The 115343-nt window shown below is 47.5% G+C and carries 96 protein-coding genes and 7 tRNA genes (2 of these 103 running past the window's edge); 29 read left to right on the plus strand and 74 right to left on the minus strand.

Translation table 11 applies throughout. The annotated features are described in order from the left end of the window. On the minus strand, positions 1–941 hold the 5' portion of the coding sequence (gene fadI, locus CWC33_RS01215) for an acetyl-CoA C-acyltransferase FadI (RefSeq protein ID WP_100690465.1). 370 nt of this gene lie to the left of the window's left edge; 941 of the gene's 1311 nt are visible here — the first part of the coding sequence; it begins with the start codon at positions 939–941; its stop codon lies beyond the left edge, outside the window. 212 nt (positions 942–1153) lie between these two features. On the opposite strand from fadI, the gene CWC33_RS01220 reads away from it, so the two are divergent. From CWC33_RS01220 to CWC33_RS01245, 6 genes are read left to right on the plus strand one after another with little or no spacing between them, the layout of a single operon-like run. After that, positions 1154–2110 carry an AAA family ATPase gene (locus CWC33_RS01220; RefSeq protein WP_058579430.1) on the plus strand — a complete coding sequence of 319 codons (957 nt, stop codon included), beginning with the start codon at positions 1154–1156 and terminating at the stop codon, positions 2108–2110. Then, positions 2110–3069 carry a DUF58 domain-containing protein gene (locus tag CWC33_RS01225; protein ID WP_100690466.1) on the plus strand — a complete coding sequence of 320 codons (960 nt, stop codon included), beginning with the start codon at positions 2110–2112 and terminating at the stop codon, positions 3067–3069. Before CWC33_RS01220 ends, CWC33_RS01225 begins: the two co-directional genes overlap by 1 nt. Next, positions 3066–3551: a DUF4381 domain-containing protein gene (locus tag CWC33_RS01230; RefSeq protein WP_100690467.1), complete on the plus strand. Its 486-nt coding sequence runs from the start codon at positions 3066–3068 to the stop codon at positions 3549–3551. The genes CWC33_RS01225 and CWC33_RS01230 overlap by 4 nt, the downstream gene beginning before the upstream one ends. Continuing rightward, a complete protein-coding gene (locus tag CWC33_RS01235) occupies positions 3544–4527 on the plus strand; it encodes a vWA domain-containing protein (protein WP_100690468.1) in 984 nt (327 codons plus the stop codon). Before CWC33_RS01230 ends, CWC33_RS01235 begins: the two co-directional genes overlap by 8 nt. Beyond that, positions 4524–6368 carry a vWA domain-containing protein gene (locus CWC33_RS01240; protein ID WP_100690469.1) on the plus strand — a complete coding sequence of 615 codons (1845 nt, stop codon included), beginning with the start codon at positions 4524–4526 and terminating at the stop codon, positions 6366–6368. The genes CWC33_RS01235 and CWC33_RS01240 overlap by 4 nt, the downstream gene beginning before the upstream one ends. Next, the gene (locus CWC33_RS01245; RefSeq protein WP_100690470.1) at positions 6362–8089 is read left to right on the plus strand and encodes a BatD family protein; all 1728 of its coding nucleotides are present in this window, start codon (positions 6362–6364) and stop codon (positions 8087–8089) included. The genes CWC33_RS01240 and CWC33_RS01245 overlap by 7 nt, the downstream gene beginning before the upstream one ends. A 50-nt stretch (positions 8090–8139) precedes the next feature. Here CWC33_RS01245 and CWC33_RS01250 read toward each other — a convergent pair whose 3' ends face one another. From CWC33_RS01250 to CWC33_RS01300, 11 genes are all read right to left on the minus strand, one after another. After that, entirely contained in the window at positions 8140–10008 is a 1869-nt protein-coding gene (locus tag CWC33_RS01250) for a SurA N-terminal domain-containing protein (protein ID WP_100690471.1), read from the minus strand. Between the two features lie 146 nt (positions 10009–10154). Beyond that, on the minus strand, positions 10155–10427 hold the full coding sequence (gene hupB, locus CWC33_RS01255; RefSeq protein ID WP_011234253.1) for a nucleoid-associated protein HU-beta: 273 nt from the start codon (positions 10425–10427) through the stop codon (positions 10155–10157). Positions 10428–10730: 303 nt separating this feature from the next. Continuing rightward, positions 10731–13055, minus strand: coding sequence for an endopeptidase La (gene lon, locus CWC33_RS01260; protein WP_100690472.1), 2325 nt, complete (start codon positions 13053–13055; stop codon positions 10731–10733). 121 nt (positions 13056–13176) lie between these two features. Next, a complete protein-coding gene (clpX, locus tag CWC33_RS01265; RefSeq protein ID WP_100690473.1) occupies positions 13177–14454 on the minus strand; it encodes an ATP-dependent protease ATP-binding subunit ClpX in 1278 nt (425 codons plus the stop codon). A 25-nt stretch (positions 14455–14479) separates the two neighbouring features. Next, positions 14480–15100 (minus strand): ATP-dependent Clp endopeptidase proteolytic subunit ClpP, encoded by a 621-nt coding sequence (gene clpP, locus CWC33_RS01270; protein WP_088768547.1) that lies wholly within the window; start codon positions 15098–15100, stop codon positions 14480–14482. 96 nt (positions 15101–15196) lie between these two features. Continuing rightward, on the minus strand, positions 15197–16498 hold the full coding sequence (gene tig, locus CWC33_RS01275) for a trigger factor (protein WP_100690474.1): 1302 nt from the start codon (positions 16496–16498) through the stop codon (positions 15197–15199). Positions 16499–16685: 187 nt separating this feature from the next. Then, on the minus strand, positions 16686–16910 hold the full coding sequence (locus tag CWC33_RS01280; RefSeq protein ID WP_100690475.1) for a hypothetical protein: 225 nt from the start codon (positions 16908–16910) through the stop codon (positions 16686–16688). 94 nt (positions 16911–17004) lie between these two features. Beyond that, positions 17005–17081: transfer RNA gene (locus tag CWC33_RS01285), tRNA-Pro, on the minus strand. A gap of 24 nt (positions 17082–17105) precedes the next feature. Beyond that, positions 17106–17181 (minus strand) — tRNA-His (locus tag CWC33_RS01290). Positions 17182–17208: 27 nt separating this feature from the next. Continuing rightward, a tRNA-Arg gene (locus CWC33_RS01295) sits at positions 17209–17285 on the minus strand. A gap of 30 nt (positions 17286–17315) precedes the next feature. Next, positions 17316–17392, minus strand: a tRNA-Pro gene (locus CWC33_RS01300). Between the two features lie 237 nt (positions 17393–17629). On the opposite strand from CWC33_RS01300, the gene folD reads away from it, so the two are divergent. Then, the gene (folD, locus tag CWC33_RS01305; RefSeq protein ID WP_100690476.1) at positions 17630–18493 is read left to right on the plus strand and encodes a bifunctional methylenetetrahydrofolate dehydrogenase/methenyltetrahydrofolate cyclohydrolase FolD; all 864 of its coding nucleotides are present in this window, start codon (positions 17630–17632) and stop codon (positions 18491–18493) included. Positions 18494–18501: 8 nt separating this feature from the next. Here folD and CWC33_RS01310 read toward each other — a convergent pair whose 3' ends face one another. Next, positions 18502–19224, minus strand: coding sequence for a TadE family protein (locus CWC33_RS01310; protein ID WP_100690477.1), 723 nt, complete (start codon positions 19222–19224; stop codon positions 18502–18504). Positions 19225–19334: 110 nt separating this feature from the next. Beyond that, positions 19335–21950, minus strand: a complete 2616-nt coding sequence (gene topA / locus CWC33_RS01315; RefSeq protein ID WP_100690478.1) for a type I DNA topoisomerase — start codon at positions 21948–21950, stop codon at positions 19335–19337. Positions 21951–22244: 294 nt separating this feature from the next. On the opposite strand from topA, the gene astB reads away from it, so the two are divergent. Next, positions 22245–23588: an N-succinylarginine dihydrolase gene (gene astB, locus CWC33_RS01320; RefSeq protein WP_100690479.1), complete on the plus strand. Its 1344-nt coding sequence runs from the start codon at positions 22245–22247 to the stop codon at positions 23586–23588. Positions 23589–23664: 76 nt separating this feature from the next. Here astB and purF read toward each other — a convergent pair whose 3' ends face one another. The 10 genes from purF to fabB all read right to left on the minus strand — a co-directional run bounded on the left by purF (position 23665) and on the right by fabB (position 35212). Beyond that, positions 23665–25182 carry an amidophosphoribosyltransferase gene (gene purF / locus CWC33_RS01325; RefSeq protein WP_088768554.1) on the minus strand — a complete coding sequence of 506 codons (1518 nt, stop codon included), beginning with the start codon at positions 25180–25182 and terminating at the stop codon, positions 23665–23667. Between the two features lie 14 nt (positions 25183–25196). Then, a complete protein-coding gene (locus tag CWC33_RS01330) occupies positions 25197–25691 on the minus strand; it encodes a CvpA family protein (protein ID WP_053952856.1) in 495 nt (164 codons plus the stop codon). 90 nt (positions 25692–25781) lie between these two features. Beyond that, the gene (locus CWC33_RS01335; protein WP_100692241.1) at positions 25782–26327 is read right to left on the minus strand and encodes an SPOR domain-containing protein; all 546 of its coding nucleotides are present in this window, start codon (positions 26325–26327) and stop codon (positions 25782–25784) included. 2 nt (positions 26328–26329) lie between these two features. Then, positions 26330–27610: a bifunctional tetrahydrofolate synthase/dihydrofolate synthase gene (gene folC, locus CWC33_RS01340; protein ID WP_100690480.1), complete on the minus strand. Its 1281-nt coding sequence runs from the start codon at positions 27608–27610 to the stop codon at positions 26330–26332. After that, entirely contained in the window at positions 27607–28491 is an 885-nt protein-coding gene (accD, locus tag CWC33_RS01345) for an acetyl-CoA carboxylase, carboxyltransferase subunit beta (RefSeq protein WP_100690481.1), read from the minus strand. The genes folC and accD overlap by 4 nt, the downstream gene beginning before the upstream one ends. Before the next feature lie 83 nt (positions 28492–28574). After that, complete coding sequence (gene truA, locus CWC33_RS01350) at positions 28575–29357, minus strand: tRNA pseudouridine(38-40) synthase TruA (protein WP_100690482.1); 783 nt, start codon at positions 29355–29357, stop codon at positions 28575–28577. Between the two features lie 11 nt (positions 29358–29368). Continuing rightward, complete coding sequence (locus tag CWC33_RS01355) at positions 29369–31726, minus strand: FimV/HubP family polar landmark protein (RefSeq protein ID WP_100690483.1); 2358 nt, start codon at positions 31724–31726, stop codon at positions 29369–29371. Between the two features lie 79 nt (positions 31727–31805). After that, positions 31806–32822: an aspartate-semialdehyde dehydrogenase gene (locus CWC33_RS01360; protein ID WP_088768559.1), complete on the minus strand. Its 1017-nt coding sequence runs from the start codon at positions 32820–32822 to the stop codon at positions 31806–31808. A 9-nt stretch (positions 32823–32831) separates the two neighbouring features. Beyond that, positions 32832–33977, minus strand: a complete 1146-nt coding sequence (locus CWC33_RS01365) for a 4-phosphoerythronate dehydrogenase (RefSeq protein ID WP_100690484.1) — start codon at positions 33975–33977, stop codon at positions 32832–32834. Positions 33978–33997: 20 nt separating this feature from the next. After that, positions 33998–35212 carry a beta-ketoacyl-ACP synthase I gene (fabB, locus tag CWC33_RS01370; protein WP_088768561.1) on the minus strand — a complete coding sequence of 405 codons (1215 nt, stop codon included), beginning with the start codon at positions 35210–35212 and terminating at the stop codon, positions 33998–34000. Positions 35213–35346: 134 nt separating this feature from the next. On the opposite strand from fabB, the gene mnmC reads away from it, so the two are divergent. Continuing rightward, positions 35347–37164 carry a bifunctional tRNA (5-methylaminomethyl-2-thiouridine)(34)-methyltransferase MnmD/FAD-dependent 5-carboxymethylaminomethyl-2-thiouridine(34) oxidoreductase MnmC gene (mnmC, locus tag CWC33_RS01375; RefSeq protein ID WP_100690485.1) on the plus strand — a complete coding sequence of 606 codons (1818 nt, stop codon included), beginning with the start codon at positions 35347–35349 and terminating at the stop codon, positions 37162–37164. Here mnmC and CWC33_RS01380 read toward each other — a convergent pair. Then, positions 37138–37413, minus strand: coding sequence for a YfcL family protein (locus CWC33_RS01380; RefSeq protein WP_100690486.1), 276 nt, complete (start codon positions 37411–37413; stop codon positions 37138–37140). The two genes, mnmC and CWC33_RS01380, sit on opposite strands and share 27 nt — an antisense overlap. A gap of 115 nt (positions 37414–37528) precedes the next feature. Between CWC33_RS01380 and fldB the strand changes: the two genes are divergently transcribed. Together fldB and CWC33_RS01390 are read left to right on the plus strand one after the other, a co-directional pair. Then, on the plus strand, positions 37529–38050 hold the full coding sequence (gene fldB / locus CWC33_RS01385) for a flavodoxin FldB (protein ID WP_100692242.1): 522 nt from the start codon (positions 37529–37531) through the stop codon (positions 38048–38050). 3 nt (positions 38051–38053) lie between these two features. Next, a complete protein-coding gene (locus CWC33_RS01390) occupies positions 38054–40459 on the plus strand; it encodes a zinc-dependent metalloprotease (protein ID WP_100690487.1) in 2406 nt (801 codons plus the stop codon). A 20-nt stretch (positions 40460–40479) separates the two neighbouring features. Here the strand turns inward: CWC33_RS01390 and CWC33_RS01395 are convergent, their stop codons facing one another. From CWC33_RS01395 to CWC33_RS01405, 3 genes are all read right to left on the minus strand, one after another. After that, entirely contained in the window at positions 40480–40872 is a 393-nt protein-coding gene (locus tag CWC33_RS01395; protein WP_053952867.1) for an acyl-CoA thioesterase, read from the minus strand. Between the two features lie 52 nt (positions 40873–40924). Then, positions 40925–43147, minus strand: coding sequence for a S9 family peptidase (locus tag CWC33_RS01400; RefSeq protein WP_198511837.1), 2223 nt, complete (start codon positions 43145–43147; stop codon positions 40925–40927). Between the two features lie 153 nt (positions 43148–43300). Beyond that, entirely contained in the window at positions 43301–45433 is a 2133-nt protein-coding gene (locus tag CWC33_RS01405; RefSeq protein WP_100690488.1) for a TonB-dependent receptor, read from the minus strand. Positions 45434–45587: 154 nt separating this feature from the next. Here CWC33_RS01405 and CWC33_RS01410 point away from each other — a divergent pair, with 154 nt between their 5' ends. Together CWC33_RS01410 and CWC33_RS01415 are read left to right on the plus strand one after the other, a co-directional pair. After that, a complete protein-coding gene (locus tag CWC33_RS01410; protein ID WP_100690489.1) occupies positions 45588–47234 on the plus strand; it encodes a M28 family metallopeptidase in 1647 nt (548 codons plus the stop codon). Positions 47235–47353: 119 nt separating this feature from the next. Continuing rightward, a complete protein-coding gene (locus CWC33_RS01415; RefSeq protein ID WP_100690490.1) occupies positions 47354–49057 on the plus strand; it encodes a GNAT family N-acyltransferase in 1704 nt (567 codons plus the stop codon). On the opposite strand, the gene CWC33_RS01420 is transcribed toward CWC33_RS01415, so the two are convergent. Both CWC33_RS01420 and CWC33_RS01425 read right to left on the minus strand, forming a co-directional pair. Continuing rightward, positions 49039–49740, minus strand: coding sequence for a UDP-2,3-diacylglucosamine diphosphatase (locus CWC33_RS01420; RefSeq protein ID WP_100690491.1), 702 nt, complete (start codon positions 49738–49740; stop codon positions 49039–49041). The genes CWC33_RS01415 and CWC33_RS01420 overlap by 19 nt on opposite strands. 2 nt (positions 49741–49742) lie before the next feature. Then, a complete protein-coding gene (locus CWC33_RS01425) occupies positions 49743–50240 on the minus strand; it encodes a peptidylprolyl isomerase (RefSeq protein WP_100690492.1) in 498 nt (165 codons plus the stop codon). 116 nt (positions 50241–50356) lie between these two features. On the opposite strand from CWC33_RS01425, the gene cysS reads away from it, so the two are divergent. Both cysS and CWC33_RS01435 read left to right on the plus strand, forming a co-directional pair. Then, entirely contained in the window at positions 50357–51736 is a 1380-nt protein-coding gene (gene cysS / locus CWC33_RS01430; protein WP_100690493.1) for a cysteine--tRNA ligase, read from the plus strand. Positions 51737–51757: 21 nt separating this feature from the next. After that, the gene (locus tag CWC33_RS01435) at positions 51758–53302 is read left to right on the plus strand and encodes a M17 family metallopeptidase (protein ID WP_100690494.1); all 1545 of its coding nucleotides are present in this window, start codon (positions 51758–51760) and stop codon (positions 53300–53302) included. A gap of 77 nt (positions 53303–53379) precedes the next feature. On the opposite strand, the gene CWC33_RS01440 is transcribed toward CWC33_RS01435, so the two are convergent. Then, the gene (locus tag CWC33_RS01440; RefSeq protein WP_100692244.1) at positions 53380–53982 is read right to left on the minus strand and encodes a Yip1 family protein; all 603 of its coding nucleotides are present in this window, start codon (positions 53980–53982) and stop codon (positions 53380–53382) included. Between the two features lie 197 nt (positions 53983–54179). Here CWC33_RS01440 and miaE point away from each other — a divergent pair, with 197 nt between their 5' ends. Further along, positions 54180–54962 carry a tRNA isopentenyl-2-thiomethyl-A-37 hydroxylase MiaE gene (miaE, locus tag CWC33_RS01445; protein ID WP_100692245.1) on the plus strand — a complete coding sequence of 261 codons (783 nt, stop codon included), beginning with the start codon at positions 54180–54182 and terminating at the stop codon, positions 54960–54962. Positions 54963–54980: 18 nt separating this feature from the next. On the opposite strand, the gene CWC33_RS01450 is transcribed toward miaE, so the two are convergent. The 3 genes from CWC33_RS01450 to CWC33_RS01460 all read right to left on the minus strand — a co-directional run bounded on the left by CWC33_RS01450 (position 54981) and on the right by CWC33_RS01460 (position 59830). Then, positions 54981–56264: a dicarboxylate/amino acid:cation symporter gene (locus CWC33_RS01450; protein WP_100690495.1), complete on the minus strand. Its 1284-nt coding sequence runs from the start codon at positions 56262–56264 to the stop codon at positions 54981–54983. A 96-nt stretch (positions 56265–56360) separates the two neighbouring features. Next, complete coding sequence (gene sohB, locus CWC33_RS01455; protein WP_100692246.1) at positions 56361–57359, minus strand: protease SohB; 999 nt, start codon at positions 57357–57359, stop codon at positions 56361–56363. A 71-nt stretch (positions 57360–57430) separates the two neighbouring features. After that, positions 57431–59830 (minus strand): VolA/Pla-1 family phospholipase, encoded by a 2400-nt coding sequence (locus CWC33_RS01460; protein ID WP_100690496.1) that lies wholly within the window; start codon positions 59828–59830, stop codon positions 57431–57433. A 186-nt stretch (positions 59831–60016) separates the two neighbouring features. Between CWC33_RS01460 and CWC33_RS01465 the strand changes: the two genes are divergently transcribed. Further along, complete coding sequence (locus CWC33_RS01465; protein ID WP_100690497.1) at positions 60017–60769, plus strand: YciK family oxidoreductase; 753 nt, start codon at positions 60017–60019, stop codon at positions 60767–60769. Positions 60770–60842: 73 nt separating this feature from the next. Beyond that, positions 60843–61919: a WD40/YVTN/BNR-like repeat-containing protein gene (locus CWC33_RS01470; protein ID WP_232709813.1), complete on the plus strand. Its 1077-nt coding sequence runs from the start codon at positions 60843–60845 to the stop codon at positions 61917–61919. Here CWC33_RS01470 and CWC33_RS01475 read toward each other — a convergent pair. The 12 genes from CWC33_RS01475 to CWC33_RS01530 all read right to left on the minus strand — a co-directional run bounded on the left by CWC33_RS01475 (position 61870) and on the right by CWC33_RS01530 (position 73517). Next, a complete protein-coding gene (locus CWC33_RS01475) occupies positions 61870–63981 on the minus strand; it encodes an aminotransferase class V-fold PLP-dependent enzyme (protein ID WP_100690498.1) in 2112 nt (703 codons plus the stop codon). The two genes, CWC33_RS01470 and CWC33_RS01475, sit on opposite strands and share 50 nt — an antisense overlap. Before the next feature lie 62 nt (positions 63982–64043). Next, positions 64044–64256 carry a (Na+)-NQR maturation NqrM gene (gene nqrM / locus CWC33_RS01480; RefSeq protein ID WP_088768576.1) on the minus strand — a complete coding sequence of 71 codons (213 nt, stop codon included), beginning with the start codon at positions 64254–64256 and terminating at the stop codon, positions 64044–64046. Positions 64257–64258: 2 nt separating this feature from the next. Next, positions 64259–65185: an FAD:protein FMN transferase gene (locus tag CWC33_RS01485; protein ID WP_232709814.1), complete on the minus strand. Its 927-nt coding sequence runs from the start codon at positions 65183–65185 to the stop codon at positions 64259–64261. A gap of 114 nt (positions 65186–65299) precedes the next feature. Further along, on the minus strand, positions 65300–66532 hold the full coding sequence (nqrF, locus tag CWC33_RS01490) for an NADH:ubiquinone reductase (Na(+)-transporting) subunit F (protein ID WP_420038562.1): 1233 nt from the start codon (positions 66530–66532) through the stop codon (positions 65300–65302). A gap of 40 nt (positions 66533–66572) precedes the next feature. Further along, positions 66573–67181 (minus strand): NADH:ubiquinone reductase (Na(+)-transporting) subunit E, encoded by a 609-nt coding sequence (nqrE, locus tag CWC33_RS01495; protein ID WP_100690499.1) that lies wholly within the window; start codon positions 67179–67181, stop codon positions 66573–66575. A gap of 5 nt (positions 67182–67186) precedes the next feature. After that, a complete protein-coding gene (locus tag CWC33_RS01500) occupies positions 67187–67819 on the minus strand; it encodes an NADH:ubiquinone reductase (Na(+)-transporting) subunit D (RefSeq protein WP_053952883.1) in 633 nt (210 codons plus the stop codon). Next, complete coding sequence (locus tag CWC33_RS01505) at positions 67812–68588, minus strand: Na(+)-translocating NADH-quinone reductase subunit C (RefSeq protein WP_100690500.1); 777 nt, start codon at positions 68586–68588, stop codon at positions 67812–67814. Before CWC33_RS01505 ends, CWC33_RS01500 begins: the two co-directional genes overlap by 8 nt. Further along, positions 68581–69783: an NADH:ubiquinone reductase (Na(+)-transporting) subunit B gene (locus tag CWC33_RS01510; protein ID WP_100690501.1), complete on the minus strand. Its 1203-nt coding sequence runs from the start codon at positions 69781–69783 to the stop codon at positions 68581–68583. Before CWC33_RS01510 ends, CWC33_RS01505 begins: the two co-directional genes overlap by 8 nt. Before the next feature lie 2 nt (positions 69784–69785). Beyond that, a complete protein-coding gene (locus CWC33_RS01515) occupies positions 69786–71126 on the minus strand; it encodes a Na(+)-translocating NADH-quinone reductase subunit A (RefSeq protein ID WP_100690502.1) in 1341 nt (446 codons plus the stop codon). A 174-nt stretch (positions 71127–71300) separates the two neighbouring features. Beyond that, the gene (gene fabV / locus CWC33_RS01520) at positions 71301–72479 is read right to left on the minus strand and encodes an enoyl-ACP reductase FabV (RefSeq protein ID WP_100690503.1); all 1179 of its coding nucleotides are present in this window, start codon (positions 72477–72479) and stop codon (positions 71301–71303) included. An 85-nt stretch (positions 72480–72564) separates the two neighbouring features. Further along, positions 72565–72888 (minus strand): BolA family protein, encoded by a 324-nt coding sequence (locus tag CWC33_RS01525; RefSeq protein WP_100690504.1) that lies wholly within the window; start codon positions 72886–72888, stop codon positions 72565–72567. Between the two features lie 131 nt (positions 72889–73019). After that, on the minus strand, positions 73020–73517 hold the full coding sequence (locus CWC33_RS01530) for a hypothetical protein (protein WP_100690505.1): 498 nt from the start codon (positions 73515–73517) through the stop codon (positions 73020–73022). Between the two features lie 119 nt (positions 73518–73636). Here CWC33_RS01530 and CWC33_RS01535 point away from each other — a divergent pair, with 119 nt between their 5' ends. Further along, entirely contained in the window at positions 73637–74935 is a 1299-nt protein-coding gene (locus tag CWC33_RS01535) for a capsule assembly Wzi family protein (RefSeq protein WP_100690506.1), read from the plus strand. Here the strand turns inward: CWC33_RS01535 and CWC33_RS01540 are convergent. The 4 genes from CWC33_RS01540 to CWC33_RS01555 are packed head-to-tail and all read right to left on the minus strand — an operon-like array spanning position 74932 to position 80140. Then, on the minus strand, positions 74932–75471 hold the full coding sequence (locus CWC33_RS01540; RefSeq protein WP_100690507.1) for a PqiC family protein: 540 nt from the start codon (positions 75469–75471) through the stop codon (positions 74932–74934). The genes CWC33_RS01535 and CWC33_RS01540 overlap by 4 nt on opposite strands. Continuing rightward, complete coding sequence (gene pqiB / locus CWC33_RS01545) at positions 75461–77104, minus strand: intermembrane transport protein PqiB (RefSeq protein WP_100690508.1); 1644 nt, start codon at positions 77102–77104, stop codon at positions 75461–75463. Before pqiB ends, CWC33_RS01540 begins: the two co-directional genes overlap by 11 nt. After that, a complete protein-coding gene (locus CWC33_RS01550) occupies positions 77101–78354 on the minus strand; it encodes a paraquat-inducible protein A (protein ID WP_100690509.1) in 1254 nt (417 codons plus the stop codon). The genes pqiB and CWC33_RS01550 overlap by 4 nt, the downstream gene beginning before the upstream one ends. Continuing rightward, a complete protein-coding gene (locus tag CWC33_RS01555) occupies positions 78320–80140 on the minus strand; it encodes a cation:proton antiporter (RefSeq protein ID WP_100690510.1) in 1821 nt (606 codons plus the stop codon). Before CWC33_RS01555 ends, CWC33_RS01550 begins: the two co-directional genes overlap by 35 nt. Before the next feature lie 172 nt (positions 80141–80312). Between CWC33_RS01555 and CWC33_RS01560 the strand changes: the two genes are divergently transcribed. The 9 genes from CWC33_RS01560 (at position 80313) to bfr (CWC33_RS01600) (ending at position 89283) form a co-directional block, all read left to right on the plus strand. Then, positions 80313–81338 carry a Fe(3+) ABC transporter substrate-binding protein gene (locus tag CWC33_RS01560; RefSeq protein ID WP_100690511.1) on the plus strand — a complete coding sequence of 342 codons (1026 nt, stop codon included), beginning with the start codon at positions 80313–80315 and terminating at the stop codon, positions 81336–81338. A gap of 21 nt (positions 81339–81359) precedes the next feature. Beyond that, entirely contained in the window at positions 81360–82988 is a 1629-nt protein-coding gene (locus CWC33_RS01565) for an ABC transporter permease (RefSeq protein ID WP_100690512.1), read from the plus strand. Beyond that, positions 82989–84047, plus strand: a complete 1059-nt coding sequence (locus CWC33_RS01570) for an ABC transporter ATP-binding protein (RefSeq protein ID WP_100690513.1) — start codon at positions 82989–82991, stop codon at positions 84045–84047. It begins immediately after the preceding gene. Positions 84048–84059: 12 nt separating this feature from the next. Then, on the plus strand, positions 84060–85001 hold the full coding sequence (locus CWC33_RS01575) for a CorA family divalent cation transporter (protein ID WP_100690514.1): 942 nt from the start codon (positions 84060–84062) through the stop codon (positions 84999–85001). A 102-nt stretch (positions 85002–85103) separates the two neighbouring features. Beyond that, positions 85104–86978 (plus strand): acetate--CoA ligase, encoded by a 1875-nt coding sequence (locus CWC33_RS01580; protein ID WP_100690515.1) that lies wholly within the window; start codon positions 85104–85106, stop codon positions 86976–86978. Positions 86979–87020: 42 nt separating this feature from the next. After that, positions 87021–87995 carry a calcium/sodium antiporter gene (locus CWC33_RS01585; protein ID WP_100690516.1) on the plus strand — a complete coding sequence of 325 codons (975 nt, stop codon included), beginning with the start codon at positions 87021–87023 and terminating at the stop codon, positions 87993–87995. 85 nt (positions 87996–88080) lie between these two features. Next, positions 88081–88305, plus strand: coding sequence for a bacterioferritin-associated ferredoxin (locus CWC33_RS01590; protein WP_100690517.1), 225 nt, complete (start codon positions 88081–88083; stop codon positions 88303–88305). Between the two features lie 34 nt (positions 88306–88339). After that, a complete protein-coding gene (gene bfr, locus CWC33_RS01595) occupies positions 88340–88816 on the plus strand; it encodes a bacterioferritin (protein WP_100690518.1) in 477 nt (158 codons plus the stop codon). Next, positions 88816–89283, plus strand: coding sequence for a bacterioferritin (gene bfr / locus CWC33_RS01600; protein WP_088768597.1), 468 nt, complete (start codon positions 88816–88818; stop codon positions 89281–89283). Before bfr (CWC33_RS01595) ends, bfr (CWC33_RS01600) begins: the two co-directional genes overlap by 1 nt. 59 nt (positions 89284–89342) lie before the next feature. Here bfr (CWC33_RS01600) and CWC33_RS01605 read toward each other — a convergent pair whose 3' ends face one another. The 7 genes from CWC33_RS01605 to CWC33_RS01635 all read right to left on the minus strand — a co-directional run bounded on the left by CWC33_RS01605 (position 89343) and on the right by CWC33_RS01635 (position 96729). Then, on the minus strand, positions 89343–89681 hold the full coding sequence (locus tag CWC33_RS01605; protein WP_100690519.1) for a hypothetical protein: 339 nt from the start codon (positions 89679–89681) through the stop codon (positions 89343–89345). A gap of 179 nt (positions 89682–89860) precedes the next feature. Further along, positions 89861–89948, minus strand: a tRNA-Ser gene (locus CWC33_RS01610). A gap of 46 nt (positions 89949–89994) precedes the next feature. Further along, positions 89995–91626 carry a methyl-accepting chemotaxis protein gene (locus CWC33_RS01615; protein ID WP_100690520.1) on the minus strand — a complete coding sequence of 544 codons (1632 nt, stop codon included), beginning with the start codon at positions 91624–91626 and terminating at the stop codon, positions 89995–89997. A 120-nt stretch (positions 91627–91746) separates the two neighbouring features. After that, positions 91747–92409: a gamma-glutamyl-gamma-aminobutyrate hydrolase family protein gene (locus CWC33_RS01620; protein WP_100690521.1), complete on the minus strand. Its 663-nt coding sequence runs from the start codon at positions 92407–92409 to the stop codon at positions 91747–91749. Beyond that, complete coding sequence (locus CWC33_RS01625) at positions 92382–93359, minus strand: amidoligase family protein (protein ID WP_100690522.1); 978 nt, start codon at positions 93357–93359, stop codon at positions 92382–92384. Before CWC33_RS01625 ends, CWC33_RS01620 begins: the two co-directional genes overlap by 28 nt. Continuing rightward, positions 93352–94737 carry a M28 family metallopeptidase gene (locus CWC33_RS01630; protein WP_100690523.1) on the minus strand — a complete coding sequence of 462 codons (1386 nt, stop codon included), beginning with the start codon at positions 94735–94737 and terminating at the stop codon, positions 93352–93354. Before CWC33_RS01630 ends, CWC33_RS01625 begins: the two co-directional genes overlap by 8 nt. Before the next feature lie 72 nt (positions 94738–94809). Further along, the gene (locus CWC33_RS01635; RefSeq protein ID WP_100690524.1) at positions 94810–96729 is read right to left on the minus strand and encodes a PilZ domain-containing protein; all 1920 of its coding nucleotides are present in this window, start codon (positions 96727–96729) and stop codon (positions 94810–94812) included. 71 nt (positions 96730–96800) lie between these two features. Here CWC33_RS01635 and CWC33_RS01640 point away from each other — a divergent pair, with 71 nt between their 5' ends. Beyond that, positions 96801–97643 carry an SDR family oxidoreductase gene (locus tag CWC33_RS01640; RefSeq protein WP_100690525.1) on the plus strand — a complete coding sequence of 281 codons (843 nt, stop codon included), beginning with the start codon at positions 96801–96803 and terminating at the stop codon, positions 97641–97643. Here the strand turns inward: CWC33_RS01640 and CWC33_RS01645 are convergent. From CWC33_RS01645 to aspS, 17 genes are all read right to left on the minus strand, one after another. Further along, a complete protein-coding gene (locus CWC33_RS01645; protein ID WP_100690526.1) occupies positions 97610–99046 on the minus strand; it encodes an FAD-dependent oxidoreductase in 1437 nt (478 codons plus the stop codon). The genes CWC33_RS01640 and CWC33_RS01645 overlap by 34 nt on opposite strands. Next, positions 99046–103512 (minus strand): glutamate synthase large subunit, encoded by a 4467-nt coding sequence (gltB, locus tag CWC33_RS01650; protein WP_100690527.1) that lies wholly within the window; start codon positions 103510–103512, stop codon positions 99046–99048. Before gltB ends, CWC33_RS01645 begins: the two co-directional genes overlap by 1 nt. A gap of 132 nt (positions 103513–103644) precedes the next feature. Next, a complete protein-coding gene (nadA, locus tag CWC33_RS01655; RefSeq protein WP_100690528.1) occupies positions 103645–104685 on the minus strand; it encodes a quinolinate synthase NadA in 1041 nt (346 codons plus the stop codon). A 96-nt stretch (positions 104686–104781) separates the two neighbouring features. Beyond that, a tRNA-Lys gene (locus CWC33_RS01660) sits at positions 104782–104857 on the minus strand. Between the two features lie 29 nt (positions 104858–104886). Then, a tRNA-Lys gene (locus CWC33_RS01665) sits at positions 104887–104962 on the minus strand. 134 nt (positions 104963–105096) lie between these two features. After that, on the minus strand, positions 105097–105855 hold the full coding sequence (gene ybgF, locus CWC33_RS01670) for a tol-pal system protein YbgF (protein WP_100690529.1): 759 nt from the start codon (positions 105853–105855) through the stop codon (positions 105097–105099). A gap of 22 nt (positions 105856–105877) precedes the next feature. Further along, positions 105878–106414 carry a peptidoglycan-associated lipoprotein Pal gene (gene pal / locus CWC33_RS01675; protein WP_088768609.1) on the minus strand — a complete coding sequence of 179 codons (537 nt, stop codon included), beginning with the start codon at positions 106412–106414 and terminating at the stop codon, positions 105878–105880. Positions 106415–106462: 48 nt separating this feature from the next. Further along, positions 106463–107812, minus strand: coding sequence for a Tol-Pal system beta propeller repeat protein TolB (tolB, locus tag CWC33_RS01680; protein WP_100690530.1), 1350 nt, complete (start codon positions 107810–107812; stop codon positions 106463–106465). Positions 107813–107824: 12 nt separating this feature from the next. Continuing rightward, a complete protein-coding gene (gene tolA, locus CWC33_RS01685) occupies positions 107825–108721 on the minus strand; it encodes a cell envelope integrity protein TolA (RefSeq protein ID WP_232506947.1) in 897 nt (298 codons plus the stop codon). A 2-nt stretch (positions 108722–108723) separates the two neighbouring features. Then, a complete protein-coding gene (gene tolR / locus CWC33_RS01690) occupies positions 108724–109152 on the minus strand; it encodes a protein TolR (protein WP_100690531.1) in 429 nt (142 codons plus the stop codon). Then, the gene (gene tolQ / locus CWC33_RS01695; protein WP_100690532.1) at positions 109149–109859 is read right to left on the minus strand and encodes a protein TolQ; all 711 of its coding nucleotides are present in this window, start codon (positions 109857–109859) and stop codon (positions 109149–109151) included. Before tolQ ends, tolR begins: the two co-directional genes overlap by 4 nt. Positions 109860–109862: 3 nt before the next feature. After that, positions 109863–110273: a tol-pal system-associated acyl-CoA thioesterase gene (gene ybgC / locus CWC33_RS01700; protein ID WP_100690533.1), complete on the minus strand. Its 411-nt coding sequence runs from the start codon at positions 110271–110273 to the stop codon at positions 109863–109865. A 387-nt stretch (positions 110274–110660) separates the two neighbouring features. Continuing rightward, positions 110661–111680, minus strand: coding sequence for a Holliday junction branch migration DNA helicase RuvB (gene ruvB / locus CWC33_RS01705; protein ID WP_100690534.1), 1020 nt, complete (start codon positions 111678–111680; stop codon positions 110661–110663). Between the two features lie 9 nt (positions 111681–111689). After that, the gene (gene ruvA / locus CWC33_RS01710; RefSeq protein WP_100690535.1) at positions 111690–112307 is read right to left on the minus strand and encodes a Holliday junction branch migration protein RuvA; all 618 of its coding nucleotides are present in this window, start codon (positions 112305–112307) and stop codon (positions 111690–111692) included. Between the two features lie 21 nt (positions 112308–112328). Continuing rightward, complete coding sequence (ruvC, locus tag CWC33_RS01715) at positions 112329–112865, minus strand: crossover junction endodeoxyribonuclease RuvC (RefSeq protein WP_100690536.1); 537 nt, start codon at positions 112863–112865, stop codon at positions 112329–112331. Between the two features lie 6 nt (positions 112866–112871). Further along, positions 112872–113621, minus strand: coding sequence for a YebC/PmpR family DNA-binding transcriptional regulator (locus CWC33_RS01720; RefSeq protein WP_100690537.1), 750 nt, complete (start codon positions 113619–113621; stop codon positions 112872–112874). A gap of 34 nt (positions 113622–113655) precedes the next feature. After that, positions 113656–115343 carry the 3' portion of an aspartate--tRNA ligase gene (gene aspS, locus CWC33_RS01725; protein ID WP_100690538.1) on the minus strand. Its footprint extends 82 nt past the window's final position, so only the last 1688 of its 1770 coding nucleotides appear in the window; its start codon lies off the right edge, out of view; it ends in the stop codon at positions 113656–113658.

The raw sequence follows: 115343 nt of genomic DNA on the forward strand, positions 1-115343 counted from the left end.
TCTTCTTCGACCTGCAGCGCCGCAAAGGCGTAGCTGCGTAAATATCCCAGCACAGGTAGCCCTAACTCTTTTGCCCGACTTTCCGTCATCATTAATACCGCCGAGGCACCATCGGTTAACGGTGTACTGTTAGCGGCTGTAACTGAGCCATGTTTGCGATCAAACACTGGCTTCAACTTGGACAGTTTATCGACCTGGCTGTCACCACGAATATTGTTGTCGCGGCTTAAGTACTTTTTATAAGGTTCTGGGTAGGCGGTCATAACTTCACTGTCCAACCAACCTGCTTCCCAGGCAGCATGTGCTTTTTGATGCGAGCGTACAGTCAGTTCGTCCTGGTCAGCACGACTGATACTGTGCGTTTTTGCCATTTGCTCTGCGGTTTGCCCCATACTCAGCCCGGTTGAATACTCAGCCACAGCAGGCGGCACTGGCATTAAGTCTTTAAACCTAAGACGTTTTAAAATCGATAAGCGCTGGCCCAGTGTCTTGGCTTTATTAAGATCAACCAACGCGCGAGCTAAGCGTTTACTCACACCTATAGGCAATACCGACGAAGAATCAGCACCGCCGGCAATACCACCGCGAATATGTCCGGCAATCATTGCTTCTGCAATATTAACCGCAGACTGAAAGCTCGTTGCACACGCACGTGACACACTGTAAGCGTCGGTGTTCACTGGCAAGCTGGTGCCTAACACAATTTCACGGGCAATATTCGGCGCTTCCGGCATTTGAACGACTTGCCCGAATACCAATTGTTCGACCCAGTCGCCTTCAATACCGGTTTTATTGACCAGCTCCTGAACAACCATTTTTCCCAGGTCAACCGCCGGCACGCCATGAAATTCTGTTGCCTGCTTAGCAAACGGCGTTCGTAACCCCGACACAAAGGCGATACGTTCACCGTTAACGGTACGCACTTGCTGTGCTTCTGACATAACTTTTCCTCGCTTCATCAACCATTACTGGTCTGACCACAAAATATGTTACAAATTCTAGCGCTTAATAGAGCAGATTAAAACCTTCGTTTTCGGTACAGTATGGCAATACAATTGAAAATTCGGAACAAAGACTACATTGTTACTGTCATTGCATAAACGGTACTGACAGCATAGTCACTTTTCACCGGATTCGACAGCCTGGAGTCAAGATGTCATCGACAGCATTTCAACAATTACAAGACTACCTGAATCAGCAGGTTCTGGGACAACCCGACTTTACCCGTAATTTATTAATCGCGGTATTAGCCGATGGACACTTATTGGTGGAAGGACCGCCAGGCCTTGCCAAAACTCGCGCAGTGCAGAGCTTAGCGAATGGCATTGAGGGCGATTTTCACCGTATTCAGTTTACTCCCGACTTACTACCCGCTGACTTGACCGGTACGGATATTTACCGTCCCGAGACCGGGACTTTTGAGTTCCAACAAGGTCCTTTGTTCCATAACTTGATTTTAGCGGATGAGATTAACCGGGCTCCGGCCAAGGTTCAGTCAGCGTTGCTGGAGGCTATGGCCGAACGCCAAATTACCGTGGGACAACGCAGTTATCCGCTGTCTGACTTATTTATGGTGCTGGCAACACAAAACCCGTTAGAGCAGGAAGGCACCTATCCGCTTCCTGAGGCACAATTAGACCGCTTCTTAATGCATTTAAAGCTGGACTATCCTGACGCAGAAACAGAGCAAAAAATTCTCAGACTGACCCGCGGGGAAGCGCTCAACGAGCAAATGCCAGCGCCCAAACCGCTGACGCAGGCAGACTTATTCAATGCTCGTAAAGAAGTGTTGGAAGTTTACCTGGACGACGCCGTAGAGAATTATTTAGTTCAGTTAATTATCGCCACTCGCCAACCTCAGCACTATGACGCCAACCTGGCTTCATGGATTGGTTATGGCGCCAGCCCGCGTGCCACTATTTCATTAGAGCGCTGCGCACGCGCTCAAGCTTGGTTGGCAGGTCGTGACTTTGTCACGCCAGACGATGTTATGTCCATTTGCCATAACGTATTACGCCATCGAATCATACTGAGCTACCAGGCTGAAGCTGACGGCGTCACACACGATCAAGTTATCGACACCATACTGAAACTGGTGCCAGCGCCGTAATGCCTCAACTGGACGTTTCACAATGGCTAAGACAACTGCATACCGATGGTATTTCGCTCGGTATGCAGGAGCTCATGTATTATCGCAGTAAAATTGCCGCTTTTGCTAAGCATAAAAAAACGCTGCCTAGAACAACGGTGTCCGGCCCTTTACTCAGTAAAGTTCGAGGACGCGGTATGGAATTTGACGAAGTGAGGCATTATCAGGCCGGCGACGACATTCGTGCTATTGACTGGCGCGTGACAGCAAGAACCGGTAAAGCCCATACCAAGCTGTACCGGGAAGAAAAAGAAAAGCCCGTGTTCATTTGGGTCGATTTGTCATTGTCTCAGTTATTTGGCAGTGAGTTTGTATTTAAGTCGGTCCAGGCTGCGCACCTTGCTGCGGCCATTGCCTGGCAGGCGCAGCACAAAGGTGACCGTGTCGGCGGACTCATTAGCAATGGCTGGCTTCATAATGAATTTAAACCGGCCGCACGCCAACAAGGCGTATTACGGCTATTGCACGGTCTTGTTGACGTGAGTAGAGATAGCTTAGCGCGCTGGCAGAAAAAGGGGCCGGCTCCCGCAGAGCCTATGTCCGAATCGTTAAAGCGATTACGTCAACTGGTTAAGCCCGGCAGTATTATTCATGTTATTAGTGATTTTCATAATGCCGACAAAAACATTGTTGATGGGCTGCAAGTGTTATCGAAACATAACATGGTGCGTTGCTACGGTGTTTATGATCCTATGGAAAAAGCGCTTCCTCAAGGACATTCCATTCAGCCTTTAGCTGTGTCTAATGGTCAACAACAAGTCGATATCGACTTAACCAATAAGCGTCAGACAGACACATACGAAAAAGCGGCCCAGAGCCACTGGCAGGCGCTTGAAAAGAGTTTTGCAAACCGGCAGCTGCTGTTTACACCGGTGAGCAGTGCGCAACCGATTGAAGTACAGTGGAGCGATATTTCATGATACAACAAGCATCGCTCAGTCAGCTCAATGACATTGTCCCGCCGGCTGATGCCAGTTGGTGGCCACCGACTTGGTGGAGCCTTGGTGCCGCCTTACTATTCATCGCAATTGTCGCGTCCATTAGCTATTGGTTGGTTCAACGGCGGTTAAGGGCGCGGGCTCGTCGTGAAGCCTACAAGCAATTACAAACATTAACGCCAGCCACCACTGAGCAAATCACCCGATTACTTAAGCGCGTGGCGCTTGTATATTATCCTCAGCAAAGGGTTTCTAACTTACACGGACAAGAGTGGATCGCGTTTTTACTCTCAGGTATGAGCGAAAAGTCGCAGCAAAACTTTAACGCGGAATTACAGCAGTACGACATTAATAGCGAGCTATACGGACAAGCAAGTAATGCATTTTGTGAGCTATACAAAGCAGTTGGCTGCCAATGGTTGCAGTTAGACCTGAGTAAAATGCCGGGAGAGCACAATGTTTGAGTTTGCCTGGCCCTGGATGTTTCTTTTATTACCACTACCGGCATTGGTCTGGTGGTTAATACCCACTCGCAAGAACACCCGCTCGGCTATTCGGCTGCCCAACTTATATGGGCTGTCCAGTGAGCAGCAAACTTTAAAGAGCCAGTGGCTTTTCTTAACGGTACTAGCCATTGCCTGGGTGTCGCTCGTTTCAGCGACTGCTCGTCCACAATGGTTAGGTGAGCCGGTTGCAACCCGCTCTGAAGGCAGGGAGATGATGTTAGCAGTAGACTTGTCGGGCAGCATGGAAATTGCCGATATGGAAATTAACGGCCAGTCGGTCGACCGGTTGTCGATGGTCAAACATGTGCTTAGCGACTTTATTACGCGTCGCGAAGGCGATCGTCTGGGGCTTATCTTATTTGGCGACACCGCCTATTTACAGGCGCCCATGACGTATGACCGACAGACTATTGCACAAATGTTGAATGAATCGGTACTTGGGCTGGTCGGTGAAAGAACCGCCATTGGCGATGCGATAGCCCTCGCGGTTAAACGCTTTCAGCAAGATGAGCAAACCAATCGAGTACTCATTTTGCTCACTGATGGTCAAAACACAGCCGGTAACCTAACGCCAGAACAAGCTTTAGAGCTCGCCAAAAGTTATAACGTCACTATTTACCCAATTGCCGTTGGCGCGGAAGAAGTGGTCGTTGACAGCTTTTTTGGGCAGCGCCGGGTTAACCCAAGCCGCGATTTAGACATACCCTTAATGCAAAAGTTAGCCAGCGAGACCGGCGGCGAATATTTTCGCGCCAGAAGTACCGAAGAGCTCGAAAATATTTATACATTGCTGGATGAACTGGAGCCCGTGGACGATGACCCTCAGCAGCTTCGCCCCAGAGCCAGCTTATTCCACTGGCCGCTTTCATTGTGCTTTATTGCCTTAATTGCACTTGCCCTAAGTCGGTACAAGCCATGGAGGGTGTCACAATGAGCGACTTTCATTTTATTCGCCCCTGGTGGCTTATTGCATTGCTCCCTGTTGCTCTTATGTACTGGCGACTGCTTAGACAAAATAAACATGAAGCCGGATGGAATCAGTTTCTCCCTGACCATTTAGCGAAGGTGCTGGTTAACTCGGGAGGCAAAGCATCCAGCTGGCCAATTCACCGACTTGCTTTAATGCTGAGTATTGCCAGTGCGGCTCTTGCCGGACCGACTTGGGAAAAGCTTCCGCAACCGGTTTATCAGTTAGAGTCCGGTCAGGTGGTTATTATGGACATGTCACCGTCACTGTTAGCGGAAGACGTTACGCCTAACCGACTGACCCAGTTGCGTTTTAAAGCCATTGATCTGGTGCGCTCCGGTCTTGACGGCGACACGGGCTTAATTGCCTATGCCGACGACGCATTTACCATTAGCCCGTTAACCGCTGACAACCGAAATTTAATCAACTTAATACCCTCATTGTCGCCGGAAATCATGCCGTTGGAGGGGAGTGAGCCCTTACGCGCTCTTAAATTGGCTAACGAGCTTCTCGTGAACGCCGGGTACCCGCAAGGCGACATTTACTGGTTAACAGATGGTATCAGCAGTCGCGACTTACAGCCATTAACGGACTACTTGCGCGATATTGAACACAGAGTTTCAATTTTAGGCGTGGGTACAGAAGACGGAGCTCCCGTTCGAAACGCAAATGGCAGTTTAGTCAAAGAAAATGGTCGAGTCGTCATAGCGAAACTGTTTCCGGATCGGTTAAGTGACTTAGCACAAATAACCAACGGTGTTTTTGTTCAGGCGACGTCAACTAACGACGACATCGAAGCGCTCACCGCATTGCCACCACTCAGCCGTGAAGGTAAAGACAACGAGCAGCAACAGCGGGGAGACGCTTGGAAAGATATGGGTCCTTATCTCGCCCTTTTCATTCTGCCTTTATTACTGGCGAGCTGGCGTCGAGGTGCCCTTTTGACGCCACTCATACTGACATTCATCATACCAATGTCGTTATCCACCCCGAAGGCCTATGCTCAGGAGGCTGAGCCGAACACTCCTGAGAGCGTGCTCAGTTCGCTGTTTTTAAACAACGAGCAGCGTGCCCAACAGCTTTACCAGAATAAGCAGTTCGAGCGAGCATCCGAGCTAAGTTCTGACCCACTTCGCAAAGGTGCGGCACTCTACAAACAAGGCAAGTATGCCGAAGCGGCTGATTCTTTTGCCCAAAGCAACTCGGCCGAAGCTCATTATAACCGGGGTAATGCGCTGGCTCAGCAGCAGCAATTCGAGCAGGCGTCAGAAGCTTACCAACAAGCATTAGAGCAACGCCCGGACTGGCAACAAGCCAAAGAAAATTTGGATGTAGTGAAAAAGCTACAAGAAAAGCAGCAACAAGAGCAGTCTGGTGAATCTGGCGATGAAAACTCAGAGTCAGATAAAAATTCTGAGCAGTCTAATGATAAACAGGGTAATAACCAAAACAACAACCAAGGCCAAAACAAGCAAGGCGACAACTCAGATTCTCAGTCGCAGCCCCAGAATAGAGACGCTCAACAGCAGCAGAAGCAAGATAAACAAGAGCCGGGTCAGCAAGAAGAAGCTGAGAAAGAGCAGGCAAGAAAGCAACAAGAAGACAGCGCTGAAGGTCAAGCAGAGCAACAAAATGCTCAGTTTAAAGAAGGCGAGATTGATCCTGAAAAAGCACGTCAATTAGAGCAATGGATGAACCGTGTACCGGATGATCCAAGCATATTGCTAAGAAATAAGATGTTATTGGAAAGCCAGCGCCGCAACCAGCGTAGAGCTTCTCAGCCACAAGGAGAGAAGAAAAAATGGTAAAAGCCGTAAACTTGCTCGTTGTTTTACTCATACTATTCAGTGGAGTCGCAAGCGCTGATGTAACTGAGGTAACAGCAACGGTCGACAGAAACCCAGTAACCGCAAACGAGTCTTTTGTGCTGACAGTCACGGTTAACGATGACGTATCAAATAATGCATTTGAGGCATCTAAGCTACTGCAGGACTTTGTTGTCGGCCGAACCTCTGTCAGCCGTCAAACCTCCATGATAAACGGTAGACTGAGCAAACAAACGCGCTTTACCACGGTACTTATTCCGCAGTCTCCCGGCGAGTACACCATTCCGGAAATTACTATTAAGGGAGTGTCGTCTAAACCAATTAATTTGCGAGTGCTTGAACAGGGAAGCGACAGCAACACTGAGCAGAGAATTGCCTTTATTGAAGCGCAAATTGATTCAACCAATGTCTATTTTCAACAGCCAGTTACCTATGTTGCCCGCCTGTTTCTGGCAGCCGACTTAAATAAAGGTAATCTGGTGCCACCTCAGGTCGACAATGCCGATGTGCAACAGATAGGCCGTGACGAAGAAAGCACACAAATGGTCAACGGTCGCCGTTATAAGGTTTACCAACGCGTTTACCAAATAACGCCTAACAAATCAGGCTCTATCACCATACCCGGCGCTCGTTTTGACGGTGAGGTTTTCACACAGGGGCAGCGCTCAATCTTTTCCTCTTTTTCAAACACCCAACCAGTGAGCGCAATAGCCGAAGGCATTGACGTTAATGTGCAACCGGTGCCGGACTCATGGACCGGACACTGGTTACCTAGCGAGTTGGTCAGCTTATCAGCATCAATAAGCCCAGAGCAGGAGGAGTACAAAGCTGGAGAGCCTATTACATTGTCTTATATGCTGACGGCGGTGGGAGTTAAACCTGAGCAACTACCAGAAATAGCACCAGACTTTCCGAGCAGCTTCAGAGTCTACCCAGACAACGATGAAACCGACAGTTTCACTCGAAATGGTGTGGTGATCTCTCAAAAAACTGTCAGTTTTGCGCTTGTACCAGAGCAAGCAGGTAATTTAACAATTCCTGAGTTTGAGCTGCCTTGGTTCAATACCAAAACCGAGCAACGAACCTTGGCTAAAACGGAGAGTATGACCTTGCCCGTGATCATGCCTGCAGGCATGACGCAAAGTGATATCACTGAGGCTGCGCCGACTGACAGCAAGCCAGACTCTGAACATACTGAAATTACGAACACCTCTGAGAGACCGGACAACAATACGGTTGCGTCTAAACCGTTGGTTCCGATCTGGGTCATCGGGGCCTTAGCGGTCGGATTAGCCATTTCGTTGATGCTTAACCTGTACCTGCTGATTAAGCGCAATAGTGTTAAACGCCAGGAGAAAACCGTTAAGCCTGAAAACGCAGATAATTTGAACCGCAGTAAATCATGGCAAGACTTTCAGAAAGCCTGCAAAAACAGCGATGCTAAAGCAGCACAAGAGAGCCTTATTAATTGGGCTCATACGCATTTGGACGTTTCTGTTAATAGCCTGTCGGAGGTTGCTAAGCATCTGAATATTGAGGACGAAATAACGCCGCTGCAGGCGTCCCTATACAATGCTGGTGGCTCTCAATGGACAGAAGGTAAAGTGCTTTATCAGAAAGTCAGAAAGCAAGTAGACAATTTGAACGTAAAAAAACAACACTCAAACTTGCCGCAACTGTACCCTACCCATCTTAAGAAATAAAAAAGCCCGGCTAAAGCCGGGCTCTTAACTTCCAACCACTCCGTAGTTACTTACTGAAGACGCATTCTGCGAATTTCGGCATCCGCTTTTAACGTATCAATAAATGACTGAAGCATTACCTGAGCCTTACGGTTTTGTAATTGCTCTTTTAAACCATCCATTTGAGCTTCGTCTGGGTTACCGGCTGTTACTGAGGTTAACGCAACGATTGCAGCATCCCCGTTAGGTAATGTAACAGCCTCATAAGTAGGCTCGCCATTTGCCTTAGGTGTCAGGCTAAACAGTTCCTGCACTAAAGTGCTTGCGTACTCACGGTTATTACGTTGAATGCTATCAACTAACGTAACCTCTTCACCCGGCTCTGTACCCGCTCGCCATTGTTCAGCTGTTTCCTGTGCCTGTTGCAGAGCAAGCTGCTGAGCCTTCTCTACGCGCAATTGCTCGACAATTTGGTCACGAACTTCAGCCATATCTTTCACACGCTCTGGCTGGTGCTCAGTCACGCGGACAACCAATGAACGATCATCCGTTGTTTCTATAATTTCACTGTTCAACTTCTCATCAATGAGCTGTTCAGAGAAAATGTTGTTCAGCACAACATCGTCACTCAACGTTGTCGGAGCACGGTTTCGTGTAAATAAGTCTGTGCGTTTCACTTCAACACCCAGCTCTTCAGCGGCAGGTTCTAGCGTGTCTGGCTGCTCGAACGAGATTTCCGCCAGCTTTTGCTGCAGCTCGAAATAACGATCTTCCGCTTGTTGAGCCAGTAACTGCTGTTTCACTTCGTCTTTGACTTCATCGAAAGGCGTCACAGAGCCAGGTCGTAAGTCTGTCAGCTTAATAATGTGATAACCGAAGCTGGTCTCAACAACACCAGAAGTATCTCCTACGTTCTCAAGCGCAAAGGCTGCATCGTCAAAGTCTTCATCCATTACGCCTTTCTCTATCCAGTCAAGGTCACCGCCTTGTTCCGCAGAGAAAGTATCATCTGAATAGGACTGAGCAACTTCAGCAAAATCGGCACCGCTTTGTAGTTCCTGAAGCGCCTCTTCCGCTTTCTGCTGCGCATTTTCAGTATCATGCTCAATCAAAATGTGAGAAACACGGCGTTCTTCTTCTGTCGTATACTGTTGCTGGCGTTCTTCATAGTATTGACGCACTTCATCTTCAGTAATGTCCACCGACTGCTCAATGTCGGCTAGCGACAGTTCAACATAAGCCACGCTAAGCTGTTCTTCTGTACGGAACATATCCTGATTTTGCTGATAGAAAGTGTCGACATCAGTGTCAGTAATTTCCACTGCATCAGCAAAGTCTTCGTTGTTAAGTACCAGAAAACCACCTGAACGTGTTTGACTTTGCAAGCGCATAAACGCCAAAGCTTCCGGCGTTAGGACGAATTCGCTGCCGGCAAGCCCGCGCAATAACTGATTGCGAGTCATGTCCTGTTGCATTAGGTTGGCAAAAGACTCCGGCGTATACCCCGCATTTCGTAATGACATTAAATAAATGTCATTATCGAACTGTCCGGCTGTACGGAACTGAGGAATATCACGAATAGCCGCTTTTACCTGGTCTGGACCAACACGCATTCCCTGAGACTCTGCATATTGTCTCAGTAGTTCCTGGTCAATGAGTTGTTCCAACACACCACTTCTTACGTTTTTCATGTAGTTGGGGTCTGAAGTGATGGCAGAAAACATATCGCCGAACTGCTCTTGTAAGCGGCTCCGCTCGTTTTCATAAGCTCTGTCATAAGCACTTTGAGGAATTTCTTCCCCGTTAACTTCTGCTACAGCGTCTTCTGTGCCACTGGTGATATAGCCACCAACACCTGCTAAAGCAAAAGTTAGAATGATTAATACCAGAATGGCTTTAGCAGTAAAGCTCTGCGAACCTTCCCGAATCCTCTCTAACATAATAAGGCTTTCCTAATTTACCGGTAAAACGACGAGACATTATAAGTAGATTCGTCGCAAAACTCACCCTTCAGATAAAAAATAACCCGAGGTTTTAAACCCCGGGTTACTATTTAATTCAATAAAAAAGCGCTAACGCGCCTTTCTTAGTTTACTGCGTCTTTCAGTGCTTTACCTGCTTTGAAAGAAGGTACTTTAGCTGCAGCGATCTGAATGGTCTCACCAGTTTGTGGGTTACGACCAGTGCGAGCAGAACGCTCACGTACACTAAATGTACCGAAGCCAACTAATGCGACTTGGTCATCTTTTTTCAGAGCATCAGTTACTGCATCGATCATTGAGTCCAGAGCACGACCAGCAGCAGCCTTAGAAATATCTGCACCTGCCGCGATTTTGTCAATAAGCTGAGACTTGTTCACAGTATCATCCCCTTAGATTGTTATTATCAAGTTTCCGTGGTTCCATTCGGTTTTAAATGGGCCGACAACGTTTATATCAAGGTTGATATTATTGTTCAAGCACGTTTATTACCGAACGTATTTCTTTCCCAGCTCCTCTGAGAGTCCCCTCAGAAGTAGCTATGAACCTTAGGCTACCACAGTCTTACAGATTGAAAACCCTTTTTACGCACTTTTTAACGAAAAAATGCGGGCTGAGGGCTAAATTCGCACCTGCAGACCGCATTCTACCGTCCAAATATGACTTTAGTATTACCGCTAAGGTTAATCCTTCACCAACGCCACATCGAGCACTTCGTCTATCCACTTCACCGGCTGGATAACCAAGTCTTCCTTGACGTTGTCGGCGATTTCTTTTAAATCACGCTCGTTATCTTTTGGTATCAACACGTGTTTAATACCGCCACGGTGCGCTGCCAGGAGTTTTTCTTTTAAGCCCCCAATAGCCAGCACTTCACCGCGCAAGGTAATTTCACCGGTCATAGCCACATCAGAACGCACTGGCTTACCTGTAAGCGACGACACCATAGCGGTGACCATCGCAATACCGGCGCTAGGTCCATCTTTCGGCGTTGCCCCTTCAGGTACGTGAACGTGAATATCGCGCTTCTCATGGAAGTCTTCGGCAATACCCAGCTTATCTGCACGGCTACGAACAACCGTCAAAGCCGTTTGAATGGACTCTTGCATGACATCGCCCAATGAGCCGGTGCTGGTAGTTTTTCCTTTACCGGCGACATTCGTTGCCTCTATAGTCAGCAGGTCGCCACCCACTTCCGTCCAGGCGAGTCCTGTGACTTGACCCACTTGGTTAGCTTCTTCTGCTTTACCATAGTCAAACCGTTGCACACCTAAGTAATCACTTAGATTGTCGCCATTAATTTCGACGTGCGTTATTGATTTATCGAGCAGAATTGTTTTTACCGCTTTACGGCAAAGACGTGACAATTCACGCTCAAGGTTACGAACACCCGCTTCACGCGTGTAATAACGGATGATGCCAATAATCGCGCTATCATCAACGGTAATTTCTTTTTTCTTAAGGCCGTTACGCTCAATTTGCTTCGGCAGTAAATGGCGCTTAGCAATGTTCAGCTTTTCGTCTTCGGTATAGCCTGATAAGCGAATGACTTCCATACGATCCAGTAACGGCGCAGGAATGTTCATACTGTTTGACGTGGCAACAAACATTACGTCAGACAGGTCATAATCCACTTCCAGATAATGGTCGTTAAAGTTCACGTTTTGCTCTGGATCCAGCACTTCCAATAACGCAGAAGCCGGGTCGCCACGCATATCCGCAGACATTTTATCAATTTCGTCCAGCAGGAATAACGGGTTGCGAACCCCTACTTTCGACATTTTCTGAATCAGCTTACCAGGCATTGAACCTATGTATGTACGACGGTGGCCACGAATTTCGGCTTCATCGCGAACGCCACCTAAGGCCATGCGAACGTACTGACGACCTGTCGCTTTCGCTATCGATTGACCCAGCGAGGTTTTACCCACGCCCGGCGGACCGACTAAGCACAATATCGCCCCCTTAACTTTGGTCGTGCGCTGTTGCACCGCGAGGTATTCAATGATGCGCTCTTTTACCTTCTCTAAACCGTAGTGATCGGCGTCGAGAATTTTTTCAGCATTAGCCAGGTCTTTCTTAATGCGTGAACGCTTTTTCCATGGTACTGCCACCATCCAGTCAATATAGCCCCGCACAACCGTGGCTTCAGCCGACATAGGTGACATCATTTTCAGCTTCTGCAGCTCGGCTTCGGTTTTCTTTTTCGCCTCAGCCGGCATTTGCGCGTCGTCTATTTTTTTCTGCAGCTGCTCAAATTCATCAACGCCGTCTTCGCTCTCACCTAGCTCTTTTTGAATGGCTTTCATTTGCTCATTCAAATAATACTCGCGCTGACTCTTCTCCATCTGTTTTTTCACACGACTGCGAATGCGCTTTTCAACCTGGAGAATATCAATTTCGCCTTCCATCAGCGCCATCAGGTGCTCAATGCGTTCACGCACATCGGTAATTTCAAGCACAGCTTGTTTTTCTGCCAGCTTCAGTGGCATATGCGCGGCCATGGTATCAGCGAGACGATCCAAGTCTTCAATGCCAGACAACGAGGTCAACACTTCCGGCGGAATTTTTTTGTTGAGCTTGACGTATCCTTCAAACTGATTCAGTGCTGAGCGAATCAGCACCTCTTCTTCTTTCTCGGACAAAGCTTCAGCGGCGAGGTAATGAATATTCGCTTCAAAATACTCTTCGCTGTCTTTTAATTCATCTAACTGAGCGCGTTGTTTACCTTCGACCAGTACCTTCACAGTCCCGTCAGGTAGCTTCAGCAGCTGCAAAATCGTTGCAACCGTGCCAACTTGGTAAATATCGTCTTTTTCCGGCTCGTCTATTGATGCGTCTTTTTGCGCTGCCAAAAAAACCTGCTTGTCTGCATCCATGGCAGCTTGTAAACAGCGAATTGACTTTTCCCTGCCTACAAACAGTGGAATTACCATATGCGGGTAAACCACTACATCTCGCAACGGCAGAACTGGCATCGTTAATTGTTCGGTGCGTTCTTCGCTCATTAATCTTTTCTCCCGACCTTGGTTTACTCTGTTATATGCGGTCTTTCGGCTAAAGTTCAATCCTTAACAGAAAAAAAGGGCCAAATGGCCCTTTTGTTGATTACTTTTAATGCAATTTAAGCTACTCGCCCGACGCTTGCTTGTCCTTCTTCTGATTCGCGTAAATCAGAATAGGGTCAGATTCACCGGCAATAACCGACTCATCGACGACCACCTTGACAACACCTTCAATCGACGGCAACTCATACATCGTGCTTAACAAGACGCTTTCAACAATTGAGCGCAAGCCACGCGCACCGGTTTTGCGTGCCATCGCCTTCTTGGCAATAGCTCTTAGTGCATCGTCACGGAATTCTAACTCAACGTCTTCCATGTCGAACAAGGCAGCGTATTGTTTCGTTAATGCATTTTTAGGCTCTTTAAGTATTTCAACCAACGCGGCTTCATCCAGCTCATCAAGCGTAGCAACGACAGGCAAACGACCAATAAATTCAGGAATTAAGCCATAGCGAACCAAGTCTTCCGGCTCAACCTGCGCAATAATCTCGCCTTCTTTGCTCTGTTCTTTGCTTTTTACTTCAGCACCAAAACCTATCCCAGTTCCGGTCGACAAGCGTTGCTCAATCACTTTATTTAAGCCCGCAAACGCACCACCACAAATGAACAGGATTTTAGAGGTATCGACCTGCAGAAACTCCTGCTGCGGATGTTTGCGCCCACCTTGAGGTGGCACTGATGCGACGGTCCCCTCAATTAGTTTAAGCAGCGCCTGCTGCACGCCCTCGCCACTGACATCACGAGTAATTGATGGGTTTTCAGACTTGCGTGAAATTTTGTCAATTTCATCGATGTAAACAATACCGCGCTCAGCTTTTTCAACGTCGTAATCACACTTTTGAAGCAGCTTCTGAATAATGTTTTCAACATCTTCACCGACATACCCCGCTTCTGTCAGCGTGGTTGCATCGGCCATGGTAAATGGCACGTCCAAATAACGCGCTAAGGTCTCCGCCAGGAAAGTTTTACCTGAGCCCGTTGGGCCTATCAGCAAAATATTACTCTTACCTAACTCAACCTGGTCTTTACCTTTACCCGAATTGCGTAAGCGCTTGTAATGATTGTACACAGCAACCGACAAGACTTTTTTGGCACGGTCCTGACCAATAACGTAATCGTCCAAATGCTTTCTTATCGCTTTCGGTACCGGCAGTTCATCCTGATCGGGTACCGGAGCAAGCTGATGAATTTCTTCTTTAAGAATATCGTTACAAAGTTCTACGCATTCATCACAAATAAACACAGACGGTCCGGCAATCAGCTTTTTCACTTCATGCTGACTTTTACCGCAGAATGTGCAGTATAGCGGTTTATCGTCTTCGCCTTTGGACTTATCCGTCATTCTACTCTCCTACCACAAATACAACTTAGGCTTCTTCGCCGCGTTGACTCAAAATACCGTCAACCAGGCCATAATCAACCGCTTCTTCGGCTGCCAGGAAGTGGTCACGATCCGTATCTCTCGCCACTTTATCGTAATCTTGCCCGGTGTTCTCAGATAACATACGGTTCAGGCGTTCTTTCAGATCCAAAATTTGCTTCGCATGAATTTCAAAGTCTGATGCTTGTCCCTGGAAACCACCTAACGGTTGATGAATCATAACGCGAGAATTTGGCAAACAATAACGCTTACCTTTTGCACCACCGGCAAGCAAAAACGCGCCCATGCTAGCCGCTTGTCCCATACAAACGGTACTCACATCAGGCTTAATAAAGCGCATGGTGTCGTAAATCGCCATACCTGCTGTCACAACACCACCGGGTGAATTGATATAGAGATAAATATCTTTGTCAGGGTTGTCAGATTCTAAAAATAAAAGCTGAGCCACAATGAGATTAGCCATGTGGTCTTCCACCTGACCACAACAAAAAATAACGCGCTCTTTTAATAAGCGCGAATAAATATCATAAGAGCGCTCCCCTTTTGATGTCTGTTCGACAACCATAGGGACTAGCTGTGCCATCGGATCCTGAATATCGCTCGACATGTTTTATAAAGCTCCTGAAATAAAAATGGCTCGTATGAGGTCATACGAGCCATTAAACCAAGCTGTGGCGTGCCCCGTCAAGGACTCACGCTGACATTATTGTTGTTTTGGATTCATAATGTCGTCAAAGCTTGCTTTTTTATCTTTGACTGACGCTTTTTCCAAAACCAAATCGATTGCTTGTTCTTCTAACGCCAAGTTACGAACTTGCTGCATCATGTCGTTATTAGACTTGTAGTACTCAACAACTTCTTGCGGATCTTCATACGCAGACGCCGCAGTCGCAATAATTTCGTCTACTTTTTCGTCATCAGCTTTAAGTTCGTTTGAACGAATAACTTCACCTAGCAGTAAGCCAACTTTGACACGTTCTTTCGCTTGTTCTTCAAACAGTTCTGCCGGAAGTTCAGGCATTTGGTCTGCGTTACCGCCAAAGCGCTGTGCAGCCTGCTTGCGCAGTTGATCAATTTCCTGATCAATCATTGCTTTTGGCATTTCAACGTCGTTAGTTTCAACAAGACCTTTCAACACTTGCTCTTTCACCTTCGACTTCACTGCATTTTTCAGTTCGCGTTCCATGTTTTTACGAACTTCATCTTTCAGTGCGTCTACACCGCCTTCTTTCACACCGAACATAGCAACGAATTCGTCGTTCAGTTCAGGCAGCTCACGCTCTTCAACTTTCTTAGCAGTAACAACGAACTGAGCGTCTTTACCTTTCAAGTTTTCGGCGTGATAGTCTTCAGGGAAAGTGACTTCAATGGTCTTCTCTTCACCTGCTTTTATGCCTTTAATTTGGTCTTCAAAGCCAGGGATCATACGGCCTTCGCCTAACTCTAAAGCGAAGTCGTCAGCTTTACCGCCTTCAAATTCTTCACCGTCGATAGAGCCGACAAAGTCCATAGTGACGCGATCACCTTTCTTAGACTTACGCTTAACTTCTTTCCAGCTTGCATGTTGTTTTTGCAAGGTTTCAAGCATGTTATCAACGTCTTTGTCAGTAACTTCAACCGCAGGCTTCTCAACTTTCACTTTGTCTAAATCTTTCACTTCAACTTCTGGATACACTTCAAAAGTCGCCGTGAATTCAAGATCTTTACCTGGCTCATTAACTTTAGGTTCAATTGCAGGTGCGCCAGCAGGGTTCAATTTTTCCTGCATTACCGCTTCAAAATACTTGCTCTGCATAACGCTTGAAGCTGCGCGTGAGCGCGCTTCGCGACCAAACATTTTTTGTAAAACATTTGGTGGGATTTTGCCCTTACGGAAACCGTTCACGCGGCGGTGACGGTATTCTTCTTTCAATAAGCGTTTTACTTCGCTATCAATTGCATCTGCCGGGACAGTGATTGTCACGCGGCGTTCTAAACCTTGAGTTGTCTCTACAGAAACCTGCATTGCTTCATTACCTCGGTTTCAATCAATGAATGTCGCTCGCATCTGTTTATCATTATAAAAATGAGATACGGCAACGGCGTTGACCTTTAAAAATGACGCAGCATTATAGCGAGGTGATAGCTAAGAGTCGAGAGGGTTTTAGTAAAAAACGGGGAGAACGCACGCAGCAGCGCGCGTTCTTATGTAATTACTCTTCTAGTTGCAGAATTAAGTTATTAATTTCGCCCAGTTTATCCGGCTTGTCAGCGCCCATATTTTCCTGGTCCGCCACTTCCGTTTCATATTCGTCGTAACGCCACTGCTTTAATATCTTAAGTTTCTGCTCTTTACTAAAATCAGTGCGGTTCATCACATCTTCTGGCTCGTGAAAAGAACCCGCTGGATTGCGCATACAGGTTTCAAAATCTGCCATGATCATGCCCTCCAATTGATAGCAACGATACTAATAAGCTTAGCCTTATTGGCGCATTACGCAACTATTGAAGTATTTGATCATGAAGAAATGATGGTCGGCGAGACTGGATTCGAACCAGCGACCCCTTGGACCCAAACCAAGTGCGCTACCAAACTGCGCTACTCGCCGAACTAATAATGGGAAATAAAGAAATGGGGTGGATGATGGGACTTGAACCCACGACAACCGGAATCACAATCCGGGGCTCTACCAACTGAGCTACACCCACCACTGAGTGATTTTCTTTGGCGCGTTCTGGCGCACCCGGCAGGATTCGAACCTGCGACCGACGGCTTAGAAGGCCGTTGCTCTATCCAGCTGAGCTACGGGCGCACTTCGAACCTTACGCTGCCGTCAAGAGAATGGTCGGCGAGACTGGATTCGAACCAGCGACCCCTTGGACCCAAACCAAGTGCGCTACCAAACTGCGCTACTCGCCGAACTCTCTGAAAGCCCTGTCACAACCAGCGTCTAAATCGTTATTGCTGGCTGACAACGGGGGCGAATATTACCTGCTGATTATGCCAGCGTCAAACTTTTTTTCCGGAATAGCGCTCGACTGGCTACTTTTAAAACAACCTGCTGAGTTATCCAACAATCGGTGACATTAACGGTGAAATAACGTTACAATAAACAGCCTATATCGTCTTGAATTCTCTCAGGTTTGGAATCTCGTTATGTCAGCTCAAATTATTGATGGTAAAGCTATCGCCAGTGCCGTACGTCAGTCGGTCAAGCAGCAAGTTCAGGAAAGGCTTGAATCCGGCCTAAGAGCACCCGGTCTGGCCGTTGTGCTTGTTGGTGCAGATCCCGCTTCGGAAGTTTACGTGGGCAACAAACGACGCGCATGTGAAGAAGTCGGCTTTCGCTCCTTTGCCTACGACTTGCCTGCGACAACGAGTCAAGAGAAACTTGAAGCATTAATTGACCAACTCAATAACGACGACGAAGTCGACGGCATTTTGGTTCAGTTGCCTCTACCCGCAGGTCTTGACGCCACCCCTATTTTAGAGAGAATTCGCCCTGATAAAGACGTCGACGGTTTCCACCCTTTCAATGTAGGACGTCTGTCGCAACGTATTCCGGCGCTACGTCCATGCACACCCAAAGGTATTATCACCTTGCTTGAGCATACCCAAGTTGATTTGCATGGGCTCAACGCTGTCGTTGTAGGCGCTTCCAACATCGTCGGGCGTCCTATGAGCCTGGAGCTGCTGCTGGCTGGTGCAACTACGACAGTTTGTCACCGCTTCACCAATGACTTATCGGAGCACGTTAAGCGCGCGGATATTTTGGTTGTTGCCGTAGGTAAGCCTGAGTTTATTCCGGGAGAATGGGTCAAGCCCGGCGCTATTGTGATTGATGTTGGCATGAACCGATTGCCTGATGGACGCCTAACCGGCGACGTCGAATTTGAGACCGCAGCGGAACGCGCCGGCTGGATTACGCCGGTACCTGGCGGTGTCGGCCCTATGACAGTTGCTTCGCTAATTGAAAATACTCTGCAAGCCTGTGTCGATTATCACGACAAGCGAAAGTAATTCAGTCATTATCTTCGGAAGCCGCTCTGCAAAGAGTGCTGAGCGGTATCCGTTAATGCCCATAATGGATACTCACTCATACCCTCCCTGAGTTTGCAGTAACGAACTGCACTGGAACCACTTAAGAATTGTTGCGCAGAACTCAACATTTCAGCGACAAGTGGAATTTTTAGCGGCAGACACCAGTCTGTTTTTATCCTTAACACTCTGGCCTCGTGCCATTCTATCGGCGTATTTTCGTCATACCGAGCATGATAATGATCCACCGCTATTTCGGTAATATCTCGTTCTAAATCATAATCCCAGCGTTCCTCGGCATACTCACGAAAGTCTTGTGGTGTCGGAGACAAAATGTCGAGTTGCGCAAAGCGCGTGAAGTGCAGACGTTGTTTCGCCATAGCTAACGTAGCGGCGTATGCCAGGTTGTCCTGATCAAGCTGAGGCTCTAAACCCGCCATCCCAGTTATAAGCGTCGTTACCATGGTCTGGTAATGACCGTGATTAATAGCTCCGGCCCGAACCGTGTATTGATTAGCGACCATCAGTGTTTGTTGAGACCACCAAATAATAAGCGCCTGAACAATCAAAAAAACAAAACTCACTAGTATCGGCCAAACAACAATGAGCTCAATACTTGCCTGACCGCGAGAGTATTTTTTTAGGGTAAAAAAAGAAAAACCCGCTGCTGAGGAAGCAGCGGGAAGTGCTATGTCTAACTTAGACGATAACATGGGACCTCCGTGTCCAACGTGCGGTGTCTTACCTTTGACACCCGCGCATTATACGGAGCACGTTTACGCCAGGCTATAAGCCAACTGAGTATTGGCTCGTGAGCCTTTTACTACTTAGCGTCAACAGTCCATTTACCGTCACGGTAAAAGGCTTTCCAACCCGTTTGTTTTTTATTCACTTCTGTTACCACGTACTGCTCTTTATTTTTCCGCGAGAATCGAACAATAGCGTCGTTACCGTCGTCGTCTTCCTGCGGAGCGTCAGCCAGGTACAGAAACTTTTTCGGTAGACGATCTTTAAAACGGGCCAACTCTTTTACCGTAACCGCTCGCGTTTCTCGAGATTTCGGAAAAGTATTTGCTGATAAAAAGATACCAGAAGCGCCGTCACGCAGCACAAAGTAGGCGTCCGAATCCTCACACGGTAATTCCGGTAACGGTACTGGATCCTCTTTTGGTGGCGCAGGCTCACCATTTCGAAGCAACTTACGAGTATTCTTACACTCACTATTGGTACAACCGAAGTACTTACCAAAACGCCCGTTTTTCAACTGCATTTCCGAACCGCACTTGTCACACTCAATTGTCGGGCCGTCATAGCCTTTAATTCTGAACTTACCCTGCTCAAGCAACTGGCCATCACACGTTGGGTTGTTACCGCATACATGCAACTTACGTTTTTCGTCAATTAAATAGCTGTCCATTGCTGTACCGCATTTTGGACAGCGTTTCTTGGCGCGTAAGGCTTCAGTTTCGCGCTCCTCTTCGTCGGTAACTTCTATCGCTTCTTCGCCGGGTGTCAGGTTTATTGTCTTAGTACAGCGTTCTTTCGGCGGCAGGTTATAACCGGAGCAGCCAAGGAAAACACCGGTTGATGCCGTACGAATGCCCATTTTGCGGCCGCACTCCGGACAGTCAATATCGGTCATGACAACGCTGTTCTCACGCATACCACCTTCAGCTGGATCCAGCTCCGCTTTTTCAAGGCGCTGTTTGAAGTCCTCATAGAAGCTGTCCAGCGTCTCTTTCCATTGGCGTTTTCCGGCAGCAATGTCATCAAGCGCCTGTTCCATTTCAGCCGTAAAGTTGTAATTCATTAACTCGGTGAAATTTTCAATCAGCCGATCATTGACGATTTCTCCCATCTTCTCGGCAAAGAAACGACGGCTTTCAACACGCACATAGCCACGATCCTGAATGGTTGAAATAATTGACGCATACGTCGATGGTCGGCCAATACCGCGTTTCTCTAGTTCTTTAACCAGGGAAGCTTCACTGTAGCGAGCCGGAGGCTTAGTAAAATGCTGCTCAGGCTCTAACTGTTCGAGTGACAATGAGTCGCCTTTCTTCAAGTCTGGTAAGTTAGTATCTCCGTCTTTTTTCGACGACGGAGGCATGACTTTCGTCCAACCCGGAAAACGCATTACTCGACCGCGCGCCTTCAATTCAAAGTCGCCGGCAGTCGCGATTAAAGTCGTGCTATCGTATTTCGCCGGTGTCATTTGACACGCAACGAATTGACGCCAAATGAGCTCGTACAGACGCTGTGCGTCCCTATCCATTGACGACAGTGAGGACGCCTTTATTTTTACATCGGATGGACGTATCGCCTCGTGCGCTTCCTGAGCATTACTTTTTGCGCCATAACGATTCGCTGACTCTGGTAAGTACTTTTTACCGAATTCATTTTCAATGAGATCACGACAGGCGCTAACCGCTTCTGAACTCAAATTCGTTGAGTCGGTACGCATATAAGTGATGTGTCCCGCCTCATAAAGACGCTGTGCAAGCATCATCGTTTTCTTAACACCAAAACCTAAGCGAGTACTCGCCGCCTGTTGCAGGGTCGACGTAATAAAAGGCGCACCAGGTTTGCTGGAAGTCGGCTTATCTTCACGAGAAGTTATCTCGTAGTCTGCGCCTTTCAATAAATTTAAGGCTTTATTGGTTTCTTTTTCGTTGACCGGGCGGAAGTTCTTACCTGACTCTTTCACCACCTGCATGCGAAGCTTGTCGTTCGCCGTGCTGGCCAAGTCGGCATAAACATCCCAGTATTCTTCCGGTACAAAAGCTTTAATTTCGCGCTCGCGCTCGACTACCAAGCGTACAGCGACTGACTGTACTCGTCCGGCAGACAAACCTCTTGCAACCTTTTTCCACAAGAGCGGCGACACCATGAAACCTACCACACGATCTAAAAAGCGTCGCGTTTGCTGAGCATTAACACGGTCCGTGTTTAATTGTGCCGGGTGTTTAAATGCTTCCTGAATGGCATTTTTGGTAATTTCGTTAAATACCACACGCTTAAAGCGGTCGTCCTCGCCACCAATTAATTCCCGCAAGTGCCAGGCTATTGCCTCCCCTTCGCGGTCCAAATCCGTTGCGAGAATAATTTCATCTGACTTTTTCGCCAGCTGTTTGAGTTCTTTAACGACTTTCTCTTTTCCCTGAAGTACTTCGTAATGGGCTTCCCAGTTGTTTTCAGGATCAATACCCATACGAGCGATTAAGCGTTTATAGTCACGCTCTTTTTGATACTTCGCTTTAGCTTCAGGCGACATTTTGCGAACTTCTGCTGCCGGCTTACTTTTTACCGTTTCAGTCGCACGTGTTGGCAGATCACGCACGTGACCAACACTGGACTTAACCACAAAGTCCTTACCTAAGTACTTATTAATGGTTTTGGCTTTTGCCGGAGACTCGACAATGACGAGCGATTTAGCCATAGAATAATCGTTCTCTTGTTATAGATGACCGTGTATATACGTGCTAAAGATATAAATTACAAGGGCAATTGTTCTTCAGCGGCCTTTTTTAGGTATATCGGTTATCGTTACGAGAAACAACCATGATTCGTTCTTTTTGATAAAAATTCGCACAAATTAAATAAACAGTCAAAACACGCAGGCTTTCAGCAAAGGCTTTAAAATAAAGGCTTTCAAGGGCATTTTAAAACAGTATAATGTGTACAAATTCAATGATCAGGTGCACATAACGTGCAGGAGTAATCCCTAGTGAGCATGGAACACTTTGAAGTCAACTACGACGGCTTAGTCGGCCCAACCCATAATTACGCCGGGCTGTCTTTTGGTAATGTCGCCTCGTTAGCAAATGCAAAAGCGTCATCCAGTCCTAAAGATGCGGCACTGCAAGGCTTAAGAAAAATGAAAGCGTTGCACGATATGGGAATGAAGCAAGGTGTGCTTGCACCACAGGAACGTCCTGATACACACGCATTGCGTCGTTTAGGCTTTACCGGTACAGACGCAGAAGTGCTTTATAAAGCCGCTTCCGAAGCACCGGCTATTTTCCAGGCCGTTTGTTCAGCCTCGAGTATGTGGACAGCAAACGCAGCAACGGTATCCCCCAGCGCAGATACCGCTAATGGTAAGGTTCACTTTACTCCGGCCAACCTAACTAATAAGTATCACCGTTCACTCGAGCCTGAAACGAGTGGTCGTATACTGCAGGCTATGTTCGAAAACGCCCGTTACTTCGAGCATCATAAGCATTTACCGGACAACGAACACTTTGGCGATGAAGGTGCCGCTAACCACACTCGTTTATGCAACGAATATGGCCATGCGGGTGTCGAGCTTTTTGTTTATGGCCGCCATGCGTTTGACAGCTCTAAACCAGCCCCCAAACGTTACCCAGCGCGCCAAACTCTGGAAGCGTCTCAAGCGATCGCTCGTTTACACGGTTTAAGTGAAGACAACACCGTATTTATGCAACAAAACCCCGACGTTATCGACCAGGGCGTATTTCATAACGACGTTATTGCTGTCGGTAACCAGAATGTATTGTTCTATCACGAGCAAGCATTCGCCGATACCGATGCAAAGTTAGCTGAAATTCAACAGAAGTTTGGTAACGATGGTGAACTTCACTTTATTAAGGTTGCGACCGACGATGTAAGTGTTGAAGATGCGGTAAGTACTTACTTATTTAATACTCAGCTGATTACGCCTCCTAATGGTGAAATGACAATCATTGCACCGACCGAATGTGAAGAAAACCCTCGGGTTAAACGTTATTTGGATGGTCTTGTTAGCCAGGGTGGTCCAATCAAGCACGTGAAATTTTTCGACGTAAAACAAAGTATGCGTAATGGCGGCGGCCCTGCTTGTTTGCGCCTTCGTGTTGCCATGAATGACGAAGAAATCTCAGCAGCTAACCAGAACTGCTTAATGTCAGACGCCTTGTTTGATCGGCTAAACCAGTGGGTTAACAAGCACTACCGCGATGAGTTAGCCGTTGATGATTTGAAAGATCCCGCTTTATTAGAAGAGTCTCGTGCCGCTTTGGATGAGTTAACTCAAATATTGAAATTAGGTTCAGTCTACGCATTCCAACGAGACTAATTCATTTAAAACACCTCAATAAAAAAGGGCGCCGGGGATATTCCTCAGCGCCCTTTCTTTTAACCGCAACGAAGCATTAATCGTTGTCGTTATGCAGCTCCAAGTTCGCGTCTTCAGAGCCTTCTCTTTCTGCTCTTGCGGTATCATTACGGGCCGCGTGCAGCTTATCCAGATACTCTTGGTTTACATCGCCAGTCACATATTCACCACTAAACACTGAGGTCTCAAAACGTTTAATTGACGTGTTCTCTTCACCTACGGCTGCGACTAAGTCATCAAGGTCCTGGTAAATCAAGCCGTCGGCCTTAATCATATCGCGAATTTCAATTGCTTCGCGACCATGGCCAATTAGTTCGTTTGCGCTCGGCATATCAATACCATAAACATTCGGGAAGCGAATTTCCGGCGCTGCTGAAGCAAAGTAAACCTTCTTAGCACCGGCTTCACGGGCCATCTCAATAATCTGCTCAGAGGTTGTGCCACGAACGATAGAGTCATCCACTAACAGAACATTTTTGCCTTTAAACTCGGCGCTAATGGCGTTGAGCTTACGACGTACAGACTTACGACGCTGTGTCTGCCCCGGCATAATGAACGTACGACCAATATAACGGTTTTTTACAAAGCCCTGACGATACGGTAAGTCGAGCACACTCGCTATTTCCAGAGCAATGTCACAGCTCGTCTCAGGAATAGGAATGACGACATCAATATCCAAGTCGGCGTAGTCTCTCTTAAGTTTCTCGCCCAGTTTACGTCCCATGTTCACACGGCTGGCGTAGACCGATATGCCGTCAATGAACGAATCTGGACGAGCAAAGTAAACGTACTCAAAAATACATGGACAGTGCATTGGCTTGTCTGCACATTGACGGGAATACAGCTTGCCGTCATTGGTAATAAAAATGGCTTCGCCCGGTTCAACATCACGTACGTACTTGAATCCGGTGCCGTCGATAGCAACACTTTCAGACGCAACAATGTATTCCTCACCGTCTTCGGTGTCACGCTTACCAAGCGCCAGAGGTCGAATGCCCCAAGGGTCACGAAACGCCACTAAACCATGTCCAATGATCATTGCAACCACTGCATAAGCGCCGCGAACTTTACGGTGGACAGCCGTTACCGTTCTGAAGATGTCATCATCGTTCAGCGTTAAACTGTCATTTTTATCCAATTCGTTAGCAAAGACGTTCAGTAAAATCTCTGAGTCTGAGGTGGTATTAATATGACGGCGGGCGGTTTTAAATAAATGCTCATGTACATCTGCCGCATTTGTCAGGTTGCCATTATGTGCCATTGCAATGCCAAATGGCGAGTTCACATAAAATGGCTGTGCCTCTGCAGAGCTTGAGCTACCAGCCGTTGGGTAGCGAACGTGGCCAATACCCACGGTACCGGATAAGCGGTGCATATGACGGGTATGGAAAACATCCCGAACCAAACCGTTTGCTTTGCGCAAACGCAATGTATTGTGCTCATCAACGGTCATAATGCCTGCGGCATCCTGCCCCCGATGCTGAAGCATGGTTAAGCCGTCATAAAGCGCTTGGTTAACCGGTTGCTTACCAACAATACCAACAATACCACACATGTCTTTTCACCATTCTATACAGGTTGAGGGACTAAAAAACTCGAGCTGTTCTCCAGATAACTGAAGAACCATTGAATAAAGAGTCCGAAATGAGGAATGAGTAACGAATTTTGCCACCACTCGCTGGAAGAGAGCGGCGTGAATGAGTCAATAAAGAACAGCAGCGCGCTGACAATAAGCAGGCCTCTGAGCGCACCAAAAACCAGTCCAAGCACCCTGTCTGTCCCAGATAGCCCGGTATGTTGAACCAGTTTTGAGATAATGTAGTTAAGAATTGCGCCAATAATAAGCGTCGCAACGAACAAAGCGGCTATGGCAGCGGCGTTTCTGAGCATGGGTTGCTCAATACCAGTGAAGTAAACAGCTAAGTCTTGGTAAAAGTAACTGGCAATGAAAAATGCAGATATCCAAATTGCCAGAGACACGGCTTCTTTGACAAAGCCTCGAACTAAGCTAATTACTGAGGACAGGCCAATAACAATGATAATGGCATAGTCAATCCAGACCATAAGCACTCACAGTTGCTGCGCAAAAGACGGCGTGGATTTTAACAGAACAGGTGCATAATTGTGAGTTTTTTACACACATATTGCATTTTTTTATGGCTTGTACGTCATGATTTTGCCATTGAGTCCTGTCAGTTCCTTGAGCGGCACCAGTTGCTTCTCAAGCTCAGCTTCGGAGGTATCCGGTCCAACGAGTAAGCGCGTTATTTTTCCGCTGGCTGACTTTTCTGAGTACGCCGCGTACCCTCTACTTCTGAGTTGCTCGACAAGCTTTTTGACGCTTTCTTCTTTACTAAACGCGCCCAGTTGAATAACCCAGGCTTTACCATCAATTTCTGCTTCGACCGGTTCTCTTGGTGGTGCTTTAAGCCCTTTATTCTCAGAAATAGGCTCTGCAGCCTCTGCTGTCACCTCAGTGTCTTCTTGTGACGGCTCTTCTTCTACTGGTTCAGCAACCAATTCGTCTGATAAAGCATTAGGTTGTTGTAGTGCCTCTTCAGATTCTGGTTTCAGGGGAATGGTTTCAATAGGATCAACTGGCTGCTCTTTTTTTCCATCCAATACTTCAGGAATAATAATGACCGCTAAAGCGACAAGTATTAAAGTACCCACAAGACGGTTTTGTAGAGGACTGGCCAAGGTCATGCTCCCACTGTTATTTGATTAACGCTGGACACAGTGTAAAACGAGCCGAACACGAAAACCAGAGGCTTCTCATCACATTCTTTTGCTTTTGCTATTGCGCCCTCAAAAGCCGCATTCACATCGTCAAACACTTGGTAATTATCCGTCAGCTTCATGTTTTTTACTAATTGCCCGGCTTGTTCACCACGATGTTCGTTGAGTGTACCAACAAACCACTCAGAAATGTTCTGCTCTAATGCCGCTTTAACTCCAGCATGATCCTTATCTGAGAGCATACCAATAACGGCGTAGACTCGCTGCCCCTGATAATTCGACGCTATATAGGTTGCAGCATAAGCAGCCGCCTGCGGGTTGTGTGCGACATCTAAAAGCACATCGACACCTTTATATTTCGCGACCTGCATTCGACCTGGTAAAGCGGCTGAAATCAGACCCATTTTAATCGCGTCCAGACTGACCGGCAGTGGCAACTGCTCAATAGCGGCGATAGCGGTCGATGCGTTAATTAAAGGAAGCTGGGGCTTAGGCAGGTGGCGAGCATACACTCGATGACTGCGATACTCCCATTCTTTTTCAAACTCCTTTCTAAAAAAATCTTTTCCTACCTGGAAGAGTTTGGCGCCTATGTTTTCAGCCGAGGTCTTTATTGATTGAGGGGGGGTAACATCGCCGCAAATCAACGGCTTACCTGCCCGTGCGATACCTGCTTTTTCCCGACCAATTTGTTCTCGGTTATCACCGAGAAAAGCAATGTGGTCAATGCCGACACTAGTAACGACCGATACATCCGGGTCAACGCAGTTCACGGCATCCAAGCGTCCCCCTAAACCAACTTCCAGTATCGCTACGTCAACTTCGGCCTGCTTTATAAGCTGTAATGCCGCCAATGTACCAAACTCAAAGTAAGTGAGCGATATCCCTTTTCGCGCCGCATTAATTGCGGCAAAAGCGCCGGCGTGATGTTGTTCAGGCAACATTCTTCGGTTTATACGCACACGCTCCTCATACTTCACAATATGTGGTGAGGTGTACACTGCGGTTTTGTAACCTGCCGCCGATAGCATTTCTTCTAAGTAACAAACTGTTGAGCCTTTACCATTGGTTCCACCAACAGTAATGACATACGGCGCAGGAGTCAGGATATTTGCATTCGCAGCTACTTGCGACACTCGTTCCAGACCCAAGTCTATTTCCGACGGGTGAAGTTTTTCGAGGTAATCGAGCCATACCTGCAGCTTATCAGAAGCTACAGGTACGTATTCAGAGGCTTCGTTCATTCTGATTCAGGTTGAGGTTCTACAGCCGTTTCCGGTGAAGGCAGATGCTGCATTTTGGCGAGCAAACGCGCGACTGTGTCACGCATATCTCGTCTATCAACAATCATGTCGATAGCGCCATGCTCCAACAAAAACTCTGCGCGCTGAAAACCTTCCGGTAATGTTTGACGAACTGTTTGTTCAATCACTCGAGGCCCCGCAAAACCAATCAGCGCTTTAGGCTCAGCGATATGGATGTCGCCTAACATGGCTAAACTCGCCGAGACACCACCCATCGTCGGATCCGTCAATACAGAAATAAACGGAATACCCTCTTCGCTCATCCGCGCTAGTGCGGCTGACGTTTTTGCCATCTGCATCAATGACATCAGGGCTTCCTGCATACGAGCGCCGCCCGATGCGGAAAAGCAAACCAACGGAATGCGTTTTTCCAGGCAAACTTCAGCTGCTTTAACAAACTTAGCGCCAACGACAGAGGCCATTGAGCCGCCCATGAAGTTGAAGTCAAAAGCAACGGCAACCAACGGCACACCTTTTACCTCACCCTTCTGAGCGATAAGTGCGTCATTTTCTCCGGTACTTTTCTGCGCAGCGGCAATACGGTCTTTATACTTTTTCGAGTCTTTAAATTTTAAGACATCTTTAGGTTCAAGATCCGTACCTATTTCTTCTCTGTTGCCTTCATCCAGGAAGATATCCAGGCGACGACGACCGGTTACACGCATGTGATGGTCGCATTTAGGGCACACATCCAGACTGCGCTCTAAGTCGGCACGATAAATAATGTTGTCACAAGATGTACACTTGCTCCAAACCCCTTCTGGAACACCACGTCTCTTGTTTACTTTTGGCTTTGCGAGAATTCTTTCAATCCAGCTCATAGTATTCGGCTTACAGCTCTAATAAGTTTATTGGAATAGCTTACATGGTAGCACAATTCAATCAAGAAAAGAGGTCATAACAGTCACTCTAACCAAAGCGGTCCTGGTGTGGCGGTTGGAATACCCCAGCTCTCTGGATACGTCACAGCCACCAAGTACAAACCGCCCGGTTTAGCTGTTGCTGCCGCCTGTGTGCGGTCTTTTAGTTCGAGTAATTCTTTTAACCAGCTGGTTGGCTGTTGCTCCTGGCCTATAACAATAAGGCTACCAACAATATTACGCACCATGTGATGAAGGAACGCATTGGCGCTAATATCAACGATGACAAAGTCGCCTTTACGCGTCACTTCCAGTCGCGTGACATTTCGATTGGCCGAATGGGACTGGCACTGAGCGGCCCGAAAGGAAGTAAAGTCGTGCTCTCCGATTAACGATTGAGCGGCTTCATGCATTAAGCGTTCGTTCAACGGTTGGTGGTAATGACTGACCCCTGCTGCGTGTATGCCCGGGCGCAAGCGCGTGTTCGCAATAATATAGCGATAGCGTCTGGCAGTTGCACTGAAACGGGCGTTAAAGTCTTCGGCAACGGGTTTTGCCCAACGAACGGCTATTCCATCTGGTAAGTTACTATTGACGCCTAGCGTCCAGGCGGCATTTTTTCGCTCGCTTTCTACGTCAAAGTGCACAACTTGCGCAGTTGCATGAACGCCCGCGTCGGTTCGACCGGCGCAAGTGACTTCCACGGTTTCATTAGCAACTTTGCTTAATGCGTCTTCTAAATGCTGCTGGACACTAATGACTTCGCGCTGTCGTTGCCAGCCATAGTACTGGCTGCCGTCGTATTCCAGCCCCAAAGCTATTCGCATACTACTTAACCTTACGAATCTAAACGGTTTTTAAGAGCTTTAGCTTCTTCAGCAAGCGCTTCGTCGTCGCCATCTATCAGCTGTTGAAGAATGTCACGTGCTTCGTCTTTCTCGTCCATTTCGATATAAGCACGCGCTAAATCGAGTTGCCCAGCGGGATCATCGTCGGCCGGAGCTTCACCTTCCTGGACTTCATCGTCGTCCGGCAGGGCGCCTTTCACTGCTGACGACTCATAACGATCATCGTCTTCATCTTCTTCGTCAGCTTCCGCCATCAGCGAGTCTATATCGACGTAGTCTGCGTCATCGTTAGCCGTGAATGAGTCGGCATCATCTGTTTTTTCAGCGTCGTTTTCCCCCGCAGACTCGTCAACCGTTTCAGAGGGCTTCTCGTCACTCTCTGGCGCACCACCAAATAGCGACTCCAGATCGTCATCGGCCTGACTTTCCGCCTCATCCAATGCCTCATCGTCCTCCGGAACTTCCTCTTCGACATCGTCAAAGTCATCGAGCGCCTGAGTCACTTCATCGGATTCTTTTAGAAGCTGTTCGAGGTCATCTTCTTCTTCGCCACCAACGTCTATCCTCTCGTCAGCTGAGTCATCTACTTCGTTTTTCGGTTCGGCTTTCGTTTCACTGCCTGCTGATGTGTCCTCTGCAAACTGAGCAAGTATATCATCCGGATCCGCTGCTTCCTCAGTGTCAGCTTCTTCAGAGATACTGCTGCTATCTGACTGTTCCGGGCTTTCGTCATCTTCGAAGTCGTCACCCAGCCCTAAATCCGCTAAAACCTCATCGACTTCACTGTCATCAAAGTCATCCGGCAGCAAATCATCTGACTCGCCTTCAGCTTCATCCGCTTTCTCATCGGCAGAGTCATCAGCAGCGCTTTTCTCAGAAGTTTCAGTTCGAGCCTCCAGCGACTCCGACTCAGTATCTTCTACCGCGTCACTAACCTCTTGTTCCGGCTCGGAGCTTTCGTCACTAGCTTGCTCAGCTGTTGCGTCGCTTTCGTCCTCATCAGCCACCTCGTCGTCGCTAATAGACAGATCGATCGCTTCTTCATCGTCGTCCGATTCGCCAAACAAGCGATCGAGTTCTTCCTGGGACAGCTCACCGGCGTCATCATCGTTATCTGGAAGCACGGCCTTATCATCTTCGTCAATGTCATCGTCATCGCCGGTATTCTCAGCATCATTGGACTTTTCCTGACTCTGAGCGGTTTCATCTTCATCGTCGAGTTGTACGCTGAAGTCTTCTTCCGGCTCCGCCTTTCCAGAACCGCTTAGCTCAGCTTCGAGTGCACTTAAATCGTCGCCGTCATCTTCTTCATCAACGTCAACTTGCTGACTCTCATCAATATCAAAAATGCCATCGCCAGCGTCATTCTGCGGAGCGCCACCCATTAACTCTTTGTCAAGTTCAGCCGCTGCTTCTTCTTCACTCAGCTCTTTCTTACTGGCAACTTCTGGCTCTTCATCTTTATTTTTTGACGAGCGTTTCATTAAGAATAAAACAACGCCGCCAATAATCAGTAAGGCAGGTAATATCGACACCAGCATCATATTTATCGGGTTTTGCAACCAATCCACAAAACCGGAGTTTTCTTCGGCCTGACGCATTGCCGCTTGCTGCTCAATAAGCTCTTGTTGCTGAGCCAATACTTGCTGGAACTGAGTTTCCAGTTCATCCGTTTTGCTTGCGCTTTGTGCCAACTCGTCCAAACGTTCCGCTAGCGCATCGATGCGCTGTTGTAATGACTGGTTCTCGTCATACATTTTTTGAACCGTTTGCATAGAGTTGCGAACTTCGTTTCGCAAATCCTCAAAGTTTTGCTCTTGTCGTTGCTCAACTTCTTGCACAGCTTGCTCTGCACGAGCTTTCGCTTCTTCCAGCAGTTGCGCTTGCTCTTCTCTGGTTCGCTGAGTGCTTTGTTCAACTTCAGAGAGCTGCTGAGATTTTTCCTTCAACTGACCGTCAACCACGACTTGGCGACGAGCAGCTTCCGGGTTAACCATTTGAATTTCTTGTAACGACGGAATTCGCAAATAAAAACCGTCGAGCATACGGTTCATATTGCCATCGACAAAGGCTTCGTCATTAGCCTGAACAATGGCGACCATCGTTTGGTATTGGGTGACACTGGAGTGGGGTTTATAACGGCGAGCAATATCCCAGAGAGTATCAGTACTTGAGATAGGTCCGTAACGTTCCTGTCCAATACGAACATCTTCCGCTTCCGAACCTTTAGGGCCTTTGATAACGGTGCCATCTTGTTGCCACGGCAATGCATTGCTACTGAGACTCACCAGTAACAATATTGTTAGCGAAAGATATTTACACACTTGCCCTGTAATCGTTTTTTTCATCCCTTGTTCTCTGCCCGCGCTTTGCTCTTATCTTTAACGGCGTCAGTAATAAAAACTTTATGACATACAGCCGCTTAAATTACCAGTATTCACGAATTAAAGTTTCAGCAATCTGAATACTGTTCGTTGCTGCGCCTTTGCGAATGTTGTCAGATACCACCCATAAGTTAAGCCCTTGAGGATGACTAATATCTTCACGAACACGGCCAACAAACACGTCGTCCTTTCCGGCTGCGTCACTGACTTGCGTCGGAAACTCTTCACGTTGCTCCATGAGGGTTACCCCCGGCGCTTCGCTCAATAGCTGTTTGGCATGCTCCGCAGTAATTGGTTGGCGAGTTTCTATATGAATCGCTTCTGCGTGACCATAAAAGACCGGTACACGCACTGCTGTTGCATTGACCCGTACGCTGGGGTCATTAAATATTTTTTGCGTCTCCCACACCATTTTCATTTCTTCTTTGGTGTAGTCGTTGTCCTGAAATACATCAATTTGCGGAATACAGTTAAATGCAATTTGTCGGCTAAAGTTCTCAACGGTGGGCTGTTTTGCATTCAGTAACTCTGCGGTCTGCTTTGCCAGCTCTTCCATTGCTTCTTTGCCCGCACCAGATACCGACTGGTAGGTCGCCACATTAATACGCTCAATACCCACCGCGTCATGAATAGGTTTTAACGCGACCAACATTTGAATGGTTGAGCAGTTTGGGTTCGCAATAATGTTGCGGTTGCGAAAGTCGGCCAAAGCCCAGGCATTGACCTCCGGCACCACCAGTGGGATATCGGGTTCATAACGAAACTCAGAGGTGTTATCAATGACGACACAGCCGGCATCGGCAGCTTTAGGAGCGAACTCTCTTGAAATCGCCCCACCTGCCGAGAAAAAGGCAATGTCTGCATTTGACCAGTCAAAGTCATCGGCAACCAGTACTTCTTTCTCGTCACCATTAAAGTCGACGGTTGCTCCTGCAGAACGGGCACTGGCTAACGGATACAACTCAGCGACGGGGAATTTTCGCTCAGCCAAAATATCAATCATTTGCTGACCAACCAGTCCTGTTGCTCCTAAAACTGCTACGCGAAACCCGTCTGCCATAGTTACTCCTTAACGGTCTGTTTGTTGGGCATCAAAGCCCAACTGTAAGAATTGGATATATTGTTCGCTATTATGGCATGCAACGACCTGATTTATGAACTCTCTGCGAGGGCTTTCTTTGCGATATTTTTTACGCATGCTATCGAAACCCTCGGGCGTCATCCCATACCGCCGAAAACGGGCATCGTCGCTCATTATGTCGTAATGTTGATTCACCCACCGTGAGAGCGAGCTAATTGATAGCAACTGAACCGCGTCCAGCGCTGGCCAATCAGCTCTCGGCAACACTAAATTTTTGTCATAATCGCTCTTAAGCTGACAATGCGCCAACAGAGCATCGGCAACCATTACGGCACCACCTATTTTGCCTTCCAGGCTATGTCCGGCAATATGCGGCGTTGCAATATCAACGCAGTCTACCAATGGCTTTAACACCTCAGGCTCGCCTTCCCAGACGTCGAGCACCACAAAAGGTTTTTCACCCTGCTGCGCCCTTTCAAGCAACGCCGAGTTATCTATCACCGCCCCTCTGCTCGCGTTAATCAGCAATTGATTTTCATGCAGAGACTGTAGCGCCGTATGTTCAAACAAATGGTGCGTCGGACAATCTCCTCCGCGAGTCAGCGGAACATGACAAGAAATAATATCGGCGGTAATAACCCGTTGCCAGTGATCATGCACCGCCTTTTCGCCTTTTTTACTGAGTGGTGGATCGTAGTAATGCACGTTCATACCCAGCGCTTGTAAGCGTTGCCCTGCCGCCTGCCCCGTATGACCGGCGCCAACAATGGCAACGTCTAAATCGGCTAACGAGTCGACCTCTTTTTGATCGAGCCACTGCAAAACTGCGCACAATACATATTCACCAACGGACGAAGCGTTCGCGCCAGGCGCGTGAGCGAAAGTAATGCCTCTTTCAGTGAGTAATTCGGTGTCGATATGCTCGGTGCCAATAGTCGCAGAAGCCACAAAGGTTAAGTTAGGAGACAGTTGAAGAAGCTCTTCGTTCACTTGGGTAATTGAACGCACAAGCAAAGCATCCGCTTTGGCCAGTAATTCTTTTGAAGGGGTTCGTTCGGAAAAAAAATGAAGATGTCCTGCGCCTGACAATAAAGTCGACAGCGCAGGAATATTTCTATCGGCGACGATATTCATCGTACTTACCGATGACACCGTTACTCTGCGTATTGGCGCATAACCAATGACGCGTTTGTGCCACCAAAACCAAAGCTATTGGACATAACGGTACGCAGCGGCGCATCCGTTGTCTGACGAATAATGTTCATGCCATCGGCCTGCTCATCTAACTTTTCAATGTTAATAGATGGCGTGACAAAGCCGTGCTTCAGCATCAGCAATGAATAAATGGCTTCGTGAACACCAGCCGCACCCAATGCATGACCTGTCATTGCTTTGGTAGCGCTTATCATCGGTGTTTTCTCAGGAAACACTTCACGAATCGCTTCTAACTCTTTCACGTCTCCCACTGGCGTGCTGGTTCCGTGAGTATTCAGATAGTCAATTGGGCTATCGACGGTTTCCATTGCCATTTTCATGCAACGAACCGCCCCTTCACCTGATGGCGCAACCATGTCATAGCCGTCAGAAGTGGCGCCGTAGCCAACAATTTCGCCATAAATTTTCGCACCACGTGCTTTAGCTGCTTCCAGCTCTTCAATCACCAAAATACCGCCGCCACCGGCTGGTACAAAACCATCGCGATCCTGGTCATAGGTACGTGATGCTTTCTCAGGCGTGTCATTGTATTTGGTACTTAATGCGCCCATGGCGTCGAATTCCATACCTAAGGTCCAGTGTAGTTCTTCACCGCCACCGGCAAACACACGGTCTTGTTTACCAAATTGGATAAGCTCCAACGCGTGGCCAATACAGTGAGCCGAGGTTGCACACGCCGAGCTGATTGAATAGTTTACGCCTTTAATTTTAAATGGCGTCGCAAGACACGCTGATGTCGTTGATGCCATGCAGCGAGGCACCATATAAGGTCCGACACGTTTCACACCGCGCTCGCGCAGGATGTCGGCTGCCGCTACCTGATGTTCACCTGAAGCGCCACCAGAACCAACAACCAAACCTGTACGCGGATTCGAAATTTCCTCTTCACTTAAGCCTGCGTCTTCAATCGCCTGAGACATAGCAATGTAAGCATAAGCGGCTGAATCGCCCATAAAGCGCAATGCTTTGCGGTCAATGTGGTCTTTAGGATCCAGCTTTACGGGTCCCCAAACCTGACAGCGAAGCCCCATCTCCGCAAATGATTCTGAACGGCTGATGCCTGACTTGCCCTGACGCAAGCTTTCCAGTACTTCTTCTTGATTGTTACCGATGCTTGATACGATACCAAGGCCGGTTATCACTGCTCTTCTCATTCTAAAATCCTGTCTAACATTTATACGTCGGTATAGTAACTAACGTGTTCTAAGAATGTGGTCTGCTTTGTGCACTGTTTTTAGTAATCTTGTTATTATAGCGAGCATCTGCCAATAAATCATGGGGCAAACACTTGAATTCTAAAGCGTCGGTCAAGTTTAACGAGTATGGTGTCCCCGTTTCCACCTCTTTCGATGATATTTATTTTTCTGTGGAAAGCGGTGTCGACGAGAGCCAATACGTATTTCTCAAGCACAACGGATTACCCGCCCGTTGGAAAACGTTGAAAAAGTATGAATGCTTTACCATTGCAGAAACAGGATTTGGCACTGGCCTAAACTTTTTGCTGACATGGCAACAATTTATCGAATCGGCTTCTCCGGACAGTCGTCTGCACTTTATCAGTTTTGAGAAATTTCCCTTATCCGTCGAGCAATTGCAACAAGCCTACGCCTTACTGCCAGAGGTGGAAAGTATCAGCTCGCAGTTTCTGTCTCATTATCCGTCACCGGAGCCCGGATGCCACCGGCTTACCTTCGCTGAAGGAAGAATTACTTTAGACTTGTGGATTGGTGATATTAACCAGCTATTTCCCCAGTGGCAGGTTCAGGCTCAGCATAAAGTAGACGCTTGGTTTTTAGATGGCTTTGCACCATCAAAGAACCCGGATATGTGGCAACAACCGCTTTTTGAAACCATGTCAGTGACCGCTCATAAAAAGACAACTTATGCCACCTTTACAGCAGCTGGCATTGTTCGCCGCGGACTTGCCGAGGCTGGTTTTACCGTCAGTAAAGTGCCCGGTTATGGACGTAAGCGCGAGATGATATGCGGCCAGTTTCAGGGGGCAACGGTTGAACCTGAAGTGTCAACAGAGCCGGTCGTTATCGTTGGCGCAGGAATAAGTGCTGCGTGCTGCGCCTTGTCGTTACAAAAACGGGGAGTTGCTTCCAAAGTGATTTCGCCCAGTATAGCCGACGGCGCATCCGGTAACCCCCAAGGCGCCGTATATCCACTGCTGCATGCAGAACACACGCCACTTAGTTGCTTTTACTGGCAAGCTTTTAGTACGGCGCTAAACACTTACCGGCAATACGTTCCGGAGCACTGGCACGCCAGCGGCGTATTGCAGCCTGCATTCAATGAGCAACGGGAGCAGCGCTTTCAAAAAGTTGCTGGTGATTTATATAACGAGACAACGGTTCACTACTTAAACGCAGAAAAAACGAACAAAACCGCCGGCATCACTATCGGTACTCCTGCTCTGTTTTATCCGCAAGCGGGCTGGTTAACACCTAAAACAGTCGTTAAGGCATTGTTTGAACACGCCCAAAGTACCTTTATAAACGACTCAGTTGAAAGCATTAGCCATTCAGATGATGGTAACTGGAGCGTCAACTTGGAAAGTGGAGAGAGCATTCACACAAAGGACTTAGTACTTGCGACAGGGCATCGTGTTAATGAACTGCTGCCAGTAAAGGTCGGCAACTTGCCAATAAACCCGGTACGCGGACAAATTACCCAAGTAAAAACCTCTGACAGCCTTAAACCATTAAAAACCGTGCTGTGTTATAAAGGCTACTTAGTGCCTGAGTCTGAGGGTATACATTGCCTGGGGGCGACATTTAATCGTGGTGAAACAGATTTGGCAACGCGCCCGGAAGATAACGAGGAAAACCTTCAACAACTCACCCACAACGCGAAACAACCCTGGGCAGAAAAGTTACAGATTGTTGAACAAAGAGCCTCGGTAAGGGCGACAACACCTGACCATCAACCGATCATTGGGCTGCTGGACTCAGGTCTGTACGGTGTCACCGGACTTGGCTCAAGAGGCTTCACATCAGCGCCATTGGCTGGTGAAATTATTGCAGGAATGATATGTGGTGAAACGCTGCCACTGACCAGTGACGCATTAGCCAGGTTATCCCCGGCTCGCTTTCGCAGCTAATTTATCCATGAGGTTTTTAATGTGCGCTTGATCCGCAGGTGAAAGTTCGTGACGCGTATCATGAACCGCCTGTTCAAGCGACGGCATTATTTTGTCAACATCGGCATTCCCGGCCATTTCCAACTGCGCTACGACCAAATCGAAATGGCCGCGCAAATAACCGCTGGCAAACAGCTCATCGTCATTTCCTGACACCACGGTTTCGTCAAACACGGTTTCCAGTTGCTCGACCTGTTGATCAAAGTCCATACTGCCCTCTTCTCAATTGATACTGCGTTACAAAGGTGCGTCATTCTATCGGTCTTTTTGGTACAATGCATCCACATCCAATCGTTAACTTAAGGTCAAGGTGTAATCTATGTCACTGCAAATTGGTTTGTTTTACGGTTCTACCACCTGCTACACGGAAATAGCTGCCGAGAAAATTCAGCAAGCCATCGGTGACGATATTGTGACCTTATTTAATATTCAGGATACTCCCCTCAAAGACGCCGAACAGTTCGACATTCTTATTTTCGGTATTTCCACCTGGGACTTTGGTGAGCTTCAGGAAGACTGGGAAAGTCATTGGGATGATATTAACGATGTTGACCTAAACGGAAAAATTGTGGCGCTTTACGGTATGGGAGACCAGGAGGGATACACTGACTGGTTTCAAGATGCGCTTGGCATGCTGCATGACGCCATCGCCGACCATGGTTGTAAGCGCATCGGTTTTTGGCCGAACGAAGGGTATGACTTTGCCGCCTCGAAAGCATTGACCGCAGATAACTCGCAGTTCGTCGGCTTATCACTGGATGAAGACTCACAATATGAGTTATCTGATGAACGTATTGAGCAGTGGACGACACAAATATTAGAAGAAATTGCAGAACAACTGGGATAAATCATGCGACACATACTCTTAATTTTTCTGCTTGTTTTAAGCAGTATCACTTCAGTCAGTCTCGCGTCTGAGCAAAAAGCGCCAACCACTATCGAAGCCTTCACCGAATCTTTTTCTCAACAAAACGGCTTCTTTACCTTTTATCATGACGCAGCCAATGGAAAGTATTACCTGCAAGTGCCAAGAAGTGGCAAACAGTTCATTTTTCAAACCAGTTTACCCTGGGGATTGGGCTCTAATGACATTGGTTTAGACCGGGGACAGTTAGGCGAAACCCGATTGTCGTCTTTTCATATTGAAGGCGATAAAGCGTTACTAATGCAACATAACACCTATTACCGGGCGCAAACTGAGAATGCAGCAGAGCGTCAAAGCGTGAATGAAGCTTTCGCTGACTCAGTTCTTTACGGTTTCAACATTGTTGCCAGCGACGAATCTCACGTACTCATTGATTACACACCGTATTTATTCACTGACGTGCACGGTGTCGCTCAGCGGTTAACAGCCACAGAACAAGGCCAATATAACGTCGATGCTCAACGTTCTGTGATATACCCCGAGCGCAGCAAAGGCTTTCCTAAAAACACTGAACTGGAAGCGAAAGTCACCTTTGTTGGAGAGGGTCAAGGGCGCTGGGTACGCGAAACTGCAGCCAATGCTGACGCTTTAACCCTGCACTTACACCATTCATTTATTCAGCTTCCGGATGCCGGCTACTTGCCACGTGAATTTCATACTAACAGCGGTTTCTGGTCACACAGTTTTAAAGACTATGCGGCTCCGCTTGGTGAATCAATGATGGTTCAATACATTCCGCGCCACCGTTTACAGAAAAAAGATCCTATTGCGTCTGAAAGTGAAGCACGTCAGCCTATTACCTACTACCTTGACCCCGGTGCGCCGGAGCCGGTCCGCTCGGCGTTATTAGAAGGCGCAAAATGGTGGCAGGAAGGCTTTGAAGCCATTGGTTATGACAATGCGTTTCAGGTGAAAATGCTGCCGACAGACGCCGATCCTATGGACGTTCGTTATAATGTTATTCAATGGGTTCACCGGGCCACCCGCGGATGGTCTTATGGCTCGTCAATTATCGACCCGCGTACCGGTGAAATTATTAAGGGTCACGTTACCTTAGGCTCTTTGCGTGTACGCCAGGATATGAAAATAGCATCGGCTTTGCTTGCACCTTTTTTTGACGACAAACAGGCATTAAAAGAAGCCGTTAAGGAAATGGCGTTAGCTCGTATTCGCCAATTGAGTGCCCATGAAATTGGCCATACGTTGGGTATTGCTCATAACTTTGCGGCCAGTACAACGGATCGCGCCTCGGTTATGGACTACCCTCATCCCTTGGTTAACCTGACGACCGAAGGCACCCTGACACTGGCAGACGCGTACGATGTTGGATTAGGTGTATGGGATAAGCAAGTCATTGCTTACGGATACAGTGACTTCGGCGGTATGCCATCAGCGACTGAACAGTTAACCCGTATTCTGGATAAAAATAAGTCCTTAGGCTTGAGTTTTATTTCAGACAGAGATGCTCGACCCACCGGTGGCGCGCACCCGACAGCTCATTTATGGGATAACGGCAGTAATCCGGTTACCGAGCTGGAGCGCTTACTAACCGTCAGAGAGCAAGTTCTTAATAATTTCAGCAAAGCGTTTCTTAATGACAATGAACCTTTGAGCCGGTTGCAGGAGTTTTTCGTTCCCGTCTACTTATTGCATCGTTACCAGACCGAAGCAGCGGTCAAATGGCTTGGCGGTGTCAACTATGAGTATTATCTGGCGGGTGATAATACGGACAGATACCAAGCGGTTGGAGGCTCGCGCCAGCAGTCAGCTCTTTCTCAATTACTCAGAACCATTAGCGCCGATACGTTAACCGTACCAAAGCAAATACAACAATGGTTAGTGCCGTTAGCCTATGGCGAAAGCGACTCACGCGAGCGGTTTGACGGCAAGACGGGATTAATTCCAGATCCTGTTAGCATGGCTGCAAGCGCTGCGAATCATTCACTGCAATTACTGCTGAACCCTCAACGGTTAAACCGTTTGGCACAACAACATAGTGCCGACAGTAATGTACCTTCACCGGCAGGAGTAAGCTCTCAGGTTTTCAAGCAGGTCTTCAACGACTGGAACAAAAACACGACCAGCCCATTGCGTCAGCGACTCGTTACCACAGCAGTGAACGCGCTTATCAAGGTCGCTCAAAGCAACAGTTTAGCGCCTGAAAGTCGCTTGCAAGTCATGTCAGAAATAAAACGCATGCAAGAAACGCTAGCCGCAAATGGCAATCGTTTTGCAACCCAGCTTGCTGCCGATATTGAAGGGTTTATAGAGGATGGGGAATGGCCGAAAAGCTATGAGCCTGAAGCACTCCCTCCAGGCTCACCTATCTAATTGATAACTTGCAGGGTTGCTTATAGCGACCCTGCAAAATCGTCCAATTCGTCCTTCGTTTTACCGTGAGCCGTTGGCTTACGAGTTTCAGGGTCAATATGAACGAAGACAATATCATCCGCTGTACAGATATTTTGTTTGGTATGCTTATTCCGCACTAAGCACGTAATGGCCAATGAGGTGCGCCCGACCGTTTTCACTTCCAGACCGAACTCAACAACGTCGCCCTGAAATGCTGAAGTTTCAAAAGTAATGGCACCAATGTGTTTCGTCACCAGGCTTTTAGCGCCTAACTGGCAGCTGGCAAAGATGTATGCCTCTTCGTCAATCCACTCCAGAATACGGCCACCAAACAGTGAGCCGGCAAAGTTAAGATCATTAGGCATTACTAAACGGCGAGATAAAAAGCGCATAACCACTCCTTTGTTGAGAACTCTTTCGAGAAGGATATGCGCATATTATAACCTATTGTTCGCCAATGGTTTGTTGAAAAAATTGGGCGATCATCGAATAGAGATGAATTTTTGTATGACGTCCGTTAATGGAGTGCTTTTTGCCCGGGTAATTCATCATGTCAAACGCCTGCTCGTTGTCCTGCAACTGCTTGTAAAGTTTGGTGCTGTGCGTGAATAGAACGTTATCATCAGCCATGCCGTGGTACATCAGCAAGTCACCTTTCAGCCCATCGGCGTATGGAAATACTGAAGCATTTTCATAGTTTTCCCCCTCGCTTGGCATGCCCATAAATCGTTCCGTGTAATGAGTGTCGTACAAGCGCCAGTCGGTTACCGGGGCTCCGGACACCCCGGCGCTGAAATATTCAGGCGCTTTAAACATCGCCATCAGCGTCATATACCCGCCGTAGCTGTGCCCATAAATACCGATACGGCTCCCATCCACATAAGGCAATGACTTAAGGAAAGTCGCTCCGGTTACCTGATCCGTCACTTCCGGTGCGCCCATATTCTTATAAATAGGTGCCTCGAACGCTTTGCCACGGTTATCCGAGCCCCGGTTGTCTAACATAAAGACAATAAAGCCCTGCTGCGCCATGTACTGAACAAAATGGTTGCCCCAGCTTTTAGTCACCCGCTGTGCGCCCGGCCCTCCGTATACATAAACCATAACAGGGTATTTTTGGGTTTTATCAAAGTCCGTCGGCTTGGTCATTTTATAATACAGCGTTTGTCCGTCTTCAGCCGTTAGCTCGCCGAATTCCGGATAACTCCAGTCTCGCATGTACTTCGCAAGTGGGTGTTTTTTGTCTATGTTGTTTTCCAAAAGCCACGCCTGACGCTCTCCCGTTGGTCCGTGCAAACTGACTTGTACTGGCTGTTCAGGCGAGGAGAACGTATCAATGTAGCGGTGGAACGTCGATGAAAACTCGACGTCGTGCATACCTTCTCGCTCAGTAATCTGCGTTGGGTTATTACTGGAGCCGCTATTTAACTGAGCTCGATACAAATGACGTTCAAGTGGACTTTTGCGCCGTGCGGTGAAATACAAAATACCAGAGCTTTCATCAACGGCCTCCAGTTCATCGACCATCCAGTCACCTGAAGTGAGCTGACGAATTAACGAGCCATCCAGTCGGTACAAGTACAAATGTTTGTACCCGCTGCGCTCCGATGCCCAAATGAAATGGTTGTTATCTTCCAGAAAGTACAGGTCGTTATGAAGATTAATCCAGGTATCTGAGGTTTCTTCGACCAAGATCTGTTGCTGCTCGGTATTCACATTGAAAAGACGCAAGGCCATATGTTGCTGGTCGCGACTTTGCCATTGGTAACTCAATCTCTCGCTATCATTTAGCCAATTGACCCGGGCTAAATACCCGTCCCCCAGCTCATCTAAGCCAAGCCATTTAGTACGCTCATTTGCCAGGTGGTAAACGCCCAGATCGATATTGACATTATCAGCACCAGCAAATGGATAGCGCTGTTTAATAACCTTCACTTCGTCTGCGTATATTTCGGTACGTGTTGCCACAGGCACAGGGCTCTCATCGACCCGGGTTAAGGCAATAGCCGACTCATCGGGCGACCACCAGTAGCCCGTCATGCGCTTCATTTCTTCCTGGGCAACAAATTCCGCCATACCGTATTTGACTAACCCTCCACCGGCTGTGGTTACCGCCGTTTCTTCTCCGGTATCTAAGTCGATATAAAAAAGGTTTTGGTTTCTAATAAAAGAGACAAAGTTACCGTGTGGAGACAAGCGAGCATCGGTTTCAAACGCTGCCGTTTCGGTCAAGCGCTCCACCTTGGTGCTTTTCACAGAATAATAAAATATGTCGCCGTTGTAAGGAAACAGTATGGCATCGCCATTATATGACCAACTGTACTCGATAATGCCCGTTCCGCTAATACGTTGACGTTCCCGGCGAGCCTTTTCCTCGTCAGACAACTCTTGCGAGCTGGACGTTAAGTCATTGGCTGCAACCAGTTTCGTATGCTCAGCTTTTTTAATGTCATAAAGCCATAAATCATAGCGATCCGGATTAGCCTCACTGCCTTTTAAATAAGACAGATAATTATCGCCGGGCGCAAATCGCAATGAACGGGGCTTTTCACCGACCAAAGACGGCGCACTAAACAAACGCTCTATTGTAAGTTTTTCGGCAGTTGCCGAAGTACTTAGAACGACACAAAAAACACCAATCAATGTGGTAACAAAATGGGATTTAATAGACAAAACAGCGACCTTAAAGTGACTTGTTAAACAGCTGTTAACAATGATAGCAAACTGACGATGAAATGTCGGGGACTGTGCGGTGAACTGACGGGAAAATACTGTCACTAGAACACCGCCACTGAAAAACAGTGGCGGTGTTCTAGGGCCTTAGAAAGTAATAGACACCCCTGCCTGGAATCGACGCCCCATTACCGGAGCCTCTTCTTTTAAGTAGGAGCTATGCACTAAGCCCAGTTGATTGGTGAGGTTTTCACCTTTCAAATAAAGGGTAGCACCGTAATTTGCCAACCAGTTCGGATACAGATTGACACGTGCGTTCAACAGGCCGTAAGCATCCGTTTCTGACTCATTCACTGCCACCTTTTCCTGAGAGAAATAACGCGTGTAACCCAAAGAGCCATCCCAGCTTTGCGCCTGATAGCGAACTTCAGCACCCAGACGTTGCGCAGGAATTCGAGCTAAATTACCACCATCACGCTGTTTCGCTCGGGTGTAGTCACTAAAGCTGTGTACTGACCAAGCGTCATTTAAACGCCAGTCTAACTCCAGTTCATAGCCATACAACTCTGCATCAACCTGGCTAAACTGAACAACTTGTAACGCGTCGTCATGGGCATGCTCTTCTTCAGAATGCTCCTCACCCTGATGTTCATCATGGTCATCATCGCCATGAATCTGTTCACTGGTTATGCCAACAAAGTCATCATAAATGAAGTCGTCTACACGGTTATAAAACACATTAACGTTGGCGTGGAAGGAGTCAGTTTCATAATGAACGCCAAGGTCCAGGTTGTTTGAGCGCTCCGTTTCAATACGGTGCTCTGCCGCTTCAATGTGATATTCACCCGAGGCTTCTTCATGCAGCTCATAACCAAGCCCTAACTCATAAGTCCGAGTCGCAAAATGGTTTCCGTTGGAAAACACTTCCGTGCCGCTCGGGGCTCGCTCAGCATGACTCAAGTTAACGGATACAGATGTGTGCTTATCAAAGTGATACAAGTAGCCTGCCGAGGCAGAAACCGCACTGAAGGTATCAAGTTTCCAGTCTTCGCTGGCTAACGCTGTACGCTCATAACGCGCACCTAAATCAACATGGTGATCACCAAACTCCTGCTCAACAACCCAGAACCCCCCTTGAGTTCTGCGAGTCGTATCCGGCGTAAACGCCTCTTCGCCCAGCGCCGACTTGTCACTGATATCCCACTGCCAGCCTATAGCACCAGCCCAGCCCGCTAACTCTTGGTGACGTGCCGTTAAGCGAACTTCTTTCTGCTGATTTTCAAACTGGGTTGCGACAAAATCTTCTTCGATTTCCTGATGTTGATAATCAGTAAGAGCGCCTCGAAAATCCACTTGCTCAATACCGCTGAAAGGGTTTCTCCACTGACCAGCTAACTGAACGCGATCTTGCTCTAGATTTGCGTAAGGACCATGCGCTTCATGGGTCGCTTCTTCATGAACTTCTTCATCAGCATGCTCTTCCTCAGGATGACCATGTCCAGGAATACCATAATCCTGCGTAAGTCCTTGATAAGAAATACCAAAAAAACCGCTATCAAATTGATAACTCACACCCAGCGTGCCACCTTGAGCTTCAACAAAACTGTTTTCAACGGAGTCAACGCGCTCGCCTTCATCATTGATAAAGGACGCCGTTTGATAGTCACCCGCATCTCGTACAAACGCATCAGAATAAAGCGCCCAGGTGCCATTACCTACTTGTAGGTCGTACGATGCTTCTTTGTTGTCATTATTTGACGACAACGAGCCATTCACATTACCTTGCAACCCATAAATCGGTTCGCTCGGAATACGGTTATCGACGACATTAATAACCCCGCCAATAGCACCACTACCGTATAGAAGCGTTGCCGGCCCACGTAGAACCTCTATTTGTTCAGCCGTGCTGGTTTCGGTTGTCACTGCATGGTCCGGACTTCCGCGGGATACATCACCGGTGTCTAATCCATTTTGGGTGATTTTCACACGAGGACCACCAAGCCCTCGCACAATAGGACTCCCGGCCACATTCGCAAAATGCGTATTGTTAATTCCGGGTTCGGACGACAAGGTCTCACCTAAACTGTGTGCGTGTTTTTGTTTAAGCTCATCACCCGAAATAATACTGACTGGCTGAGCCGACTCTAATGCAGTTTTGCCCAGCGGGTTAGCCGTTATGGTGATCACCTCGGTGGGGTCCGGATGCTCATGTTCCTGCTCTTGCGCCAATGCCGTCGATGAAACAGCGAGAATAGCGAGTGTTAAAGTATTCAACTTCATGACAAACTGCCCTTCTTGATTGTGTTATATTATAACATTACGTAAGTCAGGAACATTTTGCAACACTCTTTTGCTGACAATCTATGGTTGAATAGTGCTCGCTCAGGTACAATCAATCCGATTCTCGAGAACAACTACAATCAGAGGACAGCTCATGAAACTTTCTCGCATCCTTGCACCCGTGGCGCTTAGCGTATTTGTTGCCGCTTGTGGAGCACCGGAAACTCAGTCGCAAACCGTTGATGTCAGCGCCAAAGAAGCCAACATTCGCTCACACCTCGAGTTTTTGGCTGACGACGATCTTAAAGGCCGCCAAACTGGCAGCGAAGGCCATGAAATAGCATCTAATTACATTGTGTCTGAATTCAAACGTTTGGGTTTAGAACCTGCCGGTGATGACGGCACTTATTACCAACGCATACCGTTTCGCAAAAGCACATTAAAAGAAAACAGTGCGTCAATGACCTACGAAGTAAACGGTGAAACCGTAGAGTTCGATTTCCCGAAAGAGTTTATTACCGGTCCAAGTCATTACAGCGAACAAGATCAAGTATCTGCACCGCTGGTTTTTGTTGGTTACGGTATGGAAGCGCCTGAGTTTGGTCTTAATGACTACGAAGGTTTAAACGTTGAAGGTAAAATTGTTGTCATGTTAACGGGCCGCCCAGAGTTTCTGCCAAGTGAAGAAGGCGCTCATTTGTCTAACATTAAATCGGACATCGCTCGTGAGAAAGGCGCTATTGGTATTATTACTCTACACACGCCGGTACGTGAAGAAGTCCGTAAATACGAAACCAGCGTTTACTACACCAAAACCCCGCGCATGACTTGGCTAGGTCCAAATGGTCTTCCTAAAGGCCAGGAACAGCAAATTAGCGGAACCGCATACTTAGACGACGAACCTGCAAAACGTTTGTTTGCCAATGCGCCAACTGAGTTAGAAACTATTTTCACCCAAATTCAGGAAGATCCGGATTTTTCACCGAAAGGTTTCGATCTGGAAGGTAAAGTGACGTTAAAGCGTGAGTCTCGCCATGAAGAGATTAGCAGTCCTAATGTCGCCGCTGTTTTGCCTGGCTCTGACGAAAAGCTGAAAGACGAATACGTTCTTTACACCGCGCACTCTGACCACATTGGTGTGATTAAAGACATGAGCCGCGAAGACAACATTAACAACGGAGCGATGGATAACGCGAGCGGCGTTTCCGTTATGCTGGAAACCGCACGCTTGTTTGTTGAGTCAGACAAGGAGTTTAAGCGTTCGATCATGTTTCTTGCGGTAACGGCTGAAGAGAAAGGTTTATTAGGCGCAGACTACTTCGCTAATAACCCAACCGTTCCTTTAAATAGTATCGTCGCTAACGTGAATCTGGATATGCCAGTATTACTTTATGACTTTGCTGACGTTGTTGCCTTCGGGGCATCACATTCAACCCTAGGCGAAACGGTCAGTAAAGCAGCGAAGAAGTACGACACAACTCAAAGTCCTGATCCAATGCCTGAGCAGGCGATTTTCACACGCTCCGACCACTACACTCTGGTTAAGAAAGGCATTCCTGCTGTGTTCTTAATGACCGGCTTTAATTCTCGTACCGAGGGTGAAGACGGTGGCGAAGTTTGGGGGAAATTCTTTGCTGAACATTACCATAAGCCAAGTGACGGCCTAAACTTAGACATTAACTACGAAGCCGGTGCGCGCTTTACCAATATCAACTTTGCTATTGGTGAAGAAATTGCTAATGCCGCACAGCGTCCACAATGGTTGGAAGCCTCATTCTTTGGAAAGCAGTTTAACGACTGAGACGTCTAGAATAGTGAGTAAAAGGGGGCTGTTTAGCTCCCTTTTCTTTTTTAGGTTCACAAAACTGTCACTAAACCACCTTACAGTCAGGCTTACAGGTAAAACTTGGAGCTTGTACTATGTTATCCGTCGAACAGGTCGTTAATAAAAAACTCCCCAATTTAAAAAAGACACCATGGCTGGAAAAGTCGGCGACGTGGTTTTTGCGCCACCTGTTACATGAAAAAGATATTCAACAATTTGCCAATAGCCTACCACCGCTTGATGGCATCGATTTTGTTGAGCACGTACTGGATTATTTTAATTTCAGCTATTCCTATGCTGCAAAAGCTCTCGATAATATTCCGACCACGGGTCGTCTCGTCATTATCGCAAACCATCCTATTGGCTCGCTAGACGGCCTGGCGCTATTAAAGTTAGTGAGCGAAGTACGCAACGATGTCAAAATTGTGGCGAACGACTGGTTAACAGAACTAGAGCCTCTCAAGCCGATGTTACTGCCTGTTAATGTATTTGGCGAAAAGCCACAACCGAGTGATCTCAGAAATATTCGGGAGTACCTGCATAGTGAAGGCTGCGTCATTATTTTTCCCGCTGGTGAGGTTTCCCGATTACGCCCTAACGGCATTAAGGATACACGCTGGGCAGCAGGCTTTCTGAAAATAGCTAAGTCAACACAAAGCGATATTCTGCCCATTCGTCTGAGTGCTCATAATTCAGCCTGGTTTTACACCGCGTCAATGGTTTATAAACCATTAGCAACGGCCTTGTTAGTTAAAGAAATGTTTCGGCAACAGAAAAAACAGGTCCACTGTGACATCGGAGAGAAAATTCCGTTATCCGCTTTTAATCAGCCAACTATAAATTTAAATCAACAAGTTAAGTTATTTAAAAAACACCTTTACCGAGTCGGCTCTACAAAGCCCACTATTTATCCCACCCAAACCGCGATTGCCCGACCGGAGCCAAGGCAGCCACTAAAAGCGGCCATTGAATCCTGTGAGCTTTTAGGTAAAACCCATTGTGGGAAAAAAATTTACCTATACGAATTCAGCGGAAGTTCTCCTATTTTAAGAGAAATCGGTCGCTTGCGGGAAGTTGCTTTTCGAACCGTTGGTGAGGGCACCTGGAATCGGCGCGATCTTGATGAATACGATACCTGGTACATGCATTTAATCTTGTGGGATCCGGACGATCTCGAAATTGCGGGGGCTTACCGTCTCGGTGACTGCCGGCAGATTATCCAAAATAAAGGTTGTGACGGCTTATACACCAACAGCTTTTATCGCTTTGAAGAGGGTATGAAACTCATTTTCGAAGAAGGACTAGAACTAGGGCGTTCTTTTGTTCAGCCTCGCTACTGGGGGAAGCGAAGCTTAGAATACTTGTGGGTTGGTATAGGCGCCCTACTTCGTAAGCATCCCCGTTATCGCTACTTGTTTGGCTCAGTCAGTATCAGCAATGCACTGCCTAAAAGTGCTCAGGCTGCTTTGGTTGGTTTTTACTCAGCACACTTCCCGCCGATTAAGCCTCTGGCAACCGCTAATATTCTTTACCAGTCCACTCAAGAGTCAACGACGCCTGGGTTCTCTGGTGACAACTATTCGGACGAATTCTCACAGCTAAAAACGTATTTAGCGAATATGGGAGTTTCCATACCAACGATGTACAAACAGTATTCTGAATTATGCGAAGCCGGTGGGGTTCAGTTTTTAACCTTTGGTATTGATCCGGACTTTAATAATTCCATAGACGGTTTTGTTCTAGTAGACATACACAAACTTAAAGAGAAAAAACGGAAACGCTATCTGGAAACCCGATAGACACTGGCCTGGGTGTACCAGTCGCCTAACACAACACGTTTTGCCGGCGTGCCATCGTTAAGCTTAAAGCTATGTATTGCGGGGCGATGAGTATGCCCGTGAATAAGCTCGTTTACTTGGTGCTTTTCCATAACATCAAGCACTGCTGGGTGTTGTGCATCCATTTGGTAAAGCCGCTCAGGCGTCAATTGAGGACGCTGGCTGTTTGAGCTTTGCCTTAATTTATTGGCAATACGCATACGCCAGGCCAAAGGTAAGCGTCGTAACAAACCTGTCACTATCGGATTCTGAATGAAGCGCCGATATCGCAAATAGCCTTTATCTAACGTACACAGTGTATCACCGTGCATCAGTAAAACACGTTCGCCATAAAGGTTTATTACCGTTTCGTCTGGCAGTAACGTCATACCTGTTTCAGTGGCAAAACGCTCGCCAACCATAAAGTCTCTATTGCCCGCCATGAAATAAACTTTCACGCCAGAATCGCTGAGTTGTTTCAGTTGCGACTTTATTTGAAAAGCAAAGTCACTGGAGTCGTCATCGCCAAGCCACGCATCGAATAAGTCGCCTAAAATATACAAGGCGTCTAAGTCTGTGCTTTGCGCACAGAAGTTCGCAAAGGCGTCCAGAATATCCGGACGCCCGGGACTTAAATGTAAGTCTGCGATAAACGCCGTTGTCATTGTTAGTCGTTAACAGAAACTTTTTCAATAACCACGTCTTCAACAGGCACGTCCTGATGGAAACCTGCAGAACCCGTCTTCACGTCTTTAATGGTGTTCACAACATCCATACCGTCTGTGACTTCTGCAAACACGCAATAGCCGTAACCGTTTGGTGTTTCATTCTGGAAATTCAAGAAGTCGTTGTTGTTCACGTTAATGAAAAACTGTGAAGACGCTGAGTGAGGATCTGGTGTACGAGCCATCGCTACCGAGCCAACGACATTCGGTTTAGCAGTTGGCGCTTCGTTCTCAATATTATCGCGCGTTTCTTTTTGCTTCATTCCCGGCTCAAAACCACCGCCCTGAACCATGAAATTACTAATCACACGGTGGAAAATGGTGCCGTCGTAAAAACCGTCACGAGCGTACTGCAAAAAGTTATCAACGGTTTTAGGAGCCGTATCTTCGTGCATTGCCAGAGTAATATCGCCAAAATTTGTGTGTAAAATGACCTGCATTTTTTCTACCTGTTTCCTGTAACAAACCAGCCGATAGTGTACCAGAGGCAAGGCATCGGTGGTATCATAGGCGCTTTATTTTCACTCGTAACGGCAGAGAATTAAGAGATTTCATTATGGCAATCACCCTTTTTAATACCCTGACACGCAAGAAAGAGTCATTCGAGCCTATTCAGCCGGGGCACGTTGGTATGTATGTCTGCGGGGTCACAACGTACGATTATTGCCATATTGGTCACGCCCGTACTTATGTTGCGTTTGATATTGTCGTGCGCTATTTGCGCAAGATGGGTTACAACGTCAGTTATGTCCGTAACATTACTGATCTGGACGATAAAATCATCAAACGAGCAGCCGAGAATGGCGAAGACTTTCAGGCACTGACGTCACGCTTTATTGACGCCATGCATGAGGACTTTGACGCATTAAACTTGCTGCGCCCGGACATTGAGCCCACAGTCACCGAACACATGGACGAGATTCTGACAATGATTCAGGCTCTTATCGACAGTGGAAACGCTTATAAAACTCAAAGTGGCGACGTTCTGTTTGATGTGTCGACGTTCAGTGAATACGGCAGACTCAGCCGCCAGGACCTCGAGCAGCTGCAGTCTGGCGCACGCGTCGATGTTGATGAAGAAAAAGACGACCCGCTTGACTTTGTCTTGTGGAAAGCAGCGAAAGCCGGTGAGCCGAGTTGGTCATCGCCCTGGGGTGAAGGCCGCCCGGGCTGGCACATTGAGTGTTCCGCCATGAACAAGAAGCACTTAGGCACCACCTTTGACATTCACGGTGGTGGTTCAGACTTGGCGTTCCCACACCATGAAAACGAAATTGCACAGAGCTGCTGCGCGAATCACTCAGACTATGTGAAGTACTGGATGCACAGTGGCATGGTACAAGTGAACGACGAGAAAATGTCGAAGTCTTTAGGTAACTTCTTCACTATCCGGGAAGTGCTAAAAGCGTACGATGCAGAAACCGTGCGTTATTTCCTTCTATCGAGCCATTATCGTTCACAACTGAATTACACCGAAGAGAACTTAAACCAGGCGCATTCAGCTCTAGAGCGTTTGTATACCGCATTACGGGATATCGAGCCAAAAGGGGCTTCAGATGACCTGCGCAGCGGTTACTGGGAGCAGTTCCAAAAGGCAATGGATGATGACTTTAATGCGCCGGAAGCGATGAGCGTGTTATTCGATATAGCCCGTGACATAAACCGTCATCGCGACTCCGACGCAGAAAAAGCGTCACAACTTGCGTATATTTTAAGAGAATTTTCAGAAGTTATGGGGTTACTACAACGTGACCCCAACGAATTTCTTCAAGGCGACGATGATGACGTTGCCAAAATTGAAGCGCTTATCGCCAAGCGAAACAATGCACGTGCGGAGAAAAACTGGGCCGTAGCGGACGAAGCTCGCGATGAGCTTACCGCCATGGGTATTGAGCTAGAAGACGGTCCCGAAGGCACGCGCTGGCGTCGCGCTTAACCATTTAGAAATGAGGTATTTATGGCATTTCCAAAATTAGACGTAGTCAGCTCACTTGCTGACGCCTACTCAAAAGACGGTACTGACGCACTCATTGTTGTCGGCCACTTCGATACTGTTGACGATTCAGCGTTAGCGGAAAAAATTGCGCAAGCAAAGACAACCGATCGACGCGTTGGTAGCGATGTATTATTGCTCCAGGCTGAAGGTGTTCCTGGTCAGCGCCTAATTACCGCGCCAACAGGCCCGCTTAACCGTGACTTTGACGATGTTCGTCAGGTCTTCGATGCAGCTCATAAGGCGGCCAAAATTGCTCAAGACGCCGGTGCCCGTCATCCGGTGATTGCATTAAACAATGTTGATATCAATGACACCCGCTACCAACAGGCTTTTTTAGCAACTTACTTAGGTGTCTGTCAGTCACTGTATCAACCGTTGGAAGCTCGTGAAGCGCACGGCGAAGAAGCAATTGAACCAACGCAAAACGTCACGTTAGTGGGTGAGTTAGACGCTGACTGGGCCATGGCTGTTGAAGCCGGTAAGCGAGTTGCCCGTGACTTGGCAGGTACTGAGCCCGAGCGTATGGCACCACCACGCTTCGCGGAGTACTGCCGCCAGGCATTTGCGCATACGCCGGTCAAAGTCAGTGTTATCGACGACACTCAGCAGTTACAACACGAGTACCCATTACTAGCCGCAGTGGGTCGTTCATCTATGGCCGTTGAGCGACATCGCCCATGTGTTATTCGTTTGGAGTACCACGGTAGCCAACCAGAGCGCACCGTTATGTTTGCCGGTAAAGGTATTGTCTATGACACTGGTGGTGCTGACTTAAAAACGGGTGGTCACATGGCCGGTATGAGCCGTGATAAAGGCGGTGCCGCTGGTGTTGCTGGCTTCATGAAAACCGTCGCTGAACTGCAGCCCGAACACCTGAACGTTATTGCCGAAATTGGTGCGGTTCGCAACAGCATCGGCTCTGACGCTTTTGTCGCTGACGAGATTATTACCGGCCACAGCGGCAAGCGTGTTCGTATCGGTAATACTGACGCCGAAGGTCGTTTGATAATGGCAGATTTGCTGTCTCACTTACGTGAAGAAGCGGCACAGGCAGATGGTGAGCACGAACTCTATACTGTCGCTACATTAACTGGGCATGCAGCGCTGGCCAAAGGCCCCTATAGTGCATTGGTTCCTAACGGTCATGCGCGTCGGCAGAAGTTACCGGAGGCGTTATTTGAAGCGGGTGAAACCTACGGCGATCCAACGGAAATTTCCTGGTCACGCCGTGAAGACTTCGATTTTGTGAAAGGACGTACTTTGTGCGATGACTTGCTGTCTTCTAACAATGGTCCTTCAGCAACCACCCCGCGCGGACACCAATTCCCAATGGCATTTTTGGTCGGTGTGTCTGGCTTGGATAACCACGGCATTGATAGCTCGCGTCCGTTAAGTTACATCCACGTCGATATTGCCGGCAGCGGAGTAGAAGGCGGCGATTGGCAACACGGGAAGCCAACGGCAGCGCCAGTAACTTGCTTGGCAGGTCATTACCTTAAGAAGTAAGCACCTGTCGCTTAGATACAAAAAAGCTCGGATACCATTAAGGTCCGAGCTTTTTTTATGGTATTAAGCGATTTTAATTATCCGGATACAAACTCTGGGCCAAAGCCGTTTGTCCACAAGATAGCGGTTGTTACCATCAGTACCACCATAGCAATTAATCCGGCAGTCACAACTGAACTCGCGTACAAAAAGCCACGCTCTTCAGGAATGTGCATAATAACCGGCAGACCTGAATACAGCAGGTAAACCGAGTAGGCAACCCCGCCTAGGAAAACTAACGCCACAAACCAAAGCTCAGGGTACAATGCTGCAATACCCGACATGATAACCGGTGTTGCTGCATAAGCCGCAAGCTCCAGTGACTTGGTGTAGCTTGGATCCGCCCCAAACGTTTTTGCCATCCAGTAAATAAGATAGGCCAGTGCGAACGTCGCAGCGATAATACCAACGTACATTGCTACAGCGAGCATAACCGCACTATTTTCTGCAAGGTAGATGGCCTCGCGTGCACCGACGCTCCAACCGATTTTCGCCGATGCATAAAATGCGGCAAGGCATGGCAGAATAGCGACCAGTAATGTGTGAGAACAGGAATACATAAAGCTCTCACGCTTGCTGTCGATGGTTTTCCATTCTTGTACCGGGTGTGCGTACAAACCCCAAATGTGATTCAGTATCATAACTTCACCTTCCCCGTAATACGCGGTCATACCGCCCAATTCTTAAATACGTTATAATTATTAGATTAAGGTACTGCTGAAAAATTCACCCATGTGACTAATATTCAGCACTCAACTAACACTGTCAAGCATTTTTGATATAACTATAGTTCAGTTTTGTTAAAATTTTTAACCAATTTGACCGGGGAATGTCCGTTTTGAATACCGCTGTTGTGTCGCCCTATTTATCGCTTCTTGAGCCCATTAATGAATTTCTAATATGCCCGACTCCTAAAGCGTGGGTACAAGAAGCTGCGAAAGCAGAGAATTTACCCATTATTTTGCTGGACCACCTACACTGCGAGCTTAAAGCCGCTCAAAGTGCCGCTTTGCTATTACGCCGGTATGCAGTATCAGAAAGTCATGGGCAGCTACTTCTCGACGCACTACAACCTTACGAAGACTTAGTTTACCGAGGTGTTGGTACGTTAAGTGATGTGCAAAAAAGCAAACAGCTATCTCACGCATTAAAAGCGGCTGAGTCACAGCCATTTGCGGATGACATTATTGAGCGGATGTCGCGCTTAATACGCGAAGAGCTGCATCACTTCCAGCAAGTCTACGAAATTATGGAAGCGAGGAACATTCCGTTGCAGAAGCTCACAGCATCTCGTTACGCCAAGCAATTGCTACAAAAAGTCAGAACTTACGAACCTGAAGCACTTATAGATAAACTCGTTATTGGTGCACTTATAGAAGCGCGTTCTTGTGAACGATTTGCGGCTCTGGCTCCCTACTTAGATGAAGATATTGCTCGTTTTTATGTGTCATTACTGCGCTCAGAAGCGCGTCATTATCAAGACTATTTAGAGCTGGCACAAAAGCTGAGCGATACCGATATTAACGAAAGAGTTAATCAGTTTAGGGAGTGGGAAGCTGAATTGATTCGTTCAGAAGATAACGAGCTGCGCTTTCATTCCGGAGTACCGGCGTACGCTTAATGCGCACGCCGGCTTTAATTAAAGTTCTTCTAATTTCTTACCGGCGTTTTCGTCGTAGTAAACGTCTTCATCAAAATCATTCTCTGAACGTGCCACGACCGTACTGACCATTGCATCGCCAGTGACATTAACCGCAGTCCGGGTCATATCAAACAAACGGTCAACACCGATTATTAAGCCAATACCTTCTACCGGCAAGCCGACTTGCTGTAACACCATGGCCAGCATAATTAAACCGACACCAGGCACACCCGCGGTGCCTACCGATGCCAGAGTTGCCGTCAGAATAACCATTAAGTATTCAGCAATACCTAAGTCTAAACCATAGACCTGAGCAATAAATACAGTAGCGACACCTTGCATTATCGCCGTGCCGTCCATGTTTATAGTGGCGCCTAACGGCACAGTAAACGAACCAACGCTGTTACTGACACCTAAACGACGGGTGACCGTTTCCAGCGTAATTGGCATGGTGGCGTTACTGCTGGCGGTACTAAACCCGAACAACTGCGCATCACGCATTTTCTTCAGGAAGATACCCGGTTTGACGCGAGCGAAGACACGCATGAACAATGGGTAGACAATAAGGCCATGAGCAATCAACACGAAGAGTACTAACAAGAAGTACTTCGCCAGGCTGCCAATCATTTCTACGCCAATTTCGGTGAACAGCTTCGCCATTAACGCAAACACGCCATAAGGCGCAACCGCCATGAGTATGACAACCAACTTCATGATCACAGCGTTTAAGTCGTCAAAGAAGCCTTTCAGACGCTCGCCAGGCTTGCCGACTAACGCCATTGAAATGCCGAACAGTAATGCAAATACAATAATTTGCAGCATGTTACCTTCAGCCATAGCGTTAATTGGGTTGTCAGGGAATAAGTTAATAATGACTTCGCTGACCGAGGGGGCTTCATTGGCTTCAAAAGACGCTTCTGAAGATCGTTCAATGCCAGAGCCGGGCTGCACTAACACCGCAGAGAATATCGCAAAGCTGATGGCGATTGCGGTCGTTACCATGTACATGCCCACGGCTTTCCCACCTAAACGCCCTAACTTACTCGGGTCGCTCAGCGAGCAGGTTCCCACCACCAGTGAAACAAACACTAATGGCACAACCAACATTTTCAATGAGGTTATGAATATTTGACCGACAACATCAAACAAGCCGTTCGTTAAATACAGTGAGACCCAGGCATTGTCGCCGGCCACATAACGAATAATTGTACCGAGAATGATCCCAGCGACCATGCCGATAACAATGCGGCTAGTCAGACTGAGTTTTTTCTTTTCGCTCATAAGCGTCCTTTATTATTCATTCTTAAAAACTGCGATAGACTACCAAAAAGTTGCCCTCTGCGCAGCTTCGTTATTGTAAGCGGCGTTCAATAGCATTTATTGTGCGATGTCTGAACGCGTTAACGATGACTTCAGAGTTTGAATGACCGTTGACAAACCTTTTGCAAAGCGCTCGCTCATCGGTTTACGCACCACATAATTCAGTTGTAATACGTTGAACGCCTTGTGTTGTTCAAGCAACCAAGAGTCACTTGTGGTCACCTCGTCCACCAAACCAAGCTCTTTTGCTTCCTGGCCTGACCACACTTCGCCCGTAGCAACTCTGTCAATATCAAGCTCAGGACGGTTTTCTTGCACGAATGTCTTAAATTGGCGGTGGATGGCTTCTAAATCTTGCTTGAACTTACGGCGCCCTTCGTCCGTATTCTCGCCAAATAGCGTTAATGTGCGTTTATATTCACCCGCGGTAAGTTGTTCAAAATCAACATCGTGCTTTTTCAGGAAACGGTGAAAATTGGGTATTTGTGCCACCACTCCGATAGAACCAATAAATGCAAACGGCGCCGCTAACAGCTTGTGACCAACGCACGCCATCATATAGCCACCACTTGCCGCTACTTTGTCTATGGCCACATTCAGTGTAAGGCCATGCGCTTTAATACGCTGTAGTTGTGCTGCCGCCAAACCATAACCATTGACAACTCCACCACCGCTTTCTAAGCGCACGAGAACCTCGTCTTTGTCGGTTGCTAACTGCAAGATAGCATTCACCTCCTGACGCAAGTTATCCACTTCTTTTGCATCCATGCTGCCTTTGAAGTCGAGTACAAAGAGACGCTGTTTTTTGTCACCTTCAGGCTTTTTCTTTTTCAACGCCTTCATGGCTTTCTTGCGAGCTTTTTTATCCATTAGCTCTAGCTTAAGTTGCTCACTAAGGTCCTTAAGCTCTTTAGACAAATCAGTGACCTGCAGGTCGCCCTTACTTTTCTTTTGCTTCTGAGCCGCTTGTGCCAGCAGACCAACAATAAAGCCTACGGCGATAACAATAATGGCCGCCTTCAACAAAAACGAACCAATATCTATCAGAAACTCCATATACTTCTCCCATACGAAAAAGGCCAGCATAACTGCCGGCCTTTGAATAACGAGTCTTCAATAACCTGAAGCTATTGTACCAAATCTGGATTGCTGATTGTTATTTGCATCATGTCTGAAGCAAACCAGAAGGCAATTTGTTGTTGCATCTCAGCAGTAACTGCCGCAGATGGGCCTGCGTCAACCAGTGATCCGTGCTCTGCATCGCCGCCGAAACGAACAATACCCGATACCGGAGTACCATCAGGCGTGGTGGTTTCCGAGATACCCTCTAAACCGAGCAACGCAGCCAGAGGCTCTGTGCCTGCAAGCGGTTTGTTCTCTACGGCATTAGGAATAACTGAATCACCGATTGCTTCAATCATGAATACCGGTGTTTCTGAAGCGACGACACCACTTGCGTAGTTAACCGGGTCACCCGAATCAACAACGGTTTGTGCTGCAAATGCAAACTGCTCAAAAGTTGCGTTAATTTGAGCCACTTGCTCAGCAGACGCCTGCTCCATGAAACCAGCATAGAACTGCTCTAACGTTGCACCACCAGCAATAGCCTGGTCAGCGGCAGCTTTAAAATCAGCATTCGATGAGTAAAGCAGGCTTGCTTTAATTGTTGGACCAAAGCTTTCAGAGGCCAACAGGAAGTTCGCTAAGCTGCCACCTGGCATGCCTAAGCTAGAGGCTTGAACGCTAAACATACCATCGAGCGCTGATAATGGGCTATCTTCACCAAATGACGTGTTAGCCAGCGCGGTGAAACCGGTACCCGCGATAGCACCTAACGAGTGACCAATAAAGTGCACATCCGTACCATCAATTTGCTCACCATCGGCAGCCATGAAGTTATTTAAGCTGACACGCAGGGCAACCAGATCAGTAATTGACTGGCGTAAGTTATCACGCGTTGTCAGCAAACTGCTCAAGTTCATGTAAGTTGTCGCATTTTCTGAGCCTGTTGCTGTAATGTCGAGCTCACCGTCTGCGTCAATATCAAAGCCACGTTCACCGTGTAATGGATGGTCGATTGCTACGGTTGCATAACCTGCAACAGCTAGCGTTCCCGCGATTGCGGCAGCGTTATTTTTTGAGCCGGTGATGCCATGCTGGAAGATAACGACAGGCCAGCCATCAGCTGGTTGGCTTAACGCAGGCAAACCCCGTTGGCTTCTTACGGCATTAGCTGTGGCTAAATCGGGAATAGTGACAAACGCATTTACCGTCTCCGTATCCTGAACCTCAGGTACCGGGTTGTATTTAGTTAAATGACGCTCTTCGTCAACACCCGCCAAATCAATACCATCCTCTGAGGTAATACATGCCTGTACTATTGAACGAATAACTCCCGCTTTATCGGCTGCGATAGCGTCTTGAGTAATACCCAAACCTAAAGCACCCTCTGGGATTTGGCCACTTTCAATGCCACCAACGATGGTAACAGGGCTGTCACACTTAGCGGTCCAGCGACCCGTTACGGGGGCTGTTGGATTTTCTGCGCTTGGTACAGGCAAGTAGTAAGGAATATCAACCTGACCGCCGTAAACTTTAGCTGAGCTAGCAACCGCCAAGGTAGTTGGGTCGGTAATGCCCGCGCCAGACAGGACGACATCTAAAGTATAGCCCTGCGGCGCAGCTTGCATCACTGGCGGAGCACCCGCCGCAATTTTCTGACCTAATAGAGTTTTCGTCATGCCCAACACGTCACCCACCGACTGAGTGGTAAAGTTTGAGCTATAAATAACGTCTTCAGGGTCTACGCCGAACTGTGCTAAAGCACCTTCGTAGCTGTTAATCAGTGCCTGTAAACTCTGTGCTGAAGGGTCATCAGAAGCTGGCGCTTCACTAACAGGCTCTTTCATTAGCGTGTAGGTCTGTGACGCTTTAACACGACGACCTAAAGAGTCCTGAATATTATCCGTTAAAACGACCAAATAACCTGTCGCTGATTCTAAAGGACGAAGAGGTACAACGGCTAAACTCCCTTCACCTGTTGCTTTAACTGTAAAGTCTGTACCGTGCTGTAACTCTTCGGTCACCGCACAAACAGCTGCTGGGTTAGCTGCAGCACAACCTTCAGAAACAGGTGTTCCGCCTTGTACCGTTTTGAATACTCGAACTGCTCCCTGAGCTTCGACACTGGCAGGATCGACCGACACCTGCTCACCATTTTGGTCAACAGGAAGCGAGAAGTTAAATGCCAGAGTTGAGTGCGTTCCCCAACCGTCTAAACCGTTAATAGCGACCTGCGGGTTAGCTGTATCACTTGGGTCAGCGACCGGAATATTCAAAGTGCCATCCACACTACCGCTTAACAAAATATTCGTCGGCGCTGGTATCGCACCATTCGACGGGTCAAATACAACGCGTGTTGCAGCGACATTCACTTCGTTTTCCGTAATAGGTGCTTCGTCACCGCTTCCGCAACCTACGAGGCTTAGAGCCGAACCGATTGCCAATGGGAGTAGTAATTTCTTCATGAGGTATCCCCAATCCTTTTTTATGTTTTGTTATTCTGTACCTTCTCTTAACGAAATTTATACACCTGTATCAAATAAGATTAAAGGCTTTTTAACGATTTTTCGTTCGTTTGCTGAGAAGTTATTCGAATATCGTTACAATAGCCTACTCACCCGACCACAGTCCAATGGTATTAGAAAACAGTTATGAAAATTAAAACCGTACACGATTACAAAGCGACACCGGACCTTTTGAAAGACAAAGTTATTTTAGTCACAGGTGCTGGCGACGGCATTGGTAAAGAAGCCGCAATAACCTTCGCTAAACACGGTGCGACCGTCATACTATTAGGCCGCACTGTCGCGAAACTCGAAGCCGTCTATGATGCCATTGTTGAAGCGGGGTACCCGCAGCCGGCTATCATTCCTCTGGATTTAAAAGGTGCTACGCCGTCTCACTACCGTGATATGGCGGCAACTATTCAAGACCAGTTCGGTAAACTCGACGGTGTTCTGCATAACGCTGGCTTGCTTGGTATTTTGTCGCCATTTACCCACATAGAGAAAGACAGCTGGGACGAAATAATGCAAGTGAATGTCACCGGCCAATTCGCCATGACTCAGGCGCTTATTCCGGTCATGGAGAAAGCGCCAAGCGCTTCTTTAGTATTCACGTCGTCAGGTGTCGGACGCAAAGGCCGTGCATACTGGGGCACATATTCTGTCAGTAAATTTGCCACTGAGGGTATGGCACAAGTAATAGCAGACGAATACGAGGGCACAAAGCTACGCACGAACGTAATTAATCCCGGCGCAACGCGCACTAGCATGCGTTCAAAAGCTTACCCGGCGGAAGACCCAAAAAGCCTGAAAACACCTTCTGACCTTATGCCAACGTACCTTTATTTAATGAGTGATGATAGCAAACACGACAATGGCATTTGCTTTGACGCGCAGTAAGTCGCTTTGATGTAGCTCTGGGTTCATTACGCGTGCTACACTCGCTAGCAACTGTTAATAACGGGTTATAACAATGGCGACGACGAAGCTAATACGAAACGCATGCTGCGCCGCGGCATTATTGAGCGGAGCTTCAACTTTTGGCTCCGCAGCCGCACCGCCAGAGCTCGAAGTACTCGACACAATAAATGATCAGCTATGGATTGGCATAAGCCCAGTCAGCCGAAATACCATTTGGGTTGCCGGTGAAAACGGAACGGTTGCTCGCTCAACCGATGCCGGAAAAAGCTGGCAGTACTTCCAACCAGGTCCGGCAGACCTTCAGTTTCGTGATATCGAGGCCATTGATGACCGCCGCGCTTATGCGATGAGTGTTGGAAACGGCGGTCAGTCTCGCATTTATTACACCGACAATGGTGGCAACAGTTGGCGTTTACGTTATCGCGGTGAAGGTGATTCTTTCTTCAATTGTATGGCTTTAGCTCCGAGCGGTGAGGCTTGGGTTCACGGCGATAGTGTGGGTGACGAATGGCGTATGGTTCGAAGCGCCGATGGCCGCAATTGGATGCAAGTACGTTCTGCTGTTGCTGAGCCTCCGCAGTCTAACGAAGGGGGCTTCGCTTCCAGTGGAAGCTGCGCTCGCTTTAATAATGACACTTGGATGATAGCAACAGGTAACGCAGATAAAGCACGTGTGCTGGTTAAAGGATCCTTCGGTATTCGTTTTAAAGTTATCGACTCTCCGATGCAAGCAGGTCCTATGGCAGGCATCACCAGCGTCTGGCCTGACGATGAAGACAATTTTTATATCGCTGGTGGCTCTCTCAATGAAGAAAATAACGAGCAAGAAGCTGCTCGTTTATGGCATTACTCAAATAAAACATTTAAAGCCCTGCCTGAACCACCGCTTAGTGGTGCGCTATACAGTCTTAGTAAAGTGTCTCACGACGGCGACTGGTTACTGACCTCAAACCCGCAAGGTGCTGCCGCGCTAAATATTGCTTCCGGTCAATGGCATCCATTGTCTGATAAAAACATCTGGAACATACAATGCCACGGGAATATCAGCTGTTGGTTTGTCGGCAAAGACGGTTTTATCGCTAAATTGCTTTGGCAGCCGGCGAGCTCAAAAGAGCCAAGCCTCCCATAAGATGACGCGTTTGTTTAAAACCATGGCGCTGTAGAGCATTAGCAACAACGGCGCTCCGGTTTCCCGAACGACAAACACAGATAATGTCCCGGTCTTTTAACTCCTGGTGGTCATGAATGAACTGTATGGCTTCTGTGACAGGGACATTAATGACCTCTGCGGAGCACGGAATATCGGATACGACATGTTCCTGACGCTCTCTTACATCTATCACAACCAGGTCATCCCGACACCAAAACTCATCCGTTTCACCTATTGGTATGTTGACATCGGCACCAGGATCACAATCCCCAATCGTTTCACATAAAGAGTAAACAAGATGATGTTCGGGATCGTCTTTCGGGCAAACGAGCGCATTGACAGAGACTAAGCTCTGATAGCTATTAAGCGGTGCACTTCCTGAAAAAACGAAATCGGTTTTTACCTCACTTTTTAAGCGAGCAGGCTCACTCAGAACAAACACGGGTTGCTCACCAGCTAACCTAAACAGGCGTCTTTCACCTACTTTAATGCAACCATCAATATCGGTCTGAGCGTCTACCGGAATGGCATCGCAATTGCGTTCATTGAAACCAGGCCAACCAAACACATCATGTGCTTTTGTATCGAGCCTTAAAATCCCTCTTAGTAGCTTTGCTGCTTCAGAAATATCTGAACCTGAATCGGTACTTAAAACCGTCTTAACCTTGTAGCCACGGCAATTAACAATATTCTCTATACGGGCAGACAGTGCGGGGTGTGGATCAATAACAGCTAGCTCTTTTGCCATTTTATCGATCACTAAATAGCAACAATGCGTGTCGTACTTCAGTTGAACGACGCCATCCAAAGCCGCATCATTGTCATTATTGGTATCGGCTATCAGCAAACATGAGTGCTTTAATGCGTCCCCTGCTTGCCGTATACGGTAACAAGCTTCATCGATATCTTGTTGCGATGTCGCAGGACCAAACGACAGGCGAATCGCGGATTCACTTTGCCAGCCATCGAGCCCCATCGCTCTTAGTACAAAGCTACCAACGACTTTTGAGCTGCATGCCGATCCCCCGCTCACCCGAATACCGCATGCATCAAAAACATCCATAATGTCTCTTGAGGCGACACCTCGAACTGAAAAGTTCAACGTCGTTGGTACACTGAGTTCGAAGCTATGATTAAACACAAGTGTCGGAAATGCGGCTTTTAAACTTTCAGATAGCTGTCGACGGTATTCTTTCAACCTTTGGTCGGAATGCAGTATCTCATTTTCAGTAATAAGTAACTCAAACAACGCATTCAGCGCGGCAATACCAGGTAAGTTTTCAGTGCCGGAGCGTTGCCCTGACTCTTGCCCTCCGCCAATAAGCAAAGGGGTGAATGGTGCCTTTTCACGAACAGCCATGAAGCCGATGCCTTTGGGCCCGTATAGCTTGTGACCTGAAAATGGCGCATAATCTATCGACGTATCATCCAGTGAAAATTGCAATTTTCCTAACGCTTGCACGCAATCAACCATCCACGGTATTGATGCGTTGTGCGTCCTAATCGTACGTTCCAACGCATTCAGGTCTTGGATAACCCCGGTTTCGTTATTCACAGCCATTGTGCATATCATGGCGGCATCACCGACGTGTTTTGCTATAAAATCGAGATCTAAACGGCCGTCTCTGTCTACTGGAATCGCTTTCAATTCAGCATGCAAACCTAACAGTTCATTCCAGTGTTCCAGCGCTTGTGGAACCGCTTTATGTTCCGTTGCTCCATACAGTAAGTATTTAGCGCTGGGGCGCGTTTTCATGGCGTGCGAAATAGCCGATACAACTGCGGTTTGAATACCTTCAGTGGCTCCGCTGGTAAATATTAGTCGTCCTCGTGCCAAGCCGACGACTTCACGCGCCATTTGTCGTGTGGTGTCTAGAATGTAACGAGCTTTGAGACCGGTAATGTGGCTACTGGATGGGTTTCCGAACACCGTTTCCATGGTGTGTGAAACAGCTTTAGCGATTTGAGGGAGAACCGGTGTTGTTGCGTTACAATCGAGATACAACTCGTTACCGTTAGTCTGAATATCTATCGGTTTCATTTCTCCCCCACTCGCTTCTACAACAAAAAGTTATATCGTTATAACCTTTATGGGGTTTTTGATCAATTAATCTGATTCTCTTTCCACTGCTGCTCTTTTTTCATACGAGCTTTGCGCTTATCGCAAGGTTCATCGCAATCGCAAGCTTTGTCCATGCCCAGTGAACTAATGCCACCACAGCTACCTGAAATAGATTTGCGTTGCACCATATAACCTATGGCCATTGCCAGAACAACTAAAACAAATAAGGCAAATACCATTAAAAAGGTTTGCATGATTACTCCTGTTTATTGCTCACTAATAAGGGCTTAAACCATTTGCTGGCATATTCTTCAAAACCCTCATCAGTTTTAGAAATCAACATAACTGCGAGTTGATTCTCTTCAGCAAACGCTTTTGCTTTTTCAGTTCCCATCACCAGCAAAGCGGTCGCATATGCATCTGCTGACATTGTATCGTCCGCATAGACCGAAACAGAAACCAAGTTATGCTGTATTGGCTTACCTGTTTCAGGGTCAATAATATGTGAGTATCGACGCCCTTCTTCTTCAAAATAGTTTCGATAATCACCGGAAGTCGCTAACGCGCCTTCTTTAAATTCGACAATTTCCTGGACAGCTCGTTCCGTAGAAATAGGCTTTTCAATCGCCAATTTCCAGTTTTCGTCAGCGGGCTTTCCACCCTTCGCTAAAATTTCACCACCAATTTCAATGAGGTACTGATTAATCCCCAACTGCTCCATTAAGTTTCCAACTTTATCAACGCCATACCCCTTGGCTATCGTTGATAAATCGACATACATTTCGGGATGGGATTTGATCAACTGATGGTTACTGACACTCAGTTTCTCAAAGCCAACTTTTTCAGAAATAACGGACAGCTCTTCAGCTGTTGGCTGTTGTTCGGGTTTGGCATTAGGCCCAAAGCCCCACAAATTAACTAATGGCCCTACGGTTATATCGAGTGCACCGTCTGTCTGGCGAGCGATTTCCAGCGCTCGGCTAACCACTCTTTCTAAATCACGACTAATAACAACCGGGCTCGTACTTGATAGCTGATTGAACTGTGACAATTCAGAGTTTGGATCGTAAGTCGACATTTGGGCGTTGACGCGCTCTAACACGGTGTCGACTTTCGTTTGAATCTTGTCCGCTGAATGTCGCGGATCTTTACTAAATAGAACAACACTGTAGGTTGTTCCCATTGTCTCGCCCCTAAACTCAATCCGCTCCGGCGCATCTGAGCAAGAGACTAAAAAGGCTAGCCCTAAAAGAGCTAGCCATAATTTTACAATCGATAATTTCGACAGCATCACCAATTAACCACCGAAGTCATCTAACATAATGTTTTCATCTTCGACACCCAGATCTTTCAGCATGTTAATACATGCTGCGTTCATAACCGGTGGTCCACACATATAAAACTCACAGTCTTCTGGAGCTTCGTGATCTTTCAAATAACGCTCGAATAAAACGTTATGAATGAAACCTGTGTCACCATCCCAGTTGTCTTCTGGTTGTGGATCAGACAAGGCAACATGCCATTCGAAGTTATCATTTTCTTCTTGCAGCATGTCGAAGTCTTCAACATAGAACATCTCACGCAGTGAACGCGCACCATACCAGAACGTGATTTTACGATCAGTGTTTAGACGACGTAACTGGTCAAAGATGTGCGAACGCATTGGCGCCATACCTGCACCACCACCAATGAAGACCATTTCAGCTTCGGTTTCTTTAGCGAAAAACTCACCAAATGGGCCAGAAATAGTCACTTCATCACCTGGCTTAAGGCTGAAGATATACGAAGACATTTTACCCGCTGGCAAGCTCAAGTCATTCGGTGGCGGTGTCGCACAACGAACGTTCAGCATAATGATGCCTTTTTCTTCAGGGTAGTTTGCCATTGAGTATGCGCGAACAACTTCTTCGTCAACTTTAGACTCAACGTCCAAGAAGCCAAAGCGTTCCCAGTCACCACGATATTCTGGTGCAATATCGAAGTCTTTGTACTTAACATGATGCGGTGGAGCTTCAATTTGAATGTAACCACCAGCGCGGAAAGGCACTTCTTCACCTTCCGGTAACTGCACAACGAACTCTTTGATAAAGGTTGCCACGTTATCGTTTGATTTAACGGTACAATCCCACTTTTTAATACCGAAAATTTCTTCCGGCAGTTCAATTTTCATGTCTTGCTTAACGTTGACCTGACAAGACAGACGCACACCTTCACGTGCTTCACGCTTAGTAATATGGTCAAGTTCGGTTGGCAGAATATCACCGCCACCTTCTTTAATAGTGACTCGGCACTGACCACAAGAGCCACCGCCGCCACAGGCCGAAGATACAAAGATGCCCGCATTTGCCAATGCGCCTAACAGTTTAGTGCCTGGCTGCGTTACGATCTTCTTCTCTTCGTCTTCGTTAATCAGGATTTCTACATCGCCCTGCGGTACCAACTTTGATTTGGCGAACATGATGATCGCCACCAAAATCAGTACGATGATGGTAAACATCCCTACACCGAGCGCTATCAGAGTAATATCCATCGATTCGTACCTTTAACGTTTACTGATTCAACACACTGGATTAAAGAGATACGCCGGAGAACGACATAAAGCCTAAACCAATCAAACCTACTGACATGAAGGTTGCGCCTAAGCCACGCAAACCATCAGGTACATCGGCATATTTGAGTTTTTCACGCACAGCAGCAAGCGCGACAATCGCTAAACACCAGCCAACGCCACTACCAATACCGTAAACCACTGACTCACCAAAGTTGTAATCACGTTCAACCATGAACGAGACACCACCAAAAATGGCACAGTTAACGGTAATTAACGGCAGGAAAATACCCAACGCGTTATATAAAGCCGGCACGTATTTGTCCAAAGCCATCTCCAGAATTTGAACCAATGCCGCAATCACACCGATAAAGGTTAAGAAACGCAGAAAGCTTAAGTCTGCATCTGGAAAGCCAGCCCACTCTAATGCACCTGGCGCTAATATATTGTGATAAACCAAGTTATTAACCGGCACCGAGATACCCAGTACAACGATAACTGCAACACCCAAGCCAAATGCCGTTTTAACTTTCTTAGAAACCGCAAGAAACGTACACATTCCTAAGAAGAAAGACAGTGCCAAGTTTTCGATAAAAATAGCTCGAATAAACAAGTTGATATACTGTTCCATGGCTCTTACTCCTTAGGTTCTACTTGTTCTGTACGGAAAGTACGAAGTACCCAAATGAATCCGCCAATAATGAAGAACGCACTTGGTGGCATTAGCAACAAACCAACCGGTTCGTACCAGCCGCCTTCTGATGCTAATGGCAGAATTTGTACATCGAACAAGCTACCTGAGCCGAAAAGCTCACGTATGAAACCAACCACCAACAGCACAACCGAGTAACCGAGACCATTACCGATACCATCCAGTAACGACATGAATGGTGTGCTCTTCATGGCATATGCTTCAGCACGTCCCATAACGATACAGTTGGTAATAATCAAACCTACGAATACCGATAGCTCACGAGAGATTTCATAAGCATAGGCGCGCAGAACCTGGTCAACAACGATAACCAGACTCGCAATAATCGTCATTTGAACGATAATCCGCACACTCGAAGGAATGTGATTACGGATAATCGAGATAAAGAAGTTAGATGCAGCAACAACCGCCGTCAGTGCAATACACATAACCAAGGTGTTGCTCATTTTTGACGTCACCGCCAATGCGGAGCAAATACCCAGTATTTGCAACGCAATGGGGTTATTCGCGAAGATTGGCCCGAACAGTACGGACTTCATTTCTTTTGCACTAGCCATTATTCAGCTCCCCTTTGCGAAGTTTATCAAGCAATGGGCCGTAAGCTTTGTCGCTCATCCAAAAGTCGATAAGTGCGTCTACGCCATTGCTGGTTAAAGTAGCGCCAGAAAGCGCATCAACTTCGTGCTCACCTGAAGCACCACCTTTAACCAAATCAAACTTCACTTTTCCATCGTCACCGTAAAGCTCTTTGCCTTCCCAGGTTTTAACCCAGCTTGGGTTAGTGATTTCCCCACCTAAGCCCGGTGTCTCTGAGTGTTCATAGAAGTGAACGCCACGCACGGTGCTCATATCATCTTCTAAAGAGATTAAGCCGTACATAGTGCCCCATAGCCCTTGGCCACGGATATGCAGTACTGCACCGTTACGTTCACCTGATTCGTTCATAACTAAATAAACTTCAGTCATGTTTTCCATGGTGCCCAAACCAGCGATATCTTCACTTTTATCAAGCTTTGTGCTGGTTTCAGGGTCGTTAGCAGCTTTGCGGTTATCAAACTCTTTTGGGTCTTTATCTTGCATGACTTGATAGTCTTTAAGACTAACAACCAACGCTTTAATACGCTCGTCATACACCGCAGGAATATCCATTCCTGATTCTAAAATACCCGCTGCATTTAGAATGTTACGTTGCATTGCAAGCGCCGCATTCTTCTCTTGCATTGGTTTTAGTGCCACAGCTGATCCTGCTACTAAAATAGAGCACACCAAACACAGCGCCAGCACGACACCTATCGTTTTGCCTAAGCTTTCATTCTTATTAGACATTGCGTGCTAACCTCCGTTTAATGTTTGCCTGTGCCACAAAATAGTCAAACAGCGGTGCAAAAACGTTCGCGAACAAGATAGCCAGCATAATACCTTCCGGGAATGCCGGGTTAATGACACGAATCATCACCGTCATGAAACCAATTAACAGACCGTAGGCGAATTTACCTTTATTGGTGAACGAGGCCGATACCGGATCCGTTGCCATAAACATCATTGCAAAGGCGAAACCACCCAACACTAAGTGCCAGTACCACGGCATTGCAAACATTGGATTTGTTTCACTACCAATAAGGTTAAGCAAGCCGGAGAACAGCACCATACCAACAAATACACCAGCAACGATGCGCCACGATGCAATGCGGAAGTAAATAAGCGCTAAACCACCGATAAGAATCATCAGTGTTGAAACTTCACCGACAGAGCCCTGAATGTTGCCTAAGAACGCATCCCACCAAAGCGCCGTGTCGCCATAATTTAGGTTGCCTAACGCTGCAGCACCCAAGTTGGTTGCACCAGAGAAACCATCTACGGCTGTCCAAATAGAGTCGCCTGACATGCTTGCCGGGTAAGCAAAGTATAAAAACGCACGACCGGTTAATGCCGGGTTCAGGAAGTTACGTCCGGTACCACCGAAGATTTCCTTACCGATAACCACACCAAAGGTGATACCCAGAGCCACCTGCCATAAAGGCGTTGTTGCTGGCAGAATTAATGAGAATAGTACTGAAGTAACGAAAAAACCCTCGTTAACTTCGTGCTTACGAATGGTCGCAAACAGAACTTCCCAGAAACCACCGACAATAAAGGTTACCGCATAAATAGGTAGGTACCAGCAGGCGCCATACCACATTTTGGTTCCCCAGCCAGCGTCAGCGCCAAACTCACCACCTAATAAGTGGAACAAGCCGACTTGCCATGCGTCAGATAATGCATAGCCGTCCGCTAGTGCGATAGCCGCTTGGTTACCGACGTTATACATTCCCCAGAACATAGCCGGAAATGTCATCATCCACACCAAAATCATGATGCGTTTCAAGTCGATGCGATCACGCACGTGTGTACTCGACTTAGTCACTGTACCCGGCGTGTATAAAATTGTGGCTACTGCTTCGTAAAGCGCATACCACTTCTCGTATTTGCCGCCTTTTTCAAACTGCGGCTCAATACGTTCAAGAGTATCTTTCAAGCTCATGGTTAGCCTTCTTTCTCAATCTTAGTGAGACAATCACGCAACACCGGTCCATACTCGTATTTACCGGGGCAAACGTAGGTGCACAGTGCCAGATCTTCTTCGTCTAACTCTAAGCAGCCCAGTTGTTGACCTTCATCTGTGTCACCAGACAATAAGTCGCGCAGTAATAAGGTTGGCAAAATATCCAAAGGCATAATGCGTTCGTAGTTACCAATTGGCACCATTGAACGTGACGAACCATTCATTGAGGTTGTCATGCTGAATAATTTCTTCGGATTAAAATGCCCCGCGTAAGCTCGAGTAACCGAGTGCAAATCTGAGCCCGGGCGTATCCAACCAAGAAACTCTTTGTGATCACCTTCAGGAATAACGCTCACTTGGTTATGAAAACGACCTAACCACGCATGAGCTTCATCGGCTGTATGACCATGCAGAACAGATCCAGAAATAATGCGCTGGTTGTCGCCAGCTAATTCACCATCGGTCAGTTCGTGCAAATTAGCGCCCATACGAGTGCGCAATAAGCGAGGCTCTTTCACACCTTCACCGCCTAATGCGACCATGCGATCAGTAAAGATTTCACCGGTAGTGAACAATTTACCGTAAGCAATAACGTCCTGATAACCAATGTGCCAAACGGGACGCTGCAAGCTTGCAGGCTGTAAGAAGTGAATATGAGTACCCACTAAGCCTGCCGGGTGTGGCCCCTGGAAAGACTCCAGAGTCACATCGGCATCGCCAGTATCAACTTCAGCATCACCAGCTTTCGCTACAAACAGTTTGCCTTCTGTCAGGTTTGATAACACTTTCAAACCATCGATAAATGCTTGTTTGTGTTCACCAATAAAAGTCGTCGGGTCGCCAGCCAATGGATTCGAGTCCATTGCATTAACGAAGATGGCAGTAGCCTCTGCATCCAAAGCCGGAGCCTTGCTGTAAGGACGTGTACGCAGTGCTGGCCATTGGCCCGATTCGACCAGTATCTCCTGCACTTTTTCACGACCGAGCGAGGTCAGTTTATCGCTTTCGAACTTATCAAAGGTGACTTGCTCTTCACCATCCAGTTCGATAACTACTGCTTGTAAAACACGACGCTCACCACGCAGAATGTCTTTAACTACACCAGCTCCGGGAGCAGTGTATTTGACACCAGGGTTTTTCTTATCCTCGAAAATCATTTGACCTTTTTTAACGCGGTCATCGACTTTCACGTGCATGGTTGGGCGCATACCCACGTATTCTTCACCTAGGGTAGCAACCGTTGTTACGGCCTTACCGTCGGATAACTTTTGCTGGGGCGCCCCTTTGATAGGGATGTCCAGCCCTTTTTTGATCGTAATCATATGCGTTTGCACTACTCGTTAAGGGAAGATTCATCACAACCAGTCATAAACGACTGAAACCTGAAAAATCAAAAAGTTACCGGCATAACTTTCCCCAGCCAGGGGTCTTTTTGCCGGTAACTTGAAACGTTTTCCACACTTATCGTCGGAATTTTAGCATTTTTCCTACAACGCTTACCAGTTTACTTTTGGATTTACATCAGCATCGTAGTCAACATTCTCAAAACCAAAGCCAAACAGGTTTAAAAAGTCGTTGTGGTAACCTTCGTAGTCCGCTAAATCGTGGAAATTTTCCTGGGTCACCTTATCCCAAAGCGCTTCCACTTTAGCTTGTGTTTTATCATTGGTTTCATAACCATCCATGTGAAGGCGCCCTGCATCGTCAAGCTCTGGGTTTTCAGCATAAAGCCCCTCAGTGAACAATCGGTAAATTTGCTCAATACAGCCTTCGTGCGTACCCTCTTCTTTCATTACGCCATAGATTAGCGAAATATAAAGCGGCATAACCGGTATCGCTGAGCTGGCTTGTGTTACCAGGGCTTTTAACGAAGACACGTAAGCTTTCAGGTTAACGTCTTTATAAGTGTCATCTAGCGCAGATGAGGCTCTGTCGAGATCTTCTTTTGCTCGACCAATCGTTGCATGACCATAAATAGGCCAAGTCAATTTCTTACCGATATAGGTATAAGCCGTTGTCTGACAGTCATTCGCCAGAAGGTCTGCATCGTGCAGAGCTTTAATCCAACGCTCCCAGTCTTCACCACCCATGACTTTTACGGTATTTGCAATATCGTCATCAGTCGCCGGGTCAAGTGTCACTTCGTGCACCTGATCTTTATCGGTATTATAGGTTTTCGTCGTGTATTGCTTACCAATTGGCTTAAGCACAGAGCAATAGAGCTCGCCGCTTTCAGGATCTTTGCGCTTAGGTGATGCTAAGCTATAAACAACAAGATCAATTTTGCCCATGTTGTCTTTGATGTACTCGATGCTCTCTTGTTTTATTTCATCTGAGAACGCATCACCATTGATTGAGTGGAATTTAAGACCTTCTTTCTCAGCTTCCTGATGAAAAGCAGCAGTGTTGTACCAACCTGCGGTGGCGGTTTTCTTTTCTGTCGGTTCTTTTTCAAAACACACGCCAAGCGTATGTGCTTGACCACCAAAAGCGGCGGTGATGCGCGACGCTAACCCATAGCCAGTGGAGCACCCAATGACAAGCACATTTTTCGGTGCGTTTTCGATAGGAGGTTGCTGCTTGATATAACTAATTTGACGTTTTACATTCTCGGCACAGCCGACCGGATGTGCGTTTGTACAAATAAACCCTCTGATTTTAGGCTTAATAACCATGTCGATATGTTCCCTTTTTCCGGATTATTTCCCCCATTGTAACCAATGAAAGCGCAGGAACACATCAGACATGCTTAATTTTTCTTTAATGCGCTGCGACTTTCGAGCCGCCCATGCAATTAGGCGAACGTGGTGTCGTTCCAGAAACCTGTTCCCACTCGCCTTCGGTATAAGTGTGCAGCGCCAGCGCATGAATATCATTCATTAGCTCATCGGCTAAAATTTTATTCACTGCCCGGTGTCGATTAATCAGCCTTTCGCCACTAAACTTGGGCGTTACCAACACAACTTTGAAGTGCGACTCTGCATTAGGGCCACCTGAGTGCATATGACTTTCATCCTGCACCTCGAGGTGCACCGGTGCAAACGCATCGCGAAGTTTATTTTCAATTTTTAAGCTTACTGACATGGCTTTTCTCCTGCACTCAATGCCTTAATATCTAGTCTAGTAGACTCCTGTTCGTTCGCAGGAGTTTTTTCGGCTTACTACCCTAACTCTACGAAAAATCGGCAAATAAAGTTTGCTGTTGTTTGTTTGATTTAATATGAGTCGTCAACTGCCACATGGCATACCTGGTCAGACGCCGACAAGAACGCAACCATAGGAAATACCGCGTCCGCAAGCTCCCCTTTTGATGCGCTTGCCGGCATAGCAACGTAGTAACGCTGAGCACTGACATTACCGTCTTTTTGCCACAATAATGTTGGTTGACCGGACATTCGTTGGTCAGACACGGATTGGTTAGACAAAAGTTCCGCTAATTTCTCCAGTCCTTCATCCCGGTAAGGCGGAAACGCAGTCGGCTCACCAGAACCACGCCAGCCTCGCAACTCACTCTCCGATGCAAGCAAGTCTTCGTTTACCCGGTCACGACAGAAACTCAATTCAATAACAGAACGGCTAATTTGCCACTCGCTGTTTGGCAGCAGCTGCTGGTCCAGCGAAATAATTTCGCCCTCTTTTAGAGTGTTTGTTTTTTGCGGCTCACAACCAACCAGCACCAGCAAAGCCATTAACGCAAATAACCCACTTTTCATTCTTCTGCCCCCTGTCTTTTGCTTGCGTATTATAACGCAACAGCACCAATAAACCGTTGTCTTCGTGTTAAAAATTCTGGCACTATATAATGCAATTCTAATAACGAAACTGTCTGTGAATGCACTTCATAAAACATACATCTTTAGCGGCTGCTTTATGCATTGTCGCCGCAACACCTTCTTACGCTTCGGTATGGATTGAAGCGAGCGATGTTGAATTACGCAACAGCCTTATTGTGTTAGCTGAGTCAGGCTTAATAGAAACGCCCATTCAGCAATACCCTGTTGCCTGGAAGAGTATTTTACCGCAATTAGATGCGCTAGATCCTAGCGAACTCTCAAACACCCAAAAGTTAGCACTTCAGCACGTTCGACACAGCTTGTCACAAGCGCAAAGCGGTCCAAAAACACGCTGGTATATTGCAGCTACCGACAGTGAAAACATTGTGCACGACTACGGCGACGACACTTACGAAGAGGGCAAAATTAGCCTGAGCCGCACCATGCATGGCGAACGATGGGCTGCGCGTCTGCAGGTCAATTATCGCCAGGATCCTTTCGAGGGAGACCATAAGAAGACATTAGACGGTAGTTACCTTGCTTATAACCTTAATGACTGGAGCTTTAGTGTTGATGCCTTACCGTTACGCTGGGGTCCGGCCGAGCACAGTAGCTTGTTATTCTCCAACAACGCGCGCCCCATTCCTAAAATACGTATAGATTATGCTCCGGACTACCCTCCTGCAGGCATGGCGCCGTTCAAAGTCAGTTTATTTAGCGGCTACCAGGACGATGGTTACAGTAATCACTACCAAACTTATGGCATTCGCTTTTCCAGCCAATTTTTAAATAAGTTGTGGTTCGGTATTAGTGCCATAGAGCAACGGGAAGACAATATCAGTAACCGAATGCTTACTGCAGATGCCAGAACCGGCTTTAACTGGGGCAAGCACCAGTTTTCTGCATATGCGGAAATTGGTATTGATAAACAGCTGGAAAGTGATGACAAGCCGGCCTATACGGTTGGCGGCCAATGGATGATGGGCTCTGACAGTGTTCGTCACAGCGTTACTGTCGAATACAGTCAGTTAGACGGTGGTCTTGAGCATGACTTTTATGCCACGACTGAAACGGGAAGACAGTATTTTCTAAGCCACCAGAGAAACCCGGGGTCTCCATTTCCTAAAGGAAGCCAAACAGCGTCATTCAGTTACCGACAGTTTTCCAACGACGGTTCAGCGTGGACGGTTTTAGTCAGCCGTAGTGAAAACGATGGAGCCGACAATACTTCTCGTGCTTTAATTCGTCGTACACAGCCAGTCTGGAACAGTTTAGTACGGTTATCCGTTCAATACCTTGATTCACCTGTTATTGATCAAGACGTGGGCGTTCAACTGAGTTGGGAGTGGCGATTTTAATCGCCGCTCATAGACCCCACTGCCAGGCTAATTGTATCCATGCTATGCAGCCAGGCTTCATCTAACGCATTCACTAAAGCAGGATAGCCGTCAGCTTTTAAAGGCACTTTTTCGGTAAATGTCCCTCTGACGGTATTCTCACTGCTCGCCATCTCGTACTGCCAATGCCCAGCAACCACCGCATGTGAATCATAACTTCCATAAAAGTCGTCAATCATCACCGTTAAAAAACCGCTGCAGTCATCGTTCAGCATTAAATACTGGATACTACGCTGTAACTGGTTCGACAAAGGCGTGCTCCAGCGATGCTGTTTTGCTGTATGCCAGCGCGTTTCATCCTGCTGAATTTGAATGCCCATTTTGGAAGCAGCCTCACCAACGACAACGTTGCGCTGCGAAGCTGGGCAAACTGCATCGACCGACTGACTCAGGTGCGGAAGCCGGTACTGCGTGATGTTATAGCTTTGGCTAGAACAGCCGGCTAAAAATACCGCCGCTGAGCTTACCGAGCCGATAAGTATTTTTTTAGTTTTCATAAGCTTTTGGCTCCGGATCGGGTGTCACTGACGGACTGAAAATAAGTGAATTAGGTTGCTGCTGAAGCTGCTCAATAACTGGCTGTAAGTCTCTTGAGAGCTTTTCTACTTCATTTAATGTTTGGTTCAACTGCCGACGCGTTGGTGAGTCACCACTTAAGCTACTTGTGAGCTCTTGCAGTTGCTCTAAGTTTTGCTTCAGTAATTTCGGAAGCTGGTTTATTTCTGGCTGCTCGAGTACTTGCGCCAGTGACACTGAAATACCATTTAATGTGTTTGCGGTTTCATCGACAGACTGCATCGCCTGTGAAAAGTCCGACAAACTGCTCTCTAGCGGGAGTTGGTTAAACTTATCCATGAGTTGCGTTAGTTTTTCTTCCAGACGCGTAAAATCACTGGCCATAGCTGGCATAACCGGGTAGCCGGCGAACCGCTGCTCAGTATCAAAAGACTCAGCATCGGGATAAAAACTAACATCGACAAACAAGGTATTTGTCAGCAAGTTTGACGCACGTATATTAGCGCGTAACCCTTGCTTAAATAACTCAGGCAGACGCTTTTCCCAGGCGTTAATATCAATATCGGCAACAAGACCACGCAAACGCTCGGGTTCAAAACGAATGAGAATAGGAATGCGCTTTAAAGGAGCCTGATCATTCTCGTCCGGGAACCAGCGTAGCGGCACTTCTCTGACCGTTCCGACACGCACACCTTTAAACTGAACCGGTGCGCCTTTATCCAGCCCGGCTATCGATTCGTCGAGCAATACCACATAATCGATGCCATGTATAAAGCCTTGTTGTTTCGCTTCTTCTAAGCTGTTAAATAGTTCAAAGCTCGTTGATTGCTGAAGCTTATCGCCCCGCGGCTGACCGTCCGGCACACCAAAGGTGATTGCCGCACCCAATAAGGAATCGATGGAACCAAGCGCCAGATCAATGCCCTGAGAGTTCCACTGTACTGATACGCCACGCTGTAGCCAGAAACGGGTATTTTCTGTAAGCAGCTCGTCATAGGGCGCTCTCACAAAGACCTGGTAACGGCTTTCACGTTTATCCACCAAAAACTCTGTTTGCTCAACTTGGCCAACGGTAAAGCCTTGATATTGCACTGAGTCTCCAACAGCCACTTGAGTTTGGCCATCGCTCACCAATGTCAGTCGCTTACCCGGCGTTTCCTGAGGTGTCACCGGCGGGTTTTCTAGCGCTGAGAAATGTGACTGAAAGTCCCCCCCGTCACCCGGTTGCAATTGAATATAAGCACCGGACAACAAAGTCCCCAAACCACTAACACCGCGACGCCCAATTCTTGGTTTCACCACCCAAATTTCCGTGTCACTGTTCAGCATTCGTTCGGTGTTTTCGTTCATTGACACTTCAATGACCGCTTCTTTAAAGTCATCAGACAGCCGCACTTCCGTTACTTGCCCAACATCAACATTACGTACTTTGACCCGGGTTTTGCCAGGCTCAATACCCTCAGCATCTGACACCGATATGGTAATCGTTGGACCCGCACCACTGGTGTCCTGCCAAACCATCCAGCCCGCAACCAAAAATGCAACGAGAGGCACTATCCATACTGGTGACAGTATTTTCAAGCGACTGATTTTCGCAACATCGGGGTCTGTCATTTTTTTGCCTCACGCCAAAATAAACGGGTGTCAAAACTCATTGCCGCTAACATGGTTAGAACCACAGCGGCACCAAAGGCGATAGCTGCAGAACCGGGATAAACTGACATGACAGTCCCGCTTCTCACTAACGCAACCAATATAGCCACAACAAAAATATCTATCATTGACCAACGGCCAATCCAGTCGGTTATTTTATATAAGACCAACCTATGATTGACCGCTTGCGGTGTTTGCCATCGGGCCAATGCCATTAACCCCAATAACGCCAGTATCTTTGCCACAGGTATCACTAAACTGGCAACAAAAACAATCACAGCAATAGGGGCATCTCCAGACTGCCAAAGCTCAACAACCCCTCCAATAATCGTTGACGGTTGAGCGTCACCAAAACGCACCGTTTCCATTATCGGTAGCCAGTGCGCCGGAACCAGTAATACCGCAGCAGCGACAATTAATGCCAGTGTTGCTTGTGGCGAACGCCACCAATGTCTATCAATATCATCTCCACAACACGGACAGTCGGATACACCAAAAGGCACCACTCGGTGACACACCTCACAAACTTTATAGCCTTGCTCATGCGCTGTCACCCCTGCTTTTACATCCCTTGAAGGAGTCGTTCTCTTCCCAACCACTGACCATAAGTTCATCGTGTTAACCAAGTAATACGTCACCAATAAAAACACAACGAACCCGCAAAATAACCAAAAACCCAGCTTTAATTGAACATTAGCAAGCCCGGAAATTTTTATCAGAGAAATTAGCGTTCCCAGCAGAAAAACATCCACCATAAGCCAAGGTTTTACGTGCGCGCTTAATCGCAAGCAATAACGAGCCATAGCTGACGCGTTCATGTTTATCGCAACAAACACAGCGATAAGACAGAACAAATACAGTAAGGGATACAAAATAACGGTAAGTAAAACAATGACAGCCAGCAACTTTTCATGAAAATACGACAACTGCCATGCCGCATCGAGCAGCGTCATTGACTGAGTTAGCCCTGAGCTATCGTATTGAATAAAGTCCAGCGTTAGAGCAAAAACAAGTAACAGAATAGCGGTCACAGAGTAGGCCAGTAAACGATCCACTCGGTATTCAGATTGACTAAGTAGCGTGTAACCACAACGCGTACATTGGGCTTTTTCACCCGTTTCAAGTCCCCCGATACGACTGATCAAGTCGCAGCGGGGGCAACCCAATAGTTCCGGATCAGTTGGTGTTTGACTTCTCACTTTCGGACTCATCACTTTCCGTCGATATCATCGCTATCACCGTCCAGCCTGGCTGCGGAATCAGCTCGCGCTCAGTAGTGAAAATATGCAGTTTTTCAGTTTCATCAATCGCAAACATTGGCAGCGCCCTTGTGCCATACTTTTGCTGATAGTCCGCAAAACTGAAGCTGTCTGTAATAGGCGTGGACTTAATTTTCGCGCCCTGAAAGTGAAGACTTGCTAACTTAGAGTAAGTCACACTCTCCCCAAATAAATTAAGGGTTTTACGGTAGCTTTCAGTGAGTTGATGACTTGCTCGGTAATCTTGCTCCCCACCATTTAAACCATGCACTTTATTCGACCCAAACCAGTCCTGGTAATACATTGAAACTAACGGGTTTAATTGTTTATAAGGTGACATGACCAGCAAACGTCCCAAGCCGGTTAAGTCGATATTATTCGATGCGTGCTCAGACGCCGGATTACCGAAGTACACTGGCAGGTTATCCATGCGAGCCAGTTTAATATTCTCCCAGTTGGTGTCAGCCAGGCGTACATTCACACCACTTTCCTGCAAAGCTTTACCCACTGCGCGTGCCATTTGGTTAGCCCCGAAAATTAAGAAGCCTTTTGCTGCTGGCTCCAGAAGCCCCAGCATTCTAGCCAATGGCTTAGCCGTTAAGCTTTGCAGTACTACTGTGGTCATAATGACCACAAACACCAATGGCACAATAGCCGCCGCTTCCTGCCAGCCGGACTCTTCCATTTTTAAGGCAAAAAGTGCAGAAACCGCAGCTGCAACAATACCCCTGGGGGCAATCCAGGACAGTAGCACCTTATCTTTAAACCTGAGCTCTGTCCCTATTGCAGATAGCCAAACCGCCAGCGGGCGCACGGCAAATAAGATGATCGCGATAAGAATAACTGCTGGCATACCTAACGCATCGAATTCAGAAAAATTCAGGCGAGCCGCCAGAATAATGAACAGCGCGGAAATAAGAAGCACACTGAGTGTTTCTTTGAATTCTAAAATTTCTTCCATATTCAGGTTGCGCGTATTCGCCATGACCATGCCCATAACCGTCACGGTTAACAAGCCCGATTCATGCTGAATCGCGTTCGATAACGCAAACACACCAAGAACAATGGTGAGGGTTGCCACATTTTGTAAATAATGTGGGAACCAACCACGGCCTAGCGCTAACCCAAGCATTCTTGCAGCGCCCCAACCTAACGCGAAGCCAATAGCCACTGTTGTTGCAAACGCTTGCAGCGCGTGCAAAAAGGCAGCGTCCTGACTGGCGATAATAAATTCATAAACTAATACCGCCAGTAATGCCCCCAGCGGATCAATAATAATGCCTTCCCAGCGGAGAATGTTCGCCAGCTTATTAATAGGTCGAATAGATCGTATCATTGGCTGAATAACAGTCGGACCGGTGACAACGACTAACGCACCAAAGAGCGCCGAGATCTCCCAGCCATACCCCATGATGAAGTGCGTTAGCACCGCAATAACCACAAAAGTCACCAACATGCCGACACTGACCAGGTTAGTCACCATGCGGCCGTGCCCTCGTATTTCCTCAAACTTCAATGTCAAACTGCCTTCAAACAGAATGACAGCAACCGATAAGGACACAAAAGGAAACAGCAAATCATCGAATAGCGCATCAGGGTTTAAAAGCCCCAGCGTCGGTCCAAGTACCAAGCCGCAGATAAGCAGCGGCAATATGGCTGGTAGTTTAATTCGCCAAGCCAACCATTGGCAGCTAATGGACAGCACACCAATTAACGCTAACAATGATAATTCCGACATAAATTCTCCGCATATAGACAGTCGTTTTTAGAATAGCAGAAGCTAAGTTATTGACTACCCGCAAATTGAAAATTTGGATGACACATTTCAAATGAGAATGGCTATCATTATTCATCTGTTCTGATATAATCAAGCGAAATTCATCGAACGTTCGTATAGAGGTCAAAAGGATATGCGCAAGTTAAATCGCTTACTCACGGTTATTGCTGCGACTTCTGCGACACTGGTGTCATTCACTAGCGCCGCTGCTGAAGTCAATATTTACTCAGCACGTAAAGAAGCTTTAATTAAACCCGTTTTAGAGCAATTCACCGAAAAAACCGGCATTGAAGTGAATTTGTTAACCGGTAAAGCCGATGCTTTATTGGCTCGTTTAGGCTCTGAGGGTGAAAACACACCTGCTGACTTATTCTTAACGGTTGACGCTGGAGCCTTGTACCGCGCTGTTGAAGCCGATGCATTTCAGCCTCTTAACTCAAAATTAGTGGAAAAAGCAGTGCCGGAGCACTTCCGCTCGAAAGACAACTTATGGTTCGGTTTAAGCCTTCGCGCGCGCCCTATTTTTTATTCGCCAGAGCGTGTTAACCCGGAAAAGCTTGAGTCTTATCTTAGCCTTGCTGACGAACAATGGGACGACCGCATTTGTATTCGCTCGTCCAACAACTTGTATAACCAGTCACTGGTTGCTGCATTGATTGAGCATCACGGCGCAGAAAAAACAGAAGCCTGGGCTGAGGACTTTGTTAGCAACTTTGCCCGCAAACCCGTCGGCGGCGACAGAGATCAAATTAAAGGCGTTGCCTACGGTGTCTGCGATATCGCAGTAGCAAACACTTACTACTTCGGGCATATGCTGAACTCAGACGATGCCGATGAGCGCGAAGCTGCACAAAAAGTGAAAATTTTCTGGCCAGCCCAAGATGCGCAGGGAGCTCACGTTAATGTATCGGGCATCGGTATTACCAAGCACGCAAAAAATGTTGACGAAGCTCAAAAGCTTATCGAGTTTTTGGTCTCTGAAGAATCACAAAAATGGTATGCTCAGGCCAATTATGAATACCCGGTTCGAGACGGTGTTGAGTGGAGCGAAACACTTCAAAAATGGGGTGAATTCAAGCAGGACGACATTTCAATGGACGTTCTGGGTGAGAACAACGGTGAAGCCGTACGTTTAATGAACCGTGCCGGCTGGCGTTAATTTAAGCATGGAGTGTACTGCATGAGCCGTGGCACGCTGTTACTTTTTGCCGTGGCGGTATTAATAGGGCTACCGCTTATTGTGGTGGCCCTATCTTTATTGAATCCGCAGTGGGATATTCTTTCTCACCTTTGGCAAACCGTCATTCCTGAGTACATTAGCCACTCGCTTATTTTACTGATTTGCGTTGGGCTGGGTGTCACTGTGCTAGGCGTCAGTACAGCCTGGTGTATCAGCCAGTATGATTTTCCCGGCTGGCGTTATTTGAGCTGGGGATTGCTGTTGCCACTGGCCATGCCCGCGTACATAACCGCTTACACCTACACTGGCTTGCTTGACTACGCTGGGCCGGTTCAACAGCTCATTCGTCAAGTGTTCAACGTATCCATTGGTGACTACTGGTTTCCAAATATCCGCAGTTTAGGCGGCGCGGTTTTCGTCCTCTGTGTCGTCCTTTACCCTTACGTGTATCTCATTACTCGCGCCGCATTTATGCAGCAGTCAACGGCCGCTTTTGAAAGTGCCAGAACGCTCGGCGCAGGCTCGTTCAAGAGCTTCTGGCGAGTAGCTATGCCGTTGGCTCGCCCGGCTATCGCAACCGGCGTTACTCTGGCATTAATGGAAACACTGGCTGACTACGGCACTATGGAATACTTCGGCGTCACCGTTTTTACCACTGGCATCTTCAGAACCTGGTATGGCATTGGCGACGCTCAGGGCGCATTGCAGTTATCGGCTCTGCTACTGATATTCGTCATTGTATTAATCATGATTGAACGCTACTCGCGCCGCAGAGCCCGTTTTTACCAGCAACGCTCGTCAAACCGCACGCCACAGCGACGCCCACTAAAGGGCTGGCGTGCCGGCCTCGCGTCGTTCATCTGCTGGCTGCCGGTCATTTTAGGTTTTCTTATTCCTGCGTCGCAATTACTGTGGTGGTCTGTTGAAAAGTCGGATATTTGGCTTGAGGCGTCTTTCTGGGTATTAACAGGCAATACACTCTGGTTAGGCCTACTGGCCGCCTGTATTACCGTATTATTGGCCTTGTGGTTGGCTTATGGTCGCCGCCGCCATCCAACTCGTCCATTGCGCGCCGCCATTACACTCGCCGGCATGGGATACGCCATTCCGGGCATTGTTATCGCCGTTGGACTGTTATCGCCACTGGCCTGGTTCGATCATCAAATCATCGCTGCCAGCAAATGGCTATTTGACGTGAATCCCGGGCTGATTTTCTCAGGAACCGTCATTGCTCTGCTATTCGCCTACAGCGTCCGTTTTTTGTCGGTATCGCTGCAAACCGTCAGCTCCGGGCTTGAGCAAATCACACCGCAAATGGACGACAGCGCCCGAACCCTTGGCGCCAGTGGTCGTCGCATTTTATGGAAAGTGCATTTGCCGCTTTTGAAAAGCCCCTTACTGGCTGCGCTCATTCTGGTATTGGTCGACGTCATGAAAGAGCTGCCGGCAACCTTAGTGCTGCGACCCTTCGATTTTAATACTTTGGCCGTTCGAGCCTTTGAAATGGCTTCTGACGAGCGTTTAGCTGACGCCGGCCCTCCGGCATTAATGATAGTTGCGGTTGGGCTTATTCCAGTTATGATGCTGTCCCGGGCGCTGCGCAATAAATCCATTAAGACAGGAGATTAAATGAGTACTTTACTGAATCTCGAATCAGTCAGTATCGAGCTTTCTGGCAACCGTATTGTTGATCAGCTCAGTTTATCTCTTGCGCCCGGCGATATTGGCTGTCTATTAGGCCCTAGCGGCTGTGGCAAGACCACCTTGCTGCGAGCTATTGCCGGTTTTAACCCGGTGTCTTCAGGGAAAATATCCTTGCACGACAAAGTTGTTTCTAGCAATTCAACGCAGTTAGCAACAGAAAAACGCAATATCGGCATGATGTTTCAAGACTTCTCGTTATTTCCCCACTTGACGGTTGAGCAGAACATTCGTTTTGGCATAGAAGACTGGAGTCAGTCAGAGCAAGAACAGCGCGTCAAAGAACTCTTGTTGCGTATCGACTTAAATGGCTATCAGAAACGGTATCCCCATGAGCTGTCAGGTGGTCAGCAGCAGCGTATCGCGCTCGCCAGAGCACTGGCGCCGAGACCGCAGCTCATGCTTTTGGATGAGCCATTTTCCAGTTTGGACGCTGAATTGCGCGAGATTCTGGCGCACGACGTTCGCCACTTATTAAAAGAGGAAAACATCACGGCACTGTTAGTTACTCACGACCAACAGGAAGCGTTTGCGATGGCTGACAAGGCCGGCGTTATGTACTCTGGTCAATTATTACAGTGGGAAACACCCTACGAACTTTACCATGAACCAACCCATGAGTTAGTCGCCGATTTTATTGGCCGCGGTGTGCTGCTACAGGGTGAAGTAAAAGACCACAAGCTGCACAGCGCCTTCGGTATTATTGAGCACGACGATATTAAGAAACACCCCAATATGCTGGTCAACTTTCTGGTTCGCCCGGACGACATTGTTCTGAACAAAGACAGTGCCATGAAAGCCATTGTTGTTGGTAAAGGCTTTCGCGGCTCACACTACCTTTATACGCTAGAGCTGTCAGATACCAGCCGCGTACTGGCCGTAGGTCCTTCTCATCAACCTCTCGATGATGGTGCAACCGTAGGAATAGACGTAGACTTTGACCATTTAGTAGTTTTTGACGCATCATTGTGTGAATTGCCTGATTAAAACGAGGGTCACATGGACTTCCTTATTGATAGCTGGGACTTTTCAACAAGCCCTGCCACTGCCTTTACGTCGCCGACCAGTCATCAGCCTAACTGCTGGTTCCATTTCCAACGTGACGCCGAAGGGCTTAACGAATGGTTAACTCAGGCGGGTATCCCCGAACCACTTATTGATGCCGTCCTAGAAGAAGATACGCGGCCACGTTTTCAACGTTTGAGTGATGGCTTTATTTTACTATTACGTGGCGTTAACCTGGCCAGCGGCGAATCTCCTGAGGACATGCTGAGTCTGCGTCTACTGTATTACAAAGGTGCTCTATACACCTTCAGAAAGCGCCCTTTTAAGTCTATTGCTCACCTGCGAGAACAACTGCAGAGCCAGACAGGTCCAGAGTCGTTAATGGACTTTCTCGTCAGCTTGATTGAACAAATTAATCTTAAAATTGAAGATGTAGTCTCGGCTGCTGAAGAGAAGCTCGAGCAAATTGAAGGGGAAAGCTTCGACAATACGGCTCAAATGCAATTGCAGTTAACGACATTGCACCGTCGTTTATTACGTCTAAACCGGTTTATTCGTCCACAGCTTGCCGCTTTAGAAAAACTAACAACGGAAGCCGAGCGCATTATGCCGATCGAGTTACATCAGTGGCTGATTAACGAGCGGGACACCACCCAGCGACTGTTCGAGCAAATTGACTTAATGCTCGAGCAAATTTGGATGCAGCGCGAGCAAATACAACAAGCAATAGCCGAAAAAATGAACAGGAATACCTATTGGCTGTCAGTTATTGCCGGAGTTTTCCTGCCATTAAGTTTTCTTACTGGTGTTTTTGGCATCAATATCGGCGGTATGCCTGGTGTTGAGCACGAAGATGCGTTTCTTATTTTCTGCGTCGCACTGGTTATTATTGCGGTTGTCGAATTTTTACTGCTTCGACGACTCCGGTTTTGGTAAAACTCTGTAAAAGTAACTCTAGTTAGACCTAAGTCGAATGGGAAATTGCGGGTAACAGAATAAGCTTGAAAGCATGAGCATTTAAGAAGTAAGGACAGTGTCATGCAAGCTTATAAAAAGCTTTATTCTGAAGCCCAGCAAGACCCCGAAGGATTCTGGCTTGAACAGGCTCGTCGCCTGGATTGGTTTACCCCACCGAAAACTGCCGCCAACGTGCGCAAAAACGGCATGGCCGACTGGTTTCCAGACGGCCGGGTTAACGTCAGTCACTTAGCATTAGACGCCCAAATTAATGTAGGCCGAGGGGACCAGGTTGCACTGTACTACGATTCTCCCGTCACCAATACGCAGGCGAACTATACCTACGGCCAACTCAAAGAAGCAGTCGCCGACTTTGCCGGAGCACTTAAAGCGCAAGGCGTTAACACCGGCGATCGGGTCGTTATTTATTTACCAATGATTCCGCAGGCTGCTATAGCCATGCTGGCTTGTGCTCGTATTGGCGCGATTCACTCGGTGGTCTTCGGCGGTTTTGCGGCCCACGAGCTGGCCATTCGAATTGACGATGCCAAACCCAAAGCCATTGTCACCGCTTCTTGTGGTGTTGAGGTCAGTAAGGTGCTGGAATACAAACCGATTGTTGATAAAGCCATTGAAGAAGCCACTCATAAGCCAGATGCTGTCATTGTTCATCAGCGTCCTGAATGTGAGGCTGACTTAAGCAACCCTGGTGATATTGACTGGCAGGATGCCGTTAAAAATGCAGAACCAGCAGACCCCGTCGCACTACCGTCAACTCATCCGCTTTATATTCTCTACACCTCAGGCACTACCGGTAAACCCAAAGGTGTCGTGCGAGACCACGGTGGTTATGCAACTGCGTTAAACTTCTCCATGGACTATGTATACGGATTAAAACCCGGCGACACATTTTTTACCGCTTCGGATGTCGGCTGGGTGGTTGGACACTCCTACATTGTTTACGGCCCGTTAATTTTCGGTTGCAGCACAGTTTTGTATGAGGGTAAACCCGTCAACACCCCAGATGCGGGGGCGTTTTGGCGTATCATTGAGCAATACAAAGCCAAAGCCGTATTCTCAGCACCAACCGCATTCCGGGCGATTAAAAAGGAAGACCCCAACGGTCAGTTTCTAAAAGAGTACGACCTTAGTTCATTAGAGCGAATTTATATGGCGGGCGAGCGGCTTGATCCTGCCACCTATGAATGGACCACTGAGCTAACGGATAAGCCGGTTTACGATCACTGGTGGCAAACAGAAAGCGGATGGCCGATGTGCGCTAATCCAGTTGGCATTGAGCCGGCAAAAGTAAAACCCGGTTCCTCTACCTTCCCCGTACCCGGCTATGAAATATCCGTACTTGATCCACTGGGCAAATCGGTCAATAGCAGTGAAGAAGGTGCTATTTGTGTTCGGTTACCACTGCCACCGGGCTGCCTGACAACTGTTTGGGGAGACGACGAACGCTTGCACAACAGCTACCTGAAAGCTTTCCCTGGGTATTACTGCAGTGGCGACGGTGGCTACATCGACAAAGACGGTTATGTCTTTATTATGGGACGTACCGACGATGTGATTAACGTCGCTGGTCATCGGCTTTCCACTGGAGAAATGGAAGAAATACTGGCCAGTCATCCAGCCGTTGCGGAGTGCGCCGTTGTTGGACAACCTGACGAGCTGAAAGGTGAATTACCCATTGGTTTTGTCATACTCAAAAACTCTGTCGACATTAGCCAAGAGCAGTTACAGGAAGAACTCATTCAGTCGGTCCGCAGCAAAATTGGCGCCATTGCGTGCCTGAAAACCCTACACATTGTGCCGCGTCTGCCCAAAACACGTTCAGGAAAAATTCTGCGGCGTATTATCCGGCAGTTGGTACAGGGAAATGAAGTAGCGGTACCATCAACGATTGACGACCCAACAAGTATTGATGCGTTAAAACAAACACTGAGTTAAACTACGACCCATTGTTTGTTAATGGGTAAAACGTGGATTTCTATGGTGTTATCAATCGTTGCAGTTATTATTGGTCTGGCGGTTCTGGTTTGGAGTGCTGACAAGTTTGTTGAAGGAGCCGCCGCCGTTGCTCGTCATTTAGGCATGGCGCCGTTAGTTATCGGCATGGTGATTATAGGTTTTGGTACCTCGGCGCCGGAAATGGTGGTATCAGCTTTAGCCTCTCTTGATGGCAACCCTGCATTGGCTCTTGGTAACGCTTATGGCTCTAACATTACTAACATCGCGTTAGTGTTAGGTATCACCGCTGTCTTAGCACCTATTGCGGTCAAATCAGTGGTTATTCGCCGGGAAATGCCGGTACTTATTGGTATCACCTTACTCAGTGCTATCTTCCTGCTCGACTACCAAATTACTCGCTTCGAAGCCGGGCTGCTGTTACTCGTTTTCTTTGCTTACATGGGGTGGTCCGTCTGGATTGGCTCGAGAAACAGTGACGACGCACTCGCCGCCGAATACACTCAAGAGCTCGACTCCCACCCTATTCCCATGAAACCCGCCATTATTTGGCTGATAGTCGGTCTTTTACTACTTATTGTCAGTTCCAGAGCGTTGGTTTGGGGAGCTATCAATATCGCGACCGCTTTAGGTGTCAGTGATCTTGTCATCGGCCTAACTGTTGTCGCTATAGGTACGTCATTACCCGAGCTCGCCTCCGCTATTGCAGCTACGCGTAAAAACGAACATGACCTGGCCCTGGGGAATGTGATTGGCTCCAATATGTTTAACACACTAGCCGTGGTGGGTATTGCCGGTGCTATTAAGCCAATATCGCTTGAACCACTCGTGCTTAGCCGCGACTGGATAACCATGGCAGTTCTGACGTTGCTACTAATGGCTTTTGGCATACGCAAAGCCCGTCAGGGAAGAATAAATCGAGTGCATGGGGCTATTTTCATCGTCTTGTACATTGCTTATACGCTTTACTTACTTAAGACCGGCTTTATTAACCCTTAATAAGTAAAATAAGTACCACTCAAAAGCTATTGCAAATAGTTCGCATTTGAAATAGACTATCACTAACTCGTTGAGGTGATAGTCTATGTACGTATGTCTTTGTAAAGGAGTCAATGATAAAACCATCCACCAGGCGGTAAGCCGTGGAGAGGTTTCGTCAATGCGTGATCTGCGCCAGCAGTTCGGTGTCGCGTCGCAATGTGGCTGCTGCAAAGACTGCGCTAAAAGTGTTCTTAACGATGCTCTTCAGGAAAGCTTTCCGAAAAAATCTCAAGAAACTTCGCTGCCAGTATCAGTATGCTACACTTAGTTCATACATTATGAATTAAGAGGTAGCTTAAACTATGAAAGGTGATGCAAAAGTTATTCAGCAGCTCAACAAGGTGCTGACCTTAAAGCTGACCGCTATCAACCAGTATTTTCTGCACGCCCGCATGTACCAGAACTGGGGCTTCAATAGCTTAAATAAAGCGGTATATAAAGCATCCATTGAAGAAATGAAGCATGCTGATGTTATTATCGAACGCATTTTATTTCTTGAAGGTATTCCTAATTTACAAGAGCTAGGAAAGCTGTACGTTGGCGAAGAACCTCGGGAAATGCTCGAGTTAGACCACAAAGTTCAGTTTGGCGATGTCAGTGCCATTCGTGACGCCGTAAAAGTGTGCGAAGAGCACAAAGACTACGTCAGTCGTAAGGCATTAAGAGACATTTTAGACTCTCAGGAAGAACATCTTGACTGGCTGGAAACTCAAATTGATCTCATTTCTCGTCTTGGTAACGAGGTGTATTTACAAACAAAAATGGATGAGGCCGAATAATGCGCAGAGATAACAATGTTGTAGAGCAATTAAACCGTTTGCTTGCGTTTGAACTGACATCAATTGACCAATACACCTCTCACTCTCGTCAGTACGAAGACATGGGCTTGATGAAGCTTTACGAGCGTATTAACCATGAAATTGATGACGAGCGCGGTCATGCTGACTTACTGATTCGCCGCATTCTATTTTTAGAAGGCGAGCCAAACATGAAAAATCGTGAGCCACACACCATTGGCTCAGACGTTCGTGAAATGCTGGAAAACGATTTACAGCTTGAGTACAACAACGCGAAAACGCTTCGTGAGGTTATTGAATATTGCGAAGAAGTCGACGACTACGTTACGCGCGATATGCTCGTTGGTATTTTAAAAGACACCGAAGAAGACCATGCTTACTGGCTTAAAATTCAGTTGGGCTTAATGGATAAATTGGGTGAGCAACTTTACTTACAGAAAATGATGTAAGTGCAGTTACAGAAAAACAAAAGGCGCCATTTGGCGCCTTTTTTAATTTCCCAATAACGTTATAAGCCATAGACAGTGACGTAGAACTCATCGTTATCGTCCGTTGACTCAACGGTATATTCTACCGGCACATTGCTCTCACCACCCGGGCCAGACATAATTAAATCAGCCGCGCACTGGTAAGTATCAAGCTTTTCATCGTGTCCTTGGGTGCGAATCGCGTCTAATGACATCTCAATTACGCTCGCAAATTCGGTTCCGAGTTGCGCAACCAGCTCGTCGTTACTAATTTCTAAAACCAAATCGACGGTTTCTGAATCACTGCACGTGGGCGTACCGCCGCTGCATGCTGATAATATCATTGCGCCTGCCACTACCGGTAAAACTCGTTTAAACATAACTATCCTTATTGGTTTTATTACTTGGCAGGAAAGCGCCAGAACAAAATGTCATATCACACCTTCCCTGGTACTTACCCATTAAACGAATTTTAAAACTACCACCCGGGGGGATTATTGCAATAGAAACAAGTATTGCAGACACAAAAAAACCGCCACAAGGGCGGTTTCTTTATATCTGGCGGAGAGAGAGGGATTCGAACCCTCGATACGTTGCCGTATACACACTTTCCAGGCGTGCTCCTTCAGCCACTCGGACACCTCTCCAGAACGGCCGCTATGGTAGGGGTTTTAGCCGTTCTAATCAAGGGGTTTAAGCAATTTTAAAGCGTTTCATGCCTTTATTTAATCGTTTTGCCAACTCTCGCAACTCGCGACTGGCTTCACTGATTTGTTCAGAGCCGGCAGCGGTTTGCTCTGCGGCTTCGGTAATAGAGGTAAAGTTCTGATTAATTTCTTCGGCAACGGCAGTTTGCTCCTCAGCGGCCGTTGCGATTTGGGCGTTCATATCGCTCATTTTCGCAACTGAGGTGTTAACAGACTGCAGTGACTCCCCGGCTCTGCGCGCTTGTTCAACGCTTTCGGCTGCTTTCTGACGTCCTTGTTCCATAACATCAACCGCATTAGTTGCACTGCCACGCATGGTTTCAATAAGGCTTTGAATGCTGCGCGTTGAGTCCTGAGTTCGGTTGGCCAGCGCACGAACTTCGTCGGCTACGACAGAGAAGCCACGGCCATGTTCGCCCGCTCGTGCCGCCTCAATGGCCGCGTTCAACGCCAGCAGGTTCGTCTGGTCAGCAATGCCTTCAATAACCTCAAGAACTTTATTAATTTCAGCGGTATTGTCAGACAATTCACCGATAACGGTAGAAGCACTTTCTACTTGCTTCGCCAATTCTTCAATAGAACGCACCGTCGCTTCCACTTCACGGCTGCCGTTCATGGTTTCCTTGTCGGTATCGTCAGCCAGTTGCGCGGCTTCTTCAGTATGTTGTGCGACTTCTCGCACCGTCTGCGACATCTGATGAATAGCGGCGGCACCTTGGGTTGTCTGCTCCTGCTGCTCAACAACCAGTTTTTGGTTATTATCAGCGGTTTCTGAAAGTTCAGAAGAGGCATCCACCAAGGTCGTTGCCGACTCGTTCACTTCTTTCAACAGTCCTTGCAGACGACGGACCATGGTGTTCACGTCGTCCATCATGCTGCCTTTGTACTTGGAGCGAGTCTCAACGGTTAAATCGCCGTCGGCAATTTGCTGCAACACGTCAGCGGCCTCTTCGGGTTCACCACCAATTTTGTGAGTTAAACGGACCACAATTCTCCAGGCCACTAAACCACCAGCAATAATGGCAAAGGCCGTTATCCACCACATCAGTGTCGCGAAGTTTTCGCTTCGCTCCATAACGCCTTGGGTTCCCTTAGAAATGCTCGCTTCCTGATAATCAATGAAATCGTTGATTCGGTTCAGCCATTCCGCATAAATGGGACCCAGCTCACGAATGACATAGTCCTGAGCTTGCTGACGTCGGTCAGATTGCAGCAAGCGTTCAACCTCGGCAGCAGACTCTAAACCTTGTTTACGTATTTCCGCTATTGCCGCCAGTAAGGACTTTTCCTGACTATTAACCAGGTTCGCGTCAGAAATGATGCGCTGCATCCCCTGTTGCGACTCTGCGTAGTCATTTTTCAGCTTCGCTATAAGCTCTCTAAGTGGCGGCCGTTCGCTTGCGCGCTCCACCAACACTAAGTCGCGTAACGCAATGGCTCTGTCATGCACGCTGCCACGGTAGTTGATAGCAAACCGTTGCTTCTCGCTACCTACCTCGTTCACCCGAACCAGGGTTTTATCAATTTCGCCTACTTGGTAGGTGCCTATAATGGTGGTTATTGCAAGCAATAACAGAATAAACGCAAAGCCTGCGTATAACCGATTCGCTATCGTCATCTCTTACCTCGAAACTGCGGGGTTATATTAACTTGAATGGTTATACAGAATAACTGAGAGGAAGGATCAGAAAGAACGAATAAAATGAGATGAAATTAATCGATTTTTGCGTTTAATAATTTAACGGCTTAATAACCAACGAAAAATTCTTAACTGGCTAGGAACGTAAAACATGTACTCGGGGTGCCACTGTACGCCAATAACGGCTTGTTCTCGCCCGTCACTCTCAGAAGCTTGTATAAAACCGTCTAAATCCCAACCGGTTGCACGCATGCCCACACCAACTTGTTTAACTATTTGGGAATGCAGGCTGTTCACCCTTAGTTTGCGCTTTTTACACACCTCAGACAGTAAACAGTTTTTTTCCAAAAACACTTGTTTGGTTGGTAACAAGCCGGGACGGTTATACGTTAATTTTCGAAGCTCTTTAATATTCTGATCCAGTTCACCGCCAAGCACGACATTAATGAGCTGAGAGCCTCGGCAAATACCTAGAAGCGGCTTTTTATTCTCAAGCGCCCACTGTATCCAGCGAATTTCAATATCATCACGTTCAGGATCGTATTCGCCATCGGGCTCGGGCGGCTGATTATAATGAGACGGGCTGATGTCATCGCCACCACCAATGATCACCGCATCAACGGATTCGTCTTCGCAGCGGTGTCTGACGCTCACTCGGATAGGGCGCGCACCAAGCAGCCTGAGCGCCAGCCAGGTACACCACCACGACGGCGACCACTTGCGTGCCGTCCCGGTTACCACCACTCGCGGTCGCTGAGCCATTGCGTTAACCTCTTTTTCCAATCGTTCTCAGCGACGCCCATAATAGGTCGCTCCGCCTTACGAAATGCATCTCGCCAGTAGGCCAAAGCCTCTTCGTCATTCGCTAAAGCTTCTATCACCCACCATAAATTCCACTCTTCACTGAGCTGCCAGTCCGGATGCTCAATTTGACAGTTGGGTAAACGATAGTGAAAGGTAGGGCGTGCCTTAATCTTGCTGTCTCTAACAGCTTCCATCACCCTAGTTTCATCAACGTGGGCGAACAGAGGCAGCATATCAAGAGCTCGGTTTCGGGTCGCATTAAATGATAAGTAATCATCAATGAGGGTCGACATATCAACGTCGTCTTGTGCCATCAGACGATGCAAATAGTCTTCTGGGTATTTATCGATATAAGGGCTTATCTTTCTGGTGGTATCAACCTTATGTTTCTCAATAAGCCACCATTGCAATACACCATAAGCCTGCAAGTATCTCAGTATGGTTGGTGCATCGACTTTGGGGATTTCCGCGTTAATATGAACACCATAAGCGGCTATCCAGGACTCATCAGTGCCCTTTGCGCCAGCCTGACGAAGCTCATTTACAAGAGGAATAAGTACCTTGCACTGCTCTAATGTTAACGGCGGGCAAACAATTTCAATCGGCACCCAGCGTTCGGCTAAGTTGCCTAGCTCGTTTAACAGACTGGACTCATCAGCATCTTCTGCTTTAGCTTTTTTCTTTAAATAGTCCCAGTCAATTTCAACATTAAAAGTGCCGAGATCAGACGTTCTGACTTTGTGCTCAGCCTTCGATTCGCGAACGCATTCTCCGTCAACAACCGAACACAAAACCGTCGAAGCCTGCTCTAAAGTTAAGCCACTGAATTCCAGTTCAAAACCAATGGTTCTCGGCTCGTCACTGTCATTCAGTGGTACAGGGAGTTCTTTAAAGTCCGTCTCACTCAATCGAAAACTGTCCTGCTGGTCCTGGAAAAACAACCGGGCTTTCAAAGCCGTCTTTGCTTACACTAGCTACACCAAAAATGTAGTTATCGATCACAATGTTTTCCAACGTGTACTCATCTACGTTACCCACGTAACGGCTAAACTGCCACTGCGGTGCGTCGGTTAAACGCCAATACACTTTATAACCGGCAATATTGTCTTCGTCCTGACTTTGAGAGCTCCAGCTTAACGTCGTGTCTGGTTTCACAGCCCCTTCTATTTCAACGTTGGCCGGCGGTCGTGGTGCCCACGCCATGCTTGCCAAAGACGCCGCATTCAATGCCGTCAACTTAGCTGCGTAGTCAAAATTAACGCCGTCAATGGTATCACCGTATTTAATACCATTTTCCGTGCGTAAATCCTGGTGCTGACGGTTATAGTTCTCGTTGGTCTCCATAATACGGATGCCCGGATACCCGAGATCGTTAAACGGTCTGTGGTGACCGCCTCGACCAAAGCGGTCCAAACGATAAATAACCATCGTATCCAAATTAGGTACATAACGGTCCGCAATCCAATCAATATAACGAGCTAAATTGCGCGACGGCGAATCGACCTCACCTCCGTAAAAGCGCCGCATAGTCGCTTCGCGATCAGACTCGTTCATGCGAGTACCTTCTGCAAAAATCCGAGCTGTTGAGTTATTGATAACCCCGTTGATGCCCTCGATGTTGCCAATCATGTCATTGTTCAACACGGCGGTCAGGTGCCAGTCTTCATCCTTGGCTTTCTTCGCTAAAATTTTACCGCCAAACAAGCCTTGCTCTTCGCCGGCCAAGGCGGCGTATACGATAGACCCATCAAACTCGTATTGACTGAGCACACGAGCTGCTTCCAAGGTGCCTGCAACACCTGAGGCATTGTCATTCGCACCGGGAGCGTCTGAGGTAGAGTCCATAACGTCACTAACGCGCGAATCAATATCGCCTGACATCATGACATAACGATTTGGGTCAGTCGTTCCCCTCTGGATAGCAATAACACTTTTTACTTCTACCGGATCCGGAATGCGTTTCTCACCAGAAATCACATCGCTCACATACATCACTTCCAGACAACCGCCACAGGCTTCTGAGATTTTCTCAAACTCTGAATAAATCCAGCGGCGTGCCGCCCCAATACCACGAGTATCAGACTCCGTTTCTGACAGCGTATGACGCGTACCGAAGCTCACTAATTTACGAATGTCTTTTTCAATGTTGTCGGCTTCAACCGCCTGCACAATGTCGTGCAACTCGTCTTTGTCTTCATAACTCACCGCATCTTGAGCGCTTGCGCTAAATGAGAATGCAGCTCCCAACCCAAGCAGCACCATAGGCGCTAGCCATTGTTTGGTCATAACAAAATCCTTATCAATTATTGCAATAACGTCGTTTGATTATGCGGTAAGACAACTCAGATGAAAAGGTGCTCAATTAGCTTGTTGGAGCATGTTGTTTGGCTGTTTTACAAGCGCAGCAAGCGCAATAACGCTTTCGGTCACGTCCGACACCGTGAGCACCGCTTTACACTGTAAAAACTCTGCTTCAAACTCACTTGCCCGGTGCGGTAAGTAGCGACTTATATACGATAATTCACCACGCACGGCATCGCTCAGGCAGGCATTCGAGCGAGAGCCACTGATATGGAACGCGAGAATGTCGCCATCATCATTTAAAAAATTCACGTACTCAGCCGCTTCGCTAAAGGTTTTGTAAGTGTTTAAGGAGCGCCCTATAACGGTCTCTTTACCGGGTAAGTGAGAGATCCGCAACACAACAATAGCGGGTAAATCTACTGGCTCATTTGTCCGTTTTAAATTATCCATGAGCTGCCGCTGCAGCTGCCGACCGCCCAGCACTTTTTCGCTGTCACTCAGCCAGAAACCGGCGTCTTTAAAAGCCGTTGGCAACCCCTCGCTAAACGGCATAAGCCCGGCGACTTTAGGCAGCCACTTGGTGCCATCTTTATGAACAAATAGCGCATTCGATAATGCGTTACCGAACTGCTCTTCCAGGTTACTATCGTCACTTGGGACAACACACAGTTTGCGCTCAGACCGCTCCTCCAGTTGATACGGTTTCAACTTTGACAGCGCCAGCTTATCAACCTTAACCTCATTAACCATCGGTAGCGCAAGTTTTTGCAGCTCTGCAAAAGTACTCATACGATGCCGATCATAAGTTATCGTGAGTGCATAAGCTTGCACTGGATACCCCGCCTGCTTCAATGCAAACAGAGAAGGCAACCAACCGTCTTCGTTGCTTAAATCAGTGACCGGAATAAGGTATTCATGCCAACGCTTATTGAGCGGCAAACTCAACCGGAAAAAGCACAACTGACGCCGACTTTGTTTACGTTCTAGTTTTAACGCATCGCGCTCTTGCCTAACCCAAGGCAATGCCATGAGTTGAGATAATGCGTTTGGGGCATGTTTTTGCCAGCTGTTCAGTAGCGTTCGGTTCGCCTCGCTCGCCAGCGCACAACAGGTTGGCTTATTGTCAGCTAGTACCAATTTAAGCCCACTGTACGCATTTGCCCAAAGCGCTTCATAAGCACGGGCTTTTACTCGCTGCAAACTGTGATCAATATTAACTTTATAACGGTGCTTATATTGACCAATGAGCTCATCAATAAAGATGCGAAATGCCTTGTTATTGTCAGTTTCTAATCGCTTGAGCCGCAAATACACGTATGGCTCACTATTCTCGATGGCTACCACCCGGTATTGGACGCTGGGTTCACCACTAATAACGAAATTCTCGGCGAGGCCGGAAAAGCGAACATCGAGCTGAGCGAACAGTAACGACTTTACTTGCTCATCTGACTCCACCTTAAGCTGTAAACCATTGGTTGATATATCCACGGTACTTGCCTTGAACAATTGCCCGTCGGCCAACGTAAAAGACACCGGCGACACAAAGTTCATGCGCTCTTCGCGGCGCGCGTAGGGGTGTCCGGCAATAAAGCTGTCTAAAGACGTTGCCGGCGCATTAACAGTACCTGTCTCATTGTATTGATTTTTCAATGCCAGAATTTGTTGCTTTGTATCTTCGGTGAAAACGCCTTTATACGCTTTAAGACCCTGTTCAAACAGTTGCTGTGCGCGATTGTGAAAATAGTGCGTGCGACCCTGAAAGGGGTAAGGGAACACGTCATACGGAACTTTTTTACGTAAGTCGACAACGCCTAGTGCCGGTTTCGCTAATTCGGTAATCGCCATTTTCACTTTCAGCTTTTCAGGTCCGCTGAGGTGTTTTGTTTTGCGCTTAAATACAGACTCAAACTGCGAGCGATGGTACTCTGTTTTTAACTCGTCAACGAGTGTCTGCAAGGCGGCATCGAGGGTCATTGTGGCTACGTTTGTCGTGGTTATTTAAGTTGTGGATACATTTTATTTACATTAACGCTAAGGGGTTGATCATGCAAACGCTTTTACTCGGCTACGGAGACATCGCACAACGTACCGCACGTTTGTTGGCGGCAGAAGGTCATCGTGTCACCGGACTTTGCCGCCACCCCGACAACAAGCCCGTTATTGAGGGGGTGCAGCTTGTTGCTGGTAACTACGATAACGAGCAGGACTTACGGCATTTATTCGATACTCAATGGGACGCTGTTGTTGTTACTCTGACGCCTTCTGCCTCAGGCTCACAACGCTACCACGATGGCTATGTCGTGCCTTGCAGACACTTGCAGCAAGTGCTGGCACATAGCGCTCAAGAGCCTTACGTTATTTATGTGTCCAGTACTGGTGTTTATGCTCAGGAAAATGGTGAGTGGATAGATGAAACCAGTGAAACAGCTCCGACATCAGAATCTGGCAAAGCGTTGTTACAGGCTGAGTCGTTAATCGATTCGCTGCCGAGCCAAACCACGATATTGCGTTGCAGCGGTATTTACGGAGAAGGTCGGGACTATTTATTAAAACAATTGATTGCCGGTAACATGAGTTTACGTGACAGCTGGACGAACCGAATTCATCAAGATGATGTCGCCGGGTTTATTCATGCGTTATTAACCGATATTGAAAACTCACAGCCGCTTTACCTTGTCAGTGATAATAAACCCGTTAAACAGTACGAAATGTACCAATGGTTAGCGCAGCAACTTAACGTCAGTATTACCTCTGATGTTGAACCCGGCCCAGGTCCCAGAGGCTCAAAGCGCTGTGACAATAGCCGCTTGCACAATAGCGGCTATACACTTAAGTACCCGACGTTTGTTGAAGGCTACGAAGCTTTTATTGACAGTTGGTCGAAGTAATCGAGTATTCCCTCGGCGGCGGAGCGGCCTTCAGCAATAGCGGTAACAACCAAGTCAGCTCCGCGAACCATATCACCGCCGGCAAAAATTTTGGGGTGACTGGTCTGCATCGCAAATTCCCGATTCGAGTCAGTAAGCACTGTACCCCAGTCGCTTAGCTCTACGTTATGCTGTTTCAGCCATTCCGGCGGACTCGCCTGATACCCAAAGGCGATGATCACCGCTGTTGCCGGTAAGGTGAATTCTGAGCCTGCAACAGGCTCAGGCCGTCGGCGGCCGTCACTATCAGGCTGTCCTAATGCGGTTTTCACCATTTTCACACCAGTAACCCGTCCAGATTCGCTCGCTTCTATTTCCACCGGCTGAACATTATATAAAAACTCTCCGCCCTCTTCTTTGGCATTTTCCACCTCGCGACGCGAGCCGGGCATATTGCTTTCATCTCGTCGGTAAGCGCAAGTCACCAACATCGCACCTTGTCTAATTGAGGTGCGTACGCAGTCCATTGCGGTATCACCGCCGCCCAGCACCACCACTTTCTGTCCTTTAAGATCAATGTGTGGGTATTGCGGCATGGGTTGATGAGGCATCAGGGTTTGCGTATTGCCAATAAGAAACGGCAATGCCGGATACACGCCGCTATGCTCTAACCCTTTTAAGCCGCCATCCAGTGCTTTATAAGTACCTAACGCCAAAAACACCGCATCGTATTGCTCCAGCAGCTCAGAAAACTCAATGTCTTCGCCAACCGTTACGCCCAACTTGAACTCGACGCCCATTTCGCTGAATATCTCGCGACGCAACTTCATGACCGATTTATCGAGCTTAAACGGTGGAATACCGTAAGTCAGCAACCCGCCAATTTCAGGGTAACGGTCATACACCGTTGCAGTAACACCGTTACGAGCCAGTACATCGGCACAAGCCAAACCGGCAGGACCTGCACCTATAACGGCAACTCGCTCCACTCGTTGTGCGACCCCGCTTAAGTCGGGTCGCCAGCCGTTGGCAAATGCCTCATCAACAATTTGCTTTTCAATGCTGCCGATAGTTACAGCACCGAAGCCATCGTTAAGTGTGCAAGCCCCTTCACAAAGCCGATCTTGCGGACACACTCGCCCACAAATCTCCGGTAAGCTATTGGTTTTATGCATAAGCTCTGCAGCTTCGGTTACACGTCCCTGATTCGCTAACTCCAGCCATTGTGGAATATAGTTATGAACCGGACACTTCCATTCACAATACGGATTGCCGCAGTCCAGGCAGCGATCTGCCTGCCCCTGCAACTGCACGCCCGACATGGGTTCATAAATTTCAGTAAACTCAATGCGACGCTCATCAGCGGCCTTTTTCGGCGGGTCAATTCGCTGAACGTCGAGAAATTGATACACATTTTTATTCATTACATCACCTGTACCCGAAGTTCAGCTGTAGAGCGTGCACGATGCCCCAATAAATCGGACACATCCTGAGATTTAGGCTTCACAATACGGAAGCTTTTCAAGGTTTCGTCAAAAGACGCAAGCAATTGTCTGGAGTAGCCACTGCCGGTAGCCTCATGATGCTCATGAATAAGCCCGCGCAGATGCTCTTTAATAATGGAGGTTTCTATTTCTAACGCTTCAACCAGCTCATGGTTTAAACGGCGGTGTAAGTCTCCGTCGATGTCTCGCAAATAGGCAAAACCGCCTGTCATGCCGGCGCCAAAGTTGATGCCACAATCGCCTAGTACCGCGACAATTCCACCAGTCATGTACTCACAGCCATGATCACCAATAGACTCAACCACAGCAGTAGCACCTGAATTACGCACGGCAAATCGTTCGCCGGCACCGCCTGCTGCATATAGCTTGCCGCCGGTAGCGCCGTATAGGCAAGTATTCCCCATGATGGCAGCTTTATGACTTGGGTAATTCGCACTAAGCGGTTGCTTTAATACAATTTCGCCACCAGCCATGCCTTTCCCCACATAGTCGTTGGCATCGCCAGTCAACCTAAGTTTTAATCCACCGGCATTCCACGCACCGAAGCTTTGACCAGCCGTGCCTTTAAAGCTAAGAATAATGGGTGCAGTCGCCATACCCTGATTACCATGCCGTTTCGCAATATAGCCCGATAAACTGGCTGCAACAGAGCGGTCATTATTTTTTATATCGAAAGACCACTTGCCGCCGGATCTATTGTCGATAGCTGACTGTGCGGCCGAGAGTATTTGCTGATTCAGATCGCCTTTATCAAAAGGTGAATTCTTTTCTGTGCAATACAGTGGGTACTCAGATTCAATACCCGAGGACGCTAGCAACATATTTAAGTCTACAGCTTGCTGACGTTTCGTTTCACCGGGTAAACGCTCAAGTAAATCGGTGCGCCCGATAACATCGGTAAGCTCTTTTACCCCCAGGTAAGACAAAATGTTGCGCACTTCTTCTGCCATAAACTCAAACAACCGGATGACTTTTTCCGGTAAGCCAGAGAAATGCTTTTTCCTCAGCAGCTCGTCTTGTGTTGCAATACCGGTCGCACAATTATTTAAGTGACAAATTCTTAAGTACTTGCAGCCCAGAGCGACCATTGGCGCAGTACCAAAGCCAAAGCTTTCTGCTCCTAAAATCGCCGCTTTGACAATGTCTTTGCCGGTTTTTAAACCGCCATCAACCTGCAGGCGTATTTTGTGTCTTAGCTTATTCGTTACCAGCGCTTCATGAACTTCCGCCAGACCTAACTCCCAGGGCGAGCCAGCATACTTTACAGAAGTGAGCGGACTGGCACCGGTGCCTCCGTCATAGCCGGACACCGTAATAAGGTCCGCATAGGCTTTTGCTACGCCCGTAGCGATAGTGCCAATACCCGGCGTAGAAACCAGCTTTACCGATACTAACGCCTCAGGGTTTACCTGTTTTAAGTCAAATATCAACTGAGCGAGATCTTCAATTGAGTAAATATCGTGATGCGGTGGCGGTGATATTAATGTCGTACCCGGTACCGCGTAACGCAATTGGGCAATTTCTGCCGTGACCTTTTCTCCTGGGAGCTGCCCACCCTCTCCGGGTTTCGCGCCTTGTGCGACTTTTATTTGAATAACATCAGCATTAACGAGGTAGTGCGGTGTCACTCCGAAGCGGCCTGACGCGACCTGTTTAATGCGCGAGTTCTTTTCAGTATTGAACCGTTTAGGGTCTTCGCCCCCTTCTCCCGAGTTCGAGTGACCGCCAATTCGATTCATCGCTATCGCCAATGCTTCATGGGCTTCTGAACTGAGCGCACCAATCGACATCGCCGCTGTGTCAAAACGCTGGTATAAACGCTCTTTGGGCTCAACCTCATTGAGGTCAATCATAGGCGTATTTGGAAGCTTTAAGTCCAGCAAGTCGCGAATATGAGTCACCGGCCGCTCGTTAACGTATTTAGCGTAAACCTTGTAAGCTGATTCATCCCCGGTATTAGCTGCTTCTTGCAATGCAACCACGACATCGGGGTTATAAGCATGGTACTCACTGCCATGCACATATTTTAATAAGCCTCCCTGAGCTAGCGGTTTGCGCTTTAACCAGGCTTTTTGAAAGCGTTGCAGTAAATCCTGCTGAATATCATCAAAACCGGTACCGTTAATACGCGCCGGCATATTGCAGAATGATAACTCTCTGACATCCGAATTAAGCCCAACGGCCTCAAACAGCGATGCACCGCGATAACCGGAAATTGTCGATATGCCCATTTTCGAAAGTATTTTTAATAAACCTTTGTTCAGCCCTTTACGGTAATTCAGTAACGCTTCTCTGACTGGCAGGTCTATTTTCTGCTGCCCGGCTAACTGCTCAACCGTTTCATATGCGAGGAATGGATAGATTGCCGTGGCCCCCAGACCCAGTAGAACCGCCATGTGATGTGAGTCACGCGCAGAAGCAGTTTCGATAATAATATTAGAGTCGCAACGCAGGTTTTCATTGACCAACGCCTGCTGAACCGCACCAACCGCCATTGGCGCCGGAATAGTGATATCATCTTTTTCAAAATGGCGATCGGTCAGAATGGCAATAACCACACTTTGCTTTCTTACCGCCTCAACCACTCTTTCAACAAGCTCATTAAGCGCCTGCTGTAACGATTTATCCGCTGGATTAAATGCCAATGAAAAGTCCATACTGCGGTAATGTTTTTCGTCTAAGTCCCGCAGTTGTTTAACGTCGGTATACATTAAAATGGGCGACTCAAATACCACCCGATCAGCATCACCTGAGGCTTCGTTAAAGACATTATGCTCGCGGCCAATAATGGTGCTTAAGGACATGACGTGACGTTCGCGAATTGGGTCAATTGCCGGGTTGGTAACCTGCGCGAACTGCTGCCGGAAATAATCGTAAAGCAGTCTGGGCTGTTTGGACAAAAAAGCTTGGGGCGTATCATCACCCATTGAGCCAACCGCTTCCTGCCCATCTTTGGCAAGAACACTAATAACTTGTTGCAACTCTTCTTCAGAATAGAGAAAGGCTTTGTGGAATACGGCCATGGTCTCGTCACCGTAAAGTCGCTGGCCGATTTTGTCGGCGTGACTATGCTCAAACGGCACTAAGCGGCGGCGGTTTTGCGACAACCACTGTTTATAAGGGTGACGCTCTTTAAGATCCGTTTCAATATCATCGTTATACCAAATCTTCCCCGTATAGGTGTCAACCGCCATCATTTGACCCGGACCTAAACGTCCTTTCTCTGTTACCTCTGCCTCATCGTAGTCCCAAATGCCGACTTCGGACGCAATAGTGAGTATGCCGGACTCAGTGAGCACGTAACGCGCTGGGCGTAAGCCATTTCTGTCGAGACTGCAGGCAACATGCCGACCGTTGCTCAATACCACCCCCGCAGGGCCATCCCAGGGCTCCATATGCAGTGCGTTAAACTCATAGAATGCCCGCATCTCATCTGACATCGTCGCATCCCCCTGCCAGGCAGGCGGAATTAATAAGCGCATCGCGCGGAATAAATCCATACCACCAGCAAGCAGCAGTTCAAGCATATTGTCCAACGACGCTGAGTCTGAGCCACTCATGCCCACCAAGGGAACGGCGCGTTGCAGGTCAGGTAATAATGGCGTGTGAAATTTGTAAGCCCGGGCACGCGCCCACTGACGGTTGCCTCGTATGGTATTAATTTCACCGTTGTGCGCCAGAAATCGAAACGGTTGAGCTAATGGCCAGCTGGGCTCTGTATTGGTTGAAAAACGTTGGTGAAACACACAAATGGCAGTGGTCATACTCTCATTTGCCAAGTCATGGTAATAGCTGGCCAAATCCTTCGCTAATACCAGCCCTTTATAAACAATCACCAGACTCGATAACGACGCTATGTAAAGCTCATTGTTGTCTGTGTAGTGCTGCTCTATTCGACGGCGCGCCATATAAAGGCGCCGCTCAAGATCTTTTTTTCGCCACCCCGGTGGTGCCGACACGATAACTTGTTCAATAGCGGGTTCCGACTGGGCGGCCTGCGTGCCCAAAATGGTCGGATCCGTTGGAACCTTGCGCCATCCATTGACGGTTAACGTTTCCTGTTTTAATTCTTCTTCAATAAGCTGTCGCGCGGCTTCCTTTTTGTCATGGCTTTTGCTGAAAAACACCATGCCAACGGCAAATTTCTTACTAAGAGACCAGTCCTGAGATTTAGCAAAGTCCTTGAAAAACTGTTCCGGCAGTTGCAGTAACAACCCACAACCATCACCCGTTTTACCGTCGGAGCCAATGCCACCGCGATGCTGCATTCGGTCTAAACCATGCAAAGCAGTCGTTATTAAGTCATGCTTGGCCTGACCATTAATATTCGCTATCAAGCCAAAACCACAGTTATCCCTTACGTCTGCATTTTGATACAGTCCCATGCACTAATCCTGAATAAATAATCATTAATTTTAGATTAGCATGCAGTTGTGAAGTTCGGTAGGAAGCTTGTTTATTATCGTTATAAACGGGTTGTATAAAGCAAAAAAGGCCTCTAAATGAGGCCTTTGGGGTTATTTTAGTGTCGCAGCAAATGCCAACATTCTATCCAGCGGTACCATCGCTTTTTCTCCAAGCTCTGGATCGACATGAATTTCATGTTCTTTCCCACCCGTTTCAAGCGCCTGCTCAATCGCTTTAAGACCGTTCATCGCCATCCACGGACAATGCGCACAGCTTCGGCATGTTGCGCCATTACCGGCCGTTGGTGCCTCAATAAAGGTCTTGTTTGGTTGCAGTTGCTGCATTTTATAGAAAATGCCTTTATCCGTCGCAACAATAAAGGTGTCGTTAGGCAGTTCCTGGCTCGCTTTAATAAGCTGCGATGTTGAGCCAACAGCATCGGCCATTGCGACAATATTTTCTGGAGACTCTGGGTGTACTAAAATAGCCGCATCAGGGTGCAACGCCTTCATGTCTTTGAGCGCTTTGGCTTTAAATTCGTCATGCACAACACAGGCACCTTGCCATAACAGCATATCTGCGCCCGTTTCACGGGCAATATAGCCGCCTAAATGCTTGTCAGGCGCCCATAAAATTTTCTCGCCTTTGGCATCTAAGTGATCAACCAGCTCTAACGCCATGCTTGAGGTAACGACCCAATCAGCTCGCGCTTTGACAGCTGCTGAGGTATTTGCGTAAACCACAACCGTGCGATCCGGATGCTGGTCACAAAATTCTGAGAACTTTTCCGGAGGGCAGCCTAAATCTAGTGAACACTCGGCATCTAACGTAGGCATTAACACCTGTTTATTCGGTGTCAGTATTTTCGCCGTCTCTCCCATGAAGCGAACACCCGCAACAATGAGCTTTTTCGCCGGATGGTCACGACCAAAGCGCGCCATTTCTAGCGAGTCAGCAACACAACCGCCTGTCTCTTCAGCCAGCGCCTGAATGTCAGGGTCAGTGTAGTAATGTGCCACTAAAACCGCATCTTTCTCTTCAAGAAGCGCTTTAATGTGTTCAACCGTTTCCTGTTTTTCTTCAGGCGTCAACGGCTTGGGTTTTGGTGGAAACCGATAGTCAAGGGTATCCAGCGTTTGAATCTCAGTCATGGTATTACAGCTTATGTCCAAGTGTTCGTTATAACGTGGCGGCTAGTATAGTCGAATTCAAGAGGGGGTTGTAGTTAAGTTATCAGAAAGAAGAGGTGGTGGGTTGTGCAGGATTCGAACCTGCGACCAATTGATTAAAAGTCAACTGCTCTACCAACTGAGCTAACAACCCATAATTCTGATTTTTTTAGCATTAGCGAGTGGTGGGTTGTGCAGGATTCGAACCTGCGACCAATTGATTAAAAGTCAACTGCTCTACCAACTGAGCTAACAACCCAACGCTAATTATTCGTTACCAGTTCTGCTTGGCAACGGCGGCATAGTTTACTGAAATAACGCGCTTATGCAACTTAAAATTGAAAAAAACTGTCTGACTGATTAATTCACGAACACATGTTGCGCTCGTGTTAGTTAATTCAGTCGTTGCTTGGCTAAATTTGCTTCAGTACTATCCGGGTACTCACTAATGACTTGCTCGTAATAACGCTTTGCATCAGCGGTGTTACCCTGGTCATTTGCGATAGCACCAAGCTTCAATAAACAGTCACCACGCTTATTACTGTCAGGGTAGTCTTTTACTACCGTCATGAACTGTTGTTCAGCTTTACCATATTCTTGCTGAGCAAAGAAAAGCTGTCCAAGCCAGTAATGGGCGTTTGGCGCATAAGTAGAGTTAGGAAAGCTCTCCAAAAAGGACTGGAAAGCAGGAATGGCGGCGTCATAACGCTTATCTTCCAAAACCAACGCAATGGCTTTGTCGTAAGCATCATTTTCACTCAAGCTTGCTGAATAACTGCTGCCATCAGCTTGCGTCGGTACCTGCTGCATATTGGAATAACCTGCGCCGGCATCATTACTCTGGCTATTGTTGTCCTTTAACTGATTAAAGCGACGATCAATTTCCTGATACAGCTCGCGCTGGCGTTGTAAAAGTTGTTCCAATTGATAGGCATGCTCTTCAGTTATCCCTCTTAATTCTGCAACATCTTGTTGAACGGAATTAAGCTGATCCATCATGTTGAGTTGTGCACTGGATCGAGCCTCAAGCATGCGCTCGATTTGATCCAGACGCTTTTCAACGTCACCTGAAGAAGAAAGACCCGAAACAGGCGCCTGGGCTAAAGCAAGCCCAGGCACCAATAAACTGACAGCTAACAGCGTTTTTTTCATGAACTATCCGTCTAATTTAGGATTAGTACACTAAAACCGCACGACGGTTTTTCGCGTATGCACTTTCAGTTGACGCATCAACTAAAGGCTTTTCTTCACCGTAAGATACGGTTGAAGTTTGAGAGTCCTGAACTCCTAAGTTGTGCAAGTAGCTTTCAACCGCTTGTGCACGACGCTCGCCAAGTGCGATGTTGTACTCAGGCGTACCACGCTCATCAGCGTGACCTTCGATAACCACTTTCACAGACGGGTTCTTAACTAAGTAATCTGCGTGCGCAGCTAATAGCTCTGCGTATTCAGATTGTACGTTAGACTTATCGAAAGCAAAGTAAACAATGTGTTCTTTGCGCAATGCTTCCATTTTCTCTTGACGTTGTTCTTCAAGCGTTTTTTGACGCTCAGCCGCACCAACTTCAACACCAGAATCTTGTTCTGCTTGTTGATTCGTTTCCTGACCTGAGCCCATACCTGAATCGGTTTCCTGGTTTGAGCTACATGCGGCCAGAGTTGCCATTGGTACAACGATTGCCAGAGCTTTAAAAAGTTTATTAAGCTGCATCCTTTTCGTCCTTATCGTTTAATCGAACAATTCAACCATTCAGGCTATTTACATAAATGGCGACCAAGAGGGAGACTTAACTTCCCCATCAGACGCCGGTAACCGCGCTTTAAAACGTCCATCGGTTGATACCAATGCTAGTACTTGCTTGTTATTGTGCGTTGTACTGTATATCACCATACTACCATTCGGTGCGATACTTGGTGACTCATCCAAAGACGTTTTTGTTAAAACCTGCATTGTTCCTCTTGGGAACTCTTGCTTAGCTATATGATAGTTCCCTCTGGTACGGTTTACCAGAATCATGTCTTTACCAGACGGAGCTACCGTACCACCTAAGTTCTGCTCACCTTCGAACGTCAGTCGGCGAACTTGACCTGACGACAACTCTACATTGTAAAGCTGCGGTCTACCGCCACGCTCTGACGTAAATACTAGCGACTTTCCGTCAGGTGTCCAACTTGGTTCTGTATCAATCGTACGATTCCGCGTAACTCGTTGCAAGTTTTTCGTTTTTATATCGAAAACATAGAGTTCCGGGTTACCGTCCTTTGACAATACCATGGCCAATTTTGAGCCGTCTGGTGAGAACACAGGATTACCATTGATCCCCGGAAATGACGTCAGTTTTTCACGACGAGTGGTGTAAATATCCTGCATGAATATCTCCGCCGTTTTATTCTCAAAGCTCACGTAGACCAGCTTGTTACCGTCTGGTGACCATGACGGGGACATTAATGGCTCAGGGCTGCGCAATAAGATTTTTTCATTCGCACCGTCGTAGTCAGCAACTGCCAACTTATAAGGGTAACGGTCATCATGGTTAACAGTGACGTAGGCAATTTTTGTCATAAACGCGCCTTTTTCACCAGTCAGCGCTTCATACACAACATCCGAAATTCGGTGCGAATAGCTACGAAATTGATCACCATCAATAACACTTGAACGAGAATCAAGCACATGGTCATTGCTTTGCACCAGTTCGCCATTACGCAGCATTTGGGCATTACCACCGGTAATCTGGCCGCGTAACACATCAATAAGTTCAAATTTAACCATATAGCGGTCAACTGAATACGGTTCAACCGAACCAACTAATACGGCTTCAACCCCCATTTTGGCCCAGGCCGAATAGTCAATATCACCGTCTTTTGTTGGACGCTGAGGCATTGCCGTTGTGGGAATAGGGTTAAACCGACCACTGCGTCTTAAGTCAGCAGCAATAACGTCAGTTAAGTTACCGGGCGGTTGCCCCTCACCTTTCCATTCAAAAGGAACCACAGCAATAGGTCGCGCCGTGTCGATACCTTCAGTAATGACAATTTCCAGCACGCCGGCGCGGGCGGAACTCATCACTACAAACAGTAAGGCTATGGCTTGAAATACGATTTTTTTCATTGGTCACCCTAATTACAACTGTGGCTTAACAGTCAGTTTGATTGTACTCATCTGCTGATAAATTTCCGGGTCTTCAGACACCGGTAACGTATTTGCTTTCAGCACCGCATTGCGAGCCGAGCGGCATACACTGGCATCACCGCTTCCGGTATCGACCGACTTAACAAACCCGCTCGGCGCAACACTAATAGTTAACTCGCATGACTTACCCTGCATGGAATCATCGACGGTCCAGTTACGCTGAATGGTCTGTCTTATAAGCGCTTGGTACTTTTCAATTTCACTCAGCACTTGTTGACGTCTTGCCGCCTGACGACGCGCACGTTCTTCTTCCATTTCTTTTTTCAACTGAGCTTCTCGTTCAGCGGCACGACGCTCTGCTTCTTCGCGTTTGCGACGCTCTTCAGCCGCTCTTCGTTCAGCTTCTTCCGCTTCTTTTCTTCGACGCTCTGCCTCTTTAGCTGCCGCTTCTGCTTTTGCTCGCTCTTCCGCTAGGCGCTGTGCTTCTTTCTTAGCTTGTTCAGCTTCTTTGCGAGCTTGTGCCGCTTCCTGACGTTCGATTTCCTGCTGCCGCTCTATTTCTTTTTGACGCTGCTCTTCGCGTTCTCTTGCTTTACGTGCTTCCTCAGCTCGACGTTCTAAACGCTCAATTCGACGTTGTTCAGCAGCCTCAGCTTCCGCCTTTTGACGTTGAATTCGCTCAACTTGTTCCTGAACTTTTGACTTATCTACCGAAACCGCACTGACAATTTCTTCCGAAGGCTCTAACTCACTTTGATTCAAGTTAACTTCCATCGCCTCCGGAGTCGATGGGGTAAACTCAAAGCTAATGAGCAACACACCGGCTATAACAGCGTGTATTGCTATCGAGTATATGAGCGGTAACGTTAAGCTCTCCGATTTATCCACAACTACTCTTCCGACGAATCTGTCATTAAACCAACTGACGGCACACCTGCTCGCTGCAGCAGAACCATGAGTTGTACAATTTGATTATAAGATACCGCACCATCGCCATTCACCATAACCGGCGTATCAGGCTCCACCTGTAAATGGGCAGCCACCAACGTTGCAAGCTCGTCGGCCCGCATTGGCGTATCCTGGCTATCCCCTTGGTTTAGATAATAACGACCTTCGGCATCTACCGAGGCAACCAACGGCGGTTTACTGTCCTCTGACAGTGGCTCTGCCGTCGCTTTAGGTAAATCGACCTTTACCCCTTGAGTAATTAACGGTGCCGTTACCATAAAAATAATAAGAAGAACGAGCATCACATCAATGTATGGCACCACGTTTATCTCAGCAACCGGCTTACGCCGTTTGCGCGGCATGACCATCATAGTGACTCACCTTCCACTTTCTCTTTTGATGACTTTGCCAATGCCTGACGCTGCAGTATAGAAGTAAACTCGTCAATAAAGTTCATGTACTGGCCATCTATTTTTTCCGCACGCGTCGTAAAGCGGTTAAATGCGATCACCGCTGGTATCGCCGCAAATAAGCCCAAAGCGGTTGCTATAAGCGCTTCAGCGATACCCGGCGCAACCATAGCAAGCGTTGCTTGTTGCACGGCACCTAATGCGATAAACGCATTCATAATACCCCATACTGTACCAAACAAGCCGATATAAGGGCTGATAGATCCAATGGTTGCCAGCGTTCCTAAATGGCTGTCGAGCTTTTCCATTTCTCTGGCATGCGCAACGCGCATTGCGCGGAAGGCACTTTCCAGCATGGATTGGTTGTTTCCGCCCGATTGATTTCGCAGACGAGCAAACTCTTTAAAGCCTGAATGAAACATCAGCTCCATACCCCGGGCGTTTTTTGCACGCGCAGAAATTTCTTGATACAAGCGCGCAAGGTCTACCCCAGACCAGAAGCGATCTTCAAATTTTAGCGCATCTTTTTGCGCCTGGTTGAGCACTTTTCGGCGTTGAAATATCAATACCCAGCCCCAAACCGACATGGCGAGTAAGATAACCATAACCAGCTTCACTAATAAGCTGGCTTGCAAAAATAAGTCAATAAAAGATAGCTCTGCTTGCACGCTCTAAACCTCTGTCTCAATACGCGATAAAATAGATGTCGGAATAGCTACAGGTTTCATTACCGAGTTATCAACACACGCAGCAGTTACAACCGCCGAGCAATGAACACTGCCATCTTTTCCCAAAACATTTTGTTTAAACATTAACGACGCTTTTTTCTTTTTTATAACGTCAACAGTTACTGTTAGCTCTTCGTTGAATCGAGCTGCTTTTTTTAAATCAAGCTCAACCTTACGCACCACAAAGGCTATATTGTGAGCTAACCAAGTGTCCTGTTCAATCCCTAAAGAGCGTAACCATTCTGTTCTGGCCCGCTCAAGGAATTTGAGATAATTGGCATAATAAACAATACCACCTGCATCGGTGTCCTCATAGTACACACGAATAGGCCATTCAAACTGATACTGAGACATTATCACCTCGGGTAAAGTTCTGAAAAGTTACGGTAATGTAATAATTTGTAAAGAAAGCGCCAAAAGTGTCGCTGGTTAAATTATCAACAGACTTTTTTTTATGACAGAACTGAAACATAAAAACAAAATACCACTGTTTTATATGCTATTTTTAATTTTGTTATAATTATGTTGCGCTTTTTTTGAGCAGCTTCACCTTACTACGAATTAGTTTTTCTAATGCGAGAAAGCAATTTTTCTTGTTTGATCAAGCGCCTATAATACTTATAATACGCCACATATCACAGACGAAGAGATTGGTTGTCACTTCTTCTTAGATTGTTCCCTGGATTTAACTTCCTTCTTGTTGTTCTATTTGCCCGTACTTTTGTGCGGGCTTTTTTTTGCCTATTTATCAGGTTTCAATCCGAAGTGCTGGTAAGCTCTTGGCGTTGCCAGGCGACCTCGCGGCGTTCTTTGTAAAAACCCCTGTTGAATAAGGTAAGGTTCCAGCACATCTTCAATGGTATCTTTTTCTTCACCAATTGCCGCCGCAAGATTATCAAGCCCGACAGGACCCCCCATAAATTTTTCCATAATGGCTAATAGAAGTTTGCGATCCATGTAATCAAAGCCAGCGTGATCAACATCGACCATCGTGAGTGCTGCGTTCGCGGTTTCCTGGTCAATTTCACCATTACCTTTAACTTCGGCGTAGTCGCGCACCCGACGTAACAGTCGATTAGCAATTCTTGGTGTTCCTCGCGAACGTCGTGCTATTTCTTTAGCGCCGCCCTCTTTCATTGTCACGTTCATAAAATGGGCTGAGCGCGACACAATATCGGTTAATTCTTCTACGTCATAAAACTCAAGCCGCTGCACAATACCAAAGCGATCGCGCAGTGGTGATGTCAAAGCACCAGCTCGAGTGGTGGCCCCCACCAAAGTAAAAGGCGGTAAGTCGAGCTTAATTGACCGGGCTGCTGGCCCCTCGCCAATCATTATATCCAGCTGGTAATCTTCCATTGCCGGATACAAAATTTCTTCAACAACGGGGCTTAACCGATGAATTTCATCAATAAAAAGAACATCGTGCTCGTCTAAGTTCGTCAACAATGCCGCTAAATCGCCAGCCTTTTCCAGAACAGGTCCTGAAGTTGTTTTAATATTAACGTCCAGTTCATTAGCAACAATGTTTGCCAGCGTAGTTTTCCCCAGTCCCGGTGGACCAAAAATTAATAAATGGTCAAGCGCTTCCTGCCTTTTCCGAGCAGCCTCAATAAAAATCGCCATTTGTTCAACGACGTGTTTTTGACCCGTATATTCATCCAGCTTTTTCGGGCGAATAGCACGATCAATGGCTTCATCGTCACCCTGTACATCGGCTTCAACAATTCGGTCAGTTGGAATGTGGTCGGCTTCTATCATCGCTTTACCTTAAGACAGCTCTTTTAATGCCAGTCGTATCAGAACTTCACTGCTATGTTCAGCAGAGTACACTTTCTGAATGGCTTTTTCAGCTTGATTTTCTTTATAACCAAGAGCCACTAAGGCACTCACCGCATCGGCTCTGGTATCAGCCGGATGAATACGAGCGTCAACGCCCTTATTATCAACCGGCATCGCATCCGTAGCGGGTGTTGCAGAAGCCCAGTCTTTCAGTCGGTCACGCATTTCAATCACTAACCGCTCGGCGGTTTTTTTGCCAACGCCCGGCAGTTTCACCAACCGGCTGACGTCATTCTGGTTCACTGCAAATACAAACTCGTCAGCGGACATCCCCGATAAAATGCCAAGCGCCAACTTTGGCCCCACGCCTTGCGTTTTTATCAACAGCCGAAATAAGGAGCGCTCTGAGTTCGAGTTAAAGCCATACAGTAGTTGAGCGTCTTCCCGAACCACAAAATGCGTCACCAGTGTCACCGGTTCGCCTGTGGCTGGCAGGTCGTAAAAACAGGTCATGGGTAACTGGACTTCATAGCCGACGCCATTCACATCAACCAAAACTTCTGGTGGTTGTTTGGCTAGCAGCGTACCTCGAATTTGTCCTATCACAAGAGTCCTCTCCCTATAAAATTAACGTAGCCGACCACGAACGGTTTTCTTCGCTGCCCCTGACATTTTCAGCAAACTTCCTGCGCTTTGCGCATGACATAGTGCAACGGCGAGCGCGTCTGCAGCGTCCGCCTGGGGTGTTTTCTGTAAGTTGAGTAGCGCAACCACCATGTGCTGTACTTGTTCTTTTTCTGCGCCACCATTACCGACAACGGCTTGTTTTATTTGTCGCGCTGAGTACTCCGCCACCGGCAGTCCTGCCCTTGCGGCCGCTACTATTGCAGCGCCTCGCGCCTGCCCCAACTTCAGTGCTGAATCAGGATTTTTCGCCATAAACACTTGTTCAATAGCAAATTCGGTGGGACTAAACTGAGTGATTAATTCACTAACACTGTCATGAATCAAGCGTAACTTATCGGCAAGCGACAGCGGCTTTGTCGGCGAGCCTGTCGCACGAATACAACCACTGCCTAAATAATGAAATTTACGACCATGCTTTTGAATAACGCCATATCCAGTTAACCGTGAGCCTGGGTCAATACCTAATATGACGCTCATGAGTCCTTAATTGTCCAACTTAGCCAATACATCATCAGAAATATCAGCGTTATGGTAAGCGTTCTGAACGTCGTCTAAGTCTTCCAGCGCATCCAACAGCTTTAAAAACGAACGTGCGCTGTCTTCGTCCAAATCGACTTTGGTGTCGGGTACCTGTGTGACCTCCGCGTTGGACGCTTCCAGCCCTCTAGCGTCTAGCGCGTCTTTAACGGGACCAAAGTTCTCCGGTGACGTCGTAACATCGAGGCCGCTGCCCGGATATTTTACGATGTCTTCTGCTCCGGCTTCCAATGCTGGCTCCATCACATCCTCTTCGGTCACATCGGTACCGTAGCTAATAACGCCCATTTTGTTAAACAGGTAAGCCACCGAGCCGTCGGTGCCCAAGTTACCACCGTGTTTGCTAAACGCATAGCGTACTTCAGAAACCGTACGGTTTTTGTTGTCTGTCATGCATTCCAGTAAAATGGCAACGCCGTTAGGGCCATAACCTTCGTAGGTCAGCTCCTCAACGTTGTCACCTTCCATTTCGCCGGTACCACGTTTGATAGCTGTATCAATGGTGTCGCGCTTCATATTATTCGATAGCGCTTTATCAATAGCAGCCCGCAAACGCGGATTGGTTTCAGGATCGCCGCCGCCTTCACGGGCGGCGACATTAATTTCGCGAATCAATTTTGTGAAAATTTTGCCACGCTTAGCATCCTGCGCGGCCTTTCGGTGTTTTATGTTCGACCACTTCGAGTGACCTGCCATGTTTCACCCCACAAAGTTTAATCGTTGAATGTGTTTACTCTTTGTCTTCGACGGTGCTCTTCACGCCAAGTTCATTCAGCGCTTCCGGGTTCGCCAACCCAGGGGCATCTGTCAGAACACAAGCTGCGGTGGTGGTTTTCGGGAATGCAATCACATCACGAATTGAGCTTGCTCCCACCATCAGCATCACCAGCCGATCCAACCCGAAAGCCAGGCCTGCGTGTGGAGGGGTACCGTACTTAAGCGCCTCAAGCAAGAAACCAAACTTCTCTTGTGCTTCTTCTTTGCCAATGCCCAGAACTTCGAATACCGCCTGCTGCATTTCGTTGTCGAAAATACGTGTTGAACCGCCGCCCACTTCAACACCGTTTAGAACCATATCATAAGCGTTAGACAGTGCCTTTGCCGGGTTCGCACGAAGTTCATCCGGTGTTACATTAACTGGGGCTGTAAACGGATGGTGCAAAGCCGCCAACGAGCCATCGTCGTCTTCTTCGAACATTGGGAAGTCGACAACCCATAATGGTTTCCACTGGTCACTGACCAAACCAAATTCCTCACCCAGCTTCAAACGCAACGCGCCCATTGCTTCGGCAACCGTATTGGCTTTGTCTGAGCCAAAGAACAGAATGTCACCCGTTGCAGCTTCTGTCCGCTCAAGAATTGCGTTTAACGCATCGTCCGGAAGGAACTTAAGAATGGGAGATTGCAAGCCTTCACGACCTTGAGACAAGTCATTGACTTTTATCCACGCAAGGCCTTTCGCGCCGTAAATACCCACGAAGTTGGTGTATTCATCAATCATCTTACGCGACACATTTTCCGCCTGACCCGGCAGGCGAATAACAGCAACGCGTCCTTTTTCGTCGTTCGCCGGACCGGAGAACACTTTAAACTCTACGTCTTTCAATAAGTCAGCAACGTCAACCAGCTCAAGCGGATTACGTAAATCTGGCTTATCTGAGCCGTAACGCTTCATTGCTTCATACCACGTCATGCTTGGGAAGTCACCCAAATCAATACCCAGCAAACTATCGAATAACTCTCGGGTCATTTTTTCGGTGACTTCCATGACTTGCTCAGCGGTCATGAACGAGGTTTCGATATCGATTTGAGTAAACTCAGGTTGGCGGTCGGCGCGCAGATCTTCGTCGCGGAAACACTTTACGATTTGGTAATAGCGATCAAAGCCTGACATCATCAGTAGCTGTTTAAATAGCTGTGGACTTTGTGGCAACGCGAAGAAGCGCCCTTTATGTGTACGGCTTGGTACTAAGTAGTCGCGCGCGCCTTCAGGTGTCGCACGCGTCAGCATTGGCGTTTCAATATCTAAGAAACCGTTGTCGTCCAGAAAACGTCTGACGGCGCTAGTAACTTTTGCACGAAACTGAAGTTTTTCGTTCATCTGCGGACGACGTAAGTCCAAGTAACGATAGCGCAGGCGGGCTTCTTCACTCACCTGGCTGTTAAAGTCGATAGGTAACGGCTCAGAGCGACTTAAAATATTGAGTTCAGAGGCCAACAGTTCAACTTCGCCGGTTTTCATGTTGGCGTTTACCTGGCTTTCAGGGCGACGATTTACTGTGCCGGTAATTTGCACACAAAACTCTTGGCGTAACTTTTCAGCTTGCTCAAACAGTGCTTGTTGATCCGGGTCGAAAACGACCTGAATTAAGCCTTCTCTGTCACGTAAGTCAATGAAGATTAAGCCACCTAAATCAC

Source organism: Idiomarina sp. X4, from assembly GCF_002808045.1.
Taxonomy (GTDB): domain Bacteria; phylum Pseudomonadota; class Gammaproteobacteria; order Enterobacterales; family Alteromonadaceae; genus Idiomarina.

Bases quoted from the DNA above. Each gene is read 5' to 3' on its own strand.
- tolR (WP_100690531.1), bottom strand. From the start codon at position 109,152: ATGATGGTCATGCCGCGCAAACGGCGTAAGCCGGTTGCTGAGATAAAC.
- CWC33_RS01515 (WP_100690502.1), bottom strand. From the start codon at position 71,126: ATGATTACGATCAAAAAAGGGCTGGACATCCCTATCAAAGGGGCGCCC.
- CWC33_RS01250 (WP_100690471.1), bottom strand. From the start codon at position 10,008: ATGTTAGAGAGGATTCGGGAAGGTTCGCAGAGCTTTACTGCTAAAGCC.
- CWC33_RS01720 (WP_100690537.1), bottom strand. From the start codon at position 113,621: ATGGCAGGTCACTCGAAGTGGTCGAACATAAAACACCGAAAGGCCGCG.
- sohB (WP_100692246.1), bottom strand. From the start codon at position 57,359: ATGGAGTTTCTGATAGATATTGGTTCGTTTTTGTTGAAGGCGGCCATT.
- accD (WP_100690481.1), bottom strand. From the start codon at position 28,491: ATGAGCTGGATTGAAAGAATTCTCGCAAAGCCAAAAGTAAACAAGAGA.
- purF (WP_088768554.1), bottom strand. From the start codon at position 25,182: ATGTGTGGTATTGTTGGTATTGTTGGTAAGCAACCGGTTAACCAAGCG.
- clpP (WP_088768547.1), bottom strand. From the start codon at position 15,100: ATGTCGAGCGATATTCAGGATCCGATGGCACAGCTAGTCCCTATGGTT.
- bfr (WP_100690518.1), top strand. From the start codon at position 88,340: ATGAAAGGTGATGCAAAAGTTATTCAGCAGCTCAACAAGGTGCTGACC.
- CWC33_RS01460 (WP_100690496.1), bottom strand. From the start codon at position 59,830: ATGAAGAAATTACTACTCCCATTGGCAATCGGTTCGGCTCTAAGCCTC.
- CWC33_RS01525 (WP_100690504.1), bottom strand. From the start codon at position 72,888: ATGTCAGTAAGCTTAAAAATTGAAAATAAACTTCGCGATGCGTTTGCA.
- CWC33_RS01355 (WP_100690483.1), bottom strand. From the start codon at position 31,726: ATGAAAAAAACGATTACAGGGCAAGTGTGTAAATATCTTTCGCTAACA.
- CWC33_RS01395 (WP_053952867.1), bottom strand. From the start codon at position 40,872: ATGCGCTTTTTATCTCGCCGTTTAGTAATGCCTAATGATCTTAACTTT.
- nqrF (WP_420038562.1), bottom strand. From the start codon at position 66,532: ATGGATATTACTCTGATAGCGCTCGGTGTAGGGATGTTTACCATCATC.
- CWC33_RS01380 (WP_100690486.1), bottom strand. From the start codon at position 37,413: ATGGACTTTGATCAACAGGTCGAGCAACTGGAAACCGTGTTTGACGAA.
- clpX (WP_100690473.1), bottom strand. From the start codon at position 14,454: ATGACGGATAAGTCCAAAGGCGAAGACGATAAACCGCTATACTGCACA.
- CWC33_RS01510 (WP_100690501.1), bottom strand. From the start codon at position 69,783: ATGAGCTTGAAAGATACTCTTGAACGTATTGAGCCGCAGTTTGAAAAA.
- CWC33_RS01555 (WP_100690510.1), bottom strand. From the start codon at position 80,140: ATGTCGGAATTATCATTGTTAGCGTTAATTGGTGTGCTGTCCATTAGC.
- CWC33_RS01635 (WP_100690524.1), bottom strand. From the start codon at position 96,729: ATGACCCTCGATGCCGCCTTGCAGACACTCGTTGACGAGTTAAAAACA.
- CWC33_RS01410 (WP_100690489.1), top strand. From the start codon at position 45,588: ATGAAACTTTCTCGCATCCTTGCACCCGTGGCGCTTAGCGTATTTGTT.
- CWC33_RS01585 (WP_100690516.1), top strand. From the start codon at position 87,021: ATGGTGTTATCAATCGTTGCAGTTATTATTGGTCTGGCGGTTCTGGTT.
- ruvC (WP_100690536.1), bottom strand. From the start codon at position 112,865: ATGAGCGTCATATTAGGTATTGACCCAGGCTCACGGTTAACTGGATAT.
- astB (WP_100690479.1), top strand. From the start codon at position 22,245: ATGGAACACTTTGAAGTCAACTACGACGGCTTAGTCGGCCCAACCCAT.
- CWC33_RS01420 (WP_100690491.1), bottom strand. From the start codon at position 49,740: ATGACAACGGCGTTTATCGCAGACTTACATTTAAGTCCCGGGCGTCCG.
- CWC33_RS01530 (WP_100690505.1), bottom strand. From the start codon at position 73,517: ATGAAAAGTGGGTTATTTGCGTTAATGGCTTTGCTGGTGCTGGTTGGT.
- CWC33_RS01225 (WP_100690466.1), top strand. From the start codon at position 2,110: ATGCCTCAACTGGACGTTTCACAATGGCTAAGACAACTGCATACCGAT.
- CWC33_RS01645 (WP_100690526.1), bottom strand. From the start codon at position 99,046: ATGAATAAAAATGTGTATCAATTTCTCGACGTTCAGCGAATTGACCCG.
- CWC33_RS01630 (WP_100690523.1), bottom strand. From the start codon at position 94,737: ATGACCAAACAATGGCTAGCGCCTATGGTGCTGCTTGGGTTGGGAGCT.
- CWC33_RS01465 (WP_100690497.1), top strand. From the start codon at position 60,017: ATGAAAATTAAAACCGTACACGATTACAAAGCGACACCGGACCTTTTG.
- CWC33_RS01620 (WP_100690521.1), bottom strand. From the start codon at position 92,409: ATGGCTCAGCGACCGCGAGTGGTGGTAACCGGGACGGCACGCAAGTGG.
- lon (WP_100690472.1), bottom strand. From the start codon at position 13,055: ATGAGCGAAGAACGCACCGAACAATTAACGATGCCAGTTCTGCCGTTG.
- CWC33_RS01280 (WP_100690475.1), bottom strand. From the start codon at position 16,910: ATGGCAGATTTTGAAACCTGTATGCGCAATCCAGCGGGTTCTTTTCAC.
- CWC33_RS01590 (WP_100690517.1), top strand. From the start codon at position 88,081: ATGTACGTATGTCTTTGTAAAGGAGTCAATGATAAAACCATCCACCAG.
- CWC33_RS01435 (WP_100690494.1), top strand. From the start codon at position 51,758: ATGGCATTTCCAAAATTAGACGTAGTCAGCTCACTTGCTGACGCCTAC.
- CWC33_RS01425 (WP_100690492.1), bottom strand. From the start codon at position 50,240: ATGCAGGTCATTTTACACACAAATTTTGGCGATATTACTCTGGCAATG.
- CWC33_RS01245 (WP_100690470.1), top strand. From the start codon at position 6,362: ATGGTAAAAGCCGTAAACTTGCTCGTTGTTTTACTCATACTATTCAGT.
- CWC33_RS01405 (WP_100690488.1), bottom strand. From the start codon at position 45,433: ATGAAGTTGAATACTTTAACACTCGCTATTCTCGCTGTTTCATCGACG.
- pal (WP_088768609.1), bottom strand. From the start codon at position 106,414: ATGCAGCTTAATAAACTTTTTAAAGCTCTGGCAATCGTTGTACCAATG.
- CWC33_RS01220 (WP_058579430.1), top strand. From the start codon at position 1,154: ATGTCATCGACAGCATTTCAACAATTACAAGACTACCTGAATCAGCAG.
- ruvB (WP_100690534.1), bottom strand. From the start codon at position 111,680: ATGATAGAAGCCGACCACATTCCAACTGACCGAATTGTTGAAGCCGAT.
- CWC33_RS01310 (WP_100690477.1), bottom strand. From the start codon at position 19,224: ATGTTATCGTCTAAGTTAGACATAGCACTTCCCGCTGCTTCCTCAGCA.
- ybgF (WP_100690529.1), bottom strand. From the start codon at position 105,855: ATGAAAAAAACGCTGTTAGCTGTCAGTTTATTGGTGCCTGGGCTTGCT.
- CWC33_RS01575 (WP_100690514.1), top strand. From the start codon at position 84,060: ATGGACTTCCTTATTGATAGCTGGGACTTTTCAACAAGCCCTGCCACT.
- folC (WP_100690480.1), bottom strand. From the start codon at position 27,610: ATGAACGAAGCCTCTGAATACGTACCTGTAGCTTCTGATAAGCTGCAG.
- bfr (WP_088768597.1), top strand. From the start codon at position 88,816: ATGCGCAGAGATAACAATGTTGTAGAGCAATTAAACCGTTTGCTTGCG.
- fabB (WP_088768561.1), bottom strand. From the start codon at position 35,212: ATGAGAAGAGCAGTGATAACCGGCCTTGGTATCGTATCAAGCATCGGT.
- gltB (WP_100690527.1), bottom strand. From the start codon at position 103,512: ATGGGACTGTATCAAAATGCAGACGTAAGGGATAACTGTGGTTTTGGC.
- CWC33_RS01440 (WP_100692244.1), bottom strand. From the start codon at position 53,982: ATGATACTGAATCACATTTGGGGTTTGTACGCACACCCGGTACAAGAA.
- CWC33_RS01360 (WP_088768559.1), bottom strand. From the start codon at position 32,822: ATGGCAGACGGGTTTCGCGTAGCAGTTTTAGGAGCAACAGGACTGGTT.
- folD (WP_100690476.1), top strand. From the start codon at position 17,630: ATGTCAGCTCAAATTATTGATGGTAAAGCTATCGCCAGTGCCGTACGT.
- CWC33_RS01535 (WP_100690506.1), top strand. From the start codon at position 73,637: ATGCACTTCATAAAACATACATCTTTAGCGGCTGCTTTATGCATTGTC.
- ybgC (WP_100690533.1), bottom strand. From the start codon at position 110,273: ATGTCTCAGTATCAGTTTGAATGGCCTATTCGTGTGTACTATGAGGAC.
- nqrE (WP_100690499.1), bottom strand. From the start codon at position 67,181: ATGGAACAGTATATCAACTTGTTTATTCGAGCTATTTTTATCGAAAAC.
- CWC33_RS01415 (WP_100690490.1), top strand. From the start codon at position 47,354: ATGTTATCCGTCGAACAGGTCGTTAATAAAAAACTCCCCAATTTAAAA.
- pqiB (WP_100690508.1), bottom strand. From the start codon at position 77,104: ATGACAGACCCCGATGTTGCGAAAATCAGTCGCTTGAAAATACTGTCA.
- CWC33_RS01505 (WP_100690500.1), bottom strand. From the start codon at position 68,588: ATGTCTAATAAGAATGAAAGCTTAGGCAAAACGATAGGTGTCGTGCTG.
- CWC33_RS01450 (WP_100690495.1), bottom strand. From the start codon at position 56,264: ATGAGCGAAAAGAAAAAACTCAGTCTGACTAGCCGCATTGTTATCGGC.
- CWC33_RS01560 (WP_100690511.1), top strand. From the start codon at position 80,313: ATGCGCAAGTTAAATCGCTTACTCACGGTTATTGCTGCGACTTCTGCG.
- CWC33_RS01580 (WP_100690515.1), top strand. From the start codon at position 85,104: ATGCAAGCTTATAAAAAGCTTTATTCTGAAGCCCAGCAAGACCCCGAA.
- CWC33_RS01570 (WP_100690513.1), top strand. From the start codon at position 82,989: ATGAGTACTTTACTGAATCTCGAATCAGTCAGTATCGAGCTTTCTGGC.
- nqrM (WP_088768576.1), bottom strand. From the start codon at position 64,256: ATGCAAACCTTTTTAATGGTATTTGCCTTATTTGTTTTAGTTGTTCTG.
- CWC33_RS01240 (WP_100690469.1), top strand. From the start codon at position 4,524: ATGAGCGACTTTCATTTTATTCGCCCCTGGTGGCTTATTGCATTGCTC.
- CWC33_RS01565 (WP_100690512.1), top strand. From the start codon at position 81,360: ATGAGCCGTGGCACGCTGTTACTTTTTGCCGTGGCGGTATTAATAGGG.
- CWC33_RS01365 (WP_100690484.1), bottom strand. From the start codon at position 33,977: ATGAATATCGTCGCCGATAGAAATATTCCTGCGCTGTCGACTTTATTG.
- CWC33_RS01475 (WP_100690498.1), bottom strand. From the start codon at position 63,981: ATGAAACCGATAGATATTCAGACTAACGGTAACGAGTTGTATCTCGAT.
- CWC33_RS01615 (WP_100690520.1), bottom strand. From the start codon at position 91,626: ATGACGATAGCGAATCGGTTATACGCAGGCTTTGCGTTTATTCTGTTA.
- CWC33_RS01550 (WP_100690509.1), bottom strand. From the start codon at position 78,354: ATGAGTCCGAAAGTGAGAAGTCAAACACCAACTGATCCGGAACTATTG.
- fabV (WP_100690503.1), bottom strand. From the start codon at position 72,479: ATGGTTATTAAGCCTAAAATCAGAGGGTTTATTTGTACAAACGCACAT.
- nadA (WP_100690528.1), bottom strand. From the start codon at position 104,685: ATGACTGAGATTCAAACGCTGGATACCCTTGACTATCGGTTTCCACCA.
- CWC33_RS01500 (WP_053952883.1), bottom strand. From the start codon at position 67,819: ATGGCTAGTGCAAAAGAAATGAAGTCCGTACTGTTCGGGCCAATCTTC.
- tig (WP_100690474.1), bottom strand. From the start codon at position 16,498: ATGCAGGTTTCTGTAGAGACAACTCAAGGTTTAGAACGCCGCGTGACA.
- CWC33_RS01330 (WP_053952856.1), bottom strand. From the start codon at position 25,691: ATGGTCTGGATTGACTATGCCATTATCATTGTTATTGGCCTGTCCTCA.
- cysS (WP_100690493.1), top strand. From the start codon at position 50,357: ATGGCAATCACCCTTTTTAATACCCTGACACGCAAGAAAGAGTCATTC.
- CWC33_RS01640 (WP_100690525.1), top strand. From the start codon at position 96,801: ATGCAAACGCTTTTACTCGGCTACGGAGACATCGCACAACGTACCGCA.
- CWC33_RS01470 (WP_232709813.1), top strand. From the start codon at position 60,843: ATGGCGACGACGAAGCTAATACGAAACGCATGCTGCGCCGCGGCATTA.
- CWC33_RS01605 (WP_100690519.1), bottom strand. From the start codon at position 89,681: ATGTTTAAACGAGTTTTACCGGTAGTGGCAGGCGCAATGATATTATCA.
- CWC33_RS01235 (WP_100690468.1), top strand. From the start codon at position 3,544: ATGTTTGAGTTTGCCTGGCCCTGGATGTTTCTTTTATTACCACTACCG.
- tolB (WP_100690530.1), bottom strand. From the start codon at position 107,812: ATGAAAAAAATCGTATTTCAAGCCATAGCCTTACTGTTTGTAGTGATG.
- topA (WP_100690478.1), bottom strand. From the start codon at position 21,950: ATGGCTAAATCGCTCGTCATTGTCGAGTCTCCGGCAAAAGCCAAAACC.
- CWC33_RS01540 (WP_100690507.1), bottom strand. From the start codon at position 75,471: ATGAAAACTAAAAAAATACTTATCGGCTCGGTAAGCTCAGCGGCGGTA.
- truA (WP_100690482.1), bottom strand. From the start codon at position 29,357: ATGCGAATAGCTTTGGGGCTGGAATACGACGGCAGCCAGTACTATGGC.
- CWC33_RS01230 (WP_100690467.1), top strand. From the start codon at position 3,066: ATGATACAACAAGCATCGCTCAGTCAGCTCAATGACATTGTCCCGCCG.
- CWC33_RS01485 (WP_232709814.1), bottom strand. From the start codon at position 65,185: ATGGGAACAACCTACAGTGTTGTTCTATTTAGTAAAGATCCGCGACAT.
- CWC33_RS01390 (WP_100690487.1), top strand. From the start codon at position 38,054: ATGCGACACATACTCTTAATTTTTCTGCTTGTTTTAAGCAGTATCACT.